Raw genomic sequence first — 114,997 nt, forward strand, 5'->3', positions numbered from 1 at the left:
CTTCTGGGCAACCAGGTAGCCGGCGATCTTGGTGCCGCCATCGCCCTCGTCGGTCACCTTCTCGCCAGCGGTCTTCGGCGGCTTCGGAGTCGAAGCGGTCACCTTGGTGCCGGCGTTGGCGACACCGACCTCGTCGGCCTCCACGCCGATCTCGGCCAGGGTGAGCACGGTGACTTCCTTCTTCTTGGCGGCCATGATGCCCTTGAAGGACGGGAAGCGCGGCTCGTTGATCTTCTCGTTGACGCTCACCACGGCCGGCAGCGAGGCCTCCAGGGTGAACACGCCCTCGTCGGTCTCCCGCTCGCCGGTGACCTTGCCGCCCTCGACGGTCAGCTTGCGCAGGTGGGTCAGCTGCGGCAGACCCAGGTACTCGGCGATGATCGCCGGAACCGCACCGCCCACACCGTCAGTCGACTCGTTGCCCGCGATGACCAGCTCGGTGCCCTCGATGGCGCCCAGCGCGCGTGCCAGCGCCCAACCGGTCTGGACGACGTCGGAACCCTTCATGCCGTCGTCGAGGATGTGCACGGCCTTGTCAGCCCCCATCGACAGCGCCTTGCGGATCGCCTCGGTGGCCCGCTCCGGGCCGGCGGTCAGCACGGTGACGGTGCCTTCGGCGCCTTCGGCCTCCCGGATCTGCAGAGCCTCTTCGACGGCCCGCTCGTTGATCTCATCGAGCACGGCGTCGGCAGCCTCACGGTCCAGCGTGAAGTCACCGTCGGTGAGCTTGCGCTCCGACCAGGTGTCTGGGACCTGTTTGATCAGGACCACGATGTTCGTCATGAGTGTGGTTCGTCCTCCTCGAAGGGGTCCTGCAGCGGCGGGCCACAAGACTTCGGTAGCGATTCACGCAGCCGCACGAGAATGTTACTCACCGGTAACTTAATGCGGTTCGCGTGTACAGCGTAGCGGGTCGTGATAATGCCAGTGCGGGGTAGCCGGTTCGTAGAGTGCGCCCTTCGCGTTAGCCTGCCTGTGCGATGAAATCTACGAATGCCGCCGGAGACCCCACCGGCACGCCGCCCAGCGACAGCACGCTGACGCTGACCGGGGAGCGCACCATCCCCGGACTCGACGTCGAGAACTACTGGTTCCGGCGTCACGAGGTGGTCTACCAGCAGCTGGCGCCGCGTTGTAGCGGTCGTGAAGTCTTGGAGGCCGGGTTCGGCGAGGGCTATGGCGCCGACCTGATCGCGGGCGTGGCCCAGCGGGTGATCGGCGTGGATTACGACGACTCGGCGGTGGCCCACGTTCGGGCCCGCTACCCGCGCGTGGAAGCCGTCCAGGGAAACCTCGCCGAGTTGCCGCTGCCGGATGCGGCCGTGGATGTGGTGGTCAACTTCCAAGTCATCGAGCACCTCTGGGATCAGGGACAGTTCATCGCCGAATGCGCTCGAGTGCTGCGGCCCGGCGGGTTGCTGATGGTGTCCACGCCCAACCGGATCACCTTCTCCCCCGGCCGTGACACTCCGATCAACCCGTTCCACACCCGCGAACTCAATGCCGCCGAACTCACCGAGCTGCTGCTCGAGGGCGGATTCGAGATCGAGGGGGTCTACGGGGTTTTTCATGGCCCCGTGCTGGCCGAGATGGACGCCCGCCATGGCGGTTCGATCATCGACGCCCAGATCTCGCGGGCGGTCGCCGACGCGCCCTGGCCGGCCGACTTGCTGGCCGACGTCGCCGCAGTCACCAGCGACGATTTCGACATCCTCGAAGCCTCGCAGCACAACATTGACGACAGCCTGGACCTGGTGGCGATCGCGGTGCGCCGGTGACCGAGGAATCCAACGGCTCCGTACCGGGCCTGTTCACCCTGGTGCTGCACACCCACCTGCCGTGGCTGGCGCACCACGGCCGCTGGCCCGTCGGCGAGGAATGGCTCTACCAATCCTGGTCGGCGGCGTACCTGCCGCTGGTGCGGGTGCTGCGGACGCTGGCCGCCGAAGGCCGGCGAAACCTGCTCACGCTCGGGGTGACACCAGTGGTCGCCGCCCAGCTCGACGACCCGTACTGCCTGGACGGGATGCACCACTGGCTGGCGAACTGGCAGCTGCGCGCCGCACAGGCCACCACCTTGCCCGACATCCGCCCGTTCGGGCTGCACGAATGCGCCGCAGCCGAACAGGCCCTCGAGGAGTTCGCGCTGCTGTGGCGCCACGGCGCCAGCCCGCTGCTGCGCGAGCTGGTACAGGCGCAGACGGTGGAACTGCTCGGCGGTCCGCTGGCCCACCCGTTCCAGCCGCTGCTGGCGCCACGACTGCGCCAGTTCGCCCTGCACGAGGGGTTGGCCGACGCCCGGGCGCGGCTGGCCCACAGCCCCACCGGAATCTGGGCGCCGGAATGCGCATACACGCCCGGCCTGGAAACCGAGTACGCGGCCGCCGGGATTTCGCACTTCATGGTCGACGGCCCGTCGCTGCACGGCGACACCACGTTGGGCCGGCCGGTCGGTGACTCCGACGTGATCGCTTTCGGCCGTGACCTTGCAGTCAGCTACCGGGTGTGGTCGCCGAAGTCGGGCTATCCCGGTCATGACGCCTACCGGGATTTCCACACCTATGACCATCGCACCGGGTTGAAGCCGTCCCGGGTCACCGGCCGCAACGTCTCCCCCGAGCAGAAGGCGCCGTACGACCCGCAGCGCGCCGATGCCGCGATCGATACCCACGTCGCCGATTTCGTCGAAGTGGTCCGGGGCCGCCTGCAGTCCGAGTCCGAGCGGATCGGCCGCCCGGCCCACGTGGTTGCGGCATTCGACACCGAGCTGTTCGGCCACTGGTGGTACGAGGGACCGACCTGGCTGGCCCGGGTGTTGCGGGCACTGCCCGAAGCCGGGGTCCGCGTCGGCACGCTGACCGACGCCATCAACGCCGGATTCGTCGGCGAGTCCGTCGAACTGCCGCCCAGCTCGTGGGGCTCGGGCAAGGACTGGCGGGTGTGGTCCGGCGAGAAGGTCGCCGACCTGGTCCAGCTGAACTCCGAGGTGGTCGAGACCGCCTTGGGCGCCGTCGACAAGGCCCTGGCCCAGACCGCGGCACCGTCGGGCCCCACTCCGCGCGACCGGGTCGCCGACCAGATCCTGCGCGAGGCGCTGCTGACGGTCTCCAGCGACTGGCCGTTCATGGTCAGCAAGGACTCCGCGGCCGACTACGCCCGCTACCGTGCGCAGTTGCACGCGCACGCCACCCGCGAGATCGCCGACGCCCTGGCCGGCGGCCACCGAGACACCGCGCAGCGCTTGGCCGACGGCTGGAATAAGGCCGACGGTCTGTTCGGCGCCCTAGATGCCCGTAGGCTGCCACGGTGACCCCCCGCCTCCGGCCCTCGCACCACGAAGGTGCGCGTCAGAACGGACTCGCCGCGTGAAGATCCTGATGGTGTCGTGGGAATACCCACCGGTGGTGATCGGCGGGTTGGGTCGACATGTTCATCACCTGTCGACCGCGCTGGCCGCTGCCGGGCACGACGTCGTCGTCCTGTGCCGGCGTCCCTATGGCACCGACCCCAGCACTCACCCGTCGTCCGACGAGATCAGCGAAGGCGTGCGGGTGGTCGCCGCGGCCCAGGACCCGCACGAGTTCTCGTTCGGCGAAGACATGATGGCCTGGACGCTGGCGATGGGGCATTCGATGGTCCGCGCCGGACTGTCTCTCAAGATCGACGGCGGCCAGAGCGTGTGGCGCCCCGATCTGGTGCACGCCCACGACTGGCTGGTGGCACACCCGGCCATTGCGCTCGCCGAATTCTACGATGTGCCTTTGGTTTCCACGATCCACGCCACCGAAGCGGGCCGTCACTCGGGCTGGGTGTCGGGGCCGTTGAGCCGTCAGGTGCACGCGGTGGAGTCGTGGCTGGTCCGCGAATCGGATTCGCTGATCACCTGTTCGGCCTCGATGCGCGATGAGATCACCGACCTGTTCGGTCCTGGGCTGGCCGAAACCACCGTGATCCGCAACGGCATTGATGCCGCCCGGTGGCCGTTCGCCCCCCGGCAGACCCGCAACGGCCCACCGGAGATCCTGTTCGTCGGGCGACTCGAATACGAAAAGGGCGTGCACGACATCATTGCGGCCCTGCCGCGGATTCGGCGCGCCCACCCGGGAACCACGCTCACCATCGCCGGCGACGGCACCCAGCAGGACTGGCTGGTCGAGTGCGCCCGAAAGAGCCGGGTACTCAAGGCAACCCGTTTCATCGGCCGCGTCGACCACGACGAGCTGTTGGCACTGTTGCACCGGGCCGACGCCGCGGCACTGCCGAGTCACTACGAACCGTTCGGCCTGGCGGCACTGGAGGCCGCTGCCGCCGGAACCCCGCTGGTGGTCGCCAACGTGGGCGGACTGGGCGAGGCGGTGATCAACGGCGAAACCGGTATGTCCTGCCCACCGCGCGACGTGCCGGCCCTGGCCGCAGCCGTCTGCCACGTGCTCGATGACCCGGCCGCCGCCCAGCGCCGGGCGGTGGCCGCCCGCGAGCGGCTCAGCTCCGACTTCGACTGGCACACCGTGGCCGACGAGACCGCCCAGGTCTATCTGGCGGCCAAACGCCGCTTGCGGGATCCGCAGCCACGCCGGCCGATCATCGAGCACGCGCTGCCAGACCGGTAAACCCGGCGAAATGAAAAGCCGCGCCGCGATCCTGCGAGCCTACGGTGGCCGCTGGTCGGTCGAGGAGTTCGAACTCGATCCGCCGCGCGCCGGCGAGGTGTTGATCCGCATGGCCGCGGCGGGCCTGTGCCATTCCGACGAACATATCCGTCAGGGCCACCTGGCCCCGCCGGGGCAGAGTGCTCCGACCGCGCCGACGATCGGCGGCCACGAAGGCTCCGGGGTGGTCGTGCAGGTCGGCGACGGTGTCGCGGGGCTGTCCCCCGGCGATCACGTGGTGACATCATTCGTCGCGGTCTGCGGTCAATGTCACTGGTGTTCTTCGGGTATGGAGTACATCTGCGACGCCGGAGCGGGCACCATGCTGCCCGGAATGCCCACTGATGGCACCTTCCGGCACCACGGCTGCGACGGCCGGGATCTGGCTCATGTCTCCAAGATCGGCGCGTTCGCCGAACACACCGTGGTCTCGGCCGCCTCACTGGTCAAGATCGATCCGCACCTGCCGCTGCTTCCCGCGGCCCTGCTGGCGTGCGCGGTGCCGACGGGGTACGGCTCGGCGGCGTACCGCGCCGGTGTGCGCGGCGGCGACACCGTCGTGGTTATCGGGGTGGGCGGCATCGGCACGGCCGCCGTCCAGGGAGCCCGCATCAACGGCGCCGTCCGGATCGTCGCGGTGGATCCCATTGCTTTCAAGCGGGAATCAGCGGCCGCATTCGGCGCCACCCACACCGCGTCCAGCGCCGCCGAGGCCTTCGACCGCGACCTGACTCGCGGGGTGATGGCCGATGCGGTGGTGCTGTCCCCCGCTGTCGTCACCGATTCCGACCTCGAGGACGCCCTGCGGCTGACCCGCAAGGCCGGAACCTGTGTGCTGACCGGGATGGCGGTCCAGGGCACGCGGACCAGCATCGATCCCCAAGACATGATGCTGATGAACAAGACGCTGTGCGGCACCGTCTTCGGCTCCTGCAACCCGCGGACCGACATCCCGCTGTTGGCCACGCTCTACGATGCGGGCCGACTGCAACTCGACGAGATGGTCACCAAGCGTTACCAGCTCGACGACGTCAACCAGGCGTATGACGACCTGGCCGCAGGCGAATTGATCAGGGGCGTCATCGACTTCGGTCTCTAGCTTCGGCTAGCGGGTGATGGTAAACCCGTCCAGGGTGCCGGATCGTCGCCATGCGGCCAGGATGTCGGCGTATTCGGTAGGGCTGCCGAAGAAGAAACTGTCCTGGCGCAGCCGCGCGTTCGCGTGTCCCTCACGGTTGTAGTAGCCCGGCGTACACGTCTCACGCCGGCCGGCGATGACGTCGGAACGCGCCACCACCGCATCGACCCAGCCCTGTTCCGCATCCTCGGTGGCCTCTAGAGCGGTCACTGACTGCTGCAACGCGTGGGCGATCACCCACGCCACGTGCCGCGACTGAATGTCGATCAGGTAAGGGAAGTTCACCGTGAACCCGGACTGGGCGATGCTCTCGACGAAGCAGTTCGGGAAGCCGCTCACGTGCAGGCCGTGGAAGGTACGCACACCGTCGGCCCATTTCTCGGTCAGGGTCACGCCGTCGCGCCCGATGACCTCGAAACCCGTACGCCGGCAATAGTCGGTGCCCACCTCGAAGCCGGTCGCGAAAACCAGGCAGTCCAAGGGATATTCGATGCCGTCGACTACCGCGCCGGAAGCAGTGATCTGCTCGACGCCAAGGCCTTTCGTGTCGACCAGGGTGACGTTGTCGCGGTTGAAGGCCTGCAGGTACTCGTCGTGGAAGCACGGCCGCTTGCAGTAGTAGCCGTACCACGGCTTGAGTGCCTCGGCGGTGGTTGGGTCGTCTACCAGCGCGTCGACCCGCCCGCGGATCTCCTCCATCTTGGCGAAGTCGGCCATCTCGGCGGCGTTCGGGCCACCCTCGTTGACGATCGGCATCTGCTTGGTGAGGCTGGTCCAGGCGTCGTCGACGAGGTCTTCGTCGGCCTGGCCGCCCGCGGTCAGGATCTGAAAGTTCTCCATCCGCCGCCGTTGCCAGCCCGGCTCCAGATCGGCTGCCCACTGCGGATCGGTGGGCCGGTTGCCCCGGACGTCCACCGTCGAGGGTGTGCGCTGAAAGACGTAGAGGCGCCCGGCCGCCTCGGCCAGTCGCGGCACGCATTGGATGGCGGTGGCACCGGTGCCGATGATCCCCACTCGCTTGTCGGCCAGCCGGTCCAGATCCGCGCCGGTGTAGTCGTAGTCCCAGCGACTGGTGTGGAAGGTGCGCCCGGCGAACTCGTCGATGCCGGGAATGCCCGGCAGCTTCGGCTTCTGCAGGTAGCCATTGGCCATCGAGACGAATCGGGCCCGGAATGCGTCACCACGATTGGTCGTGATCACCCAGCGCGATGTCGCTTGTTCCCAACGTATTTCGGTGACCTCGGTCTGCAGGCAGGCATCGGCGTACAAGTCGTAGTGGCGGGCGATGCGCTGGCAGTGCGCGAAGATCTCCGGGCCCTTGGCATATTTCTCGGTCGGCACGTAGCCGAGTTCCTCCAGCAGCGGCATGTAGACGTAGGACTCCACGTCGCAGGCGATTCCGGGATACCGATTCCAGTACCAGGTGCCGCCAACGTCGGCAGCCTTGTCGATCAGCCGAATGCTTCCCACGCCGAGCTCGCGCAGCCGAGCACCGGTCAGCAGTCCGCCGAAACCGGCTCCGACGATCGCGACGTCGACCTCATCGGAGAGCGGTTCCCGGGTGAATCCGGGGTCGGCCCACGGGTCCGCGGCGAACCGAGCGAGGTGGCCCGCTACCTCGACGTACTGGTCGATCCCGTCGTTTCGCAGGCGCCGTTGGCGTTCCCGGGCGTACTTGTCGCGCAAGGCATTCGGATCAAAGTCTTGCGCCTGGAGTTCCTGGACATCGGTCAATCAGGCACCTCCGGAACGCCGCAAAGCCAGCCCAGCAACCGGCTCAGCATATAATCAATCAGTTGATCATATCAATGGGTGGCGAACAGCGTCCCCCTGATCAGGCGCTTAGCGGCGGCCAGCGCCGCGTGATAGGCCTCCGGAGTTCCGGTCGCCGCCAACTCGGTCAGCCCATAGACCAGGGCGTAGGTCACCTCGATCGCCGGCCGCGCCCCGGTGGCCAGGCGGCTATCGCCGTCATCGACGATCCCGGTGATGATGTCGCGCAGCGCCTCAAGCCCCCCACTCTCGGTCTCCCCCGGATACACGGTGACGGCGTTCTGAGCGCGAATCGCCCATTCGAACGTGGCGAGATCGGGATGTTCGCGCATGAGGTTGCCGGACTCGTCCAGCACGGCCTCGATCCGGTCAACGACCGTGCCGGGGCGCTGCGCGGCGCGCCGCAGTCGCGGCAGCGCGATCTCGGCCCGCGTGGCGATCGCGGCCGCCACCAGTTCGGCCTTGTTCGGAAAGTAGTTGTAGATGTTGGCGCTGGTGACACCTGCCGTGCGCGCGATCTGACGGATCGTGGTCCGCGCGTAGCCCAATTCGGCCACGCACGCAATGGTGGCGGCGATGATCCGCTGGCGGGTTTGGCCGCCGTCGGCGCCCACCGGACGGCCCAGCTGCGGAGTCGACATAGACACATCCTCGCAGCCGCCGGATCGCCGGCGGACTAATCTGAGCTGATCATGCCCCTGACGTCGTCGCCGCGGGGTCGGCCGGCTGGAACCAACAGCGAAGAGACCCGCCAGCGGATCATCAGCGCAGCGATCCGTCGCGTGGCCGAGGTCGGCCGTTCGGGCGCCACGATCCGCGAGATCGCCGCCGCCGCCGAGATGACCAGCGCCAGCCTGTACCACTACTTTCCGAACAAGGAAGAGCTGATGGCGGCGACCGTGGCCGCCGCCCGCGAGCTCGCGCTGCCCCGGTTGCACGCCGCGGCGCGGCGCACCGGCACCGTGGCGGATCGACTTGGCGCGGTACTTGCCGAAGCGGATCGGTTGACCCAGGACCACCCCTATCTCGCCGCGTTCGAGCGCACCACCGGCGAGGTCCCGCCGTTGCGCGACGTCATCGGTGAGGTCATCGACGAAGCGCGCCGCGGTGGTTCGCTGGCGACCGACGTCGACCGCGTTGGCGCCGCGGATGCGATCTATGCGTTGACGCGGGGGTTGACCGAGCAGACAGCGCAGCTGTCACCGGACACCTACCGTGCCACCCTGCGCTGCGCCGAAGATCTCCTGCGCGGCACGCTGTTTTAGGCGGCCGACCTAAGCGCTCGCCGCGGCGGCGATTCCGATGTCAATCCATTGGGCGAGCTGATGCCGAGCACTGACGTACTCGGCATCGACATGGACCCAGCCACGCATGGTCCGCCCACCCATCTCCATGGGTTGGGCCGCGGTGGTCCGCAACAGCTGCTCGGCGCGTGCCGCACCCACGCGGACCAGCAGCCCGCCGTCGGAGCTGGCAGCGACCGCGATCTTGCCGGCGACCAGGAAGGCCAGGCCGCCGAACATCGCCTTCTCGAGCACGGGTGGGCCGTCGCCCGCGAATATCTCCCGCACCCGGGCCGCCAGCTGCGCGTCGTAGGCCACTAGGACCCCGGGTGCCAGTCGCGGATCGCTGCCGCGAACTGCTCAGGGGCATCGGAGGGAACGAAGTGGCCGGCACCTTTGACGATGACGGTCTGGTGGTTGGTCAGCGCCCTTTCCCACTGCCGCAGTTCCCTGTCACCGAAGGCGAAGTCGCCGTCGCCCCAGATGATCAACGCTGGAAGCGCCGCGATGGCGGGCAACCCCGATTCCAGGTCGGCGAGAAAGGCGCGGCTGGCGGTGATCTCGCGGGGAAAGACTGCCGCCGCCTCTCGCCGCGCGGGGCTGTAGAGCGCCTTTTGGTAGTGGGCCATCTCCTTGCCGGTGGGCTTGGCGAGCCGATGCCCGACGGGGATCATGACGTTGACGAAGAGGTTGAACTGTCTGATCAGCAGGCGCCCGATCGGGCCGCCCATCACATGCGACATCATCTGGACGAGCGGAGCGCCAACCGGCCATGCCCAGGTGTTGGACAGCACCAACCGGTCGAAGATCTCGGGACGTTGTTGCATGACGGCCAACCCGATCGGACCACCCCAGTCGTGTACCACCAAGGTGATTCCACTCAGGGCGAGTGCGTCCACGAACGCGCCGACCACCCGGGCGTGTTCGGTGGGCAGGTACCGATATCCCGGCGCGGGCGACGACAGGCCGAACCCGGGGTAATCCACGGCGACGCAACGAAAGTCCGGCCGCAACCCTTCGATGACCTTGCGATAGTCAAACGACCAGGTCGGGTTGCCATGAAGGAACAGCAGGACCGGCCCTGACCCTTCGTCCACGTAGTGGACGGTATGTCCGTCGATGTCGAGAAACCGGCTCTCGAACGGGAACAACGTGTCGTCGACCCACGCGGGCCGTTCCGCGACTGTCATGTCCTCTCCCACTAACTTGATATAGTCAAGTGAACTTTAAATTAGCAAGTAGATGGTGATGAGTCGAGACTACGGTCAGTACTGCGGACTTGCCCGGGCCCTGGATGTGGTGGGCGACCGGTGGAATCTGTTGATCGTCCGCCAGCTCCTGATGGGCCCGGCCCGCTACCGCGACTTGCGCACCGGGCTGTCGGGGATCGCAACCAACCTGCTCACCGACCGGCTCCGCGATCTCGAGACCGCAGGGGTCCTCGAGCGGCGGTTGTCCGAAGACGGCAAGGCGCTCTCCTACGCCCTGACGCCCTGGGGCGCGCAGTTGCGCGAGCCCATCTACGCGCTGGTCCGCTGGTCGACGCCGCTGATGGTCCGCGGCCCCCAGGGCGACGAACTCCGCGCCGAGTGGCTGCGGCTCGCACTGCCCGCCCTGTTCGCCGACCGGGTGCCCGCGGGCCCGTCGGTGGCGGTGGGAATCGCGGTGGACGGCGGAACGGTGCAATTGCAGACCACCGAGGCCGGCATCGAGGTCGGCGAACCCGACGGTCGCCCGCTCGACGCCGTGCTGCACACCGAGGCACCCATCGTTCTCGGCCTCGCGGCGGGCGTGCTGTCGTTTGACGACGTCATGGCGCTGGTCGAGATCGACGGTGACCAGTCGGCGCTGCGCAAGTTCTTCGACGCGCCTACAACGCTGCCAGATACCGTGTGCGGTGCGCGATAACCCGTTGCGACACTGCGGCATCGGGAACCAGCAGATCGAATGCGTGCGGACAACCGGGGTACACATGCAGCTCGACTGGGACGCCCGCGGCGATCAGCCGGTGGGCGAAGTCGACGTCCTCCGGCGCGAAGATGTCCAGCCCGCCGACATCGATGTACGTCGGCGGCAGGGCGGCCAGATCGTCGGCTCGGGCCGGCGCGGCGTAGCCGTCGGCGCAACCGTCGCCCAGCAGGGCTGACCAGCCGGTGACGTTGTCGTCGTAGCTCCAGGTGAGCAGCGTGGCGCCCGCGGCGCCCGCCTCGCGGGTGCGGTCGTCGAGCATGGGGTAGATCAGCAGCTGAGCTGCGATCGCCGGCCCGCCCCGGTCACGGGCCAGCAGGCTTACGCCCGCGGCCAGTCCCCCACCGGCGCTGTCGCCCATCACGGCCAGCCGGGACGCGTCGACGCCCAGCTCGCCGGCGTGATCGCTGAGCCAGCACAATGCCGCGTAGCAGTCCTGAAGCGGAGTTGGATGCGGGAATTCCGGGGCGACCCGGTAGTCCACCACCAGCATCGGCACCCCGGAGGCGGCGACATAGGCGCGCACCGCCGCGTCGTAGAGCGGCCCCAGGTGGCTCCAGTCCAGGATCATTCCGCCGCCGTGCAGATACAGCACGGCGCTGCCGGGCTGATCAGCGCCGGTTCGCCGGTACCAGCGCAACGGCAGGGTGTCGCCGTCGTAGGTCAGCGAAAACTCTTGGGTCTCTACGCCGGTGACCGGTGGCAGCGATGCCAGCGCCTGATTGAAGGTATGCCCCACGTTGCTCCGACGGGCGGCGACATCGCCGACCTGCGGCGCCGGCGCAGTGTCGGCACCGTCGCGCATCGCCAGCAGCGCCGCCAGCACCTGCGGGTCGGGTGGCCCGGCCATCAGTGTTGCGCCCCAGGCACCGCGGTGGCCACCACTTTGGTCTCGAGGTATTCCTCGAAGCCCGCCAGTCCCATCTCCCGGCCGACTCCGGACTGCTTGTAGCCCCCGAACGGTACGTCGGCGGAGTACCACATGCCGCCGTTGACGTTGACGGTCCCGGCGCGCAGTCGCGACGCCATTCGGGCGGCGCGGTCGACAGAACCGAACACCGTGGCGGACAGCCCGTACGGCGAGTCATTGGCGATGCGCAGCGCGTCGGCGTCCCCGTCGTGGGCCAGCACCACCAACACCGGGCCGAAGATCTCTTCGCGGGCCACCCGGGCTTCGTTGGTCAGCCCGCCGATCACCGTCGGCTCGATGAAGAAGCCCCGGTCCAGGCCGGCCGGCCGGCCACCACCGCAGTGAAACGTCCCGCCTTCGGCGATCGCCAGATCGAGATACGACTGCACCCGATCTCGCTGCTTCGCCGAGATCAGCGGTCCGCACAGTGTTTTCGGATCGTTGGGGTCACCCACCGCGATCCGCGACATCGCGGCAGCCACCATGTCGAGCGCCTCGCCGTAGCGTTGACGCGGCACCAGCAGCCGGGTGGTCAGGGCGCACCCCTGACCGGCGTGCATCGCCACCGTCGACGCGGCGGCCGTGCAGGCGGCGGACAGGTCGGCGTCATCGAGGACCACAAACGCCGACTTGCCGCCGAGTTCCAGAAAGACCTTCTTGATGGTCTGCGCGGCAGCATTCATCACCGAGCGACCTGTCGCGGTCGAGCCGGTGAAGGACACCACGTCGACGCGGGGGTCCTCGGCGAGCCGAGCACCGATGCGATGGTCGGCAGCCGTGACGATATTGACAACACCGGGCGGAAAGTCGGTCTTCTCGGCGATGATCCGGCCGACTTCGGCTGCACACCAGGGGGTGTCGGGTGCCGGCTTGAGGACGACGGTGTTGCCCGCCGCCAGCGCCGGACCGATCTTGGCAAAGGTGGTCTGGTGCGGGAAGTTCCACGGTGTGATTGCCCCCACCACGCCGAACGGCTCCCGCACCAGGGTGCGGGCGGTGGTGATACCCATCGGAGCAGCCACCCCGAGGTCCACCCGCCAGGGGTAGCTCTCCGCGGTGGCAGCCGGGAAACCAAGGTCATCGACGGGAGTCTGCAGCTGGCCGCGGTAGGTCAGTGACCGGGGCGCCCCGACCTCGGCAATGGTGATCTCACGCAGCGTCTCGATCTCATCGTTGAGCGCGTCGCGCAGCTGGCGCAGGCAGTGCACCCGCAATGCGGTGTCGCGGCCCCAGTCCGAGGAGTCGAACGCCGTCCGAGCGGCGGCGATAGCCCGGTCGAGGTCGGCGGCATCACCGTCGGCGGCCGCACCGATGGCTTCCTCGGTGGCCGGGTTGATGGTGTCAAAAGCGCCCCCACCACCGGCGACCAGCGCGCCGTCGATCAGCAGCTGGGTCAGCGGACCGGTCACAGTCCCTAGGCTAACGGCGGGACGCCGACATAATCAATCGATTGATCATTTCGTACGTTACGGTGGCGCCCAGGAGGTGACCGGTCAATCCCATGCCATTACTAAGCGCCTTGCGCCTGAACATGACGAACGCCCCCGGTGCCGGAAATGCCGAGCGGTACCGGGCCGCGTTGGAGATGGCGTCCTATGCCGACGCCAACGGCGTCACCGCGATCGGTTGCGAAGAACATCATCTCGCGGCCACCGGCTGGCTGCCCGCGCCGCTGTTGATGGCCGCCGCCGTCGCTGGATGCACCACCAATATCCGCATCAGCATCAACGCACTGTTGATACCGCTCTACGCCCCGGTGCGCCTCGCCGAGGACATCGCAGTGCTCGATCAGCTGTCCGCCGGACGGGTCAGCTTCGTCGCCGGAATGGGTTACCGCCCAGAGGAATACCACGCTGCGGGTAAGGACTTCCGGCGGCGGGGCCGCCTGATGGACGAATGCCTCGAGGTGCTGCTCAGATCCTGGGGCGACGAGCCTTTCGAATACCACGGTCAGCTGATCGATGTGACACCCAAGCCCTACACCAAGCCGCATCCGGTGTTCTTCATCGGCGGGATGAGCACGGCAGCCGCCCGTCGAGCGGCCCGGTTCGGTTTGCCGTTCTCGCCGCCGATGCCCATGCCCGAGATCGAAGCGGTGTATCGGGAGGAACTGGCACGCAACGGAAAACAGGGCTTCGTGTTCAGCCCCGAGAACGGCAATACCGTGACTCATCTGACCACCGACCCCGAGGCCGCGTGGGCCCGATGTGGTGAGCATTTCCTGCACGAGGCAACCGAATACAGCTCGTGGGCGGTGCCAGAGGTGCCTCGCCCCAACGAGAGTCCGACCGACACGATCGACGAGCTGCGCTCGTCGGCCAAGATCGAGGTGCTGACCCCTGATGAGCTCGTCGCGCAGTGTCGCGCCGGCCGCACCGGGGTGACCCTGCACCCGCTGATCGGCGGGCTGCCGCTCGACGAAGGCTGGGAGAGCCTGCGGCTGCTGGTCGAACGGGTGCTGCCGGCACTGAAACCCTAGCTGGGACAGCCCGGCTCAACGGCTTTCTTCGATACCATGGGCGCGATGGAGGATCCAGTCGAATCCAAAGTCGACGCCCGTGCGCTCAATGGTGTTTCGGAAACCGCCCTGATGACGCTCAACGGGCGGGCATATCAGGCCGCACACTCTCAGGCCATCATCGATGACCCGGAGGCGATTCGACTCGTCGAGTCCATCGCGTTCGACTTCGATAAGTTCGGACGTCGTGGCCAGGAGATGGCGCTACGGTCGCTGGCCGTTGATCGATGCGCGACGGCCTATCTGCAGGAGCACCCCGAGGCGACGGTTGTCGCGCTTGCCGAAGGCTTCCAAACCAGCTTCTGGCGTCTCAACAGTGCTATTCCTGATCCACGATTCGATTGGTTGTCAGTGGATTTGGAGCCGGTGATGCGGCTTCGCGAACAGTTGCTGCCACCGTCACCGCGCATCACCAACCTGGCGCAATCGGCGTTGGACTACAGCTGGATGGACCAGGTCGACTACAGCGCCGGCGTCTTCATCACCGCCGAAGGTCTGCTGATGTATCTGCAGCCGGGCCAGGCGATGGACCTCATCGCGGCATGCGCCGAACGTTTCCCTGGCGGTCAGATGTTCTTCGATGTCCCACCGACCCTGGTCAAGAAGGTGGCACCGCGCGGGATGCGATCATCGCGGCACTACCGTGTGCCCCCGATGCCGTTCAGCCTGTCGGCGCGTCAGCTCGCCGGGCTGACCCAGACGGTGCCGGGCATCAGCGCCGTGCACGATGTGCCGATACCCAAAGGGCGTGGCCTGTTCTTTGGAACCTTGTTTCCGGCCTTCTGGCAGTGGGGTCCCACGAAGAATTTTCGGGGCGCCTACACGCTGCTTGAGTTCGCCTGATAACTCGAGACGGGTCAGGCGGCGGTGATCTCCAGGCCGACGTGCACCTTGTCTATTCCACCGCGCACGAGCGAATGCGGAACGAACCACCAGGCGTGCCACCAGTACCGCTTGACCACGGCGTCGTAGACCCGCCGGGTCTCGGACTTGGGCAGGACCCGGGCCACCGCCTCCACGGGGTCCCCTTTGGGTTTGCCCAGGACTCCACACTTTTGGATGGTGACTCGCGGAGTGTTGTTGATCCGCTTGGTCTTCCAGGATCCGTCGTCGGTGATGACCAACAGCCGGTCCCCGACGGGCGCACCCCACACCGGGGTCGGCTTGGGCTTGCCGTCCTTGGTGAACGTCGTCAGCAGCAGGTACTTCTCCCGGTACACATCGGAGAATGCCGGTGTCGTCATCAGTCGATTCTGGCAGTTTTCAGCGGATCGTTGGGGCGTACGCCGCGATAGATACCCCGCCGGACGATCCACGGATACAGCACCCGCTCGATCGACCAGGCCGGGAACCGGAACGCACGCCCGGACGGCGCGAACACCTCCAGGCCCTCGGGTTGGGCCCCCAGCACCGAACCCCACCGCCGGGTGGGTGGCCGGTAGTGCCGTAGCGGCTTGCCGGTGAGAGCGGCCCGCACGTTGCTTGCCAGTAGGCCGTCGGCCCGGTTGCGGGCCGAGCTGCGCAACGGGTCGGTCGCCGCGACGTCGCCGATCGCGAACACTGTTGGATGTCCGGGCGCCCGCAGGTCGGCCGAGACTCGGACGAAGCCGGCATCGTCGAGCAGCTCGGTCGGCAACCAGTCGGTGTTGGGTCGCACCTTCCCGATCGCCCACAGCACGGCATCGGCTGCGGCCGGGTCCTGACCGGTACTCCAACGAACCGGGTCATCGGTGATGCGGTCGCAGCCGAAACCCTCGGGCACCAGGGCGCGGTGGTCCGGATGCAGTCCTACGCGCGCGTCGAGCAATCTGCCCTCGACGGTGCGCCAGACCCGCGGATGGTGCTCACGCAGCGGGCGCGGACCCGGGAAGTACAGGTCGACCCGTTTGGCCGGCCAGGTTCGGGCGATGTTGGCGGCGCTGCTGACCGCCGCCGCACCGCCGCCCACCACGATGACCGATCCGGCGGTGGCAAGTCGGGCGTGTGCAGCGGTCAGCTCCGCGGCGACATCACCGGCCGACTGCATGGTGGGCCGACGCCAGAAGCCGTTGCTGACCCCGGTCGCGATGATCAGGGCGTCATAGGGCTCATCGCGGCTGACACCGTCGGCACACGCGACGGTCAGGGTTCTGCCGTCCAGGTCGACGCCGGACACCGCACCGTGCACGGTGCGCACCGCATCCAGCCGTGGAAACCGGTCGAACGGCAGCCAGTAGTCGCGCGCCCACTGCTGTGGGCGGGACAGCCTCAGGCCCAGCTCCTGGCCGCTCACCAGGGCGGGTTTTACCGAAACGCCGACCACGTCGGCATGCTTGGCCAGCCGGATCGCGGTGAGAACACCGCTGTCGCCCAGCCCCGCTATGACTACCCGCGGTCGCGTCACGGCGCGGCTCAGCCCTGGGCGGCCTTCTTGCGTTCGATATCGGCCAGCGCGGCGGCCAGCTCGGCGCGCTCGGCGGCCGAGGTCTCCCAGGCCAGTTTGCGGTTCTTGACCACCTTGGCCGGCGCCCCGACCGCGATCGAGTAGTCGGGAATGACGCCCTTGACCACCGCGTGGGCGCCGAGGACGCATCCGCGACCGACGCTGGTGTCACGCAGGATGGTGACCTTCGCGGCTATCCAAGTGTCCGGGCCGATCCGCACCGGGCTCTTGATGATGCCCTGGTCCTTGATCGGCACGTTGATGTCGTCCATCTTGTGGTCGAAGTCGCAGACGTAGCACCAGTCGGCCATCAGCACGGAATCACCGAGCTCGATGTCGAGATAGGTGTTGATGACGTTGTCGCGCCCCAGCACCACTTTGTCGCCGAATCGCAGCGAGCCCTCATGGGCCCGGATGGTGTTCTTGTCGCCGATGTGCACCCAGCGACCGATCTCCATGTATGACATCTCCGGGGTGGCCTGGATCTCCACGCCCTTACCCAGGAAAACCATGCCGCGGGTGATGATGTGCGGGTTGGCCAGCTTGAACTTCAGCAGCCGCCAGTAGCGCACCAGGTACCACGGTGTGTAGGCCCGATTAGCCAGTACCCAGCGCAGCGAGGCCAGCGTGAGGAATTTGGCCTGGCGCGGGTCACGCAGGCGCGAACCCCGCCAGCGTTTGTGGATCGGAGCACCCCACATCGTCGTCATGGCCGGAAAGCCTACGCGAGCGCGTTCTTGCCACGCGCTACCCTCACCAGGACTCGTTCACTGACCGGCCGAGGATTGGGGATTGCCACTGTGTTGCGGCGACGTGGTGTCCTGGCCGGAATCGCAATGGTGGCGGTGGCAGGGCTTCTGGGCGGCTGCGCCAACACCGATTCCTGGGTGGATGCCGCGCCCGCTCCGGGCTGGCCCGCCCAGTATGCCGATGCCGCCAACAGCAGTCATACCGGCACCGCCGGAGCCACCGACCTGCAGCTGGACTGGATCCGCTCGGTCAAAGGTGAGCTGGGAGCCCAGCCCGCCGTGGGTGTGCACGGCTGGATGATGCTCAACGGTCAGACCGAGGCGGGTTGCTCGCTGATGCAGTGGGAGAACGCCGACCGCGGCCGGCAGCGCTGGTGCACCCGGCTACATCAAGGCGGCGGGTTCTTCGGCGCGCTCATTGACGGCTTCGACAACGTCTATGTCGGGCAGCCGGGCGCCATGCTTTCGTTTCCGCCCACCCAGTGGATCCGCTGGCGTGCACCGGTGATCGGCATGCCCTCCACGCCCCGGATCCTCGGCGACGGCCTGCTGCTGGTCGTGACCCATTTGGGGCAGGTGCTGATCTTCGACACACACCGCGGCGCGGTCGTCGGCACGCCGCTGGACCTGGTGGACGGTGTCGACCCGACCGACTTCCGGCGCGGCCTGTCCGACTGCGCCGGCGCCCGACCGGACTGCCCGGTCGCCGCCGCACCTGCCTTCTCACCGGAGAGCAACATCGCGGTGGTGAGCCTGTGGCAGCCGGGCGCCAAGGAGTCCGGCCTGGTCGGTCTCAAGTACCACCCGGGCGGCGTCCCGCTGCTCACCCAGGAGTGGAGCAGCGATGCCGTCGCCGCCGGGGTGTTAGCCAGCCCCGTGCTGTCCGCCGACGGTTCCACGGTCTATGTCAACGGACGCGACCAGCGGCTGTGGGCGATCAACGCTGCCGACGGCAAGGCGAGATGGTCAGTGCCGCTGAAGTTCTTGGCTCAAACCCCACCGGCGGTGACACCCGGCGGACTGATCGTCTCGGGCGGTGGCCCCGACACCGAACTGGTTGCCTACGCCGACCGCGGCGACTACGCCGAGCAGGTCTGGCGCCGCGAGGACACCGTGCCGCTGTCCTCGTCGAGTCTGGCCGGCAAGGTGGGCTACACCGTGGTCGCCGGCACCAGCCTGGGACCGGCGGGTTTGTCACTGCTGGTGTTCGACCCGGCCGACGGCCACACCCTCAACAGCTATCCGCTGCCCGAAGCGCGCGGGTTTCCCGTCGGGGTGTCAGTCGGCAATGACCGGCGGGTGGCGGTTGCGACCAGCGCCGGCCAAGTGTTCAGCTTCGCCCCCGCGTAGTCGCGACTACTCCGCCAGCGCGATCGCCTAGACAGCCAGTGGCGGGAGTGCCGTGCGCGGCACCTTCACCGAGGTGGCGCCGGAGCTCATCGGCAGCAGCTCGCCGGGTGCGAAATAGAAGATCACCTCGTCGTTGGTGATGGCGAAATTCTGGTAGTGCGCCGGGTCCATCCCCGAACCCGACGAGATCAGGATCGCCGGCACTCCGGTCTGACGCTCGAGGTCGCGCTGCACGACCGGAAAGATCACTTCCAGCGGCTTGCTGCCCTGCGCGAACAGGGTCTCGAATGTGATCGCCTTGCGCGACGCCAAGTCGTAGTTGAACGACTGATACCAGGTAGACGGCTGCGGGCCGCCGAGGTCTTGGAAGATCTTCAGCACGACGCTCTGGGTGCCTTTGGGGGCCTGACCCGAACGGTGCTGCTCAGATGTGGCATCCATTTCGTAGGGCATGTCGCGCGACCCGGGTGATTTGGCCACGGTCAAGAACCCGTCGCGGTTCTGCACCAGGTAGTCGGTCAGGGTCTGCTGGTCGGGATAGTCGACCGGAAACCGCATATCCAGGGTGTAGTTGGCATTGGACGAGTGGACGTGGCATTGCCCGGACTCGAGCGTGCCGCCCAGTTCGGCACAGGGCGACACCGCGCCCGCCGAGGGCACACCCGTCATACCCAGCCAACTGCCCACCGCACCGCCCGCCACCAGGGCGGCCACCAGAATGCGCATTGTCGGTTTGTCTCGCTTTGTCTCGCCTTGCCGCAGCAAGCAGGAATGGCCCGAAGCCGACAGCTTACCGGGCCGCCGAACGCGACGACCGGCAAACGGTCCTGCTACGAACTGAGCTGTTCTGCCGTCGCGCGGATTTCACTGATGAAGCGGTCGCGCTCGGACGCGCTCACCTGCGCTTGCAGCGGCCCCAACTGCAACTCATAGACCGCTTCGCCCTTGTCAAAGACCGGTGCCGCCAGATAGCTCACCGATAAGGCGTCGGGGCTGGCGAGTTCCTCTGCGGTATAGGGAGTTCCGCCCAATCCGGTCAACAGCTGGAACACCCGCTGCCGGAGCGCAGCCCGCCGGGGATGTTCGGCGAGCATCCCGGCAACCTCGGCCAGCACATCGAGAGCCGCAGGGTCGGTCTGGCCCATTCCGAACACCACTACCCCGCTGCGCTGTGCCTGTTCGAAAAGGTCGCTGAAGCGTTGACGCGCGGGCATTTGCGCGGTGGCAAGCCACGTCCGCTGAGTATGCGCATCGCGGTGCGCGATCACGGCGGCGGCTACCGGCGCGACGAGAGGCAGGCGGACCCCGACGCCCACCGCGGCCGGAATCTGGCCCTGTCCCCCAACCACTCTCAAGAAACTCATCTCGGTGGCGCCCACCAACGCAAGCGCCGTTCCACAACCGGCCCGCTCGGCCAGTTGCTCCATCAGGTGGGTGCGTTCCGGGGACACCGGCCACTGCGCGCGAACCGCGTCTGCGACGCCCATCAGCCCGGGCCCCAGCAGATACCGCCGGTCGGGTTGGCGCAGCACCCATCCCGCCCGCTCCAGCGCCACCAGGATTGAGGTCACCGTCGCGCGGTTCAATTCCAACCGCGACGCTATCGATGCGACCGAGCTCGGTTGTTGCTGGTCGGCGAGTAATCCCACGATGGCGACAACGCGGTCGGTCGGTGGCGAACCCACTCGCTCGACTTCGTCTCGCCCGTCATCGGGCTGGGCCATCGCGCTCCTTATCCGCCGAGAACATAGGACCGAATCCTACGAGGCCCGAACGCCCGACGGGGGCGGCACACCGCGAGCCACCGACAGCACCGCCTGAACCGATCGCCTTGACACTCCACATTCCGTCCGAACAAACCCTTGCCTTCAGCGCGCATCCCCGCGTACAGTCCCGAATCAATATTTTGTCACCCTAGCGACAACTATTTGTCACTCTTACGAGGTAGAGGGAGCCCCATGAGCACGACGACGACGGCTGGTCGACCGGTTGGGTTTAAGTCGGCAATCGGAAGGCCAATAGCTGGCAGCGCGCAACGACGGGGTGCGAGACGTGCCGCACCGGCCCGCGTTGTCCGGGCGGCACAGCTGGCGACGACGGCGCTGACCGGGGCCCTGGTGCTGGGAGTCACCGCGCAGCAGGCCGCCCCGGTGGCGGCGCTGCCCGTCGCGTTGGTTTCGGCGGACAGTTCGTTGCAACCGGTGATCGATCAGATCCTGGCCAACATGCAGCTGGCGCAGCAGGGATTCGAAGCGTTGCCCTTCGCCACCCCGGACAGCAACGCCATGCTGCTGGCGAGTCTGCAGGCCACCAACTTCCATGCTCATGTCCTCGGGCCTGTCGCAACTCACCCATGGCCAGGTCTTCGTCCAGGTCCCCGAGGTGACCGCCGGAGATTCCGCTGCTTACCGCCCGTACTTCCAGTTCTATACGCCCGACATCTACTACCGCACCGCTCAGGGCTTCGACCCGAACGCGACCTACGAACTCACCGGCACGGTCGGCAAGGGCACCGGCGGCATGGCGCTGATGCCGATCACAGTCGGGGGATCCTCGGCTGAAGGCGGCGGCGCCCTGGAGCTCGGAAGCGGCTTGACGGTCAATCCCGACGGGACTTTCACCGTCTTCATCGGACCCGAAAGGCCGGACGGCGCAGTCAACTTCATCGACAGCAGCGACATCAACTCACTGTTGATCCGAGACATGCTGAGCCAGTGGGCATCGGGCGGCAGCAGCTTTCGCATCGACTGCGTGAGCGACTGCGCACCGATCCCGGCCGGTATCACCGACACAGGGTTGTCCGGCGACATCATCAGTCAGCTCCTGAACAGGGTGGCTCCGGGCGTGATCCCGTTCAATCAGTTGAATATGCAGCTCGCCGGTGCCGCCGGAATCTTGCAGCCGCCTAACACGATGAGCGACCTGGAATCGCAAAGCGGTTACGGCGTCGCCCTGCCGAGTGCCGCCGTCTCGTCGGGCCATTTCGACCTGCAGCCCGGCGAAGCGCTGATCGTCAAGATTCCCCAGATCGATTCCGCCGGAATGAACGGAATCGAGCTGATGAACGTCTACGCCACAAATCTGCCCGCCACGTTGGCGCAGACCAGCCTCAACGGCACCCAATCGTTCCTCTCCGGCGACGGCTACACCTACTACGTCGTCAGCGCCACGAACCCCGGGGTGGCGAACTGGCTGGACAGCGGCGGAGTCACCAGCGGTGAGATCTACATGCGCTACCAGAACATTCCGCTCGCCGACCGGCCTCCGGTTCCGCTGCCGGTGGAGACCCAGGTGGTGCCGGTCGACGAGGTGGCGAAGTACCTGCCGGCCGATACGCCGGCCGTCAGCCCTGCGCAATACGCCGCCGATATGACCGCCCGGGTGCTGTCCTACAACTACGCGTTGGACAACGCCCGAGTGGACGGACAGCCGGGCTGGGTGACGCAACAGTTGTGGCTGCACGACATCGAAAACGCCATGGGCACCGACAATTACACCGCAGTCTTCGGCGAGCAGCCCGAGACGCCGATGTGGCTGCGGTTCACTCCGGCGCTCAGTCCCGACATGCTCGCCCTGACCAAGTCCTTCCTGACCGACCCTTCGGCCAGCATGACCGCGATACAGGACAACTGGGATCTGGCGATGAAAGACATCTTGTTGCCGATCCAGCTGACGCAGGCCTTGCTGGAGAAGAACTTCGACCAAACGACCGACGCTGTTCAGGGCGCGCTCTCGTCGGGTGATCTGGGGCAGGCGCTGACGGCGCTGTTCGCCGGCGGCCAGCAGTTCGGCACGATCCTCAGCGACTCGCTGTTCGATCCGAACACCAGCATCATCTCGGGCATTCTCAATGCCCGCGACGACTTGGCCACCTCGGTCTTCACTGCGACCGGCGGTATGCCCGACGTGGCGAACCCGTTGGCGGCACTCGAATGGGCCTTCCTGCCGGAGCTTTCCCGTTCGGGCTTTGATTTCGGCGCGCTCCTGGATCCGTCCAGCTGGGCTGGTCTGGACCTGGGCGCAGCGCTGGACCCCAGCGCCTACTTGGCAATGCTGTTCAGCTGACCACGGTCGGCACTGATGAGTCTTCGAGACGGGAGTGGAATGATCACGACAGCGCCTGACCAGGCGACCTTCATACCGCGCGGCGGCGAGTCCTGGCGCGATCCCTGGCCGATGTATGCCGCGCTGCGCGAATATGACCCGGTCCACCAAGTGGTACCGGAGCATTCGCCACACAACGATTACTGGGTGCTGTCACGGTATGCCGACGTCAGCGCCGCGGCACGCGACTGGGAGACCTTCTCCTCCGCCCAGGGCCTGACCATCGACTACGGCGAGATGGAGCGCTTGGGTCTCGCCGAGGAGAGGGCCCCGCTGGTGATGCTCGATCCCCCGGCGCACAGTGAGTTCCGCCGGGTGGTCCACAAGGGCTTCACCCCGAGACAGATCGTGACGATCGAGCCGGCGGTGCGCGAATTCGCCGCGGAGCGCATTGAGCGGCTACGCGCCCAAGGCGGCGGTGACATCGTTGCTGAACTGTTCAAGCCGTTGGCCAACATGGTGGTCGCCCACTATCTGGGGGTGCCGGAGGCGGATCGAAGCCGGTTCAACGACTGGGCCGACAACATCGTCGAAGCCAACGCAACCGGGACACAGGCCGGCGCCGTTGATGCGATTGTCGAACTCTTCGGCTACTTCACCGAGCTGGTCGAACGACGCAAGCAAGATCCGGGCGACGACACCGTCTCGCACCTGATCGCTCTCGGCTTTGGCAGCGACGCCGACAGCCTGGGGAGGGTCTTGGGATGGGCCTTCACCATGATCGCCGGCGGCAACGACACGATCATCGGAATGCTCGGCGGCAGCGCCCAATTGCTCACCGAGCACCGCGATCAGCGGTCACAGTTGATCGCCGACCCGAGCAGCATCACCGCCGCGGTTGAGGAGTTCCTCCGCCTGACGTCGCCGGTACAGGGGCTGGCCCGGCTGACAACCCGCGACGTCCATATCGACGGTGTGACCATCCCGGCCGGACGCAAGACCTTGCTGTTGTACGCATCAGCGAATCGCGACTCGCGCCAATACGGGCCGGACGCCGACCAACTGGACGTGCACCGCAAGCCGCAGGGAATCCTGAGCTTCAGTCAGGGCAACCACCATTGCATCGGCAACACCGCGGCGCGGATGCAATCGCGGGTGGTGTTGGAGGAGCTGCTGGCCCGCTGCCCGGACTTCCACGTCGATTGCGACGCCATCGAATACGCCGAGGGCATGTATGTTCGGCGTCCCGATCGCCTGGCGTTCGTTCCCGAGGCATGACGCGATGAAGATCATCGCTGACCGTGACAAATGCATGGGAAACGGCTTGTGCGAGGCGGTCCATTCCGACGTCTTCGAAGTCGGAGACGACGGAGTGGTCCTCGTCCGCGACGAGAATGTTCGCGCCGACGACCGCACGTTGCTGCAACAGGCGGTCGCCATCTGCCCGGCCTTTGCGTTGCGGCTTGTCGAGGACGACTGAGGCGGGCTTAGCGCGACGGACGGCAGACGAACGCAATCGCCCGCGCCGCCGTCCCCGTCCCGATGCGGGTGATCACCACCGACAGGGCCTGCGCCCCGCGCAACCGCAACCGGCGGCGCAGACCGTCCGGGTCGGCCTGCACGTCGCGCACGCCCCGCACCAGGATTTCCAGCGCACCGCAGTCGCGTGCCGCCAGCGCCTGACGCAGCCGCTTTTCGCTGTAGGCCAGCGTTTCGAGCACCTCGAATCCGCGTACGCCGTCCGGCAATTCGTCGCCGGACAGGTAGGCGATGTCGCGGTCGAGCTGCCAGAGCCCGTGCCGGGCGCCGTACTGGCGGACCAGGCCGGCCCGCACGACCGCGCCGTCGGGGTCGATGAGCCAGCGTCCCGCCGGCCGCACGTCGCAGTCGTCGGGCTCGGCGTCGGTGATCTGCTCGCCGCGGTCGAGGATCACCGCGCGGCGGCGCACCCCAGGCCCGGCCAGTCCGGGTGACCACAGGCAGGCTTCCCGCACCGAGGCACGCCACGAGGTGACTTCGATCTCGCCGGCAAATCCCAGTTGCCGGACCTTCTCGAAATCGATTCCGGGAGCGGCCTTTACCACCATGTCGCGGTCGCGGTAGACCTCCAGTAGCCGGTCCAGGGCGGGCTGGTAGTCGGCCGGGTCGAAACGACGCCGCCCGCCGCCGCGCCGGCCGGGGTCGGCAAGCACCACCGTGTCGCGGCTGACCGGCGCCAAAGCATCGGCGCGAACCACGCCGTCGACATCGTTGCCCAGGTTGTGGCGCGCCATCGCCAGCCGTACCGGGTCGAGGTCGCTGCCCAGCACCCGATCGATCAGCTCGGACAGCGCTGCCAGCTCGGTGCCAACCGAGCAGGTCACATCGTGCACGACGGCACCCGGTGCCGCGGCCGCGATGCGTTGCGCCCGGTGCCGCGCCACCGGCGCGGCGCTGGCCTGCTGCAGCGCCTCGTCGGTGAACAGCCACCGCGACGTCCCGGGCAGCTCAGCCAGTTTGGCGGCGGCACGCCGGCGCAGCAGAACGGTCTCGACCAACGCGGGCGTGCGGGCGCCGAAGCGACCGCGCAGGGCGGCGATGTCGGCGATCCGGGTGGCGTCGGTGAGCGCAAAGCCGGCAACCTCGGCCAGGTCGGCTCCCCCGACCGGCGAACTCAGATAGCCGACGTCGTCGACTTCAAATCTGAAGCCCGCAGTCAGGACGGTTTAACCCCGGTGATCATCAGGTTGTAGAACCAGCCCTTGGGCACCACCCGGCGCCAGATGTTGGCGTCCACCCAGCTCAGGGCCGTCCAGCTGCCGAAGGCGAACCGCGCCCAGCCCCAGCCGAGCTTGCCCGGCGGGACCGTCGACTCGAAGGTGCGGACCGGCCAACCCAGCATGGCGGCGGTGAACTCCTCGCTGGCGGTCTGCACGTCGACCGCGCCGGCGTTGGTCGCCATCCGCTCCAGGTCGCGCGGCTCGAAGGTGTGCAGGTCCACGATCCACTCGAGGGCAGCGGCGCGCGAGTTCTCGTCGAGCTCTTCCTGCGGCCGGCGCCAGGAGCCCATTCCCGGCAGCTTCATCGCCGCGACCGTGGTCTTCCAGGTCAGGTCGGCCAACCGCCGGGCGTAGAAGTTGCCGACCGTGGTGGGCTCGCCGGCGAAGATGAACCGCCCACCGGGCTTGAGCACCCGAACCACCTCGCGCAGCGACAGCTCGACGTCGGGAATGTGGTGCAGCACCGCGTGGCCGACCACCAAATCGAAGGTGTTGTCCTCATACGGGATGCCCTCGGCGTCGGCGACCCGACCGTCGACGTCCAGGCCGAGGGCCTGACCGTTGCGGGTGGCGACCTTGACCATGCCGGGCGACAGGTCGGTGACCGAGCCGCGCCGCGCTACGCCGGACTGCATCAGGTTGAGCAGGAAGAATCCCGTACCGCAGCCCAGTTCCAGCGCCCGGTCATACAGCGGCGCGTCCCCGGCCCGTTCCGAGGCCGGCACGATCGCATCGAAGCGGCCCCGGGCGTAGTCGATACAGCGCTCGTCGTAGGAGATCGACCACTTCTCGTCGTACTGCTCGGCCTCCCAGTCGTGATAGAGCACCTGAGCGAGCTTGCTGTCATGCCGGGCCGCCTCCACCTGCTCGGCGGTGGCGTGCGGGTTCGGCGTCGGGTCCGTGCTCGTCATAGTGAGTCAGCCTAAGCGGTGACTGCAAGAACGACGAAGTCGGGCGCAGACAGGTCACCGCCATAAGCACAGCGGTGACTGCAAGAACGACGAAGTCGGGCGCAGACAGGTCACCGCCATAAGCACAGCGGTGACTGCAAGAACGACGAAGTCGGGCGCAGACAGGTCACCGCCATAAGCACAGCGGTGACTGCAAGAACGACGAAGTCGGGCGCATGGGGCACTCCCCGCTTACGGGGGACAGGTCACGAATGCCGCCGTCCAGGCTCAGATCGCTCCCGCCAAGCCGTCGGCCACCGAGGCAGCAGCTACGCCGGTGCTGTCGCCCAGAGCGCCGGTGATGGTGTCGATCACGGCCTGCGGGAACGCGGTGAACGCCGCGAGCACGTCGTTGAAGCCGGTCTGCAGCGCACTGCTGATGTCGGTGGAATCGCCGCCCTGGATGGCCTCCCAAACGTGCCAGGCGGCCACCTGCGGCGCGACGATCAGGTCGCGGAAGTCGACGAACAGTCCGGTAAGCAGATCCGGGGTCTGCGGAACAGCGGTCCCGTTCCAGCTGACCAGTGTCCAGCCGTCGGTCGGGTTGCCCTCGAGGATGGCCTGGCCCGCATTGGGTGGCGGACCGAGCGTTTCGAGCAGCTGCTGCAGTAGTAGCAGGAAGGGAGGGTTTTCGACGTTCATCAGCGCCCAGATCGCGTTCGGGCCGCCGCTGGAGTACGCCACAGCAGCCAGCGGGCCCTCACCTGCGACAGTGTCGTTGTAGATCGTGTCGATGGCGCCGGTGACCTGCTCATCGAACTGCACCCCGTTGATGGAGCCGGGGACCGGCACCAATACGAGGCCGAGGACCCACGCCGCCATCGGCGCGAAATAGCCGATCTCGGTCAGCAGGTCGCGGGGCTGTCCTTCGAAAATGCCTGCGGGGATCTCATTGAGTCCCGCTAGTACCTGTACGTCCATTCCCAGCGCCTGCGCTAGCGGGTCAGCCGTCTCCTGGGTCCGGATGAGCTCCGAGGCGTAGATCCCGGAGATGCCATTGGGGAAAGCCTGCTGAATGGCCTGGGCGACGGCGTTCGCCTGCTGGACACCCGCCTCGGTGAGCGGAGCACCCGGGGGCAGCGTGCCGAGGATGTTGTTCAGGTCGTCGCTCGATTGCCCGTGCCGCACCAAGTCCAGCGTGATCTGCTCGGCATCCGCGGTGAGCGCGATATCGACGACAGACACTGCGGACGGCGCGGGCGCCGCCGGAGTGACGGTCGCGGCCCCAAGACCGACCAGCGTGATGCCGGCGGTTGCCCACATACGGTTGACGACTCGCTGCATGTCCATCCCCCCAGATAGGACGTCGTGTGACCGACATCACATCCTATCTAGCAGAGGGAGAGCTGGGCAATACCCAGCCTTCAGGAAAACGCAGGTTCGCGTTCAGACACGGCGAAGCCCGGGTGCGGCGAGGTAGCGCCGCACCCGGGCTTGAGTACCGCTGCGGCCTAGATCGCCAGAGCCCCCAGCAGGTCACCCCATGCATCGGCCGAGCCGGTGTCTGCGGCATCGCCGAACGCACCGGTGATGGTCTCGATCACCGCCTGCGGGAATTCCACCAGCGCCGAGAACACGTCGCTGAAGCCGGTCTGCAGCGCAGCCAAGATCTCAGAGGGGTCGCCACCGAGGATGGCCTCCCAGACGTGCCAGCCGGCCATCTGCGGGGCGACGATCAGGTCACGCCAGTCGACGAACAGCCCGGTGAGCAGGCCCGGGTTCTCTGCGACCTCAGTGCCGTTCCAGCTGACCAGGGTCCAGCCGTCGGTCGGGTTGCCTTCGACCACGACCTGGCCGGTGTTGGGTAGCCCGCGGTCGCCGGACAGCGTCTCCAAGAACAGCCCCCAATCGGGGTTGTCGACGTTCATCATCGTCCACGCCATGATCGCCGCGCCGTGCGAGAAGGCCACATCGGTCCCGGTGCTGTCGCCGTCTGCCGTGCTGGCGTCGTAGATCGTCTGAATGGCGCCACTGTAGTTGTCCTGGAACGCCATCCCGTTGGGGTTGATGTCCGAGCCGAGCATCGGCACCCAGTAGTTCCCGGTCATCCACGCGATGGTGGGCAGGAGGTAGAGGAGGCCGGGCAGCGTGCCGCTCTGCCCTTCCAGCCACCCGGCGTTGATCTCGCCGAGCCCGGACAGGATCTGGTCGGGCGCAAGCAGCGGTGTCGGCCCGTCCGGGAAGTTGGCCGGATCGACAGGCTGTCCGGTCAGCAACTGGATCAGCGGCCACGCCGTCTGCTGGGCGCGCAGGAAGTCCGAGGCGTACACCCCGCCGATGTTGTTGTCGCCGCCGTTGTAGAGGCCGTTTCCGACGTCGATGGCCTGTTGCTGCCCCAGGTCGGTGAGCGGGGCGCCCGGGGGGGTCGTGCCGACGTAGTCCGACACGTTTTCTGTCGACTGCCCGTGCCGGACCAGATCCAGCACGATGTCCGCGGCGGCCAGTTGGATGTTGGGCACATTGACGACGGGCAGCGACCCGGCTATCGGAGCCACCGGGCCGACAGCCACGAGGCCGGCGCCGACGAGCGCGACTCCGGCGGTGATCCACGGGCGGGTTTGGTACATGACCTTCTCCTTCAGCGAGTCCGTAGCTTCCGTTACGCTCCGACGCGTAGCGCAATACTTCGCTGAAAGTATCCCGATGATTTACCTATGTCAATGCTGAATTTGTTGGATTCCTGCGCTGAGCGCTAGCCGCCCAGCGCGCCGGTGATGGTGTCGAGCACGGCCTGCGGGAATGCGGTGATGGCCCCGAGCACCTGGTCGAACCCGGTCTGCACGGCGGCAGCGATTTCGGACTGGTCCCCGCCCTGCAGCGCCTCCAGGATGTGCCAGGTCGCGATCTGCGGCGCGACGTTCAGGTCCCGCCAGTCGACGAACAGCCCGGTCAACAGATCCGGCGTCGCCGACACCTCGTGACCGGCCCAGCTGACCAGCGTCCAGCCGTCGGTGGGGTTGCCCTCGATGACCACCTGGCCGGTGTTGCCCAGTGGGGTGTGGGTGTCGAGTAATTCGGAGAGGACCAGCCCGAAGTCAGGGTTCTTGACGTTCATCAACGTCCAGATCGCGATCGTTCCGGCGTGCGCGAACGCCACGTCGTTGAGCGAGCTTTCCGGGTCGGAGACGGTGTTGCTGTAGATAGCCGCGATCGCGTCGGTGACGCGATCGTTGAAGGCCACCCCGTTGGGGTCAATGGTGGATCCCAGCATCGGCACCCAGTACTGACCCAAGGCCCACATGAATGTCGGTAGGGCGTAGGCGATCTCGGTGAGGATGTTGAGATCCTGCCCTTCGAACCAGCCGGCATTGATCTCGTTGAGCCCGGCCAGGATCGTCAGCGGTGTGTCCGGCGCACCTGCGGCGCTCAGCCACCCGCCGGCCGTTTCCTGCGAGCGGAGGAACTCGGAGGCGTAAATGCCGCTGTAGAAGTCGGGGGCGGCAAGGTGCAGCGGGTTGCTGGGGTCGGCAAGGTAGGCGGCCTGCTGCTCCCCGAGCTCAGTGAGCGGAGCACCCGGCGGAATGGTGCCCAAGATGTCGTTGGCGTTGTCCGCCGACTGGCCGTGGCGCACCAGGTCGAGCGTGATGTCCTGGGCGGCCAACAGAATGTCGGCCGTGACCGCTGCGGCCTGCGGCACCACGACCGGGCCCGCCGCAATGGCGCCCGCGCCCAGCAGCGCGACGGCCGCAGTGGTCCAGGGGCGGATGGCAGCTGACTGCATGGTGGGTTCCTAACGCCGGGATCGTGGCGGCCCTCGCCGCTGACTGGACGTTAGCTGATAAAAACTTGAAAAGAAACCGTCACTGCCCCAAGCCGCTGCGGCGTGACGCCTAAGAGCCTTGCGCAGCAGGGCCAATGCCGGCCGCGAACAGCTCACCGTAGCGGCGCTGGTCAGCGGCGGCCCGGTCTGCCGGAGGCTCGGTCTCGATGGAGTCGATGGAGGCCTTGGCCGCAGCCAGCGCCTGCGCCGGGGTATCAACGAAACGGCGAGCCCAGCCGATCGCGGCCTCGTAGACGCCGTCGGGTGCGACCATGTCGTCGACCAGCCCGAGGGCCAGCGCCTCCTCGGTATCGAAGAACCGGCCGCTGTAGGCCAATTCCTTGGTGCGGCTGGCTCCGATGGTTCGAGCCAGCCGGGCCAGTCCGCCACCATCGGGAGCCAGACCGGCCAGAATCTCGGTCGCTCCGAACTTGACGTTGTCGCCGCTGATTCGCCAGTCCGCGGCCAGCGCCAGCGCCAGGCCACTGCCCAGCGCGTATCCGGTGATCGCAGCCACCGTCGGCTTTCCGATTGCCGCCACCGCCTGTACGGCATCGTGGCGCACACGGGCAAAGACCTGCGCCTCGGCCGCGATCAGCGTGCGCAGTTCGGGCACATCGTCACCGGCGCAAAAGATCTCGTGGCCCCCGTACAACACCACGGATGCGACGTCGTCGCGCGCCGACACCTCGGCGGCAGCGGCGACGATCTCCCGGTAGACCTGCCGGGTCATGGCATTGGTCGGCGCCCGGGAGATCACCAGGGTGGCCACCCCGGGCTCCTCGGCTGAGGTGTGCACCGATACGAATTCGCTCATCCGGGCCATCGCTTCCCGCGCGCTGCGTTGTAACGGTCGGAGTTGAAGAATTCGATCTCCCAGTTGTCGCCGCGGCGCGCCAGGTCCGGCTGCACCACCACGATCTGCCGTTCCACCGCCATCACGGCCTCGATGCTGCGCCCGATGAGCGAATCCAGCTGCGTCCAGGTCGGCGGCAGCAAGAAGCTGTTCCCCGCCGCGAAGTCTTCGATCGCCGCTTCGGGCGTGAGCCAGCCGGCGCGGTCGGATTCGGTGTTCTCGCCGTCCGCCCGCTGCCCGACCGGCAGTGCGCCCACAAAGAAGTAGGTGTCATAGCGGCGGGTGCGCTCGGCCTCCGGAGTCACCCAGTTCGCCCAGGGCCGCAGCAGCTCGGCGTGCAGCACCAGATTCTCGGTGCGCAGAAAGTCGGCGAACGACAGCTCACCGGCGTTCAGCGCTCGCCGGGATTCGGCGTACACCGAGGCATCGGAGACAACCCGGTCCGGATCATCGGCGGGGCCGGCGAACAGCACCCCGGATTCCTCGAAGGTCTCGCGTGCGGCCGCGCACACCAGGGCCGCGGCCAGGTCGACGTCAACGCCGAAACGCTGCGCCCACCACGTCGGCTCCGGCCCATGCCAGGCGATCTCGGTGCTGCGGTCACGGTCGTCGACCCCACCGCCGGGAAACACCATCACTCCGGCGGCGAACTCCATCGCGGCATGGCGGCGCATCAGAAACACGTCGAGGCCCGCCCCGCCGGCGGCATCCTCGCGTACCAGCATCACCGTCGCGGCCGGTCGCGTCGGCAACGGTGGTGGCTGGGGTTCGTTCATGCGCGCCTCCGGTGGGCTGCTCGGCTTCGGGTCCGGCGCGCGAAGTAGCGCCCGTCGATGACATCCAGGGAGATCGACTGGCCGAACGTGGCCGACAGGTTCTCGGCCGTGAGCACGTCCTCGAGCAGGCCGGCCGCCACCGCGCGGCCCTCGGCCAGCAGCAGGCAGTGACTGAATCCGACCGGGATCTCCTCAACGTGGTGGGTGACCAGCACGATCGCCGGTGCGTCCGGGTCGGCAGCCAGATCCCCCAGCCGCGCCACCAGCTCCTCGCGCCCACCCAGGTCCAAGCCGGCCGCTGGCTCGTCGAGCAGCAGCAGTTCTGGGTCGGTCATCAGGGCGCGGGCGATCAGCACCCGCTTGCGCTCACCTTCGGACAGCGTTCCGTAGGTGCGATCCGCCAAGTGCTCGGCACCCAGGCTCTCCAACAGATCGACCGCCCGCTCGTGGTCGACGGCGTCGTAGCGTTCCCGCCACCGTCCCAGGACCGCGTAGCCGGCCGAGATGACCAGGTCGCTGACCGTTTCCCCGCCTGGGATCCGCTGCGCCAGCGAGGAGGAACTCAGGCCCACCCGGGCCCGCAGCTCCGTGGTGTCGACCCGGCCGAGCTGTTCGCCCAACACGTAGGCCACACCCGAGGACGGGTGTTCGGTGGCAGCGGCGATCCGCAACAACGACGTCTTGCCCGCACCGTTGGGCCCGATGATCACCCAGCGTTCGTCGAGTTCGACCGACCAGTCCAGCGGCCCCACCAGAGAGCGCCCGTCACGGCACAGCGAAATACCCTCGAAGTGGATCAACAGATCCTGATCGGCCCCGGTTGCGGGAGCGGAACGTCCGGTATCGGGCACGGCCCTATCGTGCCGTATCCCGGCTGCGCGACGACCGACCGGGGTACGGCAACCAGGGCACATTTTCGATCGGTGTTCTCACCGGTAACCCCACGTGTCCCTGTTGTAATGTTTTGCACGGTTCACACTCATCAACGCTTAGGGTTCATTTCAGGGAGCTTCGATGGTCCGTATTTCCAGTGCTGTCGCGGTCGGGCTTGTCGGTGCCGGGCTCATCGCCTGCCCCTCCCCTGCCGGCGCCGCGGTGCCCGCGGCCCAGGCGGTCCAGCTCACCGGCGCCGGCGCATCGCTGGGCGGCGGGACCGCGCTGATCATGGGCGGCAGCGGCATGCCGACCCCCGGCCCCGGCTACGCGGAGCTGGTCAACGAGCTCTACCTGGCGCCCCTCGGCTTCACCGGCACCACTCAGATCCTGACCACCCCCGAAACGCTGTACCCGTTCCTCGGTGCGTTCACCGGGACCTTCGACAGTTCGGTGGATGAAGGCACCCGGATCCTGGAGGCCGCGATCCTCGCCCAGATCGCCGGCGGTCAGGTCGACGCCGACAATCCCGTCGTGGTGTTCGGGTGGTCGCAAAGCGCGGTGCTCTCGTCGCTGATCATGGAGCGGCTCGCCGACGAGGGCGTACCCAGCGACTACGTGCACTTCGTGCTGATCGGCAACGAGAGCCTTCCTAACGGCGGCATGCTGGCCCGCTTCGACCTTCCGACAGGTACCTACCCGGAATTACCCAGCGTCGGAATGACATTCAGTGGCGCGGCGCCCGCCAACTTGTTCCCCACCACCGTCTACACCAACGAGTACGACGGTTTCGCCAATTTTCCGCAGTATTCGCTCAACTTCTTGTCCACGATCAACGCCGTGATGGGCATCATCTTCGCGCACACGACCTATCTGGGGCTCAGTCCCGAGGACATCGCGAATGCGGTTTTGCTCCCGACATCGAGCCCCGACGTCCTGACCGACTACTACATGATCCCCTCCGCCACGTTGCCACTACTGGCTCCGCTGCAGCTGCTGCCCTACATCGGCAACCCGCTGGTTGATCTGCTGGATCCGGCACTGCGAGTGCTGGTGAACCTGGGGTACGGCAACATCGAGCACGGCTGGAGCCCCGGTTTCGCCGACACCCCCACCGGCATCGGAGTCCTGCCGGACCTCGATGTCCTGCAGCAGGTTCCGGAAGCTCTCTTCGAGGCAGTGCAAAAGGGCCTCACTGACGCCTTCAACACCTTGATGGATCCGGCCAACTACGTGTACGCGCTGCCGGAGTGGGCCGAACAGCTGGCGAGCCTCGGCGACACCCTGGGAGGCGGTGAGACATCGGTCGGGGTCACGGTGCCCACCACCTGGGACGACCTCTTCGGATCGTTCCCGCCGCACACGGGTTACCCGCCGCTGGACATGCTCAGCGCCTTGGTGTTCACGCTGCCCGAGTACAGCTACAACGTCTTCATGTCCGAGATCGCCGACGGCGACTTCCTGGACGCCATCGGGATACCGCTCGCCGCCACCGCCGGGCTGCTGCCGTTGGCCTTGATCGGGGCGTTGCTGTAATGCGCTAAGCCGATGGCGGCGACCCGCAGCGCCCGGCTCCGCCGCGCCTGCGATCGCCGCTAAGCCGGCGGGATCTCGACCCGACGCAGTACGCCGTCGTGTGCATCGGCGGCCTCGATCTCGGCACGGGTTACCCCGAGCAGAAACAGCACCGTGTCCAGATACGGGTAGCTCAGCGAGGCGTCGGCCACCTCGCGCAGCGCCGGTTTGGCATTGAACGCCACACCCAAGCCCGCCGTGGACAGCATGTCGATGTCATTGGCGCCGTCTCCGACCGCCACGGTCTGCTCCAGCGGTACTCCCGCCTGGGCGGCGAACTCCCGCAACGAGTCGGCCTTGCCGGCGCGGTCGACCACCGGACCGATCACCCGCCCGGTGAGTTTTCCGTCGACGATCTCCAGCTCGTTGGCCGCCACGAAGTCCAGCTGCAGCTCGGCCGCCAGCGGCTCGATCACTTGCCGGAAACCGCCGGACACCACCCCGCATTTGAAACCGAGGCGGCGCAGCGTGCGCACCGTGGTGCGGGCACCGGGAGTCAGCTCGATCTGCTCGGCTACCTCGTCGACGACACTGGCGGGCAGGCCGGCGAGGGTGGACACCCGGTGGTGCAAGGATTCGGCGAAGTCGAGCTCGCCGCGCATCGCGGCCTCGGTGATCGCGGCGACCGCGCCCCCGGCACCGGCCCGGTCGGCCAGCATCTCGATGACCTCGCCCTGAATCAGGGTGGAGTCGACGTCGAACACGATCAGACGTTTGGTCCGGCGCGACAAGCTGGCATCTTGGAACGCCACGTCGACCTGTTGCTCGGCCGCGACTTTGCTCAGCGCGGACTGCAACGGGCCCGCGGCACCGACCGGCACCGAGACCCGCAGTTCCAGCCCCGTCACCGGGTAGTCGGACACGCCGCGGATCATGTCGATGTTGGCGTCGATCTCGGCGATCTCGTGAGCCAGTGCCCCCAGGGCCGTGGCAGCCACCGGGCGGCCCAAGACCACGATCCGATGGGTGGAGGGTGCCGCGATGATCGGCGCGTCGTCGCTGCGTTCGATCGTGACGTCAAGTCCCACACCGCGAATCGCGGTGGTCACCTCGTCGGCGAACGCCGGCCCGTCAGCCACCTCCGGCTCGACCGACACCAGCACGCCCAGGGTGAGGCGACCGCGGACCACGACCTGTTCGACGTTGAGCAACTCCACCTGGTTGCGCGACAGCACCTCGAAGAGGGCCGACGTCACGCCGGGCTGATCGACACCGGTGACGGTGATCAACACCGGCACCTTGGGCGTGCTCACCCCTGGCGGGCGCCCGGATCGACCGGGCGCCGCCTCTCCCCCAGCGCGCTCATCAAGCGTTTGCGGGTTCGTACAGCTCGTCACCGGGGTGACGGCCGACGTGCGCCTCAGCCCGCAGCCGATCGATCATGTGCGGGTAGTGCAGCTCGAAAGCCGGACGCTCCGAACGGATCCGGGGCAGCTCGGTGAAGTTGTGCCGCGGCGGCGGGCAACTGGTCGCCCACTCCAGGGAGTTGCCGTAGCCCCACGGGTCGTCGACCGTGACAACCTCGCCGTAACGCCAGCTCTTGAAGACGTTCCAGGTGAAGGCGATCATCGACGAGCCCAGGATGAAGGCCCCGACGGTCGACACTATGTTGAACGCGGTGAAGCCGTCAGTCGGCAGGTAGTCGGCGTAACGACGCGGCATACCCATGTTGCCCAGCCAGTGCTGGATCAGGAACGTGGTGTGGAACCCGATGAAGGTCAACCAGAAGTGCAACTTCCCGAGCCGCTCGTCGAGCAGCCGGCCGGTCATCTTCGGGAACCAGAAGTAGATCCCGGAGAACGTCGCGAACACGATGGTGCCGAACAGCACGTAGTGGAAGTGCGCGATCAGGAAGTAGCTGTCGCTGACGTGGAAGTCCAGCGGCGGACTGGCCAGCATGACGCCAGTCAGACCACCGGCCATGAACGTGACGATGAAGCCCAGTGCGAACAGCATCGGCGTCTCGAAGGTCAGCTGGCCCCGCCACATGGTGCCGATCCAGTTGAAGAACTTCAGACCGGTCGGGATGGCGATCATCAAGGTCAGCAGCGAGAAGAAGGGCAGCAGCACCGCGCCGGTGGCGAACATGTGGTGCGCCCAAACCGCGGTCGATAGCCCGGCGATGCTCAGCGTCGCGTACACCAGGGTGACGTAGCCGAAGATCGGCTTGCGGGAGAAGACCGGGAACACTTCGCTGACGATGCCGAAGAACGGCAGCGCGATGATGTACACCTCGGGGTGGCCGAAGAACCAGAACAAGTGCTGCCACAACAGCACCCCACCGTTGGCGGAGTCGTAGACGTGCCCGCCGAGGTGACGGTCAACGGCCAAGCCGAACAGCGCCGCGGTCAGCAACGGGAAGACGATCAGCACCAGGATCGAGGTGACCAGGATGTTCCAGGTGAAGATCGGCAGCCGGAACATGGTCATGCCGGGGGCACGCATGCAGGCCACCGTGGTGATCATGTTGACCGCACCGAGGATGGTGCCCAGACCACCGACGGCCAGGCCCATGATCCACAGGTCGCCGCCGGCGCCCGGAGAGTGCACCGCGTCGCTCAGCGGCGTGTAGGCGGTCCAGCCGAAGTCGGCGGCGCCACCGGGGGTGATGAAGCCGGCCAGGGCGATGGTCGCGCCGAACAGGAACAGCCAGAACGAGAACGCGTTCAGGCGCGGGAAGGCCACGTCCGGGGCGCCGATCTGCAGCGGCAGCACCAGGTTGGAGAACCCGAACACGATCGGGGTGGCGTAGAAGAGCAGCATCACCGTGCCGTGCATGGTGAACAGCTGGTTGAACTGCTCGTTGGACAGGAACTGCAGGCCCGGCACCGCCAGCTCGGTACGCATGAGCAGCGCGAGCAGGCCGCCGATGAAGAAGAAGGCCATGCAGGCGACGCAGTACATGATGCCGATCAGCTTGTGATCGGTGGTGGTGATCATCTTGTACAGCAGGCTGCCCTTGGGGCCCATCAACGCAGGGAAGGGCCGACTGGCCTCGAGTTCTGCGCGTGGGGGTGCTTCGGCGGTCAAGATTCCTCCAAACATGGGCATCCCGGGAAACTTGGTCGAATCCTAACCCCGAGCATCGCCCGCTCGGTATAGGCCTCCTACAAACTGTCGTATTCGTCTCCTCAGGGGGTGCTCGACCGTGGGTGTTAACGTCACGGCGTGACCAGGGTGGACAGGCGGGCGGCGTCCGCAGTAGCGCTTGCCGTGACCTTGCTCACGACGGCCGGATGCGCGGGCGATACCGCCGAAACGGCCCCGACCTCGATCTCCACCACGACGACGATGGTCGCCGGGGCCGGCGTGCTCGGCAATGATCGTCGTCCCGACGAGTCGTGCGCGGCCGAGCCTGCGCACCCGGATCCCGGCCCCGCCATGCGCTGGGCCCACAACGCGGCCGAGGTGGAGCCGGCCAGCGTCGAAGTCCCCGAGCAGGCTGAGCGCATCGTGGTGCTCTCCGGCGATCAGCTCGACACGCTCTGCGCCCTGGGCCTGCAGTCCCGCGTGGTCGGCGCCGCACTGCCGGACGGGGCGGACAAGCAACCGTCGTACCTGGGCTCGGTGGTGCACGGTGTCGCGGCAGTGGGCTCGCGCAGCAATCCCGATACCGGCGCCATCGCCGAGCTGCATCCGGATCTGATCCTGGGCGCACAGGGCCTGACACCCGGCTATGCGGAGCTGGCCGCGATCGCCCCCACCGTGTTCACCGGAGCGCCGGGTTCGGCGTGGGAGGACAACGTGCGCGGCGTGGGCGCCGCGACGGCCCGCTCCGGCGCCGCCGACGACGTGCTCGAGAGGTTCAGCGCGTACGCCGCTGAAACCCGCGAGGTCAGCGACGCCACCCACTTCCAGGTATCGGTGGTGGAGTTCACCGACAACAGCGTGCGCGTGTACGGGGCCTCCGGCTTCGCCGCCAGCGTGCTCAGGGCCGTCGGAGTGGACCGACCGCCGTTGCAGCGGTTCACCGATCGGCCCTACATCGAGATCCCAGCTAACGATGCCGATCTGGCCGGCCGGGCGGATTTTTCGGCGGCCGACGGCGACATCGTCTACGTGTCCTTGGCCTCGCCGGCAGTGAAGGCGCGGGCTGCCACGGTGTTCGACAGCGTCGCCTGGCGACGGCTTGCGGCCAACCGCGACAGCCGGGTTTTCGTCGTCAACAACGAGGTGTGGCAGACCGGGCAGGGACCGGTCGCCGCGCGCGGCGTGGCCGAAGACCTGCACTGGGTGAACGCTCCCATCAACTGATCCGGCGTCCCTGCTGCCGACGGCGGCGGTGACCGATCTCACGCCCTCGGGATAAGCGTCGCAGCAAATAACTTTGCTAAGCTATGTTTTTACGTGTCGATGCATATCTGAAGAGGAATCTCCACTATGAGCACCGTTTTCGCCTATGCCGCCACGTCGGCAACCGACCCGCTGAGCAAGACCACGATCACCCGCAGGGACCCCGGTCCGCACGACGTGGCGTTCGACATTCATTTCGCCGGCATCTGCCATTCCGACATCCACACGGTCAAAGCCGAGTGGGGCGCTCCGCAGTATCCGCTGGTACCCGGCCACGAGATCGCCGGCGTGGTCACCGCTGTCGGGTCCGAGGTGACGAAGTTCAAGGTGGGCGACCGTGTCGGCGTGGGTTGCTTCGTCGACTCCTGCCGCGCATGCCCCAACTGCCAGGCCGGGCTCGAGCAGTACTGCACCGGCGGCGGCATGGTCGGCACCTATGCCGGCGTCGGCCGCGACGGGCAGCCCACCCAGGGCGGCTACAGCGGCGCGATCGTCGTCGACGAGAACTACGTCTTGAGCATCCCCGACGAGATCCCCCTGGACGCTGCCGCTCCCCTGCTCTGCGCCGGCGTCACCACCTATTCGCCGCTGCGCCACTGGAATGTCGGTCCCGGCAAGCGGATTGCGGTCATTGGCCTCGGAGGCCTGGGACACATGGCCGTCAAGTTGGGGGTGGCGATGGGCGCCGAGGTGACAGTGCTGTCGCAGTCGTTGAAGAAGATGGAGGACGGCCTGCGATTGGGGGCCGAGCACTACCACGCGACCAGCGATCGACAGACATTCAAGGATCTGCGCAACAAGTTCGACGTCATCTTGAACACCGTCTCAGCCAGCCTGGACCTGGGCTCGTACCTGAACCTGCTGACCCTGGACGGCACGCTGGTCGAGTTGGGCATGCCCGAACACGCCCTGTCGGTGCCGCCGAGCCCGCTGGTCCGGATGCGGCGCAGCGTGACGGGTTCGTTGATCGGCGGGATCGCCGAGACCCAGGAGATGCTGAACTTCTGCGCTGAGCACGGCGTACGTCCCGAGATCGAGGTCATCGAACCGGACTACATCAACACCGCTTACGAACGCGTGCTGGCCTCGGACGTGCGCTACCGCTTCGTCATCGATACCGAGTCGCTGCGGACCTAGCACCCCGCTTTCGGCGAGAGCTGCTTAGACGTAGCGGTTGCGCCCAGCCAGTGCGCCCGCCGCTGTCTGCACCAGGTAGACGGCGAGCATCATCAGCCACGGCACCGTCCACCCGCCACTCACGTGGTGCAGCAGACCGAACATGAACGGGCCGACGCCGGCGAGCAGGTAGCCGAAGCCCTGCGCCATCCCCGACAGGCTCGCCGTGTCTTGTGCGTCGCGGGCTCGCAGCGCAATCACGGTGAGCGCCAACGAGAACACGCTCATCCCCAGGCCCACCAGCACGCTCCACAGCAGTGGTGCGGCCGCGGGCGCGATCAGCAGACCGAGCATTCCGGCCATGCCGAGCACTCCCAGTCCGACGATCCATCCGCTTTGGCTGTCGCTGCGGGCGGCCAGCGGCGAGACGATCAGACTGATGGGCACGGCGATCAGCGAGATCAGGCCGAGCAGTAGGCCCGCGCGCGTTTCGCTTGTGCCGTTCTCGATGAGCACCTCGGGCAGCCAGCCCATCACCACGTAAGCGAGGAAGGACTGGGTGCCGAAGAACAGCGTGACGGTCCAAGCCAGCTTGCTGCGCAACAGCGACCGGCCCTTCGCCGTGGCCGCGGGCGCGGCGGTGCCGGGCCGGTCGAATCCGCGGGCACCGACCACCCAGGCCGCCAACGCCAGCAGCGCGAGCGCACTCCAGGCCCCCAGGGCTGAGCGCCAACCGCCCAGCGCGTCGTCGAGCAGCGGGGTGACGGCGGAGCCCAAGGCCCCTCCCCCTTGCAGTGCCGCGGTGTAGACGCCGGTCATCAGCCCGACCTGCGCCGGGAAAGATCCTCGGATGATCACCGGGATCAGCACGTTGATCAAAGCGATCCCCGCGGTCGCCACCAGTGTCCCGCCGAGCACCACGTAGGACCCATCGCAGACCCGGATCAGCAGTCCCGCAACAAGAATCAGCAGCGCCGCCGACACCGTGCGCCCCAGCCCGATCCGCCGCGACAACCATGGGGCAGCCAGCCCGGCGGCAGCGAAGCACAGACCGGGCAGCGTGGTCAGGACACCGGCCCAGGTGTCCGAGGCGCCCAACGCTCCACGCATCTCCGGCAGCAGCGGCCCCACGCTCGTGATCGCCGGGCGCAGGTTCAGTGCGGTCAGCACCACCGCGACGGTCAGCAGCGCGCCGCCGGCCGCCATCGTCGCCGGCCGGAATTCGGCGGCACCCTCGAGTTCCAGTTCGAGATCGTGCTCGTACTGGCCGAGTGTTTCGTTGCGGGCGGTGCGGGTCACCTAAAGTAGGATCGCATACATCCCATGATTGGATGAAGGGAGGATGCTGTGCCGTTGGTCACCACCCGCCGCACTGGCTTGGTAGATCAGGTGATTGAGCAGCTCCGCGCCTCAGTGGCCGGCGGGGAATGGCCGGTCGATTCGCGAATCCCCACCGAGCCTGAGCTCGCCGACGCGCTTGGCGTCGGCCGCAACACCGTGCGCGAGGCGGTCCGGGCGCTGGCCCACAGCGGCATCCTGGAGGTCCGCCAGGGCGACGGCACCTACGTGCGCGCCACCAGCGAAGTGTCCGGCGCGGTACGCCGACTGTGCGGCCCGCAACTGCGCGACGTACTCCAGGTGCGACGTTGCCTGGAGGTGGAAGGGGCACGGCTGGCTGCCGCCGCCCGCACTGCGGAGGATCTGGCCGAGCTGCGCGCCCTGTTGGATCGCCGCGACGGACACCAGCGGGAGGGCAGGCACGACGAGTTCGTCCGGGCCGACACCGATTTTCATCTCGCGGTGGTCCGCTGCTCGCACAATCCGGTATTGACCGAGCTGTACTGCGGGCTCACCGAAGCGCTCATGGCCAGTGTCGCCACGACAAGCGCAGAACCGGTGCAGGCAGACCAGATCCGGCACCGGGGCTTGGTGGAGGCCATCGCCGCGGCCGACGTCGAAGCGGCCGGGCGTGAGGCGGGCGGATTCCTCGACGAGCTGCTCGAGCAGCTACCGCCGCCCTGAGGCGCTCAGTCGCGCCGAAGCCCCAACACTCGCAGCAGCTCCGGTCGCCGCAAGATGAGGCCGATCCACACCAGCAAGCCGACATACACCCCGGATAACACGAAGCCCGCCAACGGTTTATCGGCATGCAGGTTCATCGTCACCGCGCCGCCCAGGTAGGCGGTCAGACCCAGCGCACCCAGCACGGCGGTGCGCGGAATCAGGAAGACGACGAGGCATGCCAGGAGCACCCAGCCGATCACCGCAGTCTTGTCGGGCGAAAAGCCGAGCCCTTCGGTGGCTTCGCGGGCAAACGGCAGGCCGAGGATCTTCGGGATGCTATCGAACGCGAAGAACAGCCCCAGCACAGCGGTGATCACGGCTCCGGTGATCCACGCCCGGGAACGTCGCGGAGCGGTGTGGTCGGCATTTGTCGTCATGATCTACTCCCTGAACTCGACTGTGATTACGAAGCGATCGGTTCTTGCGCGCGCAGGAATATCGCGGTGTAGCCGAACAGGATCACCGCGGTGGCCACCAGCAGCAGCAATCCCACCGCATAGCTGTTGCGCACCGGATCGTAGGTAGCGCCCATCACCAGCGGCGGGAAGTAGCCACCCAGCCCGCCGACGGCGGCGACGATCCCGGTGACCGAGCCGACCGAACCGGCCGGGGCGCGGTGGGAGACCCAGGCGAACACCCCGCCGGTGCCGATGCCGAGCGCGACGGCAAGGGGCAGAAACGTCAGTCCCGACCAGATATCGGCGGGCGGTTTGAACACCGAGATCAGCGTCTGCACCGCGATACCGGCCAGCGAGGCCAACACGACGTACTTGGGCGCGATGTGGTCGGCCAGCGTCCCGCCGAGCAACCGGGCCAGCACCGCCGCCAGGGCGAACGCCGCGGTGCGCTCCCCCGCGCCTACCGCGGAGAAGTCGTAGACCGTCTTGATGTAGATGGGCAGGTAGCTACAGAAGGCCACGAAGCCGCCGAACACCAGTCCGTACAGCAGCGACATCTCCCACGTCACCCGCAATCGCGCGGCAGCCTTCAGCTTCGGCAGCACCGATGCCGTGTTGGGCACGAAGCGCGGCCCGTTGCGCATCAGCGCCACACACAACAGCGCTGAAATCGCCAGGGCCACCGCAACTATGAGATGGGTGGTGAACAGCCCAAACCACTTCACGAACCGCGGCGTGAAGAACGCCGAGACCGCGGTACCGACCATGCCCATGCCAAAGACTCCGGTGGCGAAGCCGCGGCGCCGCGGCGCGAACCAGTTGTTGGCGAACGGGATTCCGATCGCAAAGACGGTGCCGGCCACGCCGAGGAAGAACCCCGCCACCAGCATCAGCGGATAGGAACCGATCTTTGCCGCATACCCGACCGCCAGCACCGGGAGAATCGAGGCCAGCGAGACTCCGATGAACATGGTGCGGCCGCCGAAGCGGTCGGTCATCAATCCGGTGGCGATCCGGCCCAGCGCTCCGACCAGGATCGGAGTGGCCACCAGCAGCGCCTCACGGTTGGAGCTGAGCGACAACTGGCTGGCGTACCGCGTCGACAGCGGACCGATCAAGGTCCACGCCCAAAAGCAGATAACCGAGACCCAGGTGGCCAGGAACAGGTTGACGCCCGGGCCGGCGCCGCAACTGGGTCGATCAGCGCTCCTCACGCAATCATGCAAACACCCCAACGTGGTATCGGCTCGTCATTCGTTCAAAATGCCAGCCCACTTTCCCGCCAGTACCTGCGATCCTGTCGCAATCTGTGGCTTTAACGGCCCATTCTCCGCGGGTCAACGAAACGCAGCGGGCGCAAGCTGGTCAGCAACCGACCAACAAGGAGACTGGCCATGGCAACTCAGTGTACGGAGAGCATCGCTGACGTCGTCGTCCCTGACACGGCGCTCGCCCGCGAGGCAACCGAGTTCGTCCGCAGCGCCCAGGACGACGTGCTCTTCCACCACTCCCGACGAGTGTTCTTGTTCGGCGCCCTGCACGGCCGGCGGTCGGGGCTACAACCAGACTTGGAGCTGCTCTACGTGGCGGCGATGTTTCACGACTTCGGCCTTACCACGCGTTACCGCACGTCGACCCAGCGTTTCGAGATCGACGGCGCCGACGCCGCACGCGAGTTCCTGACGGACCGCGGCGTGGCACAGTCCGACGTCGACAAGGTATGGCTCGGCATCGCGCTGCACACGACGCCGGAGATCACCGGGCGACTCGACACCGAAACCGCTTTGCTCGCAGCAGGTGTCAAGACCGATGTGGTCGGCGTGGGCCGCGCGGATCTGGATGCGGCAGACATTGCCGCGGTGGTCACCGCCCATCCGCGGCCCGACTTCAAGAACCGCATTCTGGCGGCCTTCAACAACGGTATGAAGCATCGCCCGGACACCACGTTCGGGACGATGAACGATGACGTGCTGGCCCACTTCGATCCCACGTTCCGGCGCGGCAACCTCGTCGACAGCATTCTCAACAGCCCATGGCCCGAGTAGCGGAAAGGAGCAGGCACATGGAGATCCACGAAGCGCTGTACACCACCAGGATGATGCGGCGGCTGCGGCCCGACCCGATTCCGCTGGACACCCAGGCCCGCATCTTGGATGCGGCGGTGCGCGCCCCTAACGGGGGCAACACCCAACGCTGGCATTTTCTCGCCGTCGATGATCCAGAACTCAAACACGAGCTGGCCCAGTTGTTCCGCCAAGGCCGCGCCGTCGAGTACGAGAAGTTCGCGACGGGCACGGGGCCGATGGCCGTCCCGGCTCCCGGCGCGGATCCGACCCAACATGTCGAGACGATGCGCCGCATGAAGGGCTCCGGAGATTACCTGGCCGACCATTTCGAGGACGTCCCGCTGCTGCTGTTCGTCTTCGCCATCGACGACCTCGGCGGGGCCAACATCTATCCGGCGATCTGGAGCGCACTGCTTGCCGCCCGCGCTGAGGGTATTGGCGGCGTCATGACGATGGTGCTCCGCAATTTCGAGGACCGTGTCAACGAGTTGCTGGGCGTGCCCGTCGCGGAAGGCTGGACGATGTCGGCGATGCTCGCACTCGGGTATCCACGAGGAAAGTGGGGTATCGCCGCCAATCGGCGCCCCGTGCAGGAGGTTTCATCACGAAACCGCTGGGGTGCACCGTTCGGCGTCGAAGTCCCGCAACCGCTGTGGCCGCACGACCACGTGACGCCCGACCTGGCCACGGCAGGCTGAGAAGCCGTGCAGGCGATTGTTGCAACTGAGCGTGCTGCCGGTGTCGGGGGGCTTTCGCTGGCCGATGTTCCCTACCCGCACGCCGCCGAGAACGACGTCATCGTCCGGGTCCACGCCGCCGGGTTCACGCCGGGTGAGCTCGACTGGCCGGCCACCTGGACCGACCGCTCTGGACGCGACCGATCGCCCAGCGTCCCCGGGCATGAAGTCTCCGGGGTTGTCGCCGAGCTGGGCTACGGCACAACCGGATTGACGGTGGGTCAGCGCGTCTTTGGAATGACCGACTGGGCCCGCAATGGCTCGCTGGCCGAATACGTCGCCGTGGAGGCCCGCAACCTTGCGCCGTTGTCAGCCGATATAACCCACACGGTGGCCGCGGCGTTGCCCATATCTGGGCTGACCGCATGGCAAGGCTTGTTTGACCATGCACGCCTTGTCGCCGGTCAAACCATACTGATCCATGGCGCCGCCGGTGCCGTTGGCAGCATCGCCGTACAACTGGCCCGTGAGGCCGGGGCGCGGGTGATCGGAAGCGGCCGAACCGAGCACCGCGACACGGTTTTGGGTCTCGACGCCGATGAGTTTTTAGACCTGCAACAGGATCAGCTCCACGATGTCGGGCACGTGGACGTGGTGTTCGATGTGATCGGCGGTGAACTTCTCGATGCTTCAGCGGCCTTGGTGCGTCCCGGCGGGACGCTGGTTTCCGTCGCCCAACCACCGCGCGTTCGCCCCGAAGACGCACGGACCATCTTTTTCGTCGTCGAACCCGATCGGTCGGGTCTGGCTGTCCTCGAACGCAGACTTCGCGAAGGCCGGCTGCGTCCCATCCTTGGAGCGACATGTTCACTGGCCGAAGTGCCGACGGCATTCGACCCCGCACGGCGCGGCCGTGGCAAGACCATCGTCGCCATCGCCAACGCCGACTAGTCGGAGGTTTCCGTTGAAACTTGGTCTTCGTCTGCCGCAGGGGTTGGGAACCGACCTCCGCCACGACGTGGTCGAAGCCGCCCGAACCGCCGAAGCGGCCGGATACGCCAGCTTGTGGACCTATGAACGACTGCTCTTCCCGGAGTCGCCAGTCGATCCGTACAGCCCGACGACCGTGGAATGGCCGGAGTCATCGCGGCAGGCCGCCGATCCGCTCGCTGTGCTCACCGCCGCGGCCGTGGTGACCGAACGTGTGCGACTGGGCACTGCGGTTCTGATCGCTGCGCTACACACACCCGTCCAGTTGGCGAAGGCGTTGGCGACGGTCGATCAGATCAGCGGTGGCCGCGTGGTCGCGGGCCTGGGCACTGGATGGTCCAGCGACGAACTGCGGGCCACCGGTGCCACCCGAGCCGACCGCGGCCGTTTCCTCGACGAAACACTGGACGTCTTCAATGCGGCCTGGGGGCCGGACCCAGTAACCGTTCGGGGACCACGGACTGTCATCGACCGCGCCTCGGTACTGCCCAAGCCGGTGTCGAGAATTCCGGTGCTGCTGGGCGGAGGAGGCAACAACCTAGGCCGTCGCACCAGCTCCAAGGCCTTGCAACGCATTGCAGAACATGCGGACGGATGGCTGCCGGTGCTGACCAACACGGGTCCGGCTGGTGCCGCCGAGCTGCGTACCGGCTGGGCATGCATCCGCGAAATGGCTTCTGTCGCAGGCCGGGACGCGAGCAGCATGCAGATGGTCGTGGTCGGCAACGTCACCTTCACAGGCCGTCCGGCGAATTCGGAGCGATCGGCGTTCGTCGGCACCCTTGACCAGATCATGGATGACATCCGAACGGCCGAAGAAGCCGGGGCGGACGAACTCATCGTGGACCTGAATCTGCAGGACTGGTTCACCAACACCCAGCAGATGCTGGAGGCTGCCGTCGAGATCCGCGAACGAGTCGCGGCCTGGTGAGGGACGGCCTCAGTGGCCGGACTTGATGTCCCCGGCCACTCAGCGTGTAAACCTCAGAACTCCCAGTCCTCGTCTTCGGTGACGACGGCCTTGCCGATCACGTACGACGATCCGGAACCGGAGAAGAAGTCGTGGTTCTCGTCGGCGTTGGGCGACAACGCTGACAAGATCGCCGGGTTCACGTCGGTCTCTTCGCGCGGGAACAGCGCCTCGTAGCCCAGGTTCATCAACGCCTTGTTGGCGTTGTAGCGCAGGAACTTCTTCACGTCCTCGGTCAGGCCGACATTGTCGTACAGATCCTGGGTGTACTCGACCTCGTTCTCGTAGAGCTCGTAGAGCAGGTCATAGGTGTACTCCTTGAGCTCACCATGCTTGGCCTCGTCAACGAGGGCCAGGCCGCGCTGATACTTGTACCCGATGTAGTAGCCGTGCACCGCCTCGTCGCGGATGATCAGCCGGATCATGTCGGCGGTGTTGGTCAGCTTGGCCCGGCTCGACCAGTACATCGGCAGGTAGAAGCCGGAGTAGAACAGGAAGCTCTCCAGCAGCGTGGAGGCCACCTTGCGCTTGAGCGGCTCGTCACCCCGGTAGTACTGCATGACGATCTCGGCCTTGCGCTGCAGGTTGGGGTTCTCCTCCGACCAGCGGAACGCGTCGTCGATCTCACTGGTCGAACACAGCGTGGAGAAGATCTGGCTGTAGCTCTTGGCGTGCACCGACTCCATGAACGCGATGTTGGTGTAGACCGCCTGCTCGTGCGGTGTCAGCGAGTCCGGAATCAGGCTGACCGCGCCGACCGTGCCCTGGATGGTGTCCAGCAACGTCAGGCCGGTGAACACCCGCATCGTGAGCTGCTTCTCGCTGTCGGTCAGCGTCCCCCATGACGGCAGGTCGTTGGAGACCGGCACCTTCTCCGGCAGCCAGAAATTGCCGGTCAGGCGGTCCCAGACCTCGGCGTCTTTGTCGTCTTGCACCCGGTTCCAGTTGATGGCCGAAGTGCGGTCGATCAGCTTCACATTTTCGGACACCAGAACCCCATTTCACCCGCCGAAATCTAGGCCTCTGACACTACCCCTGGGGGGCGACAACCCGCGCCAACACAAGAAGTTGTGGTCTGCGTGTCGTGTCAGCGCACGCCGGAAAAACGGTACTCGCCCGCCCGCAACGTGCGGGTGGCCTGCCAGTACTGCCAGGTCATGCCGCTCCACAAGGTCCGGTTGACGCCGTGCTCGTCCAGATACCAACTGTTGCAACCGCCGGTTATCCACACCGAACCGGCAAGCTTGTCCTGCAGCTCGGCGTTGTAGCGGTCCTGGGCCGCCCGACTCGGCGCCAACGCCTGCGCACCGGCTTGGTCGGCCGCGGCGATCGCCTTGGCGACGTAGCGGATCTGCGACTCGATCATGAACACCACCGAGGTGTGGCCGAGCGCGGTGTTGGGGCCGAGCAGGAAGAACAGGTTGGGCATGTCGGCCACGGCGATGCCGCGATGCGCCTGGACCCCTTCGCGGTTCCAGCGCTGCACCAGATCCTCTCCGTTCGGACCGGTGATGCCGACGTAGGTGTAGGAGTCGGTGACATGGAATCCGGTGGCGTAGATGATGACGTCGGCCACGTGTTCCACGTTGTCGGCGGTGACGATGCCGTCCCGGGTGATGCGGGTGATCCGGTCGGTCACCAGCGTCGTCTTCGGGTCGGCCACCGCGCGGTAGTAGTTGTTGCCGGAGTAGAGAATTCGCTTGCAACCGGCCCGGTACTGCGGCGTCAGCTTGCGGCGCAGCTCCTTGTCACGGACCTGTCGACGGATATTGAGCTTGCCGACCGCCTCGATCAGACGCAGCAGTCCGGGCCGCTTGGTCATCGCGAATCCGACGCCTTCCAGCGCCCAGTAGATGGCTGCCCGCACCGTGTAACGCAGTCCTGGCACCACCGCGAACGCCTGCCGCACCGCATCCGGCAGCTGATGATGCGGCACCGGTACCACCCACGCGGGGGTGCGCTGATAGAGCTGCAGTTCAGCGACCCGGTCGACGATCGCCGGCACGATCTGGATCGCGCTGGCGCCGGTTCCGATCACCGCGACCCGCTTACCGGTCAGGTCCACGCTGTGGTCCCACTGCGCGGAATGGAATGCGGTACCGGCGAATTCGTCGATTCCCTCGATCTCAGGCAGGCGTGGGATGTGCAGGCCACCGACTCCGGAGACCACGAACTGGGCCACATATTCCTGGCCGTCTTCGGTGAACACATGCCAGCGGAACTCTGCGTCATCCCACGCCGCGCGGGTCACTTTCGACCCGAATCGGATATGGCGACGCAGACCGTACTTGTCGGTGACGCCCTTGAGGTAGTCCAGGATCTCCGGCTGCGGGGAGAACAGTCGGCTCCAGGTGGCCTTCGGCTCGAACGAGAACGAGTAAAGGTGTGACGGCACGTCGCAGGCGCAACCCGGGTAGGTGTTGTCCCGCCACGTCCCGCCGATCTCGTCGGCCTTTTCCAGAATGAGGAACTCCACGCCCTGCTTCTGCAGCGCAATGGCCATGCCCAGGCCGGAGAATCCGGTCCCGATGATGAGCGCCCGGGTGTGTGTCGGCGCCCGGCGGCCGGCGTCCTCAGTGGTGTGATCGGTCAGCGTCATCGCGCGTCCCTCCCTTGTGGGGTATCGATGTTCAGTGTGTTTGCCGGATTCGCGTCCGTCAACGCCCGTGCCGTCTTCCCGCGGGACTCCCGCGGGAAGACGGCACGGCGCGTGGCTAGTTTCTGATCAACCCATCAGAGCCGCCATGACCTGGTTGTTCAGATCGACCAGTGACTCCATCAGCGGCGAGTACGGACTCAGGTCGAAGCTGTTGCCGGCGTTCAGGATTCCGGTCGACATGTCGTCGCGTGCATTGAGCAGGCCCGCGATAATGCCGGTGGTCGGGTCGTCCCAGGCCATGTCGAAGACCGTCCCCAGCCTTTCCAGACCACCGGTCAGCGTGCTCCAGGCCTGCGTCCAGTCACCGGAATTGACGTCGCCCTGCAATCCCTCCCAGGTCTGGTCCGCGACCGCCTTCGAGCTCATCATGGCCAGCAGCAGCGGCATCTCAATGTCTTTGAACGCCAACGGTAGATTGCCGACGAACGCCGCCATGGCACCAGCCGGGTTGGTCAGGAACTCCGAGGCGACGGCGTCCAGGTGTGGCATCAGCGCGGGGTCGCTCATCCGGTCCCAGACCGTCGGCGCGTCAGCCTGGCTGCCGAAGATCTTCTCGAAGTTCTCCTCGCCCATCGCGGCGACAACCTGGTAGCGCAGGAGGTTGGCCCCCAGCCAGGAGATGTCGTGGTCCTGGTTCTGGTTGTAGTTCCAATTGAACAGGCGCTCGTGCAGCAGCGCCGCCTGCTCTTCGGGGCTGACCAGGGGGTGATCGGCCGGCAGGTAATCCTTGACGTCGGCAACGTTGACCACCTGGGAGAACGTCTGGGAGCCCGTCGGGTTGCCCTCCACACCCTGCCAGCGGATCCCGAGCATTCCGTTGGCGAGGCCGCCGGTGTCGATCCAGTTGGCGACACCGGGGTCTTTGCCGCTGATGACGTAGTAGGTGTAGCCGTCGGGATCCTCGAACGTCTGGGTGCTGTTCAGGCTGCCCTGCGCGGTCACGATCGGGACGTTCTGCCCCCACGCATTGGCCAGCTCAAGGCCCGAGTACCGGGCGTCGAGGTTGGGCACCTTGACGATCAATGCCTCGTCGTCATCGAGGCGGAAGTGTCCCATCGTGCTGTATTGACCGGGCATGAGTCCGTTGATCGCGGTGGTGGACGATGCGACCGGCGTCATCCAGTTGACCGGGAGCTTGTTCGGGATTGCGGTCTGGTCGTAATAGACGGCGTCGGCGTTGGTGGTGGGAATGTCCCTGGCGACGTTGCTCAACAGCGTCGTCAGCTGGTCATCCGAGAGGAAGGGCAGGTGGTAGGTGGGCGCGACGCCCTCCTGTTGGAGCGAGAAGAAGTCGTGCGGCAGTCCGGCGTCACCGATGGAGTTGCGAATAAGCATGGTTTCGGCACCGGTGGTGTCGATCCAGTTCCCGTCGTGCGGCGTCGGGCTGAAGGTGATCGTGTAGCTGCCGTCAGCGTTCGGCGTGGCCCCGGACAGGCTGAGCACATGGCCGGTCGGCAGGTAGCCCTGCTCAGAGCCGATCGTGCCGGACAGCGTAGTAAACGACACGTCGAGGCTGCCAGGGCCGGGGTGGACCGTCATGGTGTACGTGCCATCCGCGCTGATCGGGATGACGCCGTACTGGTTGTCCGGGTTCACCAGGATGTAGAACTGTCCCGGGTCGGCCGAGTTGGCGTCCCACGGAAACCCGAGCAACCACTGGATTCCGGTGTTGGGGTTGAACATCTCGCCGTATTGCAACACCAGCTCGGTGGCCGCCAGCCCCTGGATGTACTGCGGCAACGAGTCAAGGTCCGACGGGATGATGAACGGGTACTGGCTGTTCGTGTCGTACACCTGCTGCTGCGCGTCGAGCAGTTGGTCGATGATCGATTGCATGGCCGCCGTCGGCCCCGTCGCGGCGACCGCGTGCGGAGTCGCCAACGTCATGGCCAGCGCCCCGGCCACGACTCCCGGCGCGGTGGCGGCGAGGACGCGCAGCCGCTGCCGCACCCGACGCCGGTGAACGGCCTTTTCGTTGGCGCGCTCGACGGCTGCGCGTTGTAGGAATCCGGTGCGCGACATGTGGTCCTCCAGTGTGGTCAAGGTGCGCTGTGACGGCTGTCACCTGATAGCGACCTGATTGTTCGGGGAACCGAGGCGGACACGAAAGAGCATTTATCACCTAATCAGCGCATCTACCGGTGCATAATGCACCACCGACATATGCTGTGCCCATGGACTGGGCACGGCCATCCGAGCCGGTACGCGAGCTGATCCGGCACGGCGCCCAGCTGATGCTCAGCGCTCCCCCAGAGTCACTCGACGAACTCCACGAGGCCACCCTGTCGGCCGTATACACGCAGGCCATAGCTTCTGATCCGGTTCTCGCCGAAGGCATCCGCCGCAGCAACCGCGCCAACCTGCTGCACTGGGCGGCCGCCAATGTCAGCCACCCCGGCGAACCGGTACCGGCCAACGTCGCGACGGAGTCACTGCTCATCGTCCGCGACGGATTTCGCCGGGGCCTGGATGAATCGGCCGTCCTCGATGCCTACCGAGTGGGGACGAATGTGGCGTGGCGGTCGTGGATGCAGACCGCGTTCACGCTCACGAACGACCCCGACGAACTGCGCGAACTACTCGACGTCACGGCCCGGTCGTTGACCTCGTTCATCGATGCCACCATCGCCGGAATCGGCGAGCAGATGCAGCGGGAACGTGAAGCCCTCACCAGGGGCACCCACGCCGAGCGCCGGGAGACCGTCGCACTGATCCTCGACGGGGCGGCGATCACCAAGCAGCGCGCCGAGAGCCGGCTCGGCTACCGCCTCGACCAAAGCCATACCGCGGCAGTGATCTGGGGAGACGAGTCGACCACCAACCTGTCCGATCTCGATGCCGCCGCGGAGGCCTTGATACGTACCGACGACGGCCAGCGCGCCCTGTCAGTGCTCGCCAGCGCAGCGACCCGCTGGGTGTGGGTGCCCGGCCCGGCAGGCCCGGGCCTGGCCGCCGTCTCTACCGCGGTGAGCAACCTGCCGGGGGTGCAGATCGCTATCGGGACGACTGCCCACGGTCTCGACGGCTTTCGACGCAGCCACCTGGACGCCATCACGGCACAGCGCATGATGGTGCGACTGAAGTCCACCCAGCGGGTGGCCAGGTTCGCCGATATCGAGCTCGTCGCCTTGATCAGTGCCGAGCCGGAATGGGCGGACCGGTACATCACCCGAACGCTCGGCGACTTCGCGTCGGCCGACGCCGAACTGCAGCAGACCGTCCTGACCTTCGTCCATCAGCAGTGCAACGCCTCGCGCGCGGCCGCCCACCTGTTTATTCATCGAAATACGTTGCTGCGTCGGATTGCTCGGGCCGAGGAGCTGTTACCGAAGCCGTTGGAAGACAGCAGCCTGTATGTCGCGGTCGCGTTGGAGGCGCTGCACTGGCGCGGCGGCGGGGGTTAGCGCACAGGCGCCTTCGCGCCTCACCTGAGAGTGTCTTGGGTGGGACCTGAAATTTCTCCCGCATCGGCGATACGCTCAACCCTCACCATCACTGTCGAGGCGGTCCCGTTGATCACTGTGCGTCGCATCCACAAGGCACTTGCCGCCGCGATCCTGACCGTCTCAACCCTGACCGGCGCCGCCAGCGTGCCGACGGCCCACCCCGTCGCCGCCGCGCCGATCGCAGCGCCGCAGGTGATCCATCTCGAGACGATCACCCTCGTCAACGCCGAGACCAACGATGTCACCGCCCACGTATTCGGGGTGGCCGACTCCGATCTGTACAACCTGAACCAGACCGACCTCGTCGCCCAGCTCAGCGAGATCCGCGACCTCGGGGTCACCGATCTGCGCCTCGCCGTACCGTGGCTCTACATTCAGCCCACGGCCACCAGCTATGACTGGTCCCAGATGGACAACGTCATCAGCACGGCGCATTCGATGGGCTTCACGATCACCGGCGCCATCAGCGGGAATCCCGCCTGGGACGGTCCCCTCATCTCCGGCGCGCCCGACCCGACCGCTTATGCGAATTTCGCCGCGGAGGTGGCCCAACGGTACGGCAGCGAGATCTCGTCCTACGAGATCTGGAATGAACCCAATGGGGTGATCTTCTACTCCCCAGTCAGCGCGGAGACCTACACCACCGTGCTGCAGGCGGCCTACACCGCGATCAAAGCGGTCGCCCCCGACGCCATTGTGCTGGCGGGAGCGTTGGGCGCGACCACCACCATCGCCGGGCTCAGCGTCAGCCCCCAGGAGTTCCTGGAGCAGATGTACGCCAGCGGGGCCCACGGTTATTTCGACGCGGTGAGCTACCACCCGTACCACTACACGCTGCCGTTCTCTGCCGGCTTGGGCGTGACCAACTCACCACTGGAGCAGGTCCAGGCATTGAATGCGATCATGGCCGCCAATGGGGACGGCGATCTGAGGATCTGGGCCACCGAGTATGGCAACGCCACCACCCCGGTGTTCGGTGTGAGCGAGACCGTGCAGGCCAATTTCCTCCAGGACTTCCTGATCGCCTGGTCCAAGCTCCCGTTCGCCGGGCCGGCGTTTGTCTACAGCGCGCAGGACCTGGTGACCGGGGCGCTCAACCACGAGGCCAACTTCGGCCTGTTCACCGACGATGGCACGCCCAAACTGGCTGCCGAGGTGCTGGCCAACCTGATCGCCGCCAACGCCCACGGCACCCTGCCGGACTACACCGCCCCCCTGCTACCCGACGCCGAGGTGGTCTACCTCCAACTGGCCACGATGGTCGCGGGCGTGATCAATCAGGGGCTGATCATCCCCAATGCCATCATTGCGGCGATCTACCAAGAGTTGCCCGAGCCCCTACAGCAGGCGTTCACCGCAGTGACCGACTTCATCACCGCGATGACGACCGAATTCCTGGAGGCCACCAAACCACTGGTCGTGGACACCATCAGCGTATTGCTCGACCTCGGGTTCTAAAGGTCTGATACCGCCCCGCTCGGGGTCAGCCGAACAGGCCCGCGAATTCCGCCTGAATCTGGGAGGTCGCGTGCATGATGCCGATCAACTCGAAGCCCGCCGCCAGCGACCCCAGCCCGGTGGCCGCGGCCAGGGGAAGACCGATCGCGTCGATCAGGTTCCCTTGGGAGAGTTCGGAGAAGAAGACCTGGGCCATGGCCGCCGGCAGCGTGGTCGTCAGCGCATTGAGGATGTCCCCGGTCACCATCAACGCCCCGTTGATCGCGGAGATCGAGCCGCTGAATGCGTTGGCGATGTCGACCAGGCTGGGCATCGTGAACGCAGCCAGATCCACAGCAGTGTCGGGCCCGTCCGCAACGGCTGACGACAGCGAACCCAAGTCTTGGACGAAATCCTGCCAGCCCTGTTGCGCGCCGTTGACCAAGGCCGTCAAGACATCCATGGGGTTGACGTCGGGGAACAATCCCAACGTGGTGGGCACGTTCGCCGGCCCCGCGTCCCAGCCGTGTTCGATCTGCCCGTAGCCCAGGTTGACCAGCACCCGCAGCGACGGCTGCACCAGGTCAGCGATCGCGTTCCCGAATGGACTGCCACGGAACGGCTCCAGCAACGGAAGGTCTTCGGTCGGGATCATCCAGTAGTTGGTCGCAGTACTGGCCGTCACGCCGTCGGGCAGCTCACCGACGTAGTCCACCGAACCCGGCAGCAGTATCGCGTTGGCGAGCTGGCCATCGGGCGTCATCGGCAGCATCGGGTACTGGTTGTGCGTGTACAGGATCCCCGCCACCGCATTGAGATTGGCGAGCAGATTCAGCGGGTAGCGCGGAAAGTCGGCAAACCCGTCGTACTCCAGCGTGTAATTGTTGGTCTCCCAGGGACCGTCCGGGGTTGCGCCATTGAGTGTTAGGCCCAGTGAGGCGATGGGCACCGATCCCCCGAACTCCGGCAGATTGAAGATCTGCATCAGCCCACCGTTGGGGGTATTGGGGTTGCCCAGGAACGTGAACGACAGCTGGTCCGCATCGGGCCGTTGATCCGGGGGCAACGCGAGGTACTGCCTCATCAGCAGCGTGTCGATCGAGGCGCTTTGCGAGTAACCGTAGAGGTTGACGGCATGTCCCAAGTCGAACTGCTTGTCGACGGCGAGCTGCAGCATCGTCAATCCCTGCGCCATCGAAACGTCCAGCGGCAACGTTTTGACACCGGTGAACGGCTGCAGCCCTTCCGGGGTGAACAGCGCCTGCGGGGTGAACCCGGGATTCAACGGCTGGATGAAGCGCTCATTGACCGCGTCGATGTAGTCCTGGTGCGGTATCGGAATTCCACTGCCGCCGAACACGATCGAGCACCCGAACACTTCCACGTCCAGGCATGCGTACGGGTCACCGGGCGGACCCCCGAACGGAAAGGTGGGCAACGCCGTCGGCGAGACCGCCCACGCCGCGGTCATATCGGACGCCGATGCCGCCTGCGTCATGGGCACGACCAGTGCTGCTGCGGTGGCCGTCGAGAGGAGTCCCGCACTCATCCGCCAGGCGTTATTGCGCTTCATTCAGCCGTTTATACGGCATTTATCAGGTTACGGGGCAGGATTCACGCGGTTCGCTGATCAGGCGACCGGTTGGTTCCGGACTGCCGACTGAATCGGCTGATCGGGGTCCATCACGATGCCCAGGTTCTGAGCGGTGCCGCTGACGACGCTGATCATGATGGTCGTCAGGTAGTCCACGAAGGTGTCGCGAGGCATCCGTCGCGGGCTGTCCAGTTCCGGCCCCAGCCACCAGTCGGTGGCCGAGGTCGCGCTCCCGAAAGCCGCGAAGGCGGCCAGATCCAGTGCCCCGCGGTTGAGATCCAGGTCCTGCAGTTCGTTGTTGATCATCTCGGCCATCGCCAGGGTGATGGTGCGGCCTTCGTTGAGCGCCCGCATCCTCGACTCGGCCTGCGCGCGCGCCCGCCCCTGGATGAAGAACCGCAGCACATTGGGGTGCTCGTCGACCAGGGCGACGTACTCCTCCACACTGCGCTGGACGATGTCGCGCAGCGAGTTGGTGGCGACATCGATGGACGCGAAGATCGCCGTCCACAGGTCGTCGCGTAGCCGGGCCCCGACCGCCTCGAACAGGTCGTCCTTGTCGGCAAAATGCCGGTAGATCTTGGGCTTGGCGGTGCCGGCTTCCTCAGCGATCTCGCGCACGCTCACTTCAGGGCCGAGCCGGTCGATGGACCGGAACGCGGCGTCCACGATCTCGCGGCGGACCTTCTTGCGGTGCTCGCGCCAACGCTCGCTGCGCGCGTCGACCTTCTGCCCACCGTTTTCGGTCGGCTTGGGTCTCGTCGTTCCGCGCACGTCAAGCACCTTACAGCGTTGCCGTCGCTGACCTGGGCAGACCGGCCGTCGGCTAACATCGCCGCTGTGGTGCAGCGATTCGACCTTGCAGTTGTCGGCGGAGGTCCAGCAGGGTCGGCGGCCGCCTGGCAAGCCAGGCAGGCCGGCGCGAGCGTCGTCGTCTTGGACAAGGCGGAGTTCCCGCGGGACAAGCCGTGCGGTGACGGCCTGACCGCGCGCGCGGTCAGCTACCTGCAGAAAATGGGCCTGGCCGAGCAGGTGGACAAGTTCCACCGGGTCAACCGGGTGAAGGTGTTCAGCCCCAGCGAGTGGGAGCTGTCGTTCCCACGCCGACCCGGCATGCCCGACCACGGTTACGTCGCACGCCGCCCCGACCTGGACACGCTGCTGCTCAAGCACGCCGAATCGGCCGGTGCCGAAGTCCGGCAGTCCGCCGAGGCCGCCGGCCCCGTCCTCGACGACACCGGCCGCGTGACCGGGGTGCTGCTCAAGAGCGGCGAGAAGGTGCTGGCCGATGCGGTGATCGCCGCCGACGGCGCCTACTCGCCGATCAAACGGGCCCTGAAGCTCGACTCGGACTACAACGGCTACTCCGCCATCGCGATCCGCGCCGAGATGCCCGCCGTCCGGCCCGACGTCGACTCCCTCGACATCTATATGAAGCTGATCTTTCAGGGCGACCAGCTGCCCGGCTACGGGTGGGTGTTCCCGCTGGGTGATGGCCGGGTCAACATCGGCTTGGGCTACGTCAACAGCTACAAGAACTGGCAGGCGATCAACGCCACGCACTTCCTCGGCGACTTTCTCCAGACGCTGCCCCGGGAGTGGGAACTGCCCTCGATCACCGAACTCAAGCAGTCCAAGACCGTGCGCGCCTGGCGCCTGCCGATGGGCTTCACCGCGTGGCCGCCGTGGCGACCCGGGGTGCTGTTCACCGGGGACTCCTTGGGCGCGGGCAGGCCGACCTCGGGCGCCGGCATCTCCAAGGCACTGGAGTCGGGACTGGCCGCCGGCGAGTGCGCCGTGGCGGCGCTGACCAACGGCGGGCCCGACGATTTCACCAACTACGCGCAGCGGATGGAAGCGGCCTGGGGCCGGGAGTACAAGCGGGGCCGGTTCTTTCACAAGCTGGCCGGTAGGCCGGCGCTGGCCAACGCCGGACTCAAGCTGCTCGACAACGCGCGATTCCGCGATCTGATGCTCGCCCGGCTCTACAAGGGCCAGGAAGGGCCGGCGCACACGCACTGACGTTGGGCCTTTGACCGAGTGTGCGTCTCACGACGCGCCACGCCGACGAGTCGGCTACAGCCCGCGTTCGCCGAGCCAGCCGTGGATGCGTTGCGCTACCGCGTCCCAGCCAGGCTCGAGCATCATATTGTGGCCCATGCCGGCGAAGATCTCGGCGTCAGTCCCACAGGCACGCGCCAGCGCTCGCGTTGCCTTGAAAGTGATGCAACCGTCGTGTTCGGCGCCAAGCACCAGCAGCGGTGTAGTGATCCGCTTGGGACGGGCGGTCTTGAGCAGCATTCCGTCCAGGAGAGCTCGTTGACACTCTTCCTGCAGGCGCGCCGCATGCCGTACCACATCGGATTCAGGCGTTGTCGCTGAGTAGAAGGCCTCACGTGCTCGTTCAGGCGAGTGAACCAGCTTCAACGACTTTCCGGTGTACATGAATTGGGTCATCAGCCAGGGGTGTCTCCTGGTCTGCCGCAATGACATAGCAAGCCCAGCCCGAGAAGTCAGGGACGCCAGCAGGACTCCGGCCGGCGCGGCCGAGAACTCCAAATACTTCTGCACCACATAGCCGCCCATCGAGTGGCCGATCAACACCGGTGTGGTCGGCAGGTCATCGACCACCGAGCGGACATCGTCGACGTAGTCACCGGCCGAGCACCCGCGCAACCGCTGGTGCAGCGAGCTCCCGCCGTGGCCGCGCAGGTTGACCGCCACTGCGCGATATCCCTTGTCGGCGAAGAAGTCCAGGAAGTGTTCGGCCCAACACCACGCCCCGTGCCAGGCACCGTGCACGAACAGCAGTGGAGCCGGGTGGGCGCTGGTGGTGACACCGACGTCGAGGATCTCGAGCCGGGGCGCCGCTGTTGATTCTGGAATGCCCGGAGGTACCGGTTGCGCGGTCACGGCAGCGCGCCCGCTCGCCGCGTGACGCGGGCATAGATCGGCCCCGCGGCGACCGTCGTGAACGGCACCGCTACCGGGAATTCGTTGCTCAGCGAACTGATCTCGCGGTGCCGCAAGCAGGTGGCCAGTGCCAGGGTGGCTTCCAACATCGCGAAGTGATCGCCGACGCACTTGCGTGGTCCGCCACCGAATGGCAGATACTGCCATCGATTACGACCAGCAGAGTTCTCCGGACTGAACCGGTCCGGGTCGAACTCCAGTGGGTGTTCCCACAGTGTCGGATCGCGGTGCAACGCGTAGATGCCGATCCCGACCATGGAGCCGGCCTGCACACGGAAGCCGTCGACCGCGATATCGCGCACTGCGGTCCGGCCGTTGAGCGCACCGGGCGGGCATAACCGCAGTGCTTCATGCAAGACCTGGATGGTGTACGGCAGTCTGGCCACATCGTCAGGGCTGAGGTTCGCATCGAGTTCGGCGACCTCGGCGGCGACTCGGCGCTGCATGTCGGGATGATTTCCCAACGCCCACAACGCGTATGCCAATGTTGTCGCAGTGGTGTCGTGACCGGCCAGCATGAACACGATCAGCTCGTCGCAGATCTCCTGATCGGTCAGTCCGCGGCCCGTGTCCGGGTCGGTGGCAGCGATCAGTCCGCGCACCAGCGGTGCGTCACGGTCAGGGTCGGCACGGCAGGCCTGCAGGATGTCGTTAGCGAGCCGATGCAACGTGGCGCTCGCCGCCCGGGCACGGTGTCGCGCCGGGGTCGGCAGCCAGTGCGGCGCGCGTGCCGGAGCAAACGTCCGCTGCGTGACGTACTCCTGCGCGACGCGCATCGGCGCACCCAGCGCGGCGGCCTGCTCGTCCAGGTCGGCGCCGAGCACCGAGCGCCCCAACGCTCGCAGCGTCAATCGGCGGCACTCGGCGTCCAAATCCACCGTCGTGCCGTCTTTCCAGCCGGCAGCGGTGGTCTCGGCGGCCTGTCCCATATGCCCGGCGAATCCACGGACATGCTGCTTGGTGAACAGCGGCTGCAACGTCCGCCGCCGCGGCAACCACGCATCGTTGGGCAGATCGAAGAGGTTGGGGCCCATCAGGTGGCGTATCTCGTCGTGGGCCAGGGTGCGATCGACGTCGCCGCTGCTGAGCACGTCGTGCGCACCTTGCGGCGAGGTCACCACCACGATCGGGGGCGCGAGCCAACGTGGCGCCAGTTCCAGCCGGGTCACCGGGCCGCCGGCATCGCGCAGTACTTCGATTCCGGTACGCAGCTCCCGGAACTGCCGCACCTGCTGCCAATAGGGCAACGGGTTCTTCGGCGCTAAGGGCAGCGCGTGCACATCGGTGCCGACATCCTGCACGGTCATGGCGGTAGCCAACCAGGCTCGATCCACCCTCGCCTCATCCAAACGGTTGAAATTTTCACCCGAAATCGTTTCACCATTCCGCGAGTCGGGTGCAGAATTTCCACAGGTGGGAGACGATCCCCAGACCGGAGACCTGCGATGTCGGCGATGGCGACCCTTGATGACTTTTCGCGACTGGTCGCGGCCGTCTACAGCTCGGTGCTGGCTCCCGAGAACTGGAACGAGACGCTAAGCGACCTTCAGCGCACACTCGATACTCACTGCGCGCTGATACGGGTGGACGAAACGGGGCGGTCGATTCAGGCCGCGAGTCTGGCCCCGGATGCGTGCGCCGATTACCAGCGGCATTACCGCCGGCTCGACTACGTGCTCGAGGCCGTCGAACACAGCCCCGTAGGTTCATTCCAAAGCGGGCGGGCGTTGGTGGCGTTGCAGGCCCAGTCGGAGTTCCACATCGACTGGCTGCGGCCCCTGGATATGACCGACGGCTTATTCGTGCGACTCACCGACGGCCCGGCCCCCATGGCGTTCCTCACCGCTGGGCCACGTCCTCCGGAGCCGTTCGTCCCCTTGGTCAGCGCCCTGGTGCCCCATCTGCAGCAGGCTCTGCGCAGCCAGGCACACCTGGAACACCTGCGCCGACGAGCCGACGAGCTCGGCGCGGTCACCCAGGCGCTGGGTCACGCCGTCATCGTGGTCACCGCTGCGTCCCGCATCGTCTACACCAACTCCGCCGCCGAGGACTTGTTGCGGTCGGCCGACGGACTCATGGTCCACGCCGGGCGACTCGAAGCGGCAGCCGCCGGCACCGACACCGCACTGCAGGGCAGCATTCACGCCGCCGTGGCACCTGTGGGCAGCCACCCGTCGGGGAACTCTCTGCTGTGCGCCCGTCCCTCGGGTCGACGCCCGTACGTCATAGAGGTTCTGCCCACCGATCCATCCGGCGCCACCGGCTCCGGCCGGCATGCCGTCGTCGTCGTCGCCGATCCAGAGCACGAATCCGACACCGCACCAACATTTTTGCGCCGCCACTATGGCCTGACCCCTGGCGAAACCGAGATTGCCGTCATGGTCATGAACGGCGGTGGTGTCAAAGAGATCGCCGAACGCATGTCCCTTTCACAGTCCACCGTCAAAACACACCTGCAGCACGTCTTCGACAAGACCGGAACTCATCGGCAAGCCGACCTCATCCGACTGCTGCTCGCCCTCCGCTCGCCGTGCCGCTGAGCTCAGCGTCGACGCACATCGTCGCCGACGCGCCATAAGAATGCGGCAGTCCGAACTTATTTGTTTGGGTGGCCGAATTCACGTTACGGTGTGGGAGCGCAACCGCCCTACCTGTCCGAGGAGAACCACGCGATGCCGGTGTACCAACTGCCTGATCTGACCTACGACTACGGCGATCTGGAGCCCGCGATCAGCGGCGAAATCATGGCGCTGCACCACGGCGCGCATCACGCCGCCTACGTCAAGGGCGCGAACGCAACGCTAGAACGACTCGGCGAGATGCGCCAGGCCCGTGACTTCTCCCAATTGCCCGGACTCGAACGCACTCTGGCCTTCCACGTGGCCGGCCACAGCCTGCATTCGCTGTTCTGGAACAACCTGTCCCCCAACGGCGGCGACCGGCCCGGCGGAGAGCTCGCCGCGGCGATCGATGAGTCCTTCGGGGACTTCGATGCCTTCCAGGCGGAGTTGACCGCGGCCACCGCCAGCGTGCAGGGATCGGGTTGGGGGGCGCTGGCCTGGGATCCGCTCGGGGCACGGCTGGTGGTCAACCAGATCCACGACCACCACATCACCGTGGTCCCGACCAGCACCCCGCTGCTGGTGTTCGACGCCTGGGAGCACGCGTTCTATCTCCAGTACCGCAACGTCAAGACCGACTACATCGACCGCCTGTGGTCGCTGATCGATTGGGCCGATGTCACCGAGCGGTTCGACGCCGCCCGCGCCGGAGGCGCCGCGACACCGTTCACCGTCGACGTAGGCTAGATCGTGGCCGCCGATCCGATCGAGGCGATCAACTGGAACGACATCGCCGACCAGCGGGACCTGGACGTGTGGAACCGGCTCACCGCGAATTTCTGGCTCCCCGAGAAGGTCCCGCTCTCCAACGACCTGCCCAGCTGGCACACCCTTACCCCCGAACAGCAGACCCTGACGATCCGGGTGTTCACCGGATTGACCCTGCTCGACACCATGCAGGGCACCGTCGGATGCATCGAGATGCTCGCCGACTCCGCCACACCGCACGAGGAGGCGGTGTACACCAACATGGCGTTCATGGAGTCGGTCCACGCCAAGAGCTATAGCTCCATCTTTTCCACCCTGTGCTCGACACCCGAGATCACCGCAGCATTCGCGTGGTCGCGCGAAAACAGCTTCCTGCAGCGCAAGGCCCACATCGTGCACGACTACTACCGGGGCGACGACCCGCTGAAGAAGAAGATCAGCTCGGTGATGCTGGAGTCGTTCATGTTCTACAGCGGCTTCTACCTACCACTGCACTGGGCATCGCGGTCGATCCTGACCAACACCGCGGACATCATCCGGCTGATTATCCGCGACGAGGCGGTGCACGGCTTCTACGTCGGCTACAAGTTCCAGCAGGGCATGCACGCGGCCACCGGGCAGCGCCGCACCGAGCTGGCAGACTTCGCGTACTCGATGCTCACCGAGCTCTACGACAACGAGATCGACTATGCGCGAGACTTATACGATCCACTCGGTATGACCGAACCGGTCCTGCCCTACATGCGCTACAACGCCAATAAGGCGCTGGCCAACCTCGGCCTCGACCCGTTGTTCGCAGCTGAAGACTGTCGGGTGCCGCCCGAGATCATGTCCGCCCTCGACCCCGGGGCTGGCGAGAACCACGACTTCTTCTCCGGTTCGGGAAGCTCATACGTGATCGGCGCGCAGCAGCCCACGACAGACGACGACTGGGACTTCTAAACTCTACTGGCTACCTCAGCGTCGACCGCGCTGGGCCCGGCTCGGCTTGCGTGCGGTCTTGCCCGCAGCCGCGCGGGCGGCCTGCTTGGCAAGGGTCTTCTCCCGCGCGCTGCGTTTCGGTGCGGGCTTGGACTGTCCCCGCGACGAACCGGGTTTGCGGCCGCGCACAATGCCGACGAACTCTTCAACCAGCGCCGCCTGCTGCCCTTCGCCGAAGGCGAGTGACACCGGGCAGGTGGGCGCATCGCTGATCGGACGGTAGGCCAGGTCCTTGCGGTGATACAGCCGCGCCAACGACTGCGGAACGATCAGCGCACCGAGCCCAGCCGCGACGAGTTCTATTGCGTCCTGGGTGGTTTCAGGGCGATGGTCAATCGGCTTGCCGGGCACGTCCGCCCAGGCGACGACATCGTCGAGTGGAAGCAGCAGCGGTTCGTCGGCGAGATCCGCCGAGGTGATCTCATCGACGGCATTGAACACGTGGTCCTTCGGCACCACGGCCACCGTCGTCTCCTCGTAGAGCGGAATGACAGCCAGCCCTGCGGTGTCAGACAGCGGCCGCAATAGCGCCACATCGACAGTGCCTGCCCGCACCGCGGCCACCGCGTCGGCGGCTTCAAGGGTGTGCAGCAGCAGCGGAACGTCTGGATGCCGCTGTCCCCAGACTCGTGCCCACTTCGCGGGCGTCCCGCCGGGGACGTACCCGAGGGTGAGGGAAGGCGGGTTCACCGCATCAGGCTACCGATAGGCTGGCGCCATGAGCAGGCCGAACGCGCAGTCCATGAAACCCGCCACGGCGGCCAAGAAGCTGGACGTGTACCTGCCCGCCACACCCGCGGAGTTCCAGGAGAACTCGATCACCCGCACCGAGCTCGCCGCCCTCCAGGCCGAACCGCCGCAGTGGCTCAAGGACCTGCGCAAGAACGGGCCGCACCCGAAGAACCTGGTGGCAGCCAAGCTGGGCATTTCCATCTCCGGTCTGACCCGTAGCGGCATGGAGAACGCGTTGACCACCGAGCAGATCGTCGCGCTGCTCGAGGAGAAGCCGGAGTGGCTGGCCGCCGAACGCGAGAGCTACCAGGAAGTCCTGCGCGAGCAGCGGCGCATCAAGGCGTTGCGCGCCGACCAAGCGCGCGAGGGCTGATTCAAGCGTGAATTTGGCTGTCCTCGGGCCGATCCGCATCCTGCGGGACGGCGCGGCGATTGACCTGGGGACGCCCCGGCAGCGCGCCGTGATCGCAGCGCTCGCCTTGGCGCAGGGCGAGCGAGTCTCGGTCGAGACACTCGCTCAACGGGTATGGGGCGAGATACCGCCCGACTCAGCGACGGCCACCCTGCACAGCTACATCGGCAAGTTGCGCCGCACCCTGGAACCTGGGCGCGGTCCTCGCCAGCCGGCGACGGTATTGGTTCGGGAGCATGCCGGCTACGCGCTGCGCATCCCGGCCATCGAACGTGACGACGTCGCCCTGCAACAGGTGGTGACCGCGGCACGCGCCACATTGACCGAACTCGTCGACTTCGATCGTCCGTCCGCGGTGGGAGCCGCCGCGGGCCCGATCGCGCGCGTTGCGACGGCCCTCGACGAACGGCTGTCTTCCTGGCACGGCGAGCCCTATCTGGAACTCGGCGACGACCCGAACGCGGTCGCAGAGCGAGTGCGGCTCGCCGACCTACGGGCCGCTGCCCGGGAAATGCGGATCGTCGCCAGCCTCGCGGTCGGCGAACACGACGAGGTAGTGGGTGAGCTCGCCACCCTGTGCGTCGAGAATCCGCTGCACGAACGTTGGTGGTCGCTGTGGGCTGTCGCCCTTTTCCGCTGCGGGCGGCTGCCCGAATCGCTTGCCGCGCTACAGACCCTGCGGGCCGAACTGGCCGATGAGCTGGGGCTCGATCCCAGCGAAACGGTCCGCACCCTACAGAGCGCGATCCTGCGCCGCGATCCGTCGCTCGGCTGGCCGGCGCCGTCGTCCGCCTCGACGATTCGCCGGCCGGCGTCCAGCACCGCACCGCCGAGCACGGAGCAGACGCCACGCCCGGCCCCCTTCGCGCGACCGCGCTGGCCGCTGGTGGGACGCGCCCCGGAACGGCGCCGGCTCCGAGCCGAGGCGGAGGCGGCCGCGGCGGGCGCGTCCGGCGTCACTGTCGTGGTGGGCGAACCCGGCGCCGGGAAGACCCGGCTGCTGGTCGCGTTCGCGGAGGACGCGGCCGCGCTGGGCTTCCGAATCGGGGTGGGGCGCTGCCGGGACAGCGACCAACCGGAACTGTGGCCGCTGGCGGAGGCGCTGGCCGAGATTTCGGGCCGCCCAACGACGATCCTCTACGAGGAGCTGACCGCCGGTTCCGAGTTCGCGCTGCGGGATCTGACCGTGCGACTGGCCGCGGAATCCGCGTCGACGGTGCCGACGGCGCTGGTCATCGAGGATTTGCACTGGGCCGGGCCGGTGGTGGTCCGGACGCTGACGGCGCTGGTCGAGCGGCTCACCGATCAACGATTCCTGCTGGTCACGACCGCCAGGCCGGACCCTGCAGAAGGCTCCGAATTGCAGCGGTTCCTGCGCGCCACCGCCCGCGAGCCGGGTAGCCGGATCGAGTTGGGCCCGCTTCCGATCGACGCGGTGGAGCCGCTCGCCGAAGCGGTGGCCGGATCCGCCATCGGTGATGACCGTGCGTGCGCGCTGTGGAACCGGACCGGTGGGAACACGCTGTACCTGGTGGAACTGCTGCAGAGCGCGGGCGCGCCCAGCGGCACCCTCGCGGACGTGGTGCTGGAGCGAGTAGGGGCCCTCCCCGCCGCGACCGTCAAGGCGTTACACGCGGCCAGTGTGCTCGGAACGACGTTTCGGACCGAGGATCTCGCCGGAATCACGAACACGGACCCCGGGGGCACGATGGAGCTCGTGGAACCCGCGCGTCGGGCCGGGATCGTGGCCGACACAGGTGCCGGGTTCCGGTTCGGCCACGTGATCGTGCATGAAGTGATCTACCGAGCGTTGGCCAAGGATGTGCGCACCGACCTGCACCGACGCGCCGCGGGAGTCGCCGCGCAGGGCGATCTGAGCCGAGCCGACGTGCGCGCGTCGGTGCAGCACCATCTGCGCAGCGCCGCCCCCGCGGACCCTGGTACCGGCTGGCGGGCGCTGGTCGAGGTCGCGCAGTACGCGCGGGCCGGCTCCCACTACGACGAAGAGGCGGCGCATCTGGTCCTAGCGCTGGACCTGCAACGGACCGACCGCACGGCGTCCGCCCGGGAGCGCTACGAACTGCTCATGCTGGCCACCGACGCGCACCGCTGGTCCGGTGACTGGCAGGGTGTCTCGGACTGCGTGGACGCCGCGACGCTGCTGGTCGGCCGGCTCAGCGATCCGGCCGACCGGAGCGCCACCGCGGAGCTGGCGGCGCGCACCCTGTCCGCCAACCTCGACGGCGCCTTGTGGCAGGTCAGACCGTACGGCGAGGTGCACGCGCCGGTGGTCGACGCGCTCACCGAGGTGCTGCCGCAGCTGCCGCCGCACCGGGCGTCCGTGCGTAGCCGGGCGTTGCTGACGCTGGCCATGGAACTGTTCTACTCCGGGGACACCGGCCGGATCGACGCCCTGGTCACCGAGGCGCTCGCCGTGGCGCGCCCGATTGACGATCCGCGGGTCCGGGTGTCGGTACAGCTGGGCGCATACGTGGCCCGCTTCCGGCCGGACACGGCGGAAGACCGTGCCGAATACCTGCGCCTCGCCCGCGCGGATTCCGACCTGTTGGGTGATCCGCGGCTGGAGATGATGGTCGCGACGCTGGCCACCGGCTTGGCCAACGAGTTCGGCGATGCGGATGCGGTGTGGTCCGGGATTCGGGCACTCACCAGCCGGCTGCGTTCGGCCGGGCTCGGTACCGCCGAGGTGGTACTGCACACCGTTTCCGGACCCTGGCACGCGATGGCCGGCGACGACGCGGCCGCGTTCGCGTCGGTGCAGCGGCTGCACGAGCTGGCGGTGGAAGTGCGGACCCCCAACGTTGTCGAGGCCGCCCAGGTCGTGGCCGCGCTGGCGTGCCTACACGCGGACCGCTCAGCGGAGTTGTTGCCGACATTGGACGGGTTCCTCCGGGATAGCCGCATCCCGGCCGCGTCGACGGTGGCGCTGATGCTGCTGCGCGCCGGTGAACGGGAGCGCGCGGCGACCTTTGTTGAGACGCATCCGCTGCCCGTCGAACGCCACACCTACCTCGGATCCGTGCTTGCCGCAATGAGTTGCGAGATCGCGCTGGAACTCGATCGCCGCGATCTGGCCGGGGACGCCTTCCGCTACCTGCGGGACTATTCGGGGCGGATGGCAAGCGCGGGCACCGCCGCGGCGATCGGCCCGGTGGACATGTTCTTGGCCTACGGTGCAGCGGTCACCGGGGATGCCCCGGCGGCCGCCGCGTATGCCGACGCAGCGGCCGACCAGGCTGGCCGCTGGGGGTTGCCGCGCATCGAGGCGCGGATCGCCGAAATACGGGATCGGCACGGCTTTTGACGGGTTGGCTCAGCGCACCAAGCTCGTGCCCACTGTCGTGCCCGCCGGCACCGCCACGAACGCGGCGACGTCCAGACGCTGGAAACGACGCCGCCCCATCCGCAGCATCGCACGGAGCGGAAACGGAGCCTCGGCGAGCAGTTCGGAGGCCATCGGATCCGGGAGGTCTTTGAAGGCCCAGGGCAGCATCTGCGTGAGTTCGCGGGGGCTCATTCCGCCCCGTAATTTCGTCCGCTCGAGGTGATCCCATTCCTCGCCCCCAATCCGCGCCTGCAGCACCACATTCGCATCGCGCTCCTCGTGCGACAGGTGGCCGGTGAGGCAGGCGTAGGCGTCGTCGACGCCGGCGGTCAGTGTCTCCCGATCGGGCGTGCCGGCGCCGATCGTCATCGCCTCGAGGCCGGCTCGGACCCGGAGCAGCAGCGGGTCAATCTGGTCGTGCTCGGCATCCATGGCGTCCAGGACGGCGAGTGCGTGGGTGTCGCCGTCGGCCTCGGCGCGTTCACGCAACAGCGGCCAGAGCACCGTGTCCTCCTTGCGGTGGTGATCATGCAACACGGTGGACAGCAGATCCCACCGCGCCAACAGGGCTCGCCAGGTGCGCCCGTCAGAAACCGGGGTGCGGCGCACGGCGATGCAGAAGTGCGTGAGGTCGCGCCGGAATCCGTGGTGCATCACGTACATCATCCGCAAGTCGGCCGGCCCTTCCGGGGCAGCGGCCTGGCCGGGCAACAACACAGTCACAAAGACTCCTCTGCGCAAGGGATGCCCGCTCGGGCGTCCTCGTCCCGAACGATGGCAGAGCCCACTGGTAGTCCACTGGTGGCTGACTTGCGCGAGAACGCGCTGGCCACCGAGCGGATCGTCCAGTCGCTCAGCCCTTACGCGCGGTCAGCAGCAGGTACTCCCACTCCATCGAGCCGCCCCGCAGAGCGCGATCGGCCAACGCCGCGATGTCGGCGTCCAGTGCGGCCACGCGATCGGGGGCCTCGGCGATCCCCCGGTAGGCCGCGATGGTCGGCCCGTAGTTCGCCTTGAAGTATTCGCGAAACGCGGCGCCGTCGGCGAAGGCGGAGACCGTCAACCCGCGGCGCTCGGTCGTAACGTCGGTGACCTGCTCGCCCAGCAGGGCATGCACATAGGGCTCGCTGCCCCATAACGGCGGCGCAGACACCCCTGCCGGCGGCGCAGGCACGTACGGCTTCATAGTGGCGAACAGCTGGCCGATGAAACCCTCTGGCGTCCAACTGATCACACCGATGCGGCCACCGGGGCGGCAGACGCGGATCAGTTCGTCTGCAGCCGACTGATGGTGCGGTGCGAACATCATGCCGATACAGGACATCACCACGTCGAATTCATCGTCGTCGAACGGCAACGCCTCGGCATTGGCCTCGCGCCAGTCCAACACAAGACCCCGCTGTGCGCTCTGCGCGCGGCCGCGATGCAGCAATTGCGGGCACAGGTCGCTGGCCACGACGTGGGCCCCGGTGGCCGCGGCAGGGATGGCCGCATTGCCGGTTCCCGCAGCCACATCCAGCACCCGGTCCTGCGGCCCGATCCCGCAGGCCGTCACGAGTACCGGCCCCAACGGTGTCACCACATCGGTGGCGATCGCCGCGTAGTCGCCTAGCGCCCACAGCGCACGGTGCTTGGCCTCAATGTCGTTCACTACAGCGTTCATCGGTTCTGCTCCCTCTCGCACCCCGGTGAGCCCATCGTCGGTGCGGCCGGCGCAGGCATCCAGTTCCAGATCTGTACTGGCCAGGCCGGCTGCGAGACCATAATTCGGGCGATCCACGAAAGGCACGCAGATGGCGGGATACGACCAGTTCTGTCCCATGGCCAAGGCCATGGAGTTGCTCGACGAACGTTGGACATTGCTGGTGGTTCGGGAACTGCTGCTCGGCAGCACCCACTTCAACGATCTGCGCCGCGGTGTGCCCAAGATGTCGCCGGCGCTGCTGTCCAAGCGACTCAAGTCACTTGCCCGCGCCGGCGTCATTGAACGCACCGAAATCGACGGTCGTGCAACGTATTCCCTTACCCGATGTGGGCAGGATCTGGCCGGTGCGGTGGATGCGCTCACCGCGTGGGGGGTGCGCTGGATCAGCGATCTCGGCGACGCCGACCTCGACCCCCACCTGTTGTTCTGGGATATCCGCCGCACCATTCCGGTCGGTGACTGGCCGCGGTCGCGCACCACGTTGGAGTTCATTCTCGACGGAGTGGCGGCTAAGGCCTCTCGGTGGTGGCTGGTGGTCGCCAACGGTGAAGCCGAGGTGTGCGACTTCGACCCCGGTTACGAGGTGACCGGGACTGTTGAGACCAGCCTGCGGGTTCTGACCCGGATCTGGCGTGGCGACGTCGGCTGGTCACACGCCATGCACGACGGCAGTGTCACCTTGTCGGGGCCCGCCGATGTGCGTCGAGCCATCCCGGCATGGCTCGGGCAGGGCAGAGCGGCTTCGGTCCCGCGGCCGGCCTGACCATCGCTCAGGGCAGGTTGAGCTGCCAGGACACCCCGAATCGGTCGTTGACCCAGGCGAACGCGGTGGAGAAGCCGTAGTCACCGAGCGGCATCAAGGTGGCGCCGCCCTCCCCCAGCTCGGCGACCAGCCGTTCGAGCTCCGCGCGATCGGCGACGTCGACGAACAGCGAGCTCGACGGGGTGAAGTCGAAGCCGTGCTTAACCGCACTGTCGCTGACCAGCACTCGCAGCCCGGCCAGGTCGAGCTCGGCCAACATGATGCCGGTAGCCGGCTCGGGGTGCGGGGTCGACGACACCACCGAAGCACCCGGGAACGCAGCCAGGTACATCTCGATCGCAGCGGCGGCAGTCCCGCCCTGGAACATCAGAAACGGCCTGATCCGGGTCACGGCGCCCAGCCTAGATACTTCGGATGGCCGATCAACACAGGTAGTGTTCGGCGGCATCAACCAGACGGCTGACGCTTCCGCGATCCAAGCCGTCGTGGCGGTTCACGCCCAACTTGCGTGCTGCCCTGCTGACGACTTGAGCAGCCTCACCGCGTGACTGCGGGGTCGTCTTTCCGTCCGTCCCCTTGCGCAGGACGTGGCACGCTTCATAACCCAATTGCAGCGCCTGGTTATCCCTTAACCGGACCCGCACCGTGTTGTGCACCTCACGGAGGTAGCTGTTGGCGTCGGCGTGTGCGGTACCAACGGCCAGCGACGGGAGGGCCAAGAGAAGGATTGCTGCGAGCATGAACCGCGAGTACCTGGCTTTAATTGGGGTCATGTGACGCCTTTCCTCGGCCCACCCCACAGAAGTGAATGCCGAAACTGGTTCGTTCAGGACTTTCACATTCAGCATAAACGGGTGGCGATGAGCGTGGCCGCCAGACCCGACGTTTTTCGGCTGAGTGTTCCGGCTCGTGAAAGCGATCGTCTCCTTCGGCCTCGTCTCCTGAGCTGACATGGTTTGGGGAATTGGTGAATCAGCCCGGTCAGCGACCGGCCTGCGCGCCCTGACCCGGATATGGCGTGGCGCGCCGTCGGCTGATCACTTGCCCAGTTCGGCCACCAGCCGTTCCAGCTCCGCGCGATCGGCGACGTCGACGAACAGCGAGCTCGACGGGGTGAAGCCGAAGCCGTGCTTAACCGCACTGTCGCCGACCAGCACTCGCAGCCCGGCCAGGTCGAGCTCGGCCAACACGATGCCGGTAGCCGGTTCCGGGCGCGGGGTCGACGACACCACCGAAGCACCCGGGAACGCAGCCAGGTACATCTCGATCGCGGCGGCGGCAGTCCCGCCCTGGAACATCAGAAACGGCCTGATCCGGGTCACTGTTTCTCCTGCGCCAAGCCCCTGCTGGTTGGCTAGGCGTTTGTCGAGTTTGGCGATCAGTGTGCAGGCGGTTGATGACAACGCGGCGCAGATGTCGTTGAGGAACACGGGGCCGACGTGGTAATTCATGTACCCGCCACAACAGCCGGCTAGTCACCGCCGTCCACTGCGCCACAATAACTTTGCGGCGATCCACTAAAAGCTTCAACTCCTGCGCGCCCGTCGTGGGGATACGAGCCAGTCACTTGCCCCTTCGAATGTAACTAATCAGATGGCGGTGGCAGCTGCGCCTGCTCATCAAGGCAGTACGGGCACGTGTCCCTAATGACGCCCTTGTTCGTGTGATAGCGCGTATGAGCGCTGCGTCGACTCGACGGCATTGGGCGACCCTTCCTCGCCGCTGACATCTTGGCGCGGGTCTCTTTGCTCGCGGTTCTCCCAAAATTTGGGTTTCCGGCGCCTTTCCTCATCTCGGAGAGCTTGGCCTTCGCCTCCGCCGACATTACGTGGCCGAAGCTGGGGTGGTCAGCACCAAACTTCCGGTAGTTCGGATTGTCAGGGCCGATGTTTGTGCCCTTGCGTGCGGCTGACCATTTCGCCCGTTGCTCCGCGGAGTGCTCCCGTTGATAGAACGGATTCTCCTCGCCGAAGCGGCTAGGAACCTTACGACCGGTCGATCGGAGCCTCGCTGCCTCCCGCATCGCCGCGGTCCATTGCACTCCCGTCGGCCCAAGTCCACCAGCCGCAATATTCAGCAAAGGATGCCCCTCCTGCCGAAGGAGGGCTATCCACGCGATCTCGGCCTCACCGAGCTCGCCGAGGTCATCCGCCCAATCCAGCTGATCCACGATCACACTGTCGCGATCCTGCTCACGCAACCAGTCGTAGAACGGGGTCTTCCTCCCGGCAACGGCTTGCTTCACATGCTGACAAAGCCGTACTTGCGCACTTTTGGTCGTGAGGCCGACATAGCGGTACCGCGAATCCGATCGCAGCCTGACCCCGTAGATCAGGCCTCCGCCCGGCGATCCGACGGGCACCGGACCCGGCCTTCAGCGACCAGCCGTCACAGCATGCAGCTGACGCAATTTTCCACCTGCGTGCCATCCAGCGCCATCTGCCGCAGGCGGATGTAGTACAGCGTCTTGATTCCCTTGCGCCAGGCGTAGATCTGAGCCCGGTTGACGTCGCGCGTGGTCGCGGTGTCCTTGAAGAACAACGTCAGGCTCAACCCCTGGTCCACGTGCTGGGTGGCCGCAGCGTAGGTGTCGATGATCTTCTCGTAACCGATCTCGTACGCGTCCTGGTAGTACTCCAGGTTGTCGTTGGTCATGTAGGGAGCCGGGTAGTAGACCCGACCGATCTTGCCTTCCTTGCGGATCTCGACCCGCGCCACGATCGGGTGGATCGACGACGTCGAGTGATTGATGTAGGAGATCGATCCGGTCGGCGGAACGGCCTGCAGGTTCTGGTTGTAGATCCCGTGGGTCTGCACTGATTCCTTGAGCCGGCGCCAGTCGTCCTGACCCGGAATCCGGATGCCCGCATCGGCGAACAGCTGCCGGACCCGCTCCGTCTTGGGCTCCCACACCTGCTCGGTGTACTTGTCGAAGAACTCTCCGGAGGCGTACTTGGAATCCTCAAAGCCGACGAATGACGTACCCCGTTCCAGGGCAAGGCGATTCGACGCACGCAGCGCGTGATACAGCACCGTGTAGAAGTAGATGTTGGTGAAGTCGATGCCCTCTTCGGAACCGTAGAAGATCCGCTCCCGGGCCAGATAGCCGTGCAGGTTCATCTGGCCCAGCCCGATGGCATGCGATTGGTTGTTGCCCTGCTCGATCGACGGCACCGACCAGATGTGGGTCTGATCCGACACCGCGGTCAACGCCCGGATCGCGACCTCGATGGTCTGGCCGAAGTCGGGCGAATCCATCGCCTTGGCGATGTTGAGCGAGCCGAGGTTGCAGGAGATGTCCTTGCCCACCTTGGAGTAGGACAGGTCGTCGTTGAACTCCGAGGGGGTGGAGACCTGCAGGATCTCCGAGCACAGGTTCGAGTGGGTGATCTTGCCGGCGATCGGGTTGGCCCGGTTCACCGTGTCCTCGAACATGACGTAGGGGTAGCCGGATTCGAACTGCAGCTCGGCCAATGTCTGGAAGAACTCGCGCGCCTTGATCTTGGTCTTGCGGATGGCCGCGTTGTCCACCATCTCGTAGTACTTCTCGCTGACGGAGATGTCGGCGAATGGCACCCCGTAGAACTTCTCGACGTCGTAGGGCGAGAACAGGTACATGTCCTCGTTCTTCTTCGCCAGCTCGAAGGTGATGTCGGGGATCACCACGCCCAAGCTCAGCGTCTTGATCCGGATCTTCTCGTCGGCGTTCTCCCGCTTGGTGTCCAGGAAACGGTAGATGTCGGGGTGGTGGGCGTGCAGGTACACCGCACCGGCACCCTGACGGGCGCCGAGCTGGTTGGCGTAGGAGAACGAGTCCTCCAGCAGCTTCATGATCGGAATGACACCGGAAGACTGGTTCTCGATGTTCTTGATCGGGGCGCCATGTTCGCGAATGTTGCTGAGCAGCAACGCCACTCCCCCGCCACGCTTGGACAGCTGCAGGGCGGAGTTGATCGATCGGCCGATCGACTCCATGTTGTCTTCGATGCGCAGCAAAAAGCAGCTGACCGCTTCGCCGCGCTGCTTCTTGCCGGAGTTCAAAAACGTCGGGGTGGCGGGCTGGAAGCGGCCGTCGATGATCTCCTCGACGAGTTGCTCGGCCAGCTTGGTGTCACCGGCGGCCAGGGTCAGCGCCACCATGCACACCCGGTCCTCGAACCGCTCCAGGTAGCGCTTGCCGTCGAAGGTTTTCAGGGTGTAGGAGGTGTAGTACTTGAACGCCCCCAGGAAGGTCGGGAACCGAAACTTCTTGGCGTAGGCCCGATCCAGCAGCGACTTGACGAAGTTGCGCGAGTACTGGTCGAGCACCTCGCGCTCGTAGTACTCCTTCTGGATCAGGTAGTCGAGCTTCTCGTCCTGATTATGGAAGAACACCGTGTTCTGGTTGACGTGCTCCAAGAAGTACTGACGGGCCGCCAGCACATCCATGTCGAACTGGATCTTGCCGTCGGCGTCGTACAGATTGAGCATCGCGTTGAGCGCGTGGAAGTCCAGCTCGCCCACCGGAGCGCTGCGGGTGGTTGCGGTTACCTGCTCTGCAGTTGCAGCGGTTGGTGGCATGCCTCGTCCTTCCAGAAATCAGCCAAGCCCGCGCGGACGGCTTGTACGTCCTCGTCGGTTCCCATCAATTCGAATCGATACAGGTACGGCACTCCGCACTTGCGGGACACCACGTTGCCCGCGTAGCAGAACTCCGCACCGAAGTTGGTGTTGCCGGCCGCGATCACGCCGCGCAGCAGTCCCCGGTTGTGTTCGTTGTTCAAAAAAGCGATGACCTGCTTCGGCACGTAGCCGCCGTCGTCCACATCGGGCTGCTGGCGGCCGCCGCCGTAGGTCGGCAGGACCAATACATAGGGGTGATCGACCTCGATGCGTCCGTGCAGCGGGATCCGGATGGCCGGCACGCCCAGCTTCTGGACGAAGCGGTGGGTGTTCTCCGACACCGAAGAGAAATACACCAGGCTGCATTCCGAATCCGCAGACATGGCGACCCCCTTCAGCTCTCAGTCAGACTCCACCCGTACCCGACCCGACGACCGGCCTCTACGCGCTCAGCGCGGTCTGCGACAGCGCCTTGATGCGGTCCGGCCGGAACCCCGACCAGTGCTCGTCGCCGGCGACCACGACCGGGGCCTGCAGGTAGCCCAGCGCCATGACGTAGTCACGAGCCTCGGGGTCCAGCGAGATGTCGACCTTCTCGTAAGCGATGCCTTCCTTGTCCAACGCCTTGTAGGTGGCGTTGCACTGCACGCACGCGGGCTTGGTGTAGACAGTGATGCTCATGGCGGCAGGCTCCTCAGCGAATCGTCGACAACGAACGGATGACGGATCGGGCACTACGTTTCAGCGGGCCGCCAGGACTTTCCGTTCTCCAGCTCCGCAGCCGTGGCAGAGCACCTGATAGGTGCCGGTTGCCGCGGCCCGGATAACTGGAAGATCCCGGGCCTGTCGGTCCCCCGAACACTACACCTAGTGGTCATCCCTCGGGGTTAATACTAGATGTTCTGAACGACATTGTTGAAATTCGCTGGTCGTAAGCTTGCGACACCATCCGCGTCGGCGTGTCGCAGCTCACATTTATACGTCTGGTTGTTCATAACCGCAGGTCTACCACTCGACACCGACAAGTGAGTGGGGCCAGCGGCCGCCGACCGCCGGCCAGCAAAGCTTTCCGGCCCGCGGCTCAGCGCATCCCGGCAGGTACCGACTCCGGCGGATTCGCGGCGTTGAGCGGAGCCGGACGCGTGTTGTGCCGCCGCAGACGGCCGCCCACGACACCCAGCAGCACCGGGACCAGCGAGACTGCGATGACCGCCAACAGAACCAGGTCAAGGTGAGCGCGGACGAACCCGATGCCGCCCAGCAGATACCCCAGCAAAGGAACGCCCGCACCCCAGGCCACGGAGCCGGCGATGCTGTAGGCGGTGAAGGTGCGGTGGCGCATTCCCGACGCCCCGGCCAGCACCGGCGTCAGAGTCCGCGCCACTGCCACAAAGCGCGCCAGGAAGACGGTGGCCTTGCCGTGGTTGGCGAAGTAGCGTTGGGCGCGTTCCACCTGGTGGCGGCCGAGCCGTCGCGCGCCCCGCGTCTCCAGTACGGCCGGCCCTGCCTTGGCCCCGAGGAGATAGCCGCACTGGTCGCCGGCGATCGCGGCGGCCGGCACCGTCAAGACCAGCAGCCACATCGGAACCGCCGGGTGAACTTGAGCGGCCAGCACACCCGCGGTGAACAACAGCGAGTCGCCGGGCAGGAAGAAGCCCACTAAGAGACCTGTCTCGACGAACACCACCGCCAGCACGCCCAACAGACCGAACGTGGCGATCAAGGTGTCTGGGTTGGTAGTAATTCCGGTCATGGCGCCAGCTTGTCCGCCAGGCGCTGTGGGACCGCTGAGAACGCGGCGGGCGAGCTGGCCGAGCTCTGCTGTACTGGTGTCGTGCGGATATTGCTGGTCGAAGACGAAGCCCGGCTGGCTGAGACCGTGCGTCGTGGACTGGCGGCCGAGGGCTTCGTCGTCGACATCGAACACGACGGTGCAGACGGCCTGGCCGCCGCGACCACCGGCGACTACGACGTGATCGTGCTGGACATCATGTTGCCCGGCCTCAGCGGCTACCAGGTGGTCCGCGAGCTGCGGGCGCAGCAGGTGTGGACGCCGGTACTCATGTTGTCGGCCAAGGACGGCGAGTACGACATGGCCGATGCCTTCGATATCGGTGCCGACGACTACCTGACCAAACCGTTCTCGTTCGTCGTGCTGGTGGCGCGGCTGCGCGCGCTGCTGCGCCGAGGCGCCCCGGCACGTCCGACGGTGCTCACTGCGGGCACCCTGTCACTGGATCCGGCTCGTCGCCGGGTGACCCGCGGCGACACGGTGATCACGTTGACGCCGCGAGAATTCGGGCTGCTGCAGTTCTTGATGCGACACCAGGATGACGTCGTCACCAAGGCCGACATCTTGCGCTCGGTGTGGGACACGAACTACACCGGCGACGAGAACGTCGTCGAGGTCTACGTCGGGTATCTGCGCCGCAAGATCGACGCGCCATTCGGGCTCGCCACCATCGAGACGGTGCGCGGCGCCGGCTACCGCCTGCGCTCGGACATCGACTCTTGATCGGGTGGACCCTGCTGCGGCAGTGCGACGGTGAATACCGCACCACCGCCGGCAGCATCGTCCACGGCCACGGTTCCGCGGTGGGCACGCACCACCTCCGCGACGATCGCCAGGCCGAGTCCGGTGCCGCCCGATGCCCGGGCGCGGGCCGCGTCGAGCCGGACGAACCGTTCGAAGATCCGACCCCGGTCGGCCGCCGGGATCCCCGGACCGTCGTCGGCGATCGTGATGACCACGCCGTCCGGGGCCGGACGGCAGCTCAGCGTCACCGTGCTGCGCGCATACCGTGCCGCGTTGTCGACCAGGTTGCGAATCACCCGGGCCAGGGCGGCACGGTCGCCGGTGACCCGGCAGGCCCGGATGTCGGTCGCGACGTTGACCGAGCCGCCGCCGAGTCGGTTCGCCTCGGCCGCCAACAGATCGTCGACGTCGACGTCCTCGCCCCGCAATCCCAGTGCCCCTTCATCGGAGCGGGCCAGCAGCAACAGGTCCTCGAGAAGGCGGCTCATCCGGTGTGATTCCGGAAGAAGCGATTCGTCGATCAGTGCCCGGTCCATCAACTCGGGCCGGGCACTGGCCAACTCCAGCGCGGTGGTGATCGTGGCCAGCGGGCTGCGCAGTTCGTGCGAGACGTCGCTGACCAGACGCAGCTGGGCGGCTCTGCCGTGCTCCAGGCGAGCCAGCATGGCGTTCATTGTCGTTGCCAGTTCGGCGATCTCGTCGTGGGTTCGGGGCACCGGCACCCGCTCGGTCAGATCAGCGCTCGAGATCGACGCCACCCGGGTGCGGATCGCTTCCACCGGCCGCAGTGCGGCGCCCACCAGCCGGAACGTTCCCGCCGCCACCAGCACGATCAGAATCGGCGCGCCCACCGCCAACAGCACACCCACCACGGTCACGATCTCCTCGACCGGTTCGCGGTCCACCCCCACCAGCACGGTGACCGGGCTTTCGTCGGCGGCAGCACCACGCGCCGATACCCAATATTCCTCACCGGTGGCGGATTCGACGCGGCCCACATAGCGCGCTTGACCGTCGGCGAGGGTAACCGCGGCCAGCGGCGATCGGGGGGCGCCGTTGGAGGCGGCCCGGATCACGCCCGACGCCCCGACGACCTGCACGACGGCGATGTGCCCATCAGTGGCCAGCAACGCCGACTCCAGGTCGTCGAAGTCACCGGACCGCAGCTGGGCGGCGATGTGTTCGGCACGAAGACCGGCCGCGGTCTCGGCGGTCGATTCCAGCGACCGATACAGCACCAACAGGAGCAGCCCGCCCGCGATCGCGAGGCAGACCGTCATCACCGCCGCGGCGGCCAGCGCCGTCCGGGTCCGAACTCCGCTGTACAGCGATCGAACCCGCTTGATGACGGCCCGCATCCGGTGCGTATCGCCTCTCACCCCGCCTCCCGGTTCATCGCATATCGACACAGCATGCCCGTCATCGTCGCCCGCCGCCGCTGTGATGGCACTGAGCACCGCGAGTTTTCTCACCACGCCCACCACGTCGGAGGCACCCGCTAACCTGCCGGGCATGCTTTCGACGCTGGCTGTGCGTGGCTACCGCTCGCTGCGCGAGCTGGTGCTGCCGTTGAGTCCCCTGACGGTCGTGACCGGGGCCAACGGCACCGGCAAGTCGTCGCTGTACCGGGCGCTACGACTGTTGGCCGACTGCGGGCGTGGCGAGGTGATCGGCTCGCTGGCTCGCGAAGGCGGCCTGGAATCGGTGCTGTGGGCCGGCCCCGAACAACTCGGCGAAGCGCGCCGCAGCGGCGCCGCCGAGGGCAGCGTGCGCACCCGGCCGGTCTCGCTGGAGATGGGTTTCGCCTCTGACGATTTCGGCTACCTGGTGGACCTGGGATTGCCGCAGGACCCGGCGCAGGCGTCGGCGTTCGCCCACGATCCAGAGATCAAACGGGAGATCGTGTTCGCCGGGGCGGTGCCGCGGCGCGGTGCCACCCTGGTGAGCCGCACCCGGGCTTTCGCGCAGTTCAGCACGGACTCCGGCGTCGAGGAACTGTCGCGGGCCCTGCCCACTTATCGCAGTGTGCTCGCCGAATTCGCCCACCCCGCCGCACATCCGGAACTGGCCGCGGTACGCGACCGACTGCGGGACTGGCGCTTCTACGACGGTTTCCGGGTCGATGCCGGCGCACCGGTGCGACGGCCGCAGGTCGGTACGCGTACACCGGTACTCGCCGGCGACGGTGTCGATCTGGCCGCGGCGGTGCAGACCATCATCGAGTCCGGTGACGACGAGCTGGACCGTGCGGTCGCGGCCGCGTTCGACGGGGCGTCGCTGGCGGTCAGCTCGCGGGACGGCATGTTCGACCTTCAATTGCGCCAACGGGGCATGCTGCGGCCGTTGCGCGCCGCCGAACTGTCCGACGGCACCCTGCGGTTCCTGCTGTGGGCCGCCGCCCTGCTGAGCCCACAGCCGCCGTCGCTGATGGTGCTCAACGAGCCCGAGACGTCACTGCATCCCGACCTGGTCGCGCCGCTGGCCGAACTCATCCGGGCCGCCGCCACCCGAACCCAAGTCATAGTGGTCACCCACGCGCGCACCATGCCGGAGCTGCTCGCCGCGGTGCCCATCGCCGAAGCCGACCGTCACGACACCGCAGAGATCGAGGTCTACAAAGACTTCGGCGAGACGCGGGTCGCCGGCCTGGGGCTGCTCAACACCCCGGCATGGGATTGGGGCAGCCGCTGAGCCCTGTGGCGGCTCAGGAACTGCGCAGCGATTCCCGCGACGGCCGCAGTGCCCGGCTGAAGAGCACGTTGGCCTGCCGCATGGCCACGCTGTAGGGCAGCCAGGCCAGCCGCTTGAACGCGTACAGCGCCCGGATGTCTCCGGAGGTGTAGACCAGGTAGCGGTTGCGCGCCACCCCGGCCAGGATCTTCTCGGCCGCCTTCTCCGGCGACACGGCATGGCCGGCAAAACGGCCCACCCATTTCTCCACGTGCGGGTCCTCGCGGTCCACGCCGGCGATCTCGACGGTGTTGACCAGCCCGGTCTTGACCGCGCCGGGAACCACCACCGACACCCCGATTTTGTGCCGAGCCAGATCGAAGCGCAGCACCTCCGACACTCCACGCAGGCCGTACTTGCTGGCGGAATAGGCCGCGTGCCAGGGCAAGGCGACGATTCCGGCTGCCGAGGACACATTGACCAGGCGCCCGCCGCGGCCGGCGGCGACCATCTGCGGCAGGAACGATTCGATGACGTGGATCGGGCCCATCAGGTTGATGTCGACCATCTTTCGCCACTGCTGGTGGGTCAACCGGTCGACGGTCCCCCACGCCGACACCCCGGCGATGTTCATCACGACGTCCATCGCCCCATGCCGCTCATGAATGTCGGCGGCGAAAGCGGCGACGTCGTCGTAGTCGGCGATGTCGACCACCCGGTGCTCGGGTACCAGAGCACCCAGAGCGCGTGCGTCCGCGACGGTTTCGGCCAGGCCCTCGGCGTTGCGGTCGGTCAGGTAGAGCTCGGCACCATGCTCAGCCAGCCGCAATGCGGTGGCCCGTCCGATCCCGCTTGCCGCTCCGGTGATGAAGCACCGCTTGCCCCGGTAGTACTGCGCTACGCGTGTCATGGGTGCAGACGATACCGGCGGTACCGTTGCGATCCCCGCTAGGTCTTGCCGCCGCCCCACAGCGCGTTGCGCCACAACGCCTCGAGCACCTGCACACCACGACTCACATCACCGCTGGGGCCCACGAAGGCACTGTCTCCGGAAAGCATGTAGGCCGTGGTGGCGCCCAGGGTCCGCACCAGCGCGGGGATGTCGTCGCTGATCGGGTTCGCGGTCCCGGCGGCGAGCTCGTCGTTGACCACGCCGACGATCTGGTCGATCACCGCATCGATCTGAGCGTCGAGCAGCTCCCGAATCTCAGCGTCGCTGTTGCGCGCCATGTTGCACGCCGACATCACCGGATCGTTGTGGGCGTAGACCGCGGCTGCGCTGCCCACCATGCGCCGGGCGAATGCCTCCGTCGATTCGTCGGCACCCCGCGGCGCGAAGTAGTGCGTCAGTTCTTCGAGCTCGTGCGTGGCCTCCGCCAGGATGTGGGCGAGCACGGCGTATTTCGAGTCGAAGTAGAAATAGAACCCCGAGCGCGCCACTCCGGCCCGGTCGCTGATGGTGCTGACCGAAAGTTCCGCGAAGGGTTTCTCCTCCAGCAGTTCCCGAACCGCCTGAACAATCGCCTGACGTTGCTTGTCGCCCCGCCGCAACGGCAGATCGTCGGCAGACTGCCCACCCGCGTCAACCTCGCTATTCACCTTTGCACCTTGCACCACGCCGCGCCGGAATCAAACTTGACAGGCGTCAAACTTACTTCAAGGATTAGGGCCAAGTGACGGTTACCACAACCTGTCCGGGCATTTAGAGGAGCGTCTGTGACCACCATCAGCACCCCGCGTTACCTGCTCGACCAGGCAAAACGCCGGTTCATCCCGACCATGAACACCATCCCCGGGATGGGATTGCTGGAAAAGCGGCTGATGACGGTTGACTGGCCACAGCGGACGCTGGCCACGCCGCCGCCGGGCAGCGACCTGAAGCCCATTGTCGGCGACTCGGGACTGCCGCTGCTGGGTCACATCGTCGAGATGTTCCGCCAGGGACCTGACTTCCCGCTGCACCTGTACAACACCCGGGGGCCCATCACGTTCGCCGATTCGCCCATCCTGCCGTCGATCGTCGCGCTGGGCCCCGACGCCACCCAGACGATCTTCACCAACAAGAACAAGGACTACTCACAGAAGGGCTGGCTCCCGGTCATCGGGCCGTTCTTCAACCGCGGCCTGATGATGCTGGACTTCGACGAGCACATGGGCCATCGGCGGATCATGCAGTCCGCCTTCACCCGGCCCCGGCTGGCCAGCTACGTCGAGGACATCGACCGGGTGGCCTCGGCGATCGTCGCCGACTGGCCCACCGACGACGGCCGTTTCCTGGTGTATCCGGCGATGAAGGAATTGACCCTCGACGTCGCCTCGGTGGTGTTCATGGGCCACGAGCCGGGCAGCGACCACCAGCTGGTCACCAAGGTCAACCGCGCATTCGAGCAGACCACTCGGGCCGGCGGCGCGATCATCCGGACCGGCTTGCCGCCGTTCAAGTGGTGGCAGGGTCTGCAGGGCCGCAAACTGCTGGAGGACTACTTCGCCGAGCGGGTCAAAGAGCGTCGTAAGGCCGAGGGCACCGACATGCTGACCGTGCTGTGTCATACCTCCGACGAGGACGGCAACAGCTTCTCCGACGCCGACATCGTCAACCACATGATCTTCTTGATGATGGCCGCCCACGACACCACCACTTCGACGGTGACCACGATGATCTACCACCTGGCCGCGCACCCGGAGTGGCAGGAGCGGGCGCGCGACGAGTCGACGCGGCTCGGCGACAGCCCGCTGGACATCGAGTCGCTGGAGAAGCTGGAGACCCTCGACCTGGTGATGGACGAGTCCCTGCGGCTGGTGACGCCGCTGCCGTTCAACATGCGCCAGACCGTGCGCGACACCGATCTGCTGGGTCATTACGTACCGGCCGGCACCAACGTGGTCACCTGGCCCGGCATGAACCACTGGCTGCCCGAGCTGTACACCAACCCACGCCAGTTCGACCCGGAGCGCTTCCTGGAGCCGCGGTCCGAGCACAAAAAGCACCGCTACGCCTGGGCGCCGTTCGGTGGCGGGGCGCACAAGTGCATCGGGATGGTGTTCGGCCGCCTGGAGGTCAAGACGGTGCTGCACCGGCTGCTGCGCCAGTACCGGATTGAGCTATCCCACCCGAACTACACGCCACGCTGGGACTACGGCGGAATGCCGATCCCGATGGACGGTATGCCGATCGTCCTGCGCCGGCTCTAAGCCGCGGGCCGCTGCGCGAGACGTGCGCGGCCCGGCCCGATGGCACCCAGCACTCCCCCGGAACCGCAGCACGCCGCGCCGGAAACTTGACAGGCGTCAAATTTGACCCGACGATGATGAGAGGACATGTGACGGGTACCACAACCCGACTGCGCCGTTAAGGAGTGTCTGTGGCAACCATCAGCACCCCGTGTTACCTGATCGACCAGGCCAAACGTCGGCTCACTCCGTCCTTCAACAACTTCCCGGGCATGGGGGTGCTGGAAAAGCGCCTGCTCAACATGGAGTTCCCCGAGAAGAGACTCGCCGAGCCACCCGCGGGCAGCGGACTTGAGCCGGTCCTCGGCGATGCCGGGCTACCGATCCTCGGGCACATGATCGAGATGCTGCGCGGCGGACCGGACTACCTGATGCGCATGTACCACACCCACGGCCCGGTGCTGTTCGGTGATTCGCCCATCTTGCCGGCCGTCGCGGCGCTGGGTCCCGATGCGACGCAGGTCATCTACGCCAACCGCAACAAGGACTACTCGCAACAGGGCTGGGTCCCGGTGATCGGGCCGTTCTTCAATCGGGGTCTGATGCTGCTGGACTTCGAGGAACACATGTTCCATCGCAGGATCATGCAGGAGGCGTTCGTACGGCCGCGCCTGGTCGGCTACGTCGAGCAGATCGACCGGGTCGCTTCCCAGGTGATCGCCAACGATTGGGTCACCGACGACCCGCGCTTCCTGCTCCACCCCGCGATGAAGGAGCTAACCCTTGACATCGCCGCGCTGGTGTTCATGGGGCACGAACCCGGTACCGACCATGAGCTGGTCACGAAGGTCAATAAGGCGTTCACGACGACGACCCGGGCCGGCAACGCGGTGATCCGCACCAGTGTGCCGCCGTTCACCTGGTGGCGTGGCCTCAAGGCGCGTGAGCTGCTGGAGACCTACTTCACCGCACGGGTCCAGGAGCACCGCGGCAAGGAAGGTAACGACCTCCTCACCGCACTGTGCTACGCCGAGGACGAGGACGGCAACCGGTTCTCCGACACCGACATCGTCAACCACATGATCTTTTTGATGATGGCCGCCCACGACACGTCGACGTCCACCGCCACATCGATGGTCTACAACCTGGCGGGCAGTCCGGAATGGCAGCAACGCTGCCGCGACGAATCGGATCGCCTGGGTGACGGGCCGCTCGACATCGAATCTTTGGAGAAGCTGGAATCGCTCGATTTGGTGATGGACGAATCGATCCGGCTGGTGACACCGGTGCAGTGGGCGATGCGCCAGACGGTCCGCGACACTGATCTACTGGGCTACTACATCCCCGAAGGCACCAATGTCATCGCCTACCCCGGCGTAAATCACCGTCTTCCCGAATTGTGGACGAATCCAATGAAATTCGACCCAGAACGGTTCACCGAGCCGCGTAGCGAGCACAAGCAGCACCGCTACGCGTTCAATCCGTTCGGCGGCGGCGCGCACAAGTGCATTGGTATGACGTTCGGCCGCCTCGAAGTCAAGGCGATCGTGCATCGGCTGCTGCGCCGGTACCGGTTGGAGTTGCCGTACCCCGGCTATCAGACACGCTGGGACTATGGCGGCATGCCCATTCCGATGGACGGGATGCCGATCGTGTTACGCCGGCTCTAGTGCCAGCAGCCTTTCATTCGCCGAGCAGACGCAGATTACCCGGTGGTCAGCAGCCGGTTGACGCACGTGACGACGGCATCGACGGCCGAGGCCGCGGCGTCGGGCGCGAAGCCCACCGCCCACGCCGCTGCCCGGCCGTTAGAACCGTGGATGAACGTCGCCGTCTCGGCGCCGCAGCCGAGCTGATGAAATCCTAGAATTTCCAGCGTGATTCCACGTTCGTACAGCATCTCGGTCAATGCGGCCAGCGGGCCGTGCGCCGCTGCGGTGCAGGTGCCGGTCCGGTCTCCGATGGCAATCGTCGCCTGATAGGTCCGGCCCTGGAGCCCCAGCCGTGCCGCAGAACGATCGGCGTCCAGGCAGCGCCAGCGGCCCAGTCTCAGCGGCCCGGCACAGCGCCCGTAGCTTGCCACGAAGCCATCCCAGGTGAGCTGGGCGCCCGGGTCGCGCAGTTCACGCGGTAGTCGGGTGTCGAATCGGTCTGCGAAGGATGTGTTGGCCATTGTGCGGTCTTTTCTGCTCGAAGAGAGCGACCGACGGGAGTAGCTTCCGACCCACAGCGGGGGGTCGGTCTGGATCAGACCCCGCTGCGGGTTTCGGCTACTACAACTAGATAACGCATAGTGTCACCAAGGCTAATAGCGCGCCCGCTGGACGCGCAACGCATTTATGGACTGGCGTCGAGATCGATATCAATTCAAGATGCGGCGGGCCACGTTGGTGGTCACCAGGTCCAGCAGTTCGTCGCTGCGACCGGCCAGGATGGTCCGGATCGCGTAGAGCGAGAAGCCTTTGGCCTGTTCCGCGGTGATCGCTGGTGGGATCGACAACTCCTGGCGGGCCGTGACGACGTCGACGACGGCTGGCCCGTCGTGGGCAAACGCCTCGGTCAGCGCCGCCTCCAGATCAGCCGGATGCTCCACCCGACGGCCGAACATACCCAGCGCGGTGGCGACGGCGCCGAAGTCCGGATTGTCCAACTCGGTACCGAAGTTGACGATCCCGGCGGCCTTCATCTCCAGTTCGACAAAATTCAGTGACGAATTGTTGAACACGATCACCTTGACCGGCAAACGATTCTGCGTCAGGGTGAGCAACTCTCCGAACAGCATCGCCAGCCCACCGTCACCGGCCAATGCGACCACCTGCCGCTTCCGGTCCACCGACTGGGCGCCGATCGCGTGTGGCAGCGCACATGCCATGGTGCCGTGGTTGAACGACCCGATCAATCGCCGTCGTCCGTTCATGGTCACGTAGCGTGCCGCCCATACCACCGGGGACCCGACGTCGACGGTGAACACCGCGTCATCCGAGGCCAGCCGATTAGCAACCGCAGCAACATATTCGGGACGTATCGGCGTGCGGTCGCGATCGTTGGACGCCAGCGAGTCGAGTCGCTGGCGGGTCTTGCGGTAGTGCTTCAGCGACCTTTCCAGGTGGCTGCGGTCGTTCTTGTTGGCCAGCAATGGCTGCAAGGCGGTGACGGTGTCGGCGACCGTGCCGAGCAGTCCGAGATCGATCGGAGTACGTCGGCCCAGGTTTCGACCGCGAATATCGACTTGAATGATCTGCGCACGATCGGGATAGAACTGCTGGTAGGGAAAGTCGGTGCCGAGCATCAGCAACACGTCGGCTTCCCGGATCGCCTTATATCCGGACGCAAAACCGAGCAGTCCCGTCATACCGACGTCGTAGGGATTGTCGTACTCGATGTACTCCTTGCCGCGTAACGCATGCACGATCGGCGCCGCCAGGATATGCGCCAGTTCCATCACCTGGTCATGGGCGCCGGCGACCCCCGCACCGGCCAAAATGGTGACGTTGGCGGCGGCGTTGAGCATGGCCGCGGCCGCTCGCAGTCCCTGCTCGTCGGGGCAGCAGACCGATCCGGTGGGTCGCACCGGACGCGCCCCCCAGGCGGTCTCGTCGAGACGGTGGCCGAAGATCTCGCCCGGCACCACCACGACGGCGACGCCGTTCTCCTCCACCGCCGCACGCATGGCCAACTCCAGGATCCGCGGCGCCTGCTCGGGAGTGCTGACCAACTCGCAGTAGACGCTGCACTCACGAAACAGGTTCTGCGGATGGGTTTCTTGGAAGTAGTCGGAGCCGACCTCGGCCAGCGGGATATGGGCGGCGATCGCCAGCACCGGCACCCGGCTGCGCTGCGCGTCGAACAGGCCGTTGATCAGGTGCAGGTTGCCCGGTCCGCAACTGCCGGCACACACCGCCAAACCACCGCGCAGCGCCGCCTCCGCGGCGGCCGCGAACGCGGCGGTCTCCTCGTGGCGCACCTGTTCCCAGCCGAAGTCACCGGCCCGGCGGATCGCATCGGTAAGCCCGTTGAGGCTGTCGCCCGGTATCCCGAAGATGCGCTGCACCCCGCTGCGCTTGAGGACGGCAATGACATGGTCTGCGACGGTTGCCATTTCGCGCCCTCCTCACCACGAGCAAGCCGGAGGTGCCCCCAGCTCGCGTCATGGGGAACGCTACTTGATCAGCGGGTCGCGGGGCATCCCCAGAATTCGCTCGGCGATCTGGTTACGCGTTACCTCCGAGGTGCCGCCGGCGATCGCGATACCGCGCGCGCCCATCACCATCCGGGCGGCCATCGCGCCCGGCCCGTCGTCGAGGGCAACATCCGGACCCAGCAACGCCGCACCGATAGCCGCGCCGTCGCCCATGTGCTCGGCGAGCTTGAGCTTGGTGACGTTGCCCTCGGGACCGGGGCCGGCGCCGGCGATGCTGCGCGCCGCGCGCCGCAGGTTCAGCAGTCGCAACGCGTGCTCGTCGGCGACGAAGCGGCCGACCCGCACCTCGGCGTCGGGCACCGACTGCCGGTGCTGCTGGGCAAGTGCGATCAGCCGCTGGTCGATCCCGGCGGTGTAGGAGCCGCCACCACCTATGCTGACCCGCTCATTGCCCAGGGTGGCGCGAGCTACCTTCCAGCCGCCGTTGACGTCGCCGACGACGTCCTCGTCGGGAACGAAGACGTCGTTGAAGAACACCTCGTTGAACTCCGAACCACCGGTGATCTGCCGCAGTGGCCGCACCTCGACGCCCGGCGCCTCCATGTCGACGATCACCATCGTGATGCCGGCATGTTTGGCGACCTCGAAGTCGGTACGCACCGTGGCCAGGCCACGCCGGCACAGGTGCGCACCGGACGTCCACACCTTCTGGCCGGTGATCTTCCAGCCGCCCTCGACCCGAACGGCCTTGGTCTTGACCGCCGCCGCGTCCGAGCCGGCACCCGGCTCGGAGAACAGCTGGCACCAGATCTCCTCTTGGCGCAGCGCCTTCTCCACGAACCGCTCGATCTGCCAGTCGGTGCCTTGCTGGATCAGCGTCAGGATGACCCAGCCGGTGATCGAGTAGTCGGGTCGCTGCACGCCGGCGGCACCGAACTCCTGCTCGATCACCACCTGCTCGACCGCGTCGGCGCCCCGGCCCCACGGCTTGGGCCAGTGCGGCATCACGTACCCGGTCGCGATCAGCTTGTCCAGCTGCTCCTCGGTGCCCAACGCCGCGATCTCGGCGGCGTCGGCGTGGATGCGGGTGCGCAGCTCCTCGGCCTCGGGCGGCAGGTCCAGGCTGTTGGCCCGGGTGATGCCGGCCGCGGCGCTCTCGAAGACGGCCTGGGCCGGTGCGTCGCCGCCGAACAGCGCCTGCACCGCCAGGGCGCGACGTAGCTGCAGGTGCGCGTCGTGCTCCCAGGTGTAGCCGATACCGCCGTGCACCTGGATGTTCAGCTCGGCGTTGCGCACGTAGGCGGGGAACGCCAGCGTGGCGGCTACCGCGGCGGCCAGCCGGAAGGCGTACTCGTCCTCGCCGTCGGCCCGAGCGGCATCCCACACCGCGGCGGTTGCCGACTCGGCGGCCACCAGCATGTTGGCGCAATGGTGTTTGACGGCCTGGAAGGTGGCAATGGTCCGGCCGAACTGTTCGCGCACCTTGGCGTACTCCACCGCCGCGTCGGTGCAGTCGGCCGCGCCGCCGACCGCTTCGGCCGCCAGCAGCACCCGCGCCCGCGCCAGCGCCGACTCGCGCGCACCGGACAGCACATCGTCGGCGCTCACCCCGACGCCGGTCAGCGTTACCCGCCCCGAGCGCCGGGTCAGATCGACGTTGCCCGGCACATCCACGCTGACACCGGCCCGGTCCCGCTCGAGCACCAGCACGTCCTCACCCGCGGCCACCAACAGCACGTCGGCCAGGCCCGCACCCAGCACCACGCCGGCGTCACCGGAGGCCACGCCGCCCTCCAGGACCAGGCCTCCCGGGTCACCGGCCAGCCCCACCCCGGCGGTGACCGAACCGTCGATCAGCCCAGGCAGCAGACGGGCCTGCTGCTGCGGGGTGCCGGCGGCGGCGATGACCGCCGAGGCGATGACCGTCGGAACGAACGGCCCCGGAGCCACAGCCCGGCCCAGTTCCTCGATCACCACCACCAACTCGGGCAGCCCGAATCCGGAGCCGCCGTGCTCCTCGTCGATATGCAGGCCCAGCCAGCCCAGCGCGGCCAGTTCACCCCAGAACGGGGGCCGAGTCTCCTCGGCGGCGTCCAGCAGTGCACGAGCCGCCGAGCGGGCCTTCTGTGCGGTCAGAAATCCGCGGGCCACCTCGGCCAGTTCGCGGTGGTCGTCGGTAATTCCAATGCCCATGGGATATCTCCTGGCTTTCGTTTACTTGGGGGCGAACCGCTGCCCAGCGTCGAGCCGCAGACATTGTCCGTTAAGCATCGGGTTGTCGACGACAGCGGCAACCAGTTTGGCGAACTCCTCGGGCCGGCCGAGGCGCTTGGGGAACGCAGCGTCGCGGGTCAGGGCGCTGGCGAACTCCTCGGGAATGCCCTTGGTCAGGCCGGTGGCGAACAGGCTCGGCGCGATCGCCAGCGCCCGGATGCCCACCGAACCGAGGTCGCGAGCCATGGTCAGGGCCATACCTGCGACGCCCGCCTTGGCGGCGGTGTAGGCGACCTGGCCGATCTGACCCTCGAAGGCCGCGATCGACGCCGTGTTGATGATGACGCCGCGCTCTTCATCTTCGGGCTCGTTGGTGCTCATGTGCGCGGCGGCCAGCCGGCTGATGTTGAACGTGGCGATCAGGTTCAGGTCGATCACCGCACGGAAGGACTCCAAATCGTGCGGGCCGGACTTGGACAGCGTGCGCTTGGCGATACCCCCGCCGGCCGTGGTGACGATGACGTGCAGGCCGCCCAGAGCCTCGACGGCCGCAGCCAGGGTCTTCTCGGTGGCGTCGAAGTCAGTGATGTCCACCGGGTAGAAGGCACCACCGAAACCGTCTGCGACCTGCCGACCCTCCGAGCCTTCGCGGTCGAGTACCGCAACGTCCGCCCCGCCGGCAGCCAGCAGCTCTGCGGTGGCGCGGCCCATTCCGGAAGCGCCGCCGACGATGACGACCTTCTTACCGTTGATGTCCATGCAGACTCCTTCGCCGCCGTTACTGGAAATCTAGTAGTTGAGAATCTAGGACAAGTTATCGTTCCGCTCGGAAACCGCTGCCCCTCGGGCATCACAGAAGGCCCCCAGGAGGTACCCGTGGCCGCACCGACGGCGCCAGAGGTAGTCGAGCGACACGACGGGCCGGTGACTTATGTGCACACCGACCCCGAGCTGCCCGCGGTGGCGGTGATCGACCGCTCCCCCATCTCCGCACGGCACAAGATGGTGTTCGGTGCGCTCGCGGTCGCGGGGGCGGTGGCGTGGGCATCGATCGCGTTCGCCCGCGGCGAGGCGGTGAACGCGGTGTGGTTCGTCATCGCCGCGGTGTGCACCTACATCATCGGATTCCGTTTCTACGCACGGTTTATCGAGCGCAAGATCGTGCAACCGCGTGACGACCACGCCACACCGGCGGAGATCTTCGAGGACGGCACCGACTATCTGCCGACCGATCGCAGGGTGCTCTTCGGCCACCATTTCGCGGCAATCGCCGGCGCGGGTCCGCTGGTCGGCCCGGTGCTGGCCACTCAGATGGGCTACCTGCCGGGGACCATCTGGATCATCATCGGCGCGGTGGTGGCCGGCTGTGTGCAGGACTACCTGGTGCTGTGGTGCTCGGTGCGCCGGCGGGGTCGCTCCTTGGGACAGATGGCCCGCGAGGAGCTGGGCGTCGTCGGCGGTGCCGCCGCGATCATCGGCGTGCTGGTCATCATGGTGATTCTGATAGCGGTACTGGCACTGATCGTGGTGCGGGCTTTGGCGGTCAGTCCCTGGGGCGTGTTCTCCATCGCGATGACGATTCCGATCGCCCTGTTCATGGGGTTCTATCTGCGGTTCCTGCGACCAGGCCGGGTATCCGAGGTGTCCCTGATCGGAATCGTCGCGTTACTGGGTGCCGTCGCAGCAGGCAAGTGGGTCGCCGAAACCTCTTGGGGTGTCGCATGGTTCACGTTATCCCCGGTGACGTTGTCCTGGTGCATCATCGGTTACGGTTTCGCCGCCTCGGTGCTGCCGGTGTGGTTGCTGCTGGCACCGCGCGACTATCTGTCGACGTTCATGAAGGTCGGCACCATCATCCTGCTGGCGGTCGGCATCCTGGTTGCCCGGCCACTGATGGCCGCGCCGGCCGTCTCGGAGTTCGCCCGCACCGGCGAAGGACCGGTGTTCGCCGGGTCACTGTTCCCGTTCCTGTTCATCACGATCGCGTGCGGCGCGCTGTCGGGATTCCACTCGCTGATCGCCTCGGGTACCACCCCGAAACTGCTCGAAAAAGAGAGCCAGATGCGGCTGATCGGCTATGGCGGCATGCTCACCGAGTCCTTCGTGGCGGTCATGGCGTTGATCACCGCCTCGATCCTGGACCAGCACCTGTTCTTCACGCTCAATGCGCCGGTCGCCGCAACCGGCGGTACCGCTTCGAGTGCCGCCGCTTACGTCAACGGGCTCGGGCTCGGCGGATCCCCGGTGACCGCCGAGCAGATCACCGAGGCCGCCACCGCGGTCGGGGAACAGTCGATCGTGTCGCGCACCGGCGGGGCCCCCACCCTGGCGCTGGGAATGGCCGACGTGCTGGGGCGGGTGTTCGGCGGACCAGGTCTCAAGGCCTTCTGGTACCACTTCGCGATCATGTTCGAGGCGCTGTTCATCCTGACCACCGTCGACGCCGGTACCCGGGTGGCCCGATTCATGCTCTCCGACGCCCTGAGCAACCTAGGGGGGCCGCTACGCCGGCTCTCCAACCCAAGTTGGCGGATCGGGGCGTGGGTCTGCAGTCTGGCCGTGGTCGCCGGGTGGGGGTCGATCCTGTTGATGGGGGTCACCGATCCGCTCGGCGGGATCAACACCCTTTTCCCGTTGTTCGGTATCGCCAACCAGTTGCTGGCCGCGATCGCGCTGACGGTGGTGACGGTGATCGTGATCAAGAAGGGCCGGGGCAACTACGGCCTGAAATGGGCGCTGATCCCGGGCATTCCGCTGCTGTGGGATCTGACTGTCACCATGACGGCCTCGTGGCAGAAGATCTTCTCCGGCGATCCGCGGGTGGGCTACTGGACGCAGCATTTCGCCTATCGGGCCGCTGAACGGGCCGGCGAGACGTCATTCGGATCGGCGGCCAACGCATCGCAGTTGCACGATGTCGTCCGCAACACCTTCATCCAGGGCACCTTGTCGATTGTGTTCGCCTCGCTGGTGGCGGTGGTGGTCGTTGCCGGAATTGTGGTGTCGCTACGCGCGATTCGTGGAACAGTCTCGACAATCGAGCCGCCGCCGGTGCCATCGAAGCGTTTCGCGCCTGCTGGGCTGATTCCGAGCGCGGCCGAACGAAAGGTGCAGGAGCAATGGGACGCCCGCTGCTCGGTTTAGCACGAGCCGCTCGCCACATCGGCTGGTACTGGGCATCGCTGTTGGGCGACAACCACTACCGCCGCTACCTGGAGTACCGCCGCCGCGCTCATCCTGGCGAACCGGTGCTCTCCGAGCGCGACTACTGGCGACTCCGTCACGACGGCGACCCCGGAGCGCGGTGCTGCTGACACCGCTGCCCGCGGGCCGTGTCCAAACCTTAATGAAGCCTTGACCGACTCGTGGGCATGTGCGCGGGGCCTATCGACGCGAATCTCCCTACCATCAACGGCGAGAACCCAAGGTAGGAAGATCGGGAAGGTATGCCGACGATGTGGACATCGGTGCGCTCAGCAATGGTGGTGATCGGGGTCGCGGTCACAACGCTCGTGACGCCGCCCGGAACGAGTTCGGCCGCGGCCAGCCAGCCGCCCGGCGCGGGGATCGCATCGATCCAGCCGACGTCGGGGGCGGTCGTCGGCGTGGCGCACCCGGTCGTGGTGACCTTCTCCGCGCCGGTGATCGACCGCCGGGCCGCCGAGCGCACCATAGCGGTGCGGTCCAACCCACCGATGACCGGAAAATTTGACTGGGTCGACGACAGCGAGGTGCAGTGGGTTCCCGACCACTACTGGCCCGCGCACAGCGCCGTGGCCCTATCGGTGGGCAAGCTCTCTGTCGACTTCAGCACGGGCGCAAAGGTTGTCGGCGTCGCCAGCATCTCGGCGCACACCTTCACCGTGACCGTCGACGGCGACAGCGACGAGGCCGGCCCGCTGCCCACGCCGCACCACCGGCCGCACTGGGGCGAAGACGGCGTCATGCCCGCCACCATGGGCAAGACCGAATACGAGACGCCGACGGGCAACTACACCGTGCTGGGCAAGGACCGCAAGGTCGTGATGGACTCCAGCAGCGTGGGCATCCCGATCGACTCCGCCGAGGGCTACCGCTTCGAGGTCGAGCAGGCGGTACGCATCACCCGCCGCGGGCTCTACGTCCACTCCGCACCCTGGGCGCTGCACTCCCTGGGGCTGGAGAACGTCAGCCACGGCTGTGTCGGCCTGAGCCCCACCGATGCTGAGTGGTACTTCGACCGGGTCAACATCGGCGACCCGGTGATCATCAAGGAATGACGCGGTCCGCTGGGACGCCCGCTAGGACGTCCCAGCGCTGCCGAATTCCACCGGCATAGCGTCGATCCCGTTGATCCAGGGCAGCACCGACCGTGACGGGCGATCCAGCTGGTGGATGTCGGGAATGATGTCTGCCAGCGCACCGAAGATCAAGTTGATCTGCATGCGGGCCAGGTTGGCCCCGATGCAGTAGTGCGCTCCGGGAGCACCGAAACCCAAGTGCGGGTTGGGGCTTCGCAGGATGTCGAACCTGAACGGGTTGTCGAACACCTCTTCGTCATAGTTGGCCGAGCCGTAGAACATGCCGACCCGCTGGCCCTTACGGATCTGCACTCCGCCGAGCTCGACATCGCGTAACGCCGTGCGCTGGAAGGAGATGACCGGCGTCGCCCAGCGGACCACTTCTTCGGCCATGGTGCTGGGACGTTCGTCGACGAACAACCGCCATTGGTCGGGGTGATCGAAGAACGCCAGCATCCCTTGCGAGGTGGCGTTGCGGGTGGTCTCGTTGCCGGCCACCATCAGCATCATCACGTAGTAACCGAATTCCAGCGCGCTCAGCTCTTCGCCGTCGATGGTCGCGGTCACCAGAGCCGTCGCGATGTCATCGCGCGGGTTCGCCTTGCGGTCTTCGGCCATTTGATAGGCGTAGCCCAACAGTTCGGCGGAGGCCTGGAGCCCGTCGGCTCCGGCTTCCGGTTCACCGTTGCCGCCGCCCACCAACCGGTTGCTCCAGTCGAAGACCTGCTGGCGCTCGTCTGCTGGGACGCCGATCAACTCGCAGATGGTCGCCAACGGCAGCTGCGAGGCCACCTCGGTGACGAAGTCGCCGGTGTTGTGCTCGGCGGCGGCGGTGACGATCTCTCGGGCTTGGCGGTCGAGCGAATCGCGCATGCCCGCAACCACGCGAGGCGTGAAACCCCGTGACACGATCCGGCGCAGCTTGGCGTGCTTGGGTCCGTCGAGAAACAGCATGATGTTGTCGCGGCTGGCGTCGTGGAGCTCTTGATTGTCCGTGGTGTTCGTCCGGATCAGCGAGGTGTTCTCGTGCGAGGAGAACACCTCGTCCTGCAGAGACACCGCCCGGACATCGGCGTGCTTGGTGACGACCCAGTAGCCCTCGTCCGGGTAGCCAGACGCTCCGAAGGGCTGAGCGTTCCACCAGATCGGTTCGGTCTTGCGCAGGAGGGCGAACTCCTCGTGCGGGATCCGCTCGCCGATAAGTGCAGGGTCGGTGAAGTCGAACCCCTCCGGCAGCAGGTGCTGTGTCTCGGTCATCGTGCTCCCTCTCGCTCTACCAGCGGTTGCCACGCCAAACCTGCACCGGCGCTGTTGATGTAGCCGCCCGAGGGGGCGGCGAAATGCGAGCCGAGCAACAGTGCCCGCTCGTCGGCGACGCGACGCAGCAGGTCCTGCCGGCTTACCCGAGCAGCGCTCGGGTCGGCGTCGGGCCGGGCACTGATCTCGGGGTCGACGATCTGGACCGGATGGTGCACGACGTCGCCGCTGATGTAGGCGACCGCGCCGGCGGATTCGATGCGCACCGACACATGGCCCGGGGTGTGACCGGCCGTGGGGACGAGCCGGACCGTCTCGGTCAGCCGATGATCCGGCCCGACCAGCCGGAGCTTGCCGTGCTGCGCCAGCGGGGCGACGCATTCGGGGGCCACCCGGTCCTCACCGGTGAATTCGCTCCAGTGCGCGTGCTCGGCCACGGTCACCAGGTAGTCGGCGCCGGCGAACCTCGGCACCCACTGCCCGTCCCGCTCGACGGTGTTGCCACCGGCGTGATCGCGGTGCAGATGCGTGCACACCACCGCCGTGATGTCGCCGGGACTAAACCCGGTAGCCGCCAACGACTCCTCGAAGCGGTCGGGGATGTTGCGCGTCCGCAGGAAGCTTTCGGCGAAGCAGGTGTCGACCAGCACGCACGACGCCTCGGACGCGATCAGATAAGACTGGATCGCCATCAAGATGTTGCCCGACGCGTCGCAGTAGTCCGCCAGCGAGTCGTCCGCGAAACGCTCGGATGCCGCTGCGAAAAGCAGGGCGGGTGGGATCGGTATGACCGCCTGCAGGACCGCGTGGATGTCAACGTCGCCGACAGTCCAGTGCTGCACGCCATGGTCCCCTTCTCGCAGCGCGATCGTATGCCACGAATCATTTGGAAGTGAGCGATTCGAGGAACCGAAGGAAAGGGTCTTGGTCTGGCACACTCGACGCGTGGCAGCTCCCACCGTTCGCTTTCGGCGGCTTGCCGAACAGGTCGCCGACGAACTTCGTCGGCGCATTCTGACCGGCGAGCTGACCGACGATCACGTGCTCCCCAAAGAGGACGAACTCCTGGTCGAATTCGCCATCAGCAAGCCGTCCCTGCGTGAGGCCATGCGCATCCTCGAGGCCGAGGGACTGCTCACCGTGCGCCGCGGCAAACGGGGCGGCGCGGTGATCCATCGACCCACTCCAGCAAACGTTGCCTACACCATGGGCCTGGTTTTGGGATCGCAACAGGTCAGCCTCGCCGACGTCGGGACCGCACTGCTGCAGGTCGAACCAGCCTGCGCGGCACTGTGCGCGGGGCGGCCGGACCGCAAGAGCACGGTGGTGCCCATTCTGCGGCGGCTACACGAGGAATCGGTGGCCGCGGTCGACGACCTGCAGAAGGCCACCTCCGCCAGCCGCCGCTACCACGAAGCGCTCGTCACCCATTGCGGCAACACCACCATGCTCGTCATGGCGGGCGCGCTCGAAACCCTGTGGTCCGCACACGAGCAAAGCTGGTCCAGCCAGGTCACCGACCATTCGACGGTGCCCGTGCCCGAGCGACGCGCCGTCTTGGAGGACCACCGTCAGGTAATCGACGCCATCGATGTCGGCGACGCCCAGCGGGCCCGAGACCTCGCCGCGGCGCACCTTCTGCACGTCCAGCACTACCCCGGCCGTTCGGGGATCGTCGACCCCGCCATGGTCCGTCCCCGGGGGATCTCCAGCGCCGGGGACGCCGAGCTCTGAGGAACTCGCCGACTCCGTTGACGGAGCCCCTTATTTCCATATGATTTGTTCATGACGGAGTCCGTCGACGTCCAGTGCGCCCGTCCCGGCGGCTCAGCGGTCTGGTCGCCGTCCGTGGTTCCGCCGATCGGCGTCGAGCTGAGCAACGCCCAGGCACTGGCCATCGCGTTTCGCCATCTCGCCGACATCGGCTTCGCCGAGAACATGGCCGGCCACATCACCTGGCAGCCCACCGGCCAGACCGACATGCTGGTCAATCCGTGGGGCCTGTGGTGGGCCGAACTCACCGCCTCCGACATCTGCATCGTCGACGCGGACGCCCGCGTCATCGCCGGCCGCTGGGATGTCACCCCCGCCATCCATATCCATACCGAACTGCACCGCGCCCGCCCCGACGCGCGCGTGGTGATCCACAACCACCCCTACTACGTGAGCCTGTTGGCGTCGCTTCAGACGCTGCCCGAGTTGGTCCACCAGACCGGCTCGCTGTTCCTCGATGATCTGTGCTTCGTCGAGGATTACGACGGCGAGGTGGACACCGCTGCGCGGGCCCGGGATCTGGCCGAGCGCATCGGTAGCGCGAACCTGACGATCCTGGCTTCGCACGGGGTGATCGCCACCGGACGCACCCTGGCCGAGGCGGTCTATCGGTCGGCCACCATCGAGCGGGTGTGCAAGCTGGCCTACCACGTCATGTTGACCGGCCGGACGCCCACACCGATGAAGCGCTCCGACATGGCCGGGATGCAGGCATCGTTGATCGAACGCGCCGCCGACGTGTATTGGGCCGGCGCGGCCCGCATGACCATCAAGGCCGACCGGCATGTGCTCGACTGATCAAGACTCTCGACTGACCAAGACTGAGGTTCACCGGTGAAATCGATCGACGAGCTCAGCTCCGACCTGAGCTTTACCACCGCCAAGGCCGGAGCGGAACGCACCGTGACCTTCCTACCCGAACCGCCCCGCGCGAAACGGCGCTACACGGTGATCTCGGTCGACGACCACATCGTCGAACCTCCGGACACCTTCCTCGGCCGAGTGCCGCGCAAACTGGCCGACCGGGCGCCGCGGGTGGTCGAGACCGATACCGGTGGCCAGACCTGGATGTATGACGGCCAATCGCTGCCCAACGTCGGGTTCAACGCCGTGGTGGGCCGTCCGGTTTCGGAGTACGGCTTCGAGCCGGCCAGATTCGACGAGATGCGCCGCGGCGCCTGGGATATCCACGCACGCATCAAAGACATGGACCTGAACGGCGTCTACGCCTCGCTGAACTTTCCCTCCTTCCTGCCTGGGTTCGCCGGCCAGCGCCTGCAGCTCACAACCGGCGACCGTGAGCTGGCACTGGCATCGGTGCGGGCATGGAACGACTGGCACCACGAGGTATGGGCCGGTTCCTATCCCGACCGCATCATCGGCTGTCAACTGCCCTGGCTGCTGAATCCCGAGGTAGGCGCGGCGATGATCTACGAGAACGCCGAAAGAGGCTTTCGCGCCATCACTTTCAGTGAGAATCCGGCCATGCTGGGGCTGCCGACCATTCACTCCGGGCATTGGGACCCGATGATCGCCGCCTGCGCCGAAACGGGCACCGTGGTCAACCTGCACATCGGGTCGTCGGGCACCTCGCCGTCGACCACCGATGATGCTCCGCCCGACGTCGCCGGCGTCCTGTTCTTCGCCTACGCCATCTCCGCCGCGGTCGACTGGCTGTACTCCGGGTTGCCCAGCCGCTTCCCCGAGTTGAAGATCTGCCTGTCCGAGGGCGGGATCGGCTGGGTCGCAGGGCTGCTGGACCGCCTCGACCACATGTTGAGCTATCACGAGATGTACGGAACCTGGAAAGCGCTCGGCGAGACGCTCTCCCCGGCTGAGGTGCTGCAACGCAACTTCTGGTTCTGCGCGGTCGAGGATCAGTCGTCGTTCTGCCAGCACGAACGCATCGGCACCGACCACATCATGCTGGAAGCCGACTACCCGCACTGCGATTCGACCTGGCCGAACACCCAGCAGGTGATACATGAGGAGATCGGCAACCTACCTGCCGAGGTGATCCGGAAGTTCACCTGGGAGAACGCCTCTCGCCTCTATCAGCATCCGGTTCCCGAGGCGGTCCAGCTCGACCCGGATGCGTTCTGAACGTGGCCGTCTCCCCGCCACCGCTACGTGTCGCGGTGCTCGACGACTACCAGGGCATCGCCGCCACGGTGGACTGGTCGCCCATCCCGCGGCCCGTGGATCTGTTGGCGATCCGCGAACACCTCGCTCCCGGTGACGAACTGGTCGCCCGGCTGGCCGACCGCGAGGTGGTGGTGGCGATGCGCGAACGCACGCCGATCGGCGCCGATCTGCTGTCTCGGCTGCCGGCGCTGAAGTTGCTGGTCACCACCGGGCCGTTCAACGCCGCCATCGACGTGGCCGCGGCCCACCGGCTCGGGATCACGGTGTGTGGGACCGGTGGCGCTATTACGCCCACGGTCGAACTCACCTGGGCGTTGATCCACGCCCTGCAACGTCATGTGATCGCCGAAGATGCGGCGCTGCGGGCCGGTCGGTGGCAGCAGACCGTCGGCGCCGATCTGGCCGGCGCGACGCTCGGACTGGTGGGGCTGGGCCGCATCGGCCGGCTGGTCGCCGCGGTGGGCCACGCCTACGGCATGCGAGTAACGGCGTGGAGCCCACACCTAACGCCGGAGCGGGCCGCCGAGGCGCAGGCGCAGCTACTGGACCGGCGCAGTCTGTTCGAGAGCGCCGACGTCGTATCGATCCACATGGTGCTCTCCGAGGCGACCCGCGGCCTCGTCGGTACCGACGAGCTGGCCGCGATGAAATCCAGCGCGATCCTGGTCAACACGTCCCGGGGCGGGTTGATCGACGAGGCGGCACTGATCGACGCACTGCGCACCAACCGGATCCGCGGCGCGGGGCTCGACGTCTACGACCAGGAGCCGCTGCCGGCCGGGCACCCGCTCACCACGCTGGGCAACACCGTGCTGACCCCGCACCTGGGCTACGTGACCGAGAACTGCATGAACGTCTTTTATCGCGATATCGTCGACGACATCGTCGGCTACTGCGCCGGTACTCCGTGCCGGTTGGTGAAACCATAATCGCGCCGTTCACACCTTTTCCGATAACAGCTTTTTGTAACGGTGTAGTCGCTCTGGAATAACGGTTCTACAAATAAATTGTCGCCGGGTGATTCACAATGATTCCACAACAGAAAAGGGTCCGCGAACGCAATGTTCGCGGACCCTTTTCCGAAACGTGCTATTTAGTGCCGCCAGCCAAACCGATAGGGGCACTGATGGCGTCTGTCATCAATCCCGCGATCGGGCTGGCCGCAGCGGCTCCGGCCGGGCCCGGCGCCACCAGAGGCACGGGAGGCGGCAGTCCGGGAACCACCGGAATCGGGGCAATCGGGATCGGGGGCACCGGCCCCGGCAGTCCCATCGGTACAGGACCAGCAAGAGTGGTCAGGTCAGCCGCAGCTGGCCCACAGGGCACCGCGCCGGCCGCCCCGACCACGCCGGCCGGTGCCCCACCGTCACCGGATGTTTGAGCGATCACACCACCCGCACACACCGGCCCACCAAGGGGCAGGTTCACGACGGGAACGGCACCCGCCGGACCGCTGAGAATCAACCCGCTTGCATAAAAGCCGATACCGGCGAATATCGCTTTACCGAGTCTCCCGAGGCTCTTCACGTAAACTCCGATGATTAGTATCCAGCCCCCCCGGACACGCAATCTTCTGACTGCAAAAAGAACCGTATCACAGGCGTGTAAGTTACTGGGCCGGCCAATTGACTCGTTACCGTAACGATGCGGTTCAGGCTTTGTGACTCTATGTTCACCAGGCAGCCTGTTCGCATTCTGCGCAATCAGCGCAGACCGAACACCGATACCCATCGAAATGAGTGGAGCTAAGGGGACTCGAACCCCTGACCCCCACACTGCCAGTGTGGTGCGCTACCAGCTGCGCCATAGCCCCGCGTTGTCGTGCTCATCGAAGCTACACCACAGGCGCACCAAGGTTCAAAACAGCTACTCAGTTGGCCTGTTTTCAGGCCGGATGCTGGGTCTGATGCAACCCGTAGGGCACCGCGTCGAGCAGCGTTACCGTCACGTTGGCCCCGCTGGGCACCTGGTAAGTGCGCTCCTCCCCGGGCCGGGCTCCGGTGATCGCCATCCCCAGCGGCGACTGCGGCGAATAGACCTCCAACCCGCTCTGGTCGTCATCGCGGACGCCGAGCAGGAAGGTCTCGGTGTCCCCGTCGCTGTAGCGGACAGTCAGTACCATGCCGGGCTCGGCGACCCCGTCGTCCGGCGGGTCCTGGCCGACCACCGCGACCGCCAGCAGGTCGTGGATCTGGTGGATCCGAGCCTGGCGGGCCTGTTGGTCGCTGATGTCTTCGCCTCCCGAAACATCTTGCGGTGCAGACAGTTCCGCCAGCTCCGCCAACAGCCGGTCCTTGGTCTGCTGGGTCATCCAGACACCGTGCGTATCAGTCATCGACAGTTCTCCTTTACAACAGCATTTGATTCGAAAATTCACCGACCCGAGTGGGTCAGCGCAAGGGATCGAGGTCACGCAGCACGGCGGACTGTTTGCCGGTGGTGATCTGCTCGGCCAACAATCGGCCCGTTATCGGACCGTGCGTCATGCCCCACATGCCGTGCCCACCGGCGACGTAGACGGTGCGCGGACACACCTCCCCCACCAAGGGCCGCCCGTCGGGGCTGACCGGGCGTGGACCCACCCACACGTCGGTGCGCTCATCCCAGCGGACACCGTCGAGCAGGGGGCGGGTGGCGTCGACGATGGCTTCGACGCGGGCCGGGACGATCGGGGCGTCGGGATCACCGAACTCCATGGTGCCGGCGACCCGTAGCCGGGCATTCAACGGCGTGCAGGCCACCCGGGCATCGGGCAGGTAGATCGGCCCGGTGACCGGCCCGTCGACCGGCACCGAGAAGGAGTAGCCGCGCCCGGCCCGCACCGGCACCCGGATCCAGCGCGCTGCCAGTCGGGACAGCCAGGCACCGCTGGCGATCACCGCTGCATCGGCCGTCAAAGTGCTGCCGTCACTGCTGGTCACGGCCACGCCGTCACCGTGGGGCGACACGTCGGCGACATCGAGAACGTGCAGGACAGCGCCGCGCTGCACCACCGTGCGGCCCAGTGCGGTCACGAACCGGCCCGGGTCGAGGAAGCGCTGGCCGTCGATCTGCACCCCCGCAGCGACCGCCGAGGAAGCCAGCGGCACCCGCTCGGCCAGTGCGGCACCGGTCAGTTCGGTGCCGAACACCGGCTGGCCGGCCTCGGAGAACCGGCGCAGCTCGTCGAGCAGTCGCTCCGCGTCAGCCGAGGTACGGAAGATCGCGGTGATGGGGGCATCGGTGACCGGGGCGTCCACCCCGTTGGCGAGCAGAACGTCATAGGCCTCAATGCATTCCGCACTCAGAGGTGCGTTGGCCCGTACCGCGCGGCGCCAGGCCGCGGGCCTACTGTTCGCCGCGAAGCGCGCCAAGAACGCCCACAGTGCCGGGCCGGCATTGAGTGGCACCTGCAGCGGTGCGGTCCGGCTCAGCAGGGACCGCAGCCCGAAGCGCAGATTGGCCGGCTCGTTGAGCGGAATCGCCAGCGCCGGGGAGATCCAACCGGCGTTGCCCCACGAGGACCCAGCCGCCATTCCGACGCGGTCGACCACGGTGACTTCGACACCGCGCTCCTGCAGAAACCAGGCGGTGGACAAGCCAACGACGCCGGCACCCACCACGATCACCGATCGTGGTGCGCCGTCGATTCGGTTGGCTGCACCCATCACTCCATGATGCGACTGCCCACAGACACCTGGTTTAACCGAATCGCACAACAGCGACGTCAGTGTTTGTCGAGTTCCGACATGTCACCCGCCGCGAGCTCGATCATCGCCGCGAATCGGGTCCGCGGATCCTCCAGCCCCAGTGGCGTCACCTCGGCCATCTTGCGCAGCCGGTAGCGGACGGTGTTCTCGTGTACGCCCAGCTGCTCGGCGGCCCGGGCCAGGTCGCCTTGCGCGTCGAGCCACGCCCGCAGCGTCGACACATAGGGCGTGTTGTGCGCCTCATCGTGGTGACGTAGCTCCGCGACCGGTCCGCGGGTAGGCACCCGCCCGGCTCGCGCCGCGGTGTGCAGCCGGCGCAGCACGATCTCGTCCCAGGATTCGTCGTAGGCCGGCGGAACGCTCTCGGGTGGGCCGGCTTCGTGCAGCGCGAGGCATTCCTCGGCCTCGCGGCCTGCGGCGGCCAGCTCGGTGACCGTGGCAACCGCACTGATCCCGGCCCACACGCTCGCGTGCGGCGGCAGGGCACCGGCCAGGCCGCGCACCCACTGCCGGGCCGCAGCGGCGTCCTCAGCGGGCAGCAGGGTGTAGACGGTGTTGGCGGCCAGTGCGCTGCGGCCGGGACGCGACCAGCCGAAGCCCGTGGTGACGGCCTCGAAAGCCAACAGCAGCCCGGCATGAGGTTGCGTGGCGATCCGGGTGTGCACGGCAATCACCCGCAACGGAGCCTGCGGCAACCCCAGTCTGGCCACCAGGGCCAGCGCATCGTCCGGCTCGGTCTGCTCATCCAAAAGCCTGGTTACCCAGTCGGATTCGACTTGTCGCTCCAAGTCGGCACTAGCCCGCGACCGCAGCACATGCAATGCCACCGTGCGGGCACCGTCGGCCAGTGCGGTCAGCCGCTCACCGCTCAACGGGTTCGGGCAGGCCACCCACACCGCACCCAGCGTCTCGCGGCCGGCACGCACCGCCACCACCATCCGGCCGGTCAAGCCGTACTCGGGATCGGCGGCAACGAACAGCGGCTCGTCGTGGATATCCAAATGCGCTAAAACGCCGCGCTTTTCGAATAACTTCCGAAGCGGCTCGGACTCCTGGCGGTTCAGGATCGTCGCCGAGCGCGCCGGGTCGGCATGCCGCTGGCCACGCGAGTAGGCCAGCACCCTGCCCAGCTGGTCCTCGATGGTGACCGCACCGCCCACCGCTTCGGCGAGACTGTCGGCCACAGCGAAAAGATCCGTTGGCCCCCGGCCCGATTCGGTCTCCCGGCCTTCGAGCACCAGCCCGTAGACCACCGCGGCCAGCTCACTCCAGGACACCGCTGCGTCCACCACGAGCACGGCGAGCGACTCACCCTCGCCGGCGAAGGAGGTCTTGTCTTCGACGTCGCGCACCAACACAGCGACGGCCTTGGCGGCCACCGCCCAGCGCACCGCCTCCTTTACCGAGCGGGCACCGACCGCCAACAGGACGTCGCCGACGACGACGCGCTCACCGGTCACCTCGTGCATCACGACACTGCTCAGCCGCGTCGTCCTCGGAATGGAGCAGAACCTCAGCCGAACCCCGTAGCTGCCCACCACGTTGACCAGCCGGTCCAGTGTCACCATCAACCGAGCCTAGCCACGTCGCGTCGGCGATCCCGCCGATCGGGTCGCTGTCCCTGGTCTCCGGTGCCCATAGCCAGGTGAGCGCCGCCACCAGCAGCACCCCACCGCTGATCGCAAAACCCCACTCGAAAGACATCCGCTCGGCGATCTGGCCGACCGCAAGCGAACCCACGATCGACCCGAAGTCGGCCATCATCTGATAGGTCGCCACCGCGGTGCCCGCCCGGGCTTGGTTTCCGACCAGGTCGGAGATGACTGCCTGCTGCGGCGACCCGTAGATCCCCGAGGCCACCCCGGTCAGGTACGCCACCACCAAGAACACCACCAGCGATGCGCTCGCGCCCAGCAACACCGTTGTGACGCCGGATGCCGCCAGGCCGGCGATCAGTAGCCCCTTGCGGCCGATCCGGTCGGAGAGCTGGCCGCTGGGCAGCACCGCGCAGACATTGCCGATCCCGACCATGGCCAGTGTCAGGCCGGCGAAGGAGGGTCCGCGATCCAGGACTTCGGTGACGAACAACGGCACCAACGCAACCCGCAGACCGAAGACCGACCAGCCCGTAGCGAAGTTCGACAACAGCGCCGAGCGGTACGCGCGATTCCCCAGCGCTGTCCGCACCGACACCGTGGGTCCGGTCGATTCGGCCGCTTCGGCCAAATGCGAGTGGCGCAGGCTGACGAAGACGCCGGTGGCCGTCACGATCAGCACCGAACCGTAGAACAAGAACGGCGCGCTGAGGCCGAAACCCGCTGTCAGACTGCCCAATACCGGCCCGCCCACCGTGCCCAGCAGGAAGGCCGTGGCGAACAGCCCGGCGACTCGACCGCGGGCGTCCTCCGGGCTGATCCGGATCATCAGGCCCACCGCGGCGATGAAGAACATCGTCGATCCAACGCCCCCGAGGGCACGGAAGAACAGCAACTGCCCGTAGGACTGCACGAAGGCGCAGGCCGTGGTGGACACCGAGACGATCAAGAGGCCGGCGACGTAGACCCAGCGCTCCCCCAGCCGTTGCACCAGCAGGCCGCTCACCGGCGCGAAGAGCAGCCGGGTCAGCGCGAACGCAGTGATGAGAAACGTCGTCGCGGAGATGCTCACCCCGAAGTGACGCGCGTAGACCGGCAGTACCGGTGACACCAAGCCGTAGCCGAGGGCGATCAAGACGTTGGCGACGAGCAGTACCCAGATCTCCCGCTGCAACCGCGGTCGAGCGGCCGGGGAGTCGTTGGTCACCCGATAACTTTAGACAGCCTCGGTAATCTCTTCCTCGGGAGGCTTGACCATGAACGACGCCGTCGATGCGGCCTGTACCGGCGGCCCCGATCACTCGTCGCCGCGGCCAGCGCTGCTGCAGCTGTGGGAGCAGTGGGCAGCGTTCAAACCGTTCGCCGTAGCCGGCGCCAGCGCGATCGTGGCCGGTGGCGCGATAGCCGCCGCCATCGCGGCCCCGGCGCCCACCCGTCACGGGGTCTGGGCGGTGGCCTACCTGGTTCTGGTACTCGGGGCCGGCCAACTGGTGATCGGATCCGGCCAAGCATTGCTGCCGACCACCTCGCCGTCACCTCGCGAAGCAACGCTGGGTGCCGCGGCGTTCAACCTGTCCGGCGCCGCCATCGTGGTCGGCGTCGTCACCGACCACATCGCGGTGTTCTATGCGGGTTCTGGGCTGCTGTTCATCGTGCTGGCCTGGTGGCTCTACCGGGTTCGGCGCAGCACGCGTCGGGGTTGGGCCCTGCTCACCTACCGGCTTTTCCTGGCGGCATTGGTGGTGAGCATTCCGATCGGGATGGCGATCACCACCGCGGGGCGCAGCTAGTTCACTGTCGGGCCAACAGCTTGGCCAACACCTCCGCGTGACTTCCCTCCACGTCCCGGCTCGCCGTCACCAGGGTGACGGTCTTCTTGCCGCGGGCCAGAGCGCGCAGGCCGGCGAACCCGGCGGCCCCCTTCGCGGTCTGCAGTTCGTCTTCGTAGCGGCTGACGAACTGGTCGAAACGCTCGGGCTGATGGTTGTACCAATGGCGCAGTTCGTTCGACGGCGCGGCGTCTTTGTACCAGTGCCCCACCCGCGGGTCGTCCTTGCGGAAGCCCCGCGGCCACAGCCGATCGACAAGGATCCGTTCACCATCCTCGGCACGGGGTTCGTCGTACACACGGGCGACCCGGAACGTGGTTTTGGGACTCATACCCCAGGTTATCGCCGGCGCACAGCGCCTGTCCGCCGCCGTTCTCATCACCCGCAACGCCGTCGAAGTTAGCTTAGGCAATGCTATCTTGACATTATTTACAGTTTCGCTCGTAGAAATTGGTGTCGGCGTGAACGGTGGTTGGATCGCATCTCCCCCGGAGGTGCATTCCGCGTTGTTGAGCAGCGGTCCCGGCCCCGGCGCCCTGCTGGCCTCCGCCGGCGCCTGGTCGGCGCTGAGCACCGAATACTCTGCCGCGGCCGCCGAACTGATCGCCGTGCTGGGCGCCGTCGGGTCAGCGGCCTGGCACGGACCGAGCGCCGCCAGCTACACCACGGCGCACGCGCCCTACCTGCGGTGGCTGACGCGCGCCAGCATCGACAGCGCCCGCGCCGGCACCGAACACGAAGTCGTCGCGGCTGCCTACAGCACCGCCCTGGCCGCCATGCCGACCCTGGCCGAGCTGGCGGCTAACCACACCCTTCACGGCGTGCTGACCGCCACGAATTTCTTTGGCATCAACACCATCCCGATCGCACTCAATGAGGCCGACTACGCCCGCATGTGGGTGCAGGCGGCTACCGTCATGGCGACCTACGAGGCCATGTCCGATGCTGCCCTGGCATCGCTGCCCGTCGCGGACCCCGCGCCGCCGATTCTGGCCGTCGGCAACGGAACCGGTGGCAACGACGACGAGCCGACGGATCCGATCGAGGAAGCCAACCGCTGGTTTTGGTTCATCTTCTGGAACATCGTGTTCTGGTCAACGTTCCTGTTCATCGTGACGATTCCGGTTCGGATCCCGATCGTGCTGCCGTTGCTGATCAACGCCATCAACGACTTCATCGCATCGATGCAGGTGCCACCACCAGAGCCGGTCATCGAGCAGCCCGCGCCACAACCCCTCCCGTTGGTGCACTCGATCGTGGCCCGACCGGCCCATGAGCCGGTCGCCGTCGGTGTCGGTGTCGGGGGCGGTATCGCCGGTTCGGCGGGGACCTCCGCCGGCCCGGCTGGTGCGACGAGCACCGGGCCGGCATTACCGGTGAGCGGCGCCGAGACGTTGGCCTATCTGGTGGTCGGGGGCCACGCCGAAGGTTTCGGGCCCAGCCTGACCGGCCGCGACCAGTCCAGGGCTCCGGCCGCCGGCGCCTCGGCGGCGGTCTCGGCTCGGGCGCCGGCAGCTCGCGCACCGCTACGGTCTCGGCGGCGGCGCCGCGCCCAGATGAAGGAATACGCCAACGCCACCATGACGCTGGGCGCCGACGACGGCGAAACGCCCGACGAGACAACGACACCCGCCTGCTCGGAATCCGGCGCGGGAGCGCTGGGGTTCACCGGGACAGCTCAGCGAAGCGACGCGGGAGCAGCAGGACTGGCCCGGTTGCGCGGCAACGCTTTCGGCGCCGGCCCGGCGGTACCGCTGTTGCCCGAGACTTGGGATTACGACTCGGACGAGCGGGCGCCCTCTTAGTTGCTCGGCCGCGAACCGAACCGGCGCCGGCCCCGCGCCGCGAAGGCACGCATGGCCCCTAGCGCCACCGCCATCCGGCGCTTCGACGACGGATACCACAGCAATTCGGACTTTTGGGTGGGCAGCCGCGGCGACGTAATAGCCTGCTGGCGACAGTATTTGATGATTCCGGAGGCGCCCCCGGCACGGTAGCCGATGCCGGACTCTTTCCAGCCGCCCATCGGCAGCCCCGGACAGAAGACGTTGGCCAAAGCGTCGTTGACATTCACCGCGCCCACTTCCAGCCGACGCGCCAGCCGCTCGCCGCGGCGCTTATCGCCCGTCCAGACCGTGGCCGACAATCCGTACGGCGAGTCATTAGCCAGCTGGATGGCCTCGCTCTCGTCGGCGACCTTGATCACCGGCAGTGTCGGCCCGAAGGTCTCTTCGGTCATGCACGTCATGGACGGGTTCACGTCGGCGATCACGGTCGGGGCGAAGTAGGTCCCCACGCCGGTCGCCTTGCCGCCCACGACGACCCGGGCACCGGCGGCCGTCGCCTCATCGACGTGGCGCGCCACGATGTCGCGTTGCGCCGCGGTCGCCATGGCGCCGGTGTCACCGTTCTGGCCCTGCTGCACCTCACCGACCCGGGCAGCCAGCTTCGCGACGAATTCGTCGTAGACCGGCGCTTCGACGTAGACCCGCTCCACCGACACACAGACCTGTCCGGAGTTGAACATTCCGCCCCAGGCGATGCCGTTGGCGGCGCGGTCGAGGTCGGCGTCGGCCAACACGATCGCCGGGTCCTTCCCGCCGAGCTCCAGACCGTAGGGAATCAGCCGCTGCGCGCAGGCCACCGCGACTTTGCGCCCGGTGGCCGTCGACCCGGTGAACTGCAGGAAGTTGGCGTGCTCGATCAGCGCCTGGCCGGTCTCGCCGTAGCCGGTGGTCAGGCCGAGCACTGGCGGTGCACCGATCTCGGCCCAACCGCGCACGAACTCGACCGCTGACAACGGCGTCACCTCGGAGGGCTTGAGCAGCACAGCTGCGCCGGCCGCCAAAGCCGGCGGCACGTCGAGGCCGGGCATCGCGAACGGAAAGTTCCACGGCGTGATGACCCCGACCAGCGGATAGGGACGGTAAGCGGTGGTGAACCGCTTGACGCGATAGAGCGGGCTGTGCGCCTTGGGATGCCGGTCGGCGAGAAACTCCTTGGCGTTCTTGGCCCAGTAGCCGATGGCGTCTGCCGTGGCGACCGCCTCCAGGCTGGCGTCGACGTGCGACTTGCCGGTCTCGGAGATCAACACCTCGGTGATGTGATCGGCGTGGTCCAGAATCCAGTCCTGCCAGGCCAGCAACCAGCGCTTGCGGCCGCTCGGCCCGAGCGCCTCCCATTCCGGTTGGGCTGAAATGAGTTGGGCTGCCTTGGCGGCCACCGTCTGGGGGTCGTCGATCGGCACGGTGCCCGACACGGCCCCGGTCGCGGGGTTGTGCACGGTGATCATCGACTCGGCCCTGGATTGCACTGCGGTCATGATGCGCTCCCGATCTAGAACCTGCGGGGAGGCTGTGACCTCGCCGTATGTGATCGTCAGGTGCCGCGCAGGAGTTTGTCAAGGGTCCTGAACCTCGTTCAATGCAAGGGAAACCCCTGTAGCCGCTCTGCCCTGACCCGCCCTACCGTCCACACAGGCGAATCGCTACGCATGCATTGGAGAGAACGATGACCGATCAGACGTCGACACTTTCTCATCGTTGGGTTGCCGGCTTGGCCAGTACGTCGGTCAAGGCGGTCCTGATCGGGGCCGCCGCGGGCGTCGTGTTCGGCTTGGCGCCTGTTACCTCCGCCGATCCAGCGCCCTCCACCCAGCAGGAGCCCGCCGACAATCAGCAGGAACAGCAGGACGAACAGCAGCAAAAGGGGTTCTCACCCCCGCGGCCCGACGCCCCCGACAACAACCCGTCCAACACCAACCCGCCGAATAACCCCACCAACAATGACGCCTCCAAAAAGGGTGACCTGGCGGACAAGAACTGCTGGATGTACAGCACCGGCCCGGAATGGTTCGCACCCGGCGCCATGCCCAGGCCGGGGCTTCCCGGGGAGAAGGTCTGGCCCTGCTATTACGTGGCGGGTCTGACGCCGCACTAGGCCTGCACCGCCCCGCACCATCTAGGGCTATTGGGCAAGGTATCCCCCGTCGACGGGCAACACGACGCCGGTGATGAAGGAGGCATCGTCGGAAGCGAGGAAGGCGATCGCACTGGCAACTTCGGCCGGTTCGCCGATACGGCCCATCGGGTGCATGCGTTCGACCGCCGCCAAATACGCTGAGCCACCCGGCTCCTCCGGGAACCGCTGGACCCGCTCGGTGCGAATCGTCCCGGGGGCAACGGCGTTGACTCTGATTCCCCGATCGGCCCATTCGACCGCCAAGTGCTTGGTCAAACCGCTGGCGATGAACTTAGCGGGCCCGTAGGCCGCCTGCCGCTTCTGCCCCGCCAGTCCCGAGATCGACGAGAGGCACACGATCGCGCCGCCGCCGGTCGGCAACATTGCCTCGATTGCGAATTTGCACGTGAGGAACATGCCGCGGCCATCGATGGCCATCACGTTGTCCCAGTCGGTGGCGGTCACCTCTTGCGCATCGCCGAGCGGGATGATGCCGGCGTTGGCGACCAGCACATCGAGCCGTCCGAATCGGTCGACCGCCGCGCCAATCATTCTCTGCGCATCATTCTGGGCCGAGACGTCGCCGACGACTGCCTCAACCTGCGCCCCGGCTTGCCGCAGTTCCTCGGCGAGCGCCAGCAGCGGCTCGCCTTGAATATCGGTCACGACCAGACGCGCACCTTCGCGTGCGAAGAGCACGGCGGTAGCCCGACCGATGCCAAAGGCTGCCCCGGTGATCACCGCCGACTTTCCCAGGAGGCGTCCTCGTCCTTCGGTTACGTCGTCCGTCATCTGCGCGTCACCTCGGTCAACACTGGCCCCTTTTCCTCGTGCGCCGAGCTCTTCAACGCGACAAATGACCACATCGCGATCGAGGCCTCGCCACAGGGCGGGACGCGAACAGGATAAGTCCGAGCGGATGATCCCCCGGCGCAATCGCCGCCGTGAGGGAGGAACCGAGAGCCAGGTGCCTCGGTTGAGGTTGAGCTGAAACGGGGACGGGCCAGGACTTTTCGTCCTGGCCCGTCCCGTTCTGGTGGAGCTGCCGGGAATCGAACCCGGGTCCTACGGCATTCCCTCAAGACTTCTCCGTGCGCAGTTCGCTATGTCTCTACTTGGATCTCCCGGTCACGCGAACTAGCCGAGATGACGATCCCAGTCGCTGTTGGTGTCCCGATAAATCCCGCGACCGGACGTATCGGTGGATCCCTCTAGTCGATGCCAGGGTCCGGGCCGAGGGAGCTCCCGGTCTGACAGGCCCGCCTCGCTTAGGCAGCGAGGGCGAAGTCGCTCTGAAGAGCGACCTTAGCCGGCGTAAGTGCCTTGGCGCTTACTTGTTTACAGCGACGCTTACGGTGGTCTCCTGCCTGCACCGGCACGCTTCCCTTGATTCGACACACGCAGTCGAAACCTTTCAGCCCCCTGTCTTGGGTAATTGCCACCGAACCTCGGCGGACACTTCATGGTACGCGGTTCCAACGACAGACCCACGCCCGTTCATTCCTTCGGCGTCGCACCGTCACCGCGCGGTGATCATCGCCACCGCCACCGCGGCCAGCACCATGCCGAGCACCTGCCCGCGGTGTACCCGCTCGCGCAGTACCACAATGGCCAGCACCACCGTCACCGCGGGAAACAGCGAGATCAGCACGCTGGCCAACGCCAGGTCCGATCCGCGCAGCGCGAGCAGCATCGCGACATTGGCTGCGGTGTCCGACAGCCCCGCCACCAGCGCCAGCTTCAACGGCGGGCCGGTGGGCACGCGCAATTCACGCGCCCCGGTCGCCGCACTGAACACCAGCACGGCGGCGGCCACCCGCGCGAACGCCAACGGCCACAGCCCGGAGTCGTCCGGCGCCTCGTGGATGAACACGAAGTCCAACCCGAACGCCACGCCGGCTCCCACGGTCAGCCAGGCCACCTTGCGGGTGAAGCGGTGCGGCCGGATGTCTTCGTCGGTGGCTTGGCGGCTCACCAGGACCACCGCCAACAGCGCCAGCACGATCCCGCCGTCGGCCACCGTCCCGGGCCGTTCCCCCATGACGAAACCGACCGCCACCGGAACCCCGGCCGTCAGCACCGCCGAAATCGGAGACACCACCGAGATGGGCCCGGCACCCAGCGCGGCGTAGAACCACCAGCCACCCAGCCCCAGCGCGATACCGGAAGCCAGGCCCCAGCCGATCGCACCCGCGGGGATCGGCCCGCCCACCGCGATAGCGAGCGTGCCCAGCAACACCAGCGCCACCGGGTAAGAGACCAACACCACCCGCAGTGCGGGTACGCGGCGCGCGGCGAGGCCACCAGCGAAATCGCTGACCCCGAACCCTGCCGCTGACAACAGCGCCAGGACGGCGCCGGTCACATGCCCTTGGCGCGCCGGCCCAGCGCCCGAGTGACCTCCCGCTGCGCATCGCGCTTGGCGAGATCCTGCCGCTTGTCGTGGGCCTGCTTTCCGCGCGCCAGCGCCAATTCGACCTTCACCTTGCCCTCGGTGAAGTACACCGACAACGGCACCAGGGTGAGATTGCCGTCCCGGATCTTGCCGATCAGCATGTCGATCTGGCGTCGATGCAACAGCAGCTTGCGGGTGCGGCGCGGCTCGTGATTGGTCCAGGTCCCGTGGTGATACTCGGGAATGTGCATGTTGCGCAGCCACACTTCGCCGTCGTCGACAGTGGCGAACGCATCGACCAGTGACGCCTGACCGGCGCGCAGGCTCTTCACCTCCGTGCCCACCAACGACACCCCAGCCTCGTACACATCGAGAATCGAGTAGTTGTGGCGTGCTTTGCGATTCGACGCAACGATCTGCTTGTCCGGCTTCTTCTTGCTGCCCTTGTCCGCCGCTTTCTTAGCCATCGCTACCGCCGCACATACAGCCGAAGCGTCACGTACGCGGTCGCGCCGGCCATCGCCGCGCCCAACAGCAGCAGGATCGGCGAGATGTAGAGGATGTCGGCGTAGTCGATCCGCGCGATCAGATGCGCCTGATAGAACTGGCTGAGCGCATTGTCGAGGAACGCCGCTCGCACCACGAGCAGCCCGACGATCGCGATGATCACGCCCACCGTCGCGGCCAGCACCGCCTCCACCAGGAACGGCAGCTGGGTATACCAGCGACTGGCGCCCACCAGACGCATGATCGAGACCTCAGTGCGCCGCGTGTAGGCGGCGACCTGAACCATGTTGGCAATCAACAGCACCGCCCCGACCGCCTGCACCAGGGCGACCGCGAACGCAGCACTGCTCAGGCCGTCGAGCACGGCGAACAATCGGTCGATCAACTTCTTCTGGTTGAGCACGCTGAGCACGCCCGGCTGGCCCTGCATCGCGGCGTCGAAATCCTTGCTCTGCTCCGGATTCTCCAGCTTGACGATGAACGACGCCGGGAAGGAGTCCTTGCTCGCCACGTCCTTGAACTCGGGGAACTTACGGATGGCGTCGGCATACGCGTCATCAGAATTGAGGTAGCGCACCGACTTTACGTCGTTGCGGGTCTCGATCTGCTCGCGCAGCGCCTTGCACGCCTGGCCCTCGCAGTTCGGGTCATCGGCGGCCACGTCGGGGTTCAGGAACACCTGCGACTCCACCCGGTCCAGGTAGATGCTGCGGGACTGGTCGGCCAGGCGCACCACCAGCAGGCCACCCCCGAACAGGCCGATCGAGATGGCCGTGGTGAGGATCATCGCCACCGTCATGGTGACGTTGCGGCGCAGGCCGGTCAGGACCTCGTTGAACAGGAATCCAAAGCGCACGTCAGCGGTCCATTCCGTAGACGCCGCGCTGTTCGTCGCGCACCAGCCGTCCCAGTGATAGTTCGACGACGCGCTGGCGCATCGAGTCGACGATGTGGTGGTCGTGGGTCGCCATCAGCACCGTGGTTCCGGTGCGGTTGATCCGCTCCAGCAGATCCATGATGTCCTCACTCGTCTCCGGGTCCAGGTTTCCGGTCGGCTCGTCGGCCAGCAGCACCAGGGGCCGGTTGACGAAGGCCCGGGCGATAGCCACCCGCTGTTGCTCACCACCGGACAGCTCGCCCGGCAGCCGGTTCGCTTTGCCGGACAACCCGACCATCTCCAGAACCTCGGGGACAACCCGGTTGATCATCTCCGGCTTCTTGCCGATCACCTCGAGGGCGAACGCGACGTTTTCGAACACGGTCTTCTGCTGCAACAACCGGAAGTCCTGGAACACGCATCCGAGCACCTGCCGCAGGCTGGGGATGTGGCGGCCGGCCAGCTTGTTGACGTGAAACTTCGACACCTGAATGTCACCCGAGGTGGGTGTCTCCTCGGCCAGCAGCAGCCGCATGAACGTGGACTTGCCCGAGCCGGACGGGCCGATCAGGAACACGAACTCGCCCTTGTCGATCTTGACGTTGACATTGTCCAGGGCCGGACGGGCCGACGATTTGTACTGCTTGGTGACATGGTCGAGCGTGATCATCACGGCACGCAGTTTAGCCGTGCGAGGCGCCCGGACCGGGCGGGGACGCGGGTGTAGGCGGCCCAGGAACGGGTTGGCGAGCATCCGGCGGTGCCGCAGCGGGCGCCTCGGGCGCCGGTGGGATCGGTCCGGGTTCCTCCGGCGGAGCCGGGGCCGGCGGAGGACACAGCGGCGGGCAGAACGGGAATCCCGGCACCGGGGTCGGGGTCGGCGGTTCACCGGCCGGCGGCCCCGACGGGGCGGGGGGCTCGGTGGGGGTGGGTGTGGGTGTGACGGTCTCGGTGATGGTCACCGGTGGTTGTTGCAGCTTGGTGCGCGGCACCCAGGTATAGGCCGGGTCGGGGATGAAACCCGGCGGCACCACCTGCGGGGCCGGCGGCGG

General features: G+C 66.7%; 108 protein-coding genes, 1 tRNA gene and 1 other RNA gene (2 of these 110 only partly in view). 43 read left to right on the top strand and 67 right to left on the bottom strand.

Annotation, left to right across the window (positions count from 1 at the left end):
• On the bottom strand, positions 1–783 hold the 5' portion of the coding sequence (locus tag MJO54_RS15745) for an electron transfer flavoprotein subunit beta/FixA family protein (RefSeq protein WP_046286923.1). Its footprint begins 9 nt before the window's first position; only the first 783 of its 792 coding nucleotides appear in the window; its start codon is at positions 781–783; its stop codon lies beyond the left edge, outside the window.
• Positions 784–980: 197 nt separating this feature from the next.
• Here MJO54_RS15745 and MJO54_RS15750 point away from each other — a divergent pair, with 197 nt between their 5' ends.
• The 4 genes from MJO54_RS15750 to MJO54_RS15765 are packed head-to-tail and all read left to right on the top strand — an operon-like array spanning position 981 to position 5,748.
• Positions 981–1,778: a class I SAM-dependent methyltransferase gene (locus MJO54_RS15750; protein ID WP_240175155.1), complete on the top strand. Its 798-nt coding sequence runs from the start codon at positions 981–983 to the stop codon at positions 1,776–1,778.
• Positions 1,775–3,310: a 1,4-alpha-glucan branching protein domain-containing protein gene (locus tag MJO54_RS15755; protein WP_064890040.1), complete on the top strand. Its 1,536-nt coding sequence runs from the start codon at positions 1,775–1,777 to the stop codon at positions 3,308–3,310. Before MJO54_RS15750 ends, MJO54_RS15755 begins: the two co-directional genes overlap by 4 nt.
• 55 nt (positions 3,311–3,365) lie before the next feature.
• A complete protein-coding gene (locus tag MJO54_RS15760; protein WP_105295688.1) occupies positions 3,366–4,610 on the top strand; it encodes a glycosyltransferase family 4 protein in 1,245 nt (414 codons plus the stop codon).
• 10 nt (positions 4,611–4,620) lie between these two features.
• Complete coding sequence (locus tag MJO54_RS15765; protein ID WP_240175156.1) at positions 4,621–5,748, top strand: NDMA-dependent alcohol dehydrogenase; 1,128 nt, start codon at positions 4,621–4,623, stop codon at positions 5,746–5,748.
• A gap of 6 nt (positions 5,749–5,754) precedes the next feature.
• Here the strand turns inward: MJO54_RS15765 and MJO54_RS15770 are convergent, their stop codons facing one another.
• Together MJO54_RS15770 and MJO54_RS15775 are read right to left on the bottom strand one after the other, a co-directional pair.
• Positions 5,755–7,521, bottom strand: coding sequence for a flavin-containing monooxygenase (locus MJO54_RS15770; RefSeq protein ID WP_240175157.1), 1,767 nt, complete (start codon positions 7,519–7,521; stop codon positions 5,755–5,757).
• 71 nt (positions 7,522–7,592) lie between these two features.
• Entirely contained in the window at positions 7,593–8,201 is a 609-nt protein-coding gene (locus tag MJO54_RS15775; RefSeq protein ID WP_046285250.1) for a TetR/AcrR family transcriptional regulator, read from the bottom strand.
• Positions 8,202–8,252: 51 nt separating this feature from the next.
• Between MJO54_RS15775 and MJO54_RS15780 the strand changes: the two genes are divergently transcribed.
• Positions 8,253–8,825 (top strand): TetR/AcrR family transcriptional regulator, encoded by a 573-nt coding sequence (locus MJO54_RS15780; protein WP_046285251.1) that lies wholly within the window; start codon positions 8,253–8,255, stop codon positions 8,823–8,825.
• A 9-nt stretch (positions 8,826–8,834) separates the two neighbouring features.
• On the opposite strand, the gene MJO54_RS15785 is transcribed toward MJO54_RS15780, so the two are convergent.
• Complete coding sequence (locus MJO54_RS15785) at positions 8,835–9,161, bottom strand: TfoX/Sxy family protein (RefSeq protein WP_046285252.1); 327 nt, start codon at positions 9,159–9,161, stop codon at positions 8,835–8,837.
• Complete coding sequence (locus MJO54_RS15790; RefSeq protein WP_046285266.1) at positions 9,161–10,033, bottom strand: alpha/beta fold hydrolase; 873 nt, start codon at positions 10,031–10,033, stop codon at positions 9,161–9,163. The genes MJO54_RS15785 and MJO54_RS15790 overlap by 1 nt, the downstream gene beginning before the upstream one ends.
• 58 nt (positions 10,034–10,091) lie before the next feature.
• Here MJO54_RS15790 and MJO54_RS15795 point away from each other — a divergent pair, with 58 nt between their 5' ends.
• Positions 10,092–10,751: a winged helix-turn-helix transcriptional regulator gene (locus MJO54_RS15795; RefSeq protein ID WP_064889075.1), complete on the top strand. Its 660-nt coding sequence runs from the start codon at positions 10,092–10,094 to the stop codon at positions 10,749–10,751.
• On the opposite strand, the gene MJO54_RS15800 is transcribed toward MJO54_RS15795, so the two are convergent.
• Together MJO54_RS15800 and MJO54_RS15805 are read right to left on the bottom strand one after the other, a co-directional pair.
• Positions 10,714–11,661, bottom strand: coding sequence for an alpha/beta hydrolase (locus tag MJO54_RS15800; protein WP_064889065.1), 948 nt, complete (start codon positions 11,659–11,661; stop codon positions 10,714–10,716). The two genes, MJO54_RS15795 and MJO54_RS15800, sit on opposite strands and share 38 nt — an antisense overlap.
• Positions 11,661–13,130 carry an aldehyde dehydrogenase gene (locus MJO54_RS15805; RefSeq protein ID WP_240175158.1) on the bottom strand — a complete coding sequence of 490 codons (1,470 nt, stop codon included), beginning with the start codon at positions 13,128–13,130 and terminating at the stop codon, positions 11,661–11,663. The genes MJO54_RS15800 and MJO54_RS15805 overlap by 1 nt, the downstream gene beginning before the upstream one ends.
• Before the next feature lie 92 nt (positions 13,131–13,222).
• Between MJO54_RS15805 and MJO54_RS15810 the strand changes: the two genes are divergently transcribed.
• Both MJO54_RS15810 and MJO54_RS15815 read left to right on the top strand, forming a co-directional pair.
• A complete protein-coding gene (locus MJO54_RS15810) occupies positions 13,223–14,200 on the top strand; it encodes an LLM class flavin-dependent oxidoreductase (protein WP_064889066.1) in 978 nt (325 codons plus the stop codon).
• Positions 14,201–14,236: 36 nt separating this feature from the next.
• Positions 14,237–15,082 carry a class I SAM-dependent methyltransferase gene (locus tag MJO54_RS15815; RefSeq protein WP_046285256.1) on the top strand — a complete coding sequence of 282 codons (846 nt, stop codon included), beginning with the start codon at positions 14,237–14,239 and terminating at the stop codon, positions 15,080–15,082.
• A 14-nt stretch (positions 15,083–15,096) separates the two neighbouring features.
• Here the strand turns inward: MJO54_RS15815 and MJO54_RS15820 are convergent, their stop codons facing one another.
• From MJO54_RS15820 to MJO54_RS15830, 3 genes are read right to left on the bottom strand one after another with little or no spacing between them, the layout of a single operon-like run.
• A complete protein-coding gene (locus MJO54_RS15820) occupies positions 15,097–15,483 on the bottom strand; it encodes a PPOX class F420-dependent oxidoreductase (protein WP_046285257.1) in 387 nt (128 codons plus the stop codon).
• Positions 15,483–16,622: an FAD-dependent oxidoreductase gene (locus tag MJO54_RS15825; RefSeq protein WP_046285258.1), complete on the bottom strand. Its 1,140-nt coding sequence runs from the start codon at positions 16,620–16,622 to the stop codon at positions 15,483–15,485. Before MJO54_RS15825 ends, MJO54_RS15820 begins: the two co-directional genes overlap by 1 nt.
• A gap of 8 nt (positions 16,623–16,630) precedes the next feature.
• Positions 16,631–17,371, bottom strand: a complete 741-nt coding sequence (locus tag MJO54_RS15830; protein WP_046285259.1) for an acyltransferase — start codon at positions 17,369–17,371, stop codon at positions 16,631–16,633.
• Positions 17,372–17,497: 126 nt separating this feature from the next.
• Between MJO54_RS15830 and MJO54_RS15835 the strand changes: the two genes are divergently transcribed.
• Positions 17,498–18,760, top strand: coding sequence for a BamB-related PQQ repeat family beta-propellar protein (locus MJO54_RS15835; RefSeq protein ID WP_082108326.1), 1,263 nt, complete (start codon positions 17,498–17,500; stop codon positions 18,758–18,760).
• Positions 18,761–18,787: 27 nt separating this feature from the next.
• On the opposite strand, the gene MJO54_RS15840 is transcribed toward MJO54_RS15835, so the two are convergent.
• Positions 18,788–19,486, bottom strand: coding sequence for an esterase (locus tag MJO54_RS15840; RefSeq protein ID WP_046285260.1), 699 nt, complete (start codon positions 19,484–19,486; stop codon positions 18,788–18,790).
• Between the two features lie 104 nt (positions 19,487–19,590).
• Complete coding sequence (locus MJO54_RS15845) at positions 19,591–20,484, bottom strand: helix-turn-helix domain-containing protein (protein WP_046285261.1); 894 nt, start codon at positions 20,482–20,484, stop codon at positions 19,591–19,593.
• A 601-nt stretch (positions 20,485–21,085) separates the two neighbouring features.
• Between MJO54_RS15845 and MJO54_RS15850 the strand changes: the two genes are divergently transcribed.
• From MJO54_RS15850 to MJO54_RS15860, 3 genes are read left to right on the top strand one after another with little or no spacing between them, the layout of a single operon-like run.
• Complete coding sequence (locus MJO54_RS15850; protein WP_240175159.1) at positions 21,086–22,825, top strand: hypothetical protein; 1,740 nt, start codon at positions 21,086–21,088, stop codon at positions 22,823–22,825.
• A 39-nt stretch (positions 22,826–22,864) separates the two neighbouring features.
• Positions 22,865–24,082 carry a cytochrome P450 gene (locus MJO54_RS15855; RefSeq protein WP_046285262.1) on the top strand — a complete coding sequence of 406 codons (1,218 nt, stop codon included), beginning with the start codon at positions 22,865–22,867 and terminating at the stop codon, positions 24,080–24,082.
• 4 nt (positions 24,083–24,086) lie between these two features.
• The gene (locus MJO54_RS15860; protein WP_046285263.1) at positions 24,087–24,284 is read left to right on the top strand and encodes a ferredoxin; all 198 of its coding nucleotides are present in this window, start codon (positions 24,087–24,089) and stop codon (positions 24,282–24,284) included.
• Between the two features lie 7 nt (positions 24,285–24,291).
• Here MJO54_RS15860 and MJO54_RS15865 read toward each other — a convergent pair whose 3' ends face one another.
• The 8 genes from MJO54_RS15865 to MJO54_RS15900 all read right to left on the bottom strand — a co-directional run bounded on the left by MJO54_RS15865 (position 24,292) and on the right by MJO54_RS15900 (position 32,774).
• Positions 24,292–25,503, bottom strand: coding sequence for a THUMP-like domain-containing protein (locus MJO54_RS15865; protein ID WP_082108327.1), 1,212 nt, complete (start codon positions 25,501–25,503; stop codon positions 24,292–24,294).
• Complete coding sequence (locus MJO54_RS15870) at positions 25,500–26,474, bottom strand: class I SAM-dependent methyltransferase (RefSeq protein ID WP_046285265.1); 975 nt, start codon at positions 26,472–26,474, stop codon at positions 25,500–25,502. Before MJO54_RS15870 ends, MJO54_RS15865 begins: the two co-directional genes overlap by 4 nt.
• A 267-nt stretch (positions 26,475–26,741) precedes the next feature.
• Positions 26,742–27,776 (bottom strand): histidine phosphatase family protein, encoded by a 1,035-nt coding sequence (locus tag MJO54_RS15875; protein WP_240175160.1) that lies wholly within the window; start codon positions 27,774–27,776, stop codon positions 26,742–26,744.
• Positions 27,777–27,964: 188 nt separating this feature from the next.
• Positions 27,965–29,080 (bottom strand): histidine phosphatase family protein, encoded by a 1,116-nt coding sequence (locus MJO54_RS15880; RefSeq protein ID WP_046284963.1) that lies wholly within the window; start codon positions 29,078–29,080, stop codon positions 27,965–27,967.
• Positions 29,081–29,205: 125 nt separating this feature from the next.
• Positions 29,206–30,234 carry a histidine phosphatase family protein gene (locus MJO54_RS15885; RefSeq protein WP_064889069.1) on the bottom strand — a complete coding sequence of 343 codons (1,029 nt, stop codon included), beginning with the start codon at positions 30,232–30,234 and terminating at the stop codon, positions 29,206–29,208.
• A 109-nt stretch (positions 30,235–30,343) separates the two neighbouring features.
• Positions 30,344–31,099, bottom strand: coding sequence for an enoyl-CoA hydratase (locus MJO54_RS15890; protein ID WP_240175161.1), 756 nt, complete (start codon positions 31,097–31,099; stop codon positions 30,344–30,346).
• Positions 31,087–31,905 (bottom strand): NUDIX hydrolase, encoded by an 819-nt coding sequence (locus tag MJO54_RS15895; protein WP_046284960.1) that lies wholly within the window; start codon positions 31,903–31,905, stop codon positions 31,087–31,089. The genes MJO54_RS15890 and MJO54_RS15895 overlap by 13 nt, the downstream gene beginning before the upstream one ends.
• The gene (locus MJO54_RS15900) at positions 31,902–32,774 is read right to left on the bottom strand and encodes an ABC transporter ATP-binding protein (RefSeq protein WP_396873704.1); all 873 of its coding nucleotides are present in this window, start codon (positions 32,772–32,774) and stop codon (positions 31,902–31,904) included. Before MJO54_RS15900 ends, MJO54_RS15895 begins: the two co-directional genes overlap by 4 nt.
• A gap of 145 nt (positions 32,775–32,919) precedes the next feature.
• On the opposite strand from MJO54_RS15900, the gene MJO54_RS15905 reads away from it, so the two are divergent.
• Positions 32,920–34,314 (top strand): PE-PPE domain-containing protein, encoded by a 1,395-nt coding sequence (locus MJO54_RS15905; RefSeq protein ID WP_052741227.1) that lies wholly within the window; start codon positions 32,920–32,922, stop codon positions 34,312–34,314.
• Positions 34,315–34,373: 59 nt separating this feature from the next.
• On the opposite strand, the gene serB is transcribed toward MJO54_RS15905, so the two are convergent.
• A complete protein-coding gene (gene serB, locus MJO54_RS15910; protein ID WP_240175162.1) occupies positions 34,374–35,606 on the bottom strand; it encodes a phosphoserine phosphatase SerB in 1,233 nt (410 codons plus the stop codon).
• A gap of 52 nt (positions 35,607–35,658) precedes the next feature.
• Positions 35,659–37,383: an aa3-type cytochrome oxidase subunit I gene (ctaD, locus tag MJO54_RS15915; RefSeq protein WP_046284965.1), complete on the bottom strand. Its 1,725-nt coding sequence runs from the start codon at positions 37,381–37,383 to the stop codon at positions 35,659–35,661.
• Positions 37,384–37,521: 138 nt separating this feature from the next.
• On the opposite strand from ctaD, the gene MJO54_RS15920 reads away from it, so the two are divergent.
• Positions 37,522–38,607: an iron-siderophore ABC transporter substrate-binding protein gene (locus tag MJO54_RS15920; RefSeq protein ID WP_046284957.1), complete on the top strand. Its 1,086-nt coding sequence runs from the start codon at positions 37,522–37,524 to the stop codon at positions 38,605–38,607.
• A gap of 126 nt (positions 38,608–38,733) precedes the next feature.
• Positions 38,734–39,783: an NAD(P)-dependent alcohol dehydrogenase gene (locus tag MJO54_RS15925; RefSeq protein ID WP_240175163.1), complete on the top strand. Its 1,050-nt coding sequence runs from the start codon at positions 38,734–38,736 to the stop codon at positions 39,781–39,783.
• Between the two features lie 24 nt (positions 39,784–39,807).
• On the opposite strand, the gene MJO54_RS15930 is transcribed toward MJO54_RS15925, so the two are convergent.
• Positions 39,808–41,061 carry a CynX/NimT family MFS transporter gene (locus MJO54_RS15930; RefSeq protein WP_109469988.1) on the bottom strand — a complete coding sequence of 418 codons (1,254 nt, stop codon included), beginning with the start codon at positions 41,059–41,061 and terminating at the stop codon, positions 39,808–39,810.
• Between the two features lie 48 nt (positions 41,062–41,109).
• Here MJO54_RS15930 and MJO54_RS15935 point away from each other — a divergent pair, with 48 nt between their 5' ends.
• Positions 41,110–41,784: a FadR/GntR family transcriptional regulator gene (locus MJO54_RS15935; RefSeq protein ID WP_240175164.1), complete on the top strand. Its 675-nt coding sequence runs from the start codon at positions 41,110–41,112 to the stop codon at positions 41,782–41,784.
• A gap of 5 nt (positions 41,785–41,789) precedes the next feature.
• Here the strand turns inward: MJO54_RS15935 and MJO54_RS15940 are convergent, their stop codons facing one another.
• Both MJO54_RS15940 and MJO54_RS15945 read right to left on the bottom strand, forming a co-directional pair.
• Positions 41,790–42,203 carry a DoxX family protein gene (locus MJO54_RS15940; RefSeq protein WP_065153719.1) on the bottom strand — a complete coding sequence of 138 codons (414 nt, stop codon included), beginning with the start codon at positions 42,201–42,203 and terminating at the stop codon, positions 41,790–41,792.
• Between the two features lie 26 nt (positions 42,204–42,229).
• Positions 42,230–43,438 (bottom strand): MFS transporter, encoded by a 1,209-nt coding sequence (locus tag MJO54_RS15945; protein WP_240175165.1) that lies wholly within the window; start codon positions 43,436–43,438, stop codon positions 42,230–42,232.
• A 180-nt stretch (positions 43,439–43,618) separates the two neighbouring features.
• On the opposite strand from MJO54_RS15945, the gene MJO54_RS15950 reads away from it, so the two are divergent.
• From MJO54_RS15950 to MJO54_RS15965, 4 genes are read left to right on the top strand one after another with little or no spacing between them, the layout of a single operon-like run.
• Positions 43,619–44,269 (top strand): HD domain-containing protein, encoded by a 651-nt coding sequence (locus MJO54_RS15950; protein WP_240175166.1) that lies wholly within the window; start codon positions 43,619–43,621, stop codon positions 44,267–44,269.
• A gap of 17 nt (positions 44,270–44,286) precedes the next feature.
• Positions 44,287–44,988, top strand: a complete 702-nt coding sequence (locus MJO54_RS15955) for a nitroreductase family protein (RefSeq protein WP_046284951.1) — start codon at positions 44,287–44,289, stop codon at positions 44,986–44,988.
• Positions 44,989–44,994: 6 nt separating this feature from the next.
• Positions 44,995–45,918: an NADP-dependent oxidoreductase gene (locus MJO54_RS15960; RefSeq protein WP_046284950.1), complete on the top strand. Its 924-nt coding sequence runs from the start codon at positions 44,995–44,997 to the stop codon at positions 45,916–45,918.
• A gap of 13 nt (positions 45,919–45,931) precedes the next feature.
• Positions 45,932–46,888, top strand: coding sequence for a TIGR03619 family F420-dependent LLM class oxidoreductase (locus MJO54_RS15965; protein WP_064888504.1), 957 nt, complete (start codon positions 45,932–45,934; stop codon positions 46,886–46,888).
• 53 nt (positions 46,889–46,941) lie between these two features.
• Here the strand turns inward: MJO54_RS15965 and nrdF (MJO54_RS15970) are convergent, their stop codons facing one another.
• The 3 genes from nrdF (MJO54_RS15970) to MJO54_RS15980 form a co-directional block, all read right to left on the bottom strand.
• A complete protein-coding gene (nrdF, locus tag MJO54_RS15970; protein ID WP_240175167.1) occupies positions 46,942–47,916 on the bottom strand; it encodes a class 1b ribonucleoside-diphosphate reductase subunit beta in 975 nt (324 codons plus the stop codon).
• A 98-nt stretch (positions 47,917–48,014) separates the two neighbouring features.
• Positions 48,015–49,526, bottom strand: coding sequence for a flavin-containing monooxygenase (locus MJO54_RS15975; RefSeq protein WP_240175168.1), 1,512 nt, complete (start codon positions 49,524–49,526; stop codon positions 48,015–48,017).
• A gap of 126 nt (positions 49,527–49,652) precedes the next feature.
• Entirely contained in the window at positions 49,653–51,608 is a 1,956-nt protein-coding gene (locus MJO54_RS15980; protein WP_240175169.1) for a hypothetical protein, read from the bottom strand.
• Positions 51,609–51,760: 152 nt separating this feature from the next.
• Here MJO54_RS15980 and MJO54_RS15985 point away from each other — a divergent pair, with 152 nt between their 5' ends.
• Together MJO54_RS15985 and MJO54_RS15990 are read left to right on the top strand one after the other, a co-directional pair.
• Complete coding sequence (locus tag MJO54_RS15985) at positions 51,761–52,990, top strand: PucR family transcriptional regulator (protein WP_240175170.1); 1,230 nt, start codon at positions 51,761–51,763, stop codon at positions 52,988–52,990.
• 117 nt (positions 52,991–53,107) lie between these two features.
• Entirely contained in the window at positions 53,108–54,490 is a 1,383-nt protein-coding gene (locus tag MJO54_RS15990) for a cellulase family glycosylhydrolase (protein WP_240175988.1), read from the top strand.
• Between the two features lie 25 nt (positions 54,491–54,515).
• Here MJO54_RS15990 and MJO54_RS15995 read toward each other — a convergent pair whose 3' ends face one another.
• Both MJO54_RS15995 and MJO54_RS16000 read right to left on the bottom strand, forming a co-directional pair.
• On the bottom strand, positions 54,516–56,042 hold the full coding sequence (locus MJO54_RS15995) for a PE-PPE domain-containing protein (protein WP_082108253.1): 1,527 nt from the start codon (positions 56,040–56,042) through the stop codon (positions 54,516–54,518).
• A gap of 57 nt (positions 56,043–56,099) precedes the next feature.
• Positions 56,100–56,846, bottom strand: coding sequence for a TetR/AcrR family transcriptional regulator (locus MJO54_RS16000; protein ID WP_396876454.1), 747 nt, complete (start codon positions 56,844–56,846; stop codon positions 56,100–56,102).
• 57 nt (positions 56,847–56,903) lie between these two features.
• Here MJO54_RS16000 and MJO54_RS16005 point away from each other — a divergent pair, with 57 nt between their 5' ends.
• The gene (locus MJO54_RS16005; RefSeq protein ID WP_046284482.1) at positions 56,904–58,085 is read left to right on the top strand and encodes an NAD(P)/FAD-dependent oxidoreductase; all 1,182 of its coding nucleotides are present in this window, start codon (positions 56,904–56,906) and stop codon (positions 58,083–58,085) included.
• 54 nt (positions 58,086–58,139) lie between these two features.
• Here the strand turns inward: MJO54_RS16005 and MJO54_RS16010 are convergent, their stop codons facing one another.
• Positions 58,140–58,976 (bottom strand): alpha/beta hydrolase, encoded by an 837-nt coding sequence (locus tag MJO54_RS16010; protein ID WP_240175171.1) that lies wholly within the window; start codon positions 58,974–58,976, stop codon positions 58,140–58,142.
• Entirely contained in the window at positions 58,973–60,343 is a 1,371-nt protein-coding gene (locus MJO54_RS16015) for a cytochrome P450 (protein WP_240175172.1), read from the bottom strand. Before MJO54_RS16015 ends, MJO54_RS16010 begins: the two co-directional genes overlap by 4 nt.
• Before the next feature lie 147 nt (positions 60,344–60,490).
• Between MJO54_RS16015 and MJO54_RS16020 the strand changes: the two genes are divergently transcribed.
• The 3 genes from MJO54_RS16020 to nrdF (MJO54_RS16030) all read left to right on the top strand — a co-directional run bounded on the left by MJO54_RS16020 (position 60,491) and on the right by nrdF (MJO54_RS16030) (position 63,307).
• A complete protein-coding gene (locus MJO54_RS16020; protein ID WP_240175173.1) occupies positions 60,491–61,576 on the top strand; it encodes a helix-turn-helix transcriptional regulator in 1,086 nt (361 codons plus the stop codon).
• Between the two features lie 132 nt (positions 61,577–61,708).
• Positions 61,709–62,344, top strand: a complete 636-nt coding sequence (locus MJO54_RS16025) for a superoxide dismutase (RefSeq protein ID WP_046284483.1) — start codon at positions 61,709–61,711, stop codon at positions 62,342–62,344.
• On the top strand, positions 62,345–63,307 hold the full coding sequence (gene nrdF / locus MJO54_RS16030) for a class 1b ribonucleoside-diphosphate reductase subunit beta (RefSeq protein WP_046284461.1): 963 nt from the start codon (positions 62,345–62,347) through the stop codon (positions 63,305–63,307). It begins immediately after the preceding gene.
• A 15-nt stretch (positions 63,308–63,322) separates the two neighbouring features.
• On the opposite strand, the gene MJO54_RS16035 is transcribed toward nrdF (MJO54_RS16030), so the two are convergent.
• A complete protein-coding gene (locus MJO54_RS16035; RefSeq protein WP_240175174.1) occupies positions 63,323–64,036 on the bottom strand; it encodes a LysR family substrate-binding domain-containing protein in 714 nt (237 codons plus the stop codon).
• 28 nt (positions 64,037–64,064) lie between these two features.
• Between MJO54_RS16035 and MJO54_RS16040 the strand changes: the two genes are divergently transcribed.
• Positions 64,065–64,451, top strand: coding sequence for a DUF5997 family protein (locus MJO54_RS16040; RefSeq protein ID WP_046284463.1), 387 nt, complete (start codon positions 64,065–64,067; stop codon positions 64,449–64,451).
• 7 nt (positions 64,452–64,458) lie between these two features.
• Entirely contained in the window at positions 64,459–67,815 is a 3,357-nt protein-coding gene (locus MJO54_RS16045) for an ATP-binding protein (protein ID WP_240175175.1), read from the top strand.
• 9 nt (positions 67,816–67,824) lie between these two features.
• On the opposite strand, the gene MJO54_RS16050 is transcribed toward MJO54_RS16045, so the two are convergent.
• Together MJO54_RS16050 and MJO54_RS16055 are read right to left on the bottom strand one after the other, a co-directional pair.
• Entirely contained in the window at positions 67,825–68,559 is a 735-nt protein-coding gene (locus MJO54_RS16050) for a hemerythrin domain-containing protein (RefSeq protein WP_064888498.1), read from the bottom strand.
• Positions 68,560–68,689: 130 nt separating this feature from the next.
• Positions 68,690–69,499: a class I SAM-dependent methyltransferase gene (locus MJO54_RS16055; RefSeq protein WP_046284484.1), complete on the bottom strand. Its 810-nt coding sequence runs from the start codon at positions 69,497–69,499 to the stop codon at positions 68,690–68,692.
• Positions 69,500–69,629: 130 nt separating this feature from the next.
• Here MJO54_RS16055 and MJO54_RS16060 point away from each other — a divergent pair, with 130 nt between their 5' ends.
• Complete coding sequence (locus tag MJO54_RS16060; protein WP_046284466.1) at positions 69,630–70,304, top strand: winged helix-turn-helix transcriptional regulator; 675 nt, start codon at positions 69,630–69,632, stop codon at positions 70,302–70,304.
• 7 nt (positions 70,305–70,311) lie between these two features.
• Here MJO54_RS16060 and MJO54_RS16065 read toward each other — a convergent pair whose 3' ends face one another.
• The 8 genes from MJO54_RS16065 to MJO54_RS16100 all read right to left on the bottom strand — a co-directional run bounded on the left by MJO54_RS16065 (position 70,312) and on the right by MJO54_RS16100 (position 76,659).
• A complete protein-coding gene (locus MJO54_RS16065) occupies positions 70,312–70,695 on the bottom strand; it encodes a VOC family protein (protein ID WP_082108257.1) in 384 nt (127 codons plus the stop codon).
• 31 nt (positions 70,696–70,726) lie between these two features.
• Positions 70,727–71,044, bottom strand: a complete 318-nt coding sequence (locus MJO54_RS16070; protein WP_152665919.1) for a DUF732 domain-containing protein — start codon at positions 71,042–71,044, stop codon at positions 70,727–70,729.
• A gap of 297 nt (positions 71,045–71,341) precedes the next feature.
• Positions 71,342–71,755 (bottom strand): VOC family protein, encoded by a 414-nt coding sequence (locus tag MJO54_RS16075; protein WP_240175176.1) that lies wholly within the window; start codon positions 71,753–71,755, stop codon positions 71,342–71,344.
• Positions 71,756–71,889: 134 nt separating this feature from the next.
• Complete coding sequence (locus MJO54_RS16080) at positions 71,890–72,666, bottom strand: NUMOD3 domain-containing DNA-binding protein (RefSeq protein ID WP_082957262.1); 777 nt, start codon at positions 72,664–72,666, stop codon at positions 71,890–71,892.
• A 26-nt stretch (positions 72,667–72,692) separates the two neighbouring features.
• Positions 72,693–74,864 carry a class 1b ribonucleoside-diphosphate reductase subunit alpha gene (gene nrdE / locus MJO54_RS16085; protein WP_046284468.1) on the bottom strand — a complete coding sequence of 724 codons (2,172 nt, stop codon included), beginning with the start codon at positions 74,862–74,864 and terminating at the stop codon, positions 72,693–72,695.
• Positions 74,831–75,289 (bottom strand): class Ib ribonucleoside-diphosphate reductase assembly flavoprotein NrdI, encoded by a 459-nt coding sequence (nrdI, locus tag MJO54_RS16090; RefSeq protein ID WP_064888494.1) that lies wholly within the window; start codon positions 75,287–75,289, stop codon positions 74,831–74,833. Before nrdI ends, nrdE begins: the two co-directional genes overlap by 34 nt.
• Before the next feature lie 58 nt (positions 75,290–75,347).
• Entirely contained in the window at positions 75,348–75,587 is a 240-nt protein-coding gene (locus MJO54_RS16095; protein ID WP_046284470.1) for a redoxin NrdH, read from the bottom strand.
• 400 nt (positions 75,588–75,987) lie between these two features.
• Complete coding sequence (locus MJO54_RS16100) at positions 75,988–76,659, bottom strand: DedA family protein (RefSeq protein ID WP_064888493.1); 672 nt, start codon at positions 76,657–76,659, stop codon at positions 75,988–75,990.
• Between the two features lie 81 nt (positions 76,660–76,740).
• Between MJO54_RS16100 and MJO54_RS16105 the strand changes: the two genes are divergently transcribed.
• A complete protein-coding gene (locus MJO54_RS16105; RefSeq protein ID WP_046284472.1) occupies positions 76,741–77,421 on the top strand; it encodes a response regulator transcription factor in 681 nt (226 codons plus the stop codon).
• On the opposite strand, the gene MJO54_RS16110 is transcribed toward MJO54_RS16105, so the two are convergent.
• Positions 77,391–78,800 carry a sensor histidine kinase gene (locus MJO54_RS16110; RefSeq protein WP_064888492.1) on the bottom strand — a complete coding sequence of 470 codons (1,410 nt, stop codon included), beginning with the start codon at positions 78,798–78,800 and terminating at the stop codon, positions 77,391–77,393. The two genes, MJO54_RS16105 and MJO54_RS16110, sit on opposite strands and share 31 nt — an antisense overlap.
• Before the next feature lie 154 nt (positions 78,801–78,954).
• Here MJO54_RS16110 and MJO54_RS16115 point away from each other — a divergent pair, with 154 nt between their 5' ends.
• On the top strand, positions 78,955–80,133 hold the full coding sequence (locus tag MJO54_RS16115; protein ID WP_046284487.1) for an AAA family ATPase: 1,179 nt from the start codon (positions 78,955–78,957) through the stop codon (positions 80,131–80,133).
• Between the two features lie 13 nt (positions 80,134–80,146).
• Here the strand turns inward: MJO54_RS16115 and MJO54_RS16120 are convergent, their stop codons facing one another.
• Positions 80,147–81,022, bottom strand: coding sequence for an SDR family oxidoreductase (locus MJO54_RS16120; protein ID WP_046284474.1), 876 nt, complete (start codon positions 81,020–81,022; stop codon positions 80,147–80,149).
• A 38-nt stretch (positions 81,023–81,060) separates the two neighbouring features.
• Complete coding sequence (locus MJO54_RS16125; RefSeq protein WP_064888507.1) at positions 81,061–81,711, bottom strand: TetR/AcrR family transcriptional regulator; 651 nt, start codon at positions 81,709–81,711, stop codon at positions 81,061–81,063.
• A gap of 117 nt (positions 81,712–81,828) precedes the next feature.
• On the opposite strand from MJO54_RS16125, the gene MJO54_RS16130 reads away from it, so the two are divergent.
• Complete coding sequence (locus MJO54_RS16130) at positions 81,829–83,304, top strand: cytochrome P450 (protein WP_046284475.1); 1,476 nt, start codon at positions 81,829–81,831, stop codon at positions 83,302–83,304.
• 170 nt (positions 83,305–83,474) lie between these two features.
• Positions 83,475–84,953: a cytochrome P450 gene (locus MJO54_RS16135; protein WP_064888491.1), complete on the top strand. Its 1,479-nt coding sequence runs from the start codon at positions 83,475–83,477 to the stop codon at positions 84,951–84,953.
• Between the two features lie 35 nt (positions 84,954–84,988).
• On the opposite strand, the gene MJO54_RS16140 is transcribed toward MJO54_RS16135, so the two are convergent.
• The 4 genes from MJO54_RS16140 to MJO54_RS16155 form a co-directional block, all read right to left on the bottom strand.
• Entirely contained in the window at positions 84,989–85,456 is a 468-nt protein-coding gene (locus MJO54_RS16140) for a hypothetical protein (protein WP_064888490.1), read from the bottom strand.
• Positions 85,457–85,645: 189 nt separating this feature from the next.
• Positions 85,646–87,382 (bottom strand): ubiquinone-dependent pyruvate dehydrogenase, encoded by a 1,737-nt coding sequence (gene poxB / locus MJO54_RS16145; protein WP_064888489.1) that lies wholly within the window; start codon positions 87,380–87,382, stop codon positions 85,646–85,648.
• Positions 87,383–87,442: 60 nt separating this feature from the next.
• Positions 87,443–89,617, bottom strand: a complete 2,175-nt coding sequence (locus MJO54_RS16150; RefSeq protein WP_240175177.1) for an acyl-CoA dehydrogenase family protein — start codon at positions 89,615–89,617, stop codon at positions 87,443–87,445.
• Positions 89,618–89,638: 21 nt separating this feature from the next.
• Positions 89,639–90,397, bottom strand: coding sequence for an SDR family NAD(P)-dependent oxidoreductase (locus MJO54_RS16155; protein WP_240175178.1), 759 nt, complete (start codon positions 90,395–90,397; stop codon positions 89,639–89,641).
• 117 nt (positions 90,398–90,514) lie between these two features.
• On the opposite strand from MJO54_RS16155, the gene MJO54_RS16160 reads away from it, so the two are divergent.
• The 3 genes from MJO54_RS16160 to MJO54_RS16170 all read left to right on the top strand — a co-directional run bounded on the left by MJO54_RS16160 (position 90,515) and on the right by MJO54_RS16170 (position 93,897).
• Positions 90,515–92,782, top strand: a complete 2,268-nt coding sequence (locus tag MJO54_RS16160; protein ID WP_065153701.1) for a carbon starvation CstA family protein — start codon at positions 90,515–90,517, stop codon at positions 92,780–92,782.
• A complete protein-coding gene (locus tag MJO54_RS16165; protein ID WP_082108460.1) occupies positions 92,758–92,952 on the top strand; it encodes a YbdD/YjiX family protein in 195 nt (64 codons plus the stop codon). The genes MJO54_RS16160 and MJO54_RS16165 overlap by 25 nt, the downstream gene beginning before the upstream one ends.
• A 141-nt stretch (positions 92,953–93,093) precedes the next feature.
• Positions 93,094–93,897, top strand: a complete 804-nt coding sequence (locus MJO54_RS16170) for a L,D-transpeptidase (protein WP_105294673.1) — start codon at positions 93,094–93,096, stop codon at positions 93,895–93,897.
• Positions 93,898–93,918: 21 nt separating this feature from the next.
• Here the strand turns inward: MJO54_RS16170 and MJO54_RS16175 are convergent, their stop codons facing one another.
• Both MJO54_RS16175 and MJO54_RS16180 read right to left on the bottom strand, forming a co-directional pair.
• Complete coding sequence (locus tag MJO54_RS16175) at positions 93,919–95,175, bottom strand: cytochrome P450 (RefSeq protein ID WP_064888484.1); 1,257 nt, start codon at positions 95,173–95,175, stop codon at positions 93,919–93,921.
• Positions 95,172–96,017 (bottom strand): MBL fold metallo-hydrolase, encoded by an 846-nt coding sequence (locus tag MJO54_RS16180; RefSeq protein ID WP_046286771.1) that lies wholly within the window; start codon positions 96,015–96,017, stop codon positions 95,172–95,174. The genes MJO54_RS16175 and MJO54_RS16180 overlap by 4 nt, the downstream gene beginning before the upstream one ends.
• Positions 96,018–96,120: 103 nt before the next feature.
• On the opposite strand from MJO54_RS16180, the gene MJO54_RS16185 reads away from it, so the two are divergent.
• From MJO54_RS16185 to MJO54_RS16200, 4 genes are read left to right on the top strand one after another with little or no spacing between them, the layout of a single operon-like run.
• Positions 96,121–96,909, top strand: coding sequence for a FadR/GntR family transcriptional regulator (locus tag MJO54_RS16185; RefSeq protein ID WP_240175179.1), 789 nt, complete (start codon positions 96,121–96,123; stop codon positions 96,907–96,909).
• Between the two features lie 51 nt (positions 96,910–96,960).
• Positions 96,961–97,746 carry a class II aldolase/adducin family protein gene (locus MJO54_RS16190; RefSeq protein ID WP_046286773.1) on the top strand — a complete coding sequence of 262 codons (786 nt, stop codon included), beginning with the start codon at positions 96,961–96,963 and terminating at the stop codon, positions 97,744–97,746.
• A gap of 36 nt (positions 97,747–97,782) precedes the next feature.
• Positions 97,783–99,051, top strand: coding sequence for an amidohydrolase family protein (locus tag MJO54_RS16195; RefSeq protein ID WP_064888481.1), 1,269 nt, complete (start codon positions 97,783–97,785; stop codon positions 99,049–99,051).
• 2 nt (positions 99,052–99,053) lie between these two features.
• Positions 99,054–100,022 (top strand): D-2-hydroxyacid dehydrogenase family protein, encoded by a 969-nt coding sequence (locus tag MJO54_RS16200; protein ID WP_240175180.1) that lies wholly within the window; start codon positions 99,054–99,056, stop codon positions 100,020–100,022.
• A 160-nt stretch (positions 100,023–100,182) separates the two neighbouring features.
• On the opposite strand, the gene MJO54_RS16205 is transcribed toward MJO54_RS16200, so the two are convergent.
• The 6 genes from MJO54_RS16205 to MJO54_RS16230 form a co-directional block, all read right to left on the bottom strand.
• Positions 100,183–100,521 (bottom strand): hypothetical protein, encoded by a 339-nt coding sequence (locus tag MJO54_RS16205; RefSeq protein WP_131810371.1) that lies wholly within the window; start codon positions 100,519–100,521, stop codon positions 100,183–100,185.
• A gap of 312 nt (positions 100,522–100,833) precedes the next feature.
• Positions 100,834–100,906, bottom strand: a tRNA-Ala gene (locus MJO54_RS16210).
• Between the two features lie 72 nt (positions 100,907–100,978).
• Positions 100,979–101,428 carry a GreA/GreB family elongation factor gene (locus MJO54_RS16215; protein ID WP_046284570.1) on the bottom strand — a complete coding sequence of 150 codons (450 nt, stop codon included), beginning with the start codon at positions 101,426–101,428 and terminating at the stop codon, positions 100,979–100,981.
• Positions 101,429–101,483: 55 nt separating this feature from the next.
• Positions 101,484–102,740 (bottom strand): NAD(P)/FAD-dependent oxidoreductase, encoded by a 1,257-nt coding sequence (locus MJO54_RS16220; protein WP_046284578.1) that lies wholly within the window; start codon positions 102,738–102,740, stop codon positions 101,484–101,486.
• A gap of 59 nt (positions 102,741–102,799) precedes the next feature.
• A complete protein-coding gene (locus MJO54_RS16225) occupies positions 102,800–104,350 on the bottom strand; it encodes a PucR family transcriptional regulator (protein ID WP_046284569.1) in 1,551 nt (516 codons plus the stop codon).
• The gene (locus tag MJO54_RS16230) at positions 104,232–105,584 is read right to left on the bottom strand and encodes an MFS transporter (RefSeq protein WP_165604606.1); all 1,353 of its coding nucleotides are present in this window, start codon (positions 105,582–105,584) and stop codon (positions 104,232–104,234) included. Before MJO54_RS16230 ends, MJO54_RS16225 begins: the two co-directional genes overlap by 119 nt.
• Before the next feature lie 49 nt (positions 105,585–105,633).
• On the opposite strand from MJO54_RS16230, the gene MJO54_RS16235 reads away from it, so the two are divergent.
• Positions 105,634–106,167 carry a hypothetical protein gene (locus tag MJO54_RS16235; RefSeq protein WP_082957260.1) on the top strand — a complete coding sequence of 178 codons (534 nt, stop codon included), beginning with the start codon at positions 105,634–105,636 and terminating at the stop codon, positions 106,165–106,167.
• A gap of 1 nt (position 106,168) precedes the next feature.
• Here MJO54_RS16235 and MJO54_RS16240 read toward each other — a convergent pair whose 3' ends face one another.
• Positions 106,169–106,537 (bottom strand): DUF488 domain-containing protein, encoded by a 369-nt coding sequence (locus MJO54_RS16240; protein ID WP_024440277.1) that lies wholly within the window; start codon positions 106,535–106,537, stop codon positions 106,169–106,171.
• Positions 106,538–106,667: 130 nt separating this feature from the next.
• Here MJO54_RS16240 and MJO54_RS16245 point away from each other — a divergent pair, with 130 nt between their 5' ends.
• A complete protein-coding gene (locus MJO54_RS16245) occupies positions 106,668–108,011 on the top strand; it encodes a PPE family protein (RefSeq protein WP_259602746.1) in 1,344 nt (447 codons plus the stop codon).
• On the opposite strand, the gene MJO54_RS16250 is transcribed toward MJO54_RS16245, so the two are convergent.
• Positions 108,008–109,528, bottom strand: coding sequence for an aldehyde dehydrogenase family protein (locus tag MJO54_RS16250; RefSeq protein ID WP_065153695.1), 1,521 nt, complete (start codon positions 109,526–109,528; stop codon positions 108,008–108,010). The two genes, MJO54_RS16245 and MJO54_RS16250, sit on opposite strands and share 4 nt — an antisense overlap.
• 188 nt (positions 109,529–109,716) lie before the next feature.
• On the opposite strand from MJO54_RS16250, the gene MJO54_RS16255 reads away from it, so the two are divergent.
• Positions 109,717–110,145 carry a hypothetical protein gene (locus MJO54_RS16255; RefSeq protein WP_065153694.1) on the top strand — a complete coding sequence of 143 codons (429 nt, stop codon included), beginning with the start codon at positions 109,717–109,719 and terminating at the stop codon, positions 110,143–110,145.
• A 27-nt stretch (positions 110,146–110,172) separates the two neighbouring features.
• On the opposite strand, the gene MJO54_RS16260 is transcribed toward MJO54_RS16255, so the two are convergent.
• From MJO54_RS16260 to MJO54_RS16290, 7 genes are all read right to left on the bottom strand, one after another.
• Positions 110,173–110,958, bottom strand: coding sequence for an SDR family NAD(P)-dependent oxidoreductase (locus MJO54_RS16260; RefSeq protein WP_064888476.1), 786 nt, complete (start codon positions 110,956–110,958; stop codon positions 110,173–110,175).
• A 242-nt stretch (positions 110,959–111,200) separates the two neighbouring features.
• Positions 111,201–111,588, bottom strand: a transfer-messenger RNA (tmRNA) gene (gene ssrA / locus MJO54_RS16265).
• A gap of 97 nt (positions 111,589–111,685) precedes the next feature.
• Positions 111,686–112,531 carry an EamA family transporter gene (locus tag MJO54_RS16270; RefSeq protein WP_174549812.1) on the bottom strand — a complete coding sequence of 282 codons (846 nt, stop codon included), beginning with the start codon at positions 112,529–112,531 and terminating at the stop codon, positions 111,686–111,688.
• The gene (gene smpB, locus MJO54_RS16275; RefSeq protein WP_024442487.1) at positions 112,528–113,028 is read right to left on the bottom strand and encodes an SsrA-binding protein SmpB; all 501 of its coding nucleotides are present in this window, start codon (positions 113,026–113,028) and stop codon (positions 112,528–112,530) included. The genes MJO54_RS16270 and smpB overlap by 4 nt, the downstream gene beginning before the upstream one ends.
• 2 nt (positions 113,029–113,030) lie before the next feature.
• Positions 113,031–113,924 carry a permease-like cell division protein FtsX gene (gene ftsX, locus MJO54_RS16280; RefSeq protein ID WP_046284565.1) on the bottom strand — a complete coding sequence of 298 codons (894 nt, stop codon included), beginning with the start codon at positions 113,922–113,924 and terminating at the stop codon, positions 113,031–113,033.
• A gap of 1 nt (position 113,925) precedes the next feature.
• The gene (gene ftsE, locus MJO54_RS16285) at positions 113,926–114,615 is read right to left on the bottom strand and encodes a cell division ATP-binding protein FtsE (RefSeq protein ID WP_046284564.1); all 690 of its coding nucleotides are present in this window, start codon (positions 114,613–114,615) and stop codon (positions 113,926–113,928) included.
• A gap of 13 nt (positions 114,616–114,628) precedes the next feature.
• Positions 114,629–114,997, bottom strand: partial view of an Rv3103c family proline-rich protein gene (locus tag MJO54_RS16290; RefSeq protein WP_046284563.1) — the 3' portion only. It continues 180 nt past the right edge of the window; only the last 369 of its 549 coding nucleotides appear in the window; its start codon lies beyond the right edge, outside the window; it ends in the stop codon at positions 114,629–114,631.

The sequence above is a fragment of the Mycolicibacter virginiensis genome, from assembly GCF_022374935.2.
Lineage (GTDB): Bacteria > Actinomycetota > Actinomycetes > Mycobacteriales > Mycobacteriaceae > Mycobacterium > Mycobacterium virginiense.

Excerpts from the sequence above, each read along its gene's own strand:
- MJO54_RS15750 (WP_240175155.1), top strand. The coding sequence starts at position 981 with ATGAAATCTACGAATGCCGCCGGAGACCCCACCGGCACGCCGCCCAGC.
- MJO54_RS15765 (WP_240175156.1), top strand. The coding sequence starts at position 4,621 with ATGAAAAGCCGCGCCGCGATCCTGCGAGCCTACGGTGGCCGCTGGTCG.
- MJO54_RS15775 (WP_046285250.1), bottom strand. The coding sequence starts at position 8,201 with ATGTCGACTCCGCAGCTGGGCCGTCCGGTGGGCGCCGACGGCGGCCAA.
- MJO54_RS15780 (WP_046285251.1), top strand. The coding sequence starts at position 8,253 with ATGCCCCTGACGTCGTCGCCGCGGGGTCGGCCGGCTGGAACCAACAGC.
- MJO54_RS15790 (WP_046285266.1), bottom strand. The coding sequence starts at position 10,033 with ATGACAGTCGCGGAACGGCCCGCGTGGGTCGACGACACGTTGTTCCCG.
- MJO54_RS15795 (WP_064889075.1), top strand. The coding sequence starts at position 10,092 with ATGAGTCGAGACTACGGTCAGTACTGCGGACTTGCCCGGGCCCTGGAT.
- MJO54_RS15800 (WP_064889065.1), bottom strand. The coding sequence starts at position 11,661 with ATGGCCGGGCCACCCGACCCGCAGGTGCTGGCGGCGCTGCTGGCGATG.
- MJO54_RS15810 (WP_064889066.1), top strand. The coding sequence starts at position 13,223 with ATGCCATTACTAAGCGCCTTGCGCCTGAACATGACGAACGCCCCCGGT.
- MJO54_RS15815 (WP_046285256.1), top strand. The coding sequence starts at position 14,237 with ATGGGCGCGATGGAGGATCCAGTCGAATCCAAAGTCGACGCCCGTGCG.
- MJO54_RS15820 (WP_046285257.1), bottom strand. The coding sequence starts at position 15,483 with ATGACGACACCGGCATTCTCCGATGTGTACCGGGAGAAGTACCTGCTG.
- MJO54_RS15830 (WP_046285259.1), bottom strand. The coding sequence starts at position 17,371 with ATGACGACGATGTGGGGTGCTCCGATCCACAAACGCTGGCGGGGTTCG.
- MJO54_RS15835 (WP_082108326.1), top strand. The coding sequence starts at position 17,498 with ATGGTGGCGGTGGCAGGGCTTCTGGGCGGCTGCGCCAACACCGATTCC.
- MJO54_RS15840 (WP_046285260.1), bottom strand. The coding sequence starts at position 19,486 with ATGCGCATTCTGGTGGCCGCCCTGGTGGCGGGCGGTGCGGTGGGCAGT.
- MJO54_RS15845 (WP_046285261.1), bottom strand. The coding sequence starts at position 20,484 with ATGGCCCAGCCCGATGACGGGCGAGACGAAGTCGAGCGAGTGGGTTCG.
- MJO54_RS15850 (WP_240175159.1), top strand. The coding sequence starts at position 21,086 with ATGTCCTCGGGCCTGTCGCAACTCACCCATGGCCAGGTCTTCGTCCAG.
- MJO54_RS15855 (WP_046285262.1), top strand. The coding sequence starts at position 22,865 with ATGATCACGACAGCGCCTGACCAGGCGACCTTCATACCGCGCGGCGGC.
- MJO54_RS15860 (WP_046285263.1), top strand. The coding sequence starts at position 24,087 with ATGAAGATCATCGCTGACCGTGACAAATGCATGGGAAACGGCTTGTGC.
- MJO54_RS15870 (WP_046285265.1), bottom strand. The coding sequence starts at position 26,474 with ATGACGAGCACGGACCCGACGCCGAACCCGCACGCCACCGCCGAGCAG.
- MJO54_RS15875 (WP_240175160.1), bottom strand. The coding sequence starts at position 27,776 with ATGTGGGCAACCGCCGGCATCACGCTGGTCGGTCTTGGGGCCGCGACC.
- MJO54_RS15880 (WP_046284963.1), bottom strand. The coding sequence starts at position 29,080 with ATGTACCAAACCCGCCCGTGGATCACCGCCGGAGTCGCGCTCGTCGGC.
- MJO54_RS15885 (WP_064889069.1), bottom strand. The coding sequence starts at position 30,234 with ATGCAGTCAGCTGCCATCCGCCCCTGGACCACTGCGGCCGTCGCGCTG.
- MJO54_RS15890 (WP_240175161.1), bottom strand. The coding sequence starts at position 31,099 with ATGGCCCGGATGAGCGAATTCGTATCGGTGCACACCTCAGCCGAGGAG.
- MJO54_RS15895 (WP_046284960.1), bottom strand. The coding sequence starts at position 31,905 with ATGAACGAACCCCAGCCACCACCGTTGCCGACGCGACCGGCCGCGACG.
- MJO54_RS15905 (WP_052741227.1), top strand. The coding sequence starts at position 32,920 with ATGGTCCGTATTTCCAGTGCTGTCGCGGTCGGGCTTGTCGGTGCCGGG.
- MJO54_RS15925 (WP_240175163.1), top strand. The coding sequence starts at position 38,734 with ATGAGCACCGTTTTCGCCTATGCCGCCACGTCGGCAACCGACCCGCTG.
- MJO54_RS15940 (WP_065153719.1), bottom strand. The coding sequence starts at position 42,203 with ATGACGACAAATGCCGACCACACCGCTCCGCGACGTTCCCGGGCGTGG.
- MJO54_RS15950 (WP_240175166.1), top strand. The coding sequence starts at position 43,619 with ATGGCAACTCAGTGTACGGAGAGCATCGCTGACGTCGTCGTCCCTGAC.
- MJO54_RS15955 (WP_046284951.1), top strand. The coding sequence starts at position 44,287 with ATGGAGATCCACGAAGCGCTGTACACCACCAGGATGATGCGGCGGCTG.
- MJO54_RS15975 (WP_240175168.1), bottom strand. The coding sequence starts at position 49,526 with ATGACGCTGACCGATCACACCACTGAGGACGCCGGCCGCCGGGCGCCG.
- MJO54_RS15980 (WP_240175169.1), bottom strand. The coding sequence starts at position 51,608 with ATGTCGCGCACCGGATTCCTACAACGCGCAGCCGTCGAGCGCGCCAAC.
- MJO54_RS15985 (WP_240175170.1), top strand. The coding sequence starts at position 51,761 with ATGGACTGGGCACGGCCATCCGAGCCGGTACGCGAGCTGATCCGGCAC.
- MJO54_RS15995 (WP_082108253.1), bottom strand. The coding sequence starts at position 56,042 with ATGAAGCGCAATAACGCCTGGCGGATGAGTGCGGGACTCCTCTCGACG.
- MJO54_RS16015 (WP_240175172.1), bottom strand. The coding sequence starts at position 60,343 with ATGACCGTGCAGGATGTCGGCACCGATGTGCACGCGCTGCCCTTAGCG.
- MJO54_RS16020 (WP_240175173.1), top strand. The coding sequence starts at position 60,491 with ATGGCGACCCTTGATGACTTTTCGCGACTGGTCGCGGCCGTCTACAGC.
- MJO54_RS16025 (WP_046284483.1), top strand. The coding sequence starts at position 61,709 with ATGCCGGTGTACCAACTGCCTGATCTGACCTACGACTACGGCGATCTG.
- MJO54_RS16040 (WP_046284463.1), top strand. The coding sequence starts at position 64,065 with ATGAGCAGGCCGAACGCGCAGTCCATGAAACCCGCCACGGCGGCCAAG.
- MJO54_RS16055 (WP_046284484.1), bottom strand. The coding sequence starts at position 69,499 with ATGAACGCTGTAGTGAACGACATTGAGGCCAAGCACCGTGCGCTGTGG.
- MJO54_RS16060 (WP_046284466.1), top strand. The coding sequence starts at position 69,630 with ATGGCGGGATACGACCAGTTCTGTCCCATGGCCAAGGCCATGGAGTTG.
- MJO54_RS16070 (WP_152665919.1), bottom strand. The coding sequence starts at position 71,044 with ATGCTCGCAGCAATCCTTCTCTTGGCCCTCCCGTCGCTGGCCGTTGGT.
- MJO54_RS16075 (WP_240175176.1), bottom strand. The coding sequence starts at position 71,755 with ATGAATTACCACGTCGGCCCCGTGTTCCTCAACGACATCTGCGCCGCG.
- nrdE (WP_046284468.1), bottom strand. The coding sequence starts at position 74,864 with ATGCCACCAACCGCTGCAACTGCAGAGCAGGTAACCGCAACCACCCGC.
- nrdI (WP_064888494.1), bottom strand. The coding sequence starts at position 75,289 with ATGTCTGCGGATTCGGAATGCAGCCTGGTGTATTTCTCTTCGGTGTCG.
- MJO54_RS16095 (WP_046284470.1), bottom strand. The coding sequence starts at position 75,587 with ATGAGCATCACTGTCTACACCAAGCCCGCGTGCGTGCAGTGCAACGCC.
- MJO54_RS16100 (WP_064888493.1), bottom strand. The coding sequence starts at position 76,659 with ATGACCGGAATTACTACCAACCCAGACACCTTGATCGCCACGTTCGGT.
- MJO54_RS16110 (WP_064888492.1), bottom strand. The coding sequence starts at position 78,800 with ATGCGGGCCGTCATCAAGCGGGTTCGATCGCTGTACAGCGGAGTTCGG.
- MJO54_RS16115 (WP_046284487.1), top strand. The coding sequence starts at position 78,955 with ATGCTTTCGACGCTGGCTGTGCGTGGCTACCGCTCGCTGCGCGAGCTG.
- MJO54_RS16120 (WP_046284474.1), bottom strand. The coding sequence starts at position 81,022 with ATGACACGCGTAGCGCAGTACTACCGGGGCAAGCGGTGCTTCATCACC.
- MJO54_RS16140 (WP_064888490.1), bottom strand. The coding sequence starts at position 85,456 with ATGGCCAACACATCCTTCGCAGACCGATTCGACACCCGACTACCGCGT.
- poxB (WP_064888489.1), bottom strand. The coding sequence starts at position 87,382 with ATGGCAACCGTCGCAGACCATGTCATTGCCGTCCTCAAGCGCAGCGGG.
- MJO54_RS16150 (WP_240175177.1), bottom strand. The coding sequence starts at position 89,617 with ATGGGCATTGGAATTACCGACGACCACCGCGAACTGGCCGAGGTGGCC.
- MJO54_RS16155 (WP_240175178.1), bottom strand. The coding sequence starts at position 90,397 with ATGGACATCAACGGTAAGAAGGTCGTCATCGTCGGCGGCGCTTCCGGA.
- MJO54_RS16165 (WP_082108460.1), top strand. The coding sequence starts at position 92,758 with ATGGGACGCCCGCTGCTCGGTTTAGCACGAGCCGCTCGCCACATCGGC.
- MJO54_RS16170 (WP_105294673.1), top strand. The coding sequence starts at position 93,094 with ATGTGGACATCGGTGCGCTCAGCAATGGTGGTGATCGGGGTCGCGGTC.
- MJO54_RS16175 (WP_064888484.1), bottom strand. The coding sequence starts at position 95,175 with ATGACCGAGACACAGCACCTGCTGCCGGAGGGGTTCGACTTCACCGAC.
- MJO54_RS16190 (WP_046286773.1), top strand. The coding sequence starts at position 96,961 with ATGACGGAGTCCGTCGACGTCCAGTGCGCCCGTCCCGGCGGCTCAGCG.
- MJO54_RS16215 (WP_046284570.1), bottom strand. The coding sequence starts at position 101,428 with ATGACTGATACGCACGGTGTCTGGATGACCCAGCAGACCAAGGACCGG.
- MJO54_RS16220 (WP_046284578.1), bottom strand. The coding sequence starts at position 102,740 with ATGGGTGCAGCCAACCGAATCGACGGCGCACCACGATCGGTGATCGTG.
- MJO54_RS16225 (WP_046284569.1), bottom strand. The coding sequence starts at position 104,350 with ATGGTGACACTGGACCGGCTGGTCAACGTGGTGGGCAGCTACGGGGTT.
- MJO54_RS16235 (WP_082957260.1), top strand. The coding sequence starts at position 105,634 with ATGAACGACGCCGTCGATGCGGCCTGTACCGGCGGCCCCGATCACTCG.
- MJO54_RS16240 (WP_024440277.1), bottom strand. The coding sequence starts at position 106,537 with ATGAGTCCCAAAACCACGTTCCGGGTCGCCCGTGTGTACGACGAACCC.
- MJO54_RS16250 (WP_065153695.1), bottom strand. The coding sequence starts at position 109,528 with ATGACCGCAGTGCAATCCAGGGCCGAGTCGATGATCACCGTGCACAAC.
- MJO54_RS16255 (WP_065153694.1), top strand. The coding sequence starts at position 109,717 with ATGACCGATCAGACGTCGACACTTTCTCATCGTTGGGTTGCCGGCTTG.
- MJO54_RS16260 (WP_064888476.1), bottom strand. The coding sequence starts at position 110,958 with ATGACGGACGACGTAACCGAAGGACGAGGACGCCTCCTGGGAAAGTCG.
- smpB (WP_024442487.1), bottom strand. The coding sequence starts at position 113,028 with ATGGCTAAGAAAGCGGCGGACAAGGGCAGCAAGAAGAAGCCGGACAAG.
- ftsE (WP_046284564.1), bottom strand. The coding sequence starts at position 114,615 with ATGATCACGCTCGACCATGTCACCAAGCAGTACAAATCGTCGGCCCGT.